Raw genomic sequence first — 86,077 nt, 5'->3', positions numbered from 1 at the left:
AGCCTGCCCCGGTGCTCGGCCAGGAACGCGAACACACTCCCCGCCGGGATCAGCTCCCGGCACGTCTCCCACACGTCCGGCCCGACCGTCTCCCCAGCCCATTCCCCCATCGCCACAGAAACGAGTCTGGCCCCACCGCTCACGCGGTGGGGCCAGAACCCAACATCTTCATCAGCGTTCTAGGGCCCGTCCTGGGCCCGGCCCCCGGCCGTACCCCGAGACCTCTCGGGGTACGGCCCCGGGCCACGGTCAGGGTAGTGGGCCCTCCGGGAGGCTGACGACGACTGCGGACCGGTCCTGCCATGGTGTCAAGGCCCATGGAAACAGTCGGAGTTGACACTCCGGCGCCCTGACCCAGGGAGACCGGCATGACCGCCGATCCGACCGCCCCGGTCCGGAGGCCCCGCCGTCCGCTGCTGCGCGCCGCCGTCACGGCCGCCGCAGCCGCGGGCCTGCTCGCCACCCTCGCCCCGGCAGCCCTCGCCGCGCCCGCCGCACCGCGCCCGGCCGCCGACTGCCGCGGCGCCCTCCACCTCTCCGCCGCCGACCCGGCCGACCGGACGGACTCCGCCGCCGGCCGGGCCGACTGGGCCGCCGCGGACGCGGCCCTGGCCGGCCTCACCGGCCCGGGCTACGCCACCTCCGCCCTGGCCGCCGTCCGGGAGGACGGCCGGCTGGAGTGGCGCAACGCCACCGGTGTCGCCGACCTCGGCACCGGCGGCCCCGCCGACCCCGAGGGCCGGTTCCGGATCGGCAGCGCCACCAAGACCTTCGTCGCCACCACCCTCCTCCAACTCGTCGGCGAACACCGGCTGGACCTCGACGACCGGCTGGAGTGCCTGCTGCCCGGCGTGGTGCCCAACAGCGCCGCGATCACCGTCCGGCAACTGCTCGACCACACGAGCGGCGTCGCCAACTACACCCAGGACCCGGCCTTCGAGTCCACCGACGAGGGCTGGCTGAACGGCGGCCGCTTTCGGCCGTACTCCCTCCAGGACTTGGTCGACATCGCGAACAAGTACCCGCCGGCCTTCCCGCCCGGCCAGGACTGGGCCTACTCCAACACCAACTTCGTGCTGGTCGGGATGATCATCGAGAAGCTCACCGGGCACAGCTGGCAGCAGGAGGTCACCCGCCGGATCATCCGCCCGCTGCACCTCACCGGCACCTCGATGCCCGGCAACTCGCCCTTCGTCCCGGGCCCGCACGCCCACGGCTACCTCAAGACCGCCGAAGGCCCGGTGGACGTCACCCTGCTCGATCCCTCGATGGCCGGGTCCGCCGGCGCCGGCATCTCCACCACCGCCGACCTCACCACCTTCCTCGGAGCGCTGCTCGGCGGCCGGTTGCTGCCCCCGGCCGAACTGGCCGAGATGCAGCGGACCACCGCGACCGGCGGGGGCCGCGGCTACGGCCTCGGCCTCCAGCGGGTGGACACCCCGTGCGGCACCTTCTGGGGCCACGCCGGCGGCATCCCCGGGTACAACACCCTGATGCTCGGCTCGGCGGACGGCAGGCGCCAGTTCGCCTCCGTCGTCACCGCCTACGACATCGGCGACGGGAGGGCCGCCAACGCCGCCTGGAACCGGCTGACCGTCACCGCCCTGTGCGGCCCGCAGTCGTCGCCCGCCGCCCCCGGCCTCGCCCCCGACCTCGCCCTCCCCGCGCCCTGACCGTCCCCCTACGCTGACCGGCGACAGTGCAGCCGAGCACCACCAGGAGGACCAGTCATGGCAGAGCCGCTGATCGCCACCGTCGGGGGCAAGGTGCCCGCCGTCGACCCGGGCGCCTTCCTCGCGCCGAACGCCGTCGTGGTCGGGGACGTCAGCGTCGCCGCCGGGGCGAGCGTCTGGTACGGCGCGGTGCTGCGCGGCGACGCCGAGTCGATCGCCGTCGGCGCGGGCAGCAACATCCAGGACAACTGCACCCTGCACGCCGACCCCGGCTTCCCGCTGGTGGTCGGCGAGCGGGTCTCGGTCGGCCACAACGCGGTGCTGCACGGCTGCACCGTCGAGGACGACGTCCTGGTCGGGATGAACGCCACCGTCCTCAACGGCGCCCGGATCGGCGGCGGTTCGCTGGTCGCGGCGGGCGCGGTGGTGACCCAGGGGATGGACGTCCCGCCCGGCTCGCTGGTCGCGGGGGTCCCGGCCAAGGTCCGCCGGGAGCTGACGGAGGAGGAGCGGGCCGGGATCAAGGCCAACGGCGAGGGTTACCTGCTCCTCGCCGAGGCGCATCGGGAGGTCTAGACCGGGAGGTCTAGGGAGTGTCGGCTGTCCGCCGCTACAGCCGGTCGTAGACGGCGGACAGCCGGCGCAGCACCTCGGCGGCCCGGTCCAGGGCCTCCTCGTCGTAGTCGTCGAGGTCGGCGTGCAGGGCCTCGGCCAGGGCGGCCTGGCGCTGCTCGTGCCGGGCCCGGCCGTCCTCGGTGAGGGCGACCAGGACGGACCGCTTGTCCTCGGGCGGGCGGGTGCGGGTGACGTAGCCGGCGGTGACCAGGCCGTTCACCAGCTGGGTGGTGGCCGGGCCGGTGGTCTCGGTGCCGGCGGCGAGCTGGGTGATGCTGAGCGGCCCCCGCTCGGCCAGGGTGCGCAGGGCGCGGGCGTGGGTGAGGGACAGGGCGCCCGGGGTGCGGGTGGCGCGCCCGCGCAGCCGGGAGTCCGCGGCGCTGAGCCGGTAGGCGGCGCGGGCCAGGCGGTCGAGTGCCTGGGCGCGTTCGGGCGCGGGCGGCGGTGCGGTCGTCATGGTGGGTTCCTCCTCGGCGGGTTGACAACAGACTAGCCTCAGTACTTAATGGATAAGTACTTACTCACTAAGTACTTATCTACAGCGCTCCAGGAGGAGACCGTCATGACCACTCGTTCGACCGGCCAGAACTGGGCCCTGGACATCGCCCTCGCCCAGGGCGGCTTCGACGCGCTGCACCCCGAGGCCGTCGGGACCATGGAGCAGCTCGGCCACGACCACACCGACTTCGCCAAGGTCTTCGCCCTGGTCAGGAGCGGTGCCATGCTGCCCAAGGCGTGGGCGACGGTGGCCGGCCAGGCCGAGGAGCGCGCCGCCCACCACGAGCGCGGGGGCTTCGCGCAGACCGCCGCCGACCTCTACCTGCGGGCCGCCGTCATGTGGGGCCGGGCCCAGTACTCGATCTTCGACGCCACCGACCCGCGCAAGGCGGTGCTGCGCGCCCACACCGACCACTGCGTGGACCGCCTGGGCGCCCTGCGCGACGGCCGGGTCCGCCGGGTGGTGCTGGACTTCGAGGGCTCGACGATCCACGCCCTGCTGCACCTGCCCGCCGGGCGGGTCGAGAACGCGCCCGCCGTCATCCTCGGCCCCGGGATGGACATGATCAAGGAGGACTACATCTGGGCGGCCGAGCGCTACTACACCTCCCGCGGCATCGTCGCGCTCTCCATCGAGGGCCCCGGCCAGGGGCAGACCCGGGCCGGCGGGCTGACCGTCGACCTCGGCAACTACGAGCGGGCGATCGGCCGCTACCTCGACCACCTGGCCGAGCTCCCCGAGGTCGACGCCGAGCGGATCGGCATGTTCGGCATCTCGATGAGCGGCTACTGGGGCTCCCGGGCCGCCGCCACCGACCGCCGGATCGCCGCGCTCGCCGCCTTCGAGGCCGTCACCGGGGACTTCGCGACGATCTTCGAGCGGGCCCAGCCGACCTTCAAGAACAACTACATGTACATGGCCGGGTACACCGACGAGGAGGCCTTCGACCGCGACCTCGCCCACCGCATGCCGCTCGGCGACCTGGTGGCCGAGATCACCTGCCCGGTGCTCTACGGGATCGGCGAGTTCGACGAGCTCACCGACCTCACCCAGGCCCTGGCGAGCTTCGAGCGGGTCCGGGCCCCGAAGGAGCTGCGGGTCTACGAGGACGAGTTCCACCCGCTCGGCGGGGTGGCCGCCGAGGCCTTCCGCTTCGGCGCGGAGTGGCTGGAGCGCGCCCTGGCCGGCGAGTTCGCCGACCCGGGCCGCGACGTCCGGCACTACGTCCACCGCGACGGACGCACCACCGACGGCTCCGCCGACCCCACCTGGTGGCGCGGCGCCGCCCCGACGGAGCTCACCGCGCTGCGCCGCGGCTGACTCCTACGGTGCCGGTGCCGGGGCCGGTGCCGGTGTCAGTGGCATGCCCGTCCGCTCCGCCGACGGTTCCACCGGGACCGGGGCGGGCGGGCGCCGGTCGGCCGCCCAGGCCAGCACCGCGACCACGGCACCGGCCGCGGCCAGACCGGCGCCCACCAGGGTCGGCGAGGTCCAGCCGAGCCCGGCGGCCAGGGCCAGCCCGCCGAAGTAGGCCCCCTGGGCGTTGGCCAGGTTGAACGCGCCCTGCACCGTCGCCGAGGCCAGGGTGGGTGCGCTGCGGGCCTTCTGCAGCACCAGGGTCTGCACCGCGGGCACGATCGCGAAGCCGAACAGCCCGATCAGCACCACCGTGACGGCCGCCGACCAGCGGGCGTGCGCGGTCACCGCGAACAGCGCGAGCGTCGCCGAGAGCAGCAGGAAGGAGACGCAGACGGTCGGCCGCAGCGCCCGGTCGGCGGCGAACCCGCCGATCACGTTGCCGAGCGTCATCCCCACCCCGAACAGCGCCAGCACCCCGGTCACCGAACCGGCCGCGTACCCGGAGACCTCGGTGAGCAGCGGCGCGATGTAGCTGTAGCAGGCGAACATCCCGCCGCAGCCGACCATCACGGTGGCCAGCGCCAGCCACAGCTGCCCGCTGCGGAAGGCCCGCAGCTCGTGCCGGAGCCCGGACTGGCCGGGGGAGGGGAGGGCTGGCACCAGCCGGGCGATGGCGAGCGTCCCGGCGGCGGCGATCAGCACCACCACCAGCATGGTCGCCCGCCAGCCCAGGTGCTGGCCGAGCAGGGTCGCGGCCGGGACGCCGACGATGTTGGCGACGGTCAGCCCGGAGAACATCACCGCGACCGCCCGGGCCCGCCGGTCCGGCGCCACCAGCTCGGCGGCGGCTACCGCCCCGGCGCCGAAGAACGCGCCGTGCGGCAGCCCGGTGATCAGCCGCGCGGCGGCCAGCGTCCAGAAGTCGGGGGCCAGCGCGCACAGCAGGTTGCCGGTCGCGAACAGCCCGGCCAGCGCCACCAGCACCGCCTTGCGGGGCTTCCCGGCCGCCAGCGCGGTGAGCAGCGGCGCGCCGACCACCACCCCCAGCGCGTACGCGGAGATCAGCCAGCCCGCCTGCGGGATGGAGACGTGCAGACTGTCGGCGACCTGGGGGAGCAGCCCCATGGCGGCGAATTCGGTGGTCCCGATGGCGAAAGCGGTGACGGCCAGCGCGAACAGCGCGAGAGGCAAGGGGTGACTCCGGGGTGATGCCCGCGCCCGGCGGGGGGCGTGGCGGGTGCGGGCGGTTCGGGCGGTGGGGCGCGCGGCGGGTGCGTGGCGAGGGAATTCGTTCGTCGAGAATCCTAATCGGCCCGGATGACGTCCCCGTGAGGCCCGTGTGACGAATCGGGGGCGTGCGGCGCAGGGGGCTCGCCTCGGCGGCCCCCGCGCGCAAGACTGGGTTCATGTGCCGCAACATCAAGACGCTGCGCCCGCCCGTCACGCCCGACGCCGGCGAGGAGGACTTCCACGCCGCCGCGCTGCAGTACGTCCGCAAGGTGTCCGGTTTCCGTGCACCGGCGGCCCACAACCGGGAGGCCTTCGACCGGGCCGTGGACGCGGTCGCCGAGGCCACCGCCCGGCTGCTCGACGAGCTGGAGGTGCGGGGCTCGCACGCCCGTGCCGCCGGGGCGACCGTCTGAGACGCGAGGAGCAGGATCCGCCGATGAAACCCGTCGACCGTTACGCCCTCACCTTCCCCGGCACGCCCGGCACCCAGGCCCCGCAGGACGTGGTCGTGGTCATCCGGACCAGCGCCAAGGGCCCGGGCGGGCACCCCGTCTACGAGGATGCCAGCGGGATCGTCCGGGCCGAGATCAGCGAGGCCGGGGAGGTCCGGATGCTCGCCAGCGGCGGCCACCAGACCCCGCACCTGCCGGTGCACGCCCACCCGCTGCCCTGAACCACCCGGGCCGCCCCGAGCCGCCGCCGAGCACCCGCCGAGCCGCGCAATCCTCCCGAAGCGCGGGTCGCGGGCGCGCCCGTGCGGCACAATCGGCCCATGACCACAGCGAGTTGGCAGGGCACCGTCGTCGCCGAGAGCGAGGACACCGTCCTCGTCGAGGGCAACCACTACTTCCCGTTGGAGGCGGTCCGGGCCGAGTTCCTGCGGCCCTCCGACACCACCACGGTGTGCGGCTGGAAGGGCACGGCGAACTACTACACGGTGGAGGTGGCCGGGCAGGCCAACCCGGACGCCGCCTGGTACTACGCCGACCCGAAGCCGGAGGCGGAGCACGTCCGGGGGCGGGTGGCCTTCTGGCGCGGGGTGGAGATCGCCGAGTAGCGGCAGCCCCCCCGGCCCCGCGCTCTGTCCCGCGTCCGAGCCGCGTGTCCGGCCCCCGGGCCCGGTCGGCCGGACGCGGGGGCCGCGCCGTTGCGCGCCGGAGGCCGTCCCGTTCCGTACGGGGGTGCGGTCAGCCGCCGAGGGCCGGGGGCGGGGCGACCGCTCCGTGCCCCGTCTTGACGCCGTTCACCATCGCCTGGTGGACGGCCCGCGCGGTGCTCTCGTCCGTCGCGGTGACCGGGCTGCCGGACACCGTGTACCAGTCCAGCGCGCCGGTGTACTGGACGGTCAGCCGTGCCTCGCCGTCCACCCACGTGGTGTGCACGGTGAGGTCGCCGGAGATGGGGCCGACCTCGGTGGTGGTGACCCCGCCGGGGCCGCTGATGATCGACTGGGTGGTCCAGGTCGCCCACGAGGTGCGCGGGTCCGCGGGCGGCCGGGTCTGCCGGTCGGTTTGATCGTGTTCGGTCATGCGCCTATCCTCCCCCGCCGGTGCGCCACCACCCGGGCAGCGACACCTGCGGTCACAAGGACCGCCCGGTCCCGCCGGGCGGTCGGATCGGTGTGGCGGACGGTCAGGCCCGGTCCGGGCCCCTCGCGCCGGGTTCGTCCAGGATGGGGTCGCCCTCCGCCTGGGAGGTGTCCTGTGCGTGCAGGTTCTGCATCGAGGTGACGCCCTCCTCCGGATCGGCGGCCCGGACGTCCTCCTCGCGGTCGGTGCTCACTGCGGAGCGTTCGCTCATGTCGGTCATCGCGGGCTCCGTCTCCTCGGCCGGCCCCGGCGCGCCCGGACGCGGGCGCGGTCGGGCCGGGTCTGTCCCTCGCCCCTGCCGCCGGGCCCCGCGCCGGCGCGGGGGCCAGCCGGGTGACCCGCGCACCCGGCGGCCGGGGCCCGCCGGGCGGCGGGCCCCGGGGCGCAGGATCACCGGGGCGCAGAACCGCCGCGGCGCAGGATCACCAGGTCACGGGCAGTGACCGCATCCCGTAGATGAACGACTCCGTGCGGAACGCGCGCTCCCCGGCCGGCCGCAGCCCCGGCAGCCGCCGGAACAGCGTCTCCAGGGCGATCTGCAGCTCCGCGCGGGCCAGCGGCTGGCCCAGGCACTGGTGCACGCCGAAGCCGAAGGCCAGGTGCCGCCGGGCGTCCCGGTCCAGGTCCAGCTCGTCCGTCGACCGGTACCCGGCGCCGCCGAACACCGCCTCCTCCCGGTTGGCCGTGGACAGCATCGCGATCACGCCCTCCCCGGCCCGGATCGTGACCCCGCCCAGCTCCACGTCCTCCACCGCCACCCGGGGCAGCCCGGTGTGCACGATGGTCAGCAGCCGCAGCAACTCCTCCACCGCGCCGGGCAGCGCGGCCGGGTCGGCGAGCCTGGCGACCTGCTCCGGGTGCTCCAGCAGCAGCGCGGTGGACAGCGCGATCATGTTCGCGGTGGTCTCGTGCCCGGCGACCAGCAGCAGCACGCCCGTGCCGGCCACGTCGTCCGGGCTCAGGTCGTCCCGCGCCGCGAGCCGGCTCAGGACGTCGTCCTCCGGCTGCGCGCGCTTGCGGGCCGTCAGGTCGCGCAGGTAGTCCTGGACCTCCTCCTGGGCCACCCGGAGCTCCTCCACGGTGCTGTCCCGGCTGAGCAGGGTGCGGCTCAGGCCCTGGAAGCGGTCGCGGTCCTCGTACGGCACGCCGAGCAGCTCGCAGATCACCAGCGAGGGCACCGGCAGCGCGAAGTCGGTGACCAGGTCGGCCGTGGTCCGGCCCGCGGTCATCCGGTCCAGTGCCTCGTCCACGATCCGCTGGATCTCCGGGCGCAGCGCTTCCACCCGCTTGACCAGGAAGTCCCCGGTGACCATGCGGCGCTGGCGGGCGTGCTCGGGGTCGTCGAGGCGCAGGAAGTTCGGCTTGCCCGTGACCAGCTCCTCGCGGGCGCCGGCGACGAGCAGCGGGAAGGCCGGGTGGCGCACGTCGGCGCTGAACCGGCGGTCGGACAGCACGGTGCGGACCTCGGCGTAGCCGGTGACCAGCCAGCAGGCGTCGCCGTCGGGGAGTTCTGCCCTGGTCATCGACGCGGTGGCGGCGGCCTCGGTGTACACGGGCGGCGGGCCGAACGGGCAGCCGCTGGAGTGCGGGGCCGGCAGCAGCGGGACGGCGGGGGCGGTGGGTACGGCGGGGGCGGTGGGTACGGCGGTCAAGGCGGGGGTCTCCTCGTGTTGCGGGTGTCCTCGTGGGGTTGCCGGGTGCAGGGAGGCCTCCCGGCGGCCTGCGGGGCCGCAGGTGGGGACCGTCAGACCTCGGCCTGGGCGGGCTCGTCCTCGGTGACGGTGATCGCCCGGCCCGGGCAGAGCTCGGCGGCGAGTCTGACGTCGTCGAACTGCTCGGGCAGCAGTACGACCTGACGGAGCGTCACAAGACTGTCCCGCTCGTCCTGGTCGAAGACCGCGGGGGCGTTCATCACACACATTCCGGAGCTGCAGCAGCGGTCCCGGTCGACGCTCACCTGCATGTCGGCACCTCTCGCCAGGGCGCCGCCGGCTGCCCGGCGGCCGCCTCTCGTTGTCACGGTCAACCTAGCCGCCGCTGGTCCGCCTACGGAGCGGTAGGGCGAACGGATCGGCAAGAATGGCCGATTCGGCTCCTGCGTGAACGCCCTTGCCGCGCAATGCGTTTCAGCCGGCGCCAGGCTGTCGGGCGGGGCGGCGCGGACGGCCTCAGAGGCCTTCGGCGGCGGCCAACTCCCTGACGGCGGCCACCGTGTCGGCCTCGGCGGCGCTCTTGTCCGGCCGGTACCGCACCACCCGGGCGAACCGCAGGGCCAGCCCGGCGGGGTAGCGGGGGCTGCGCTGGAGGCCGTCGAAGGCGATCTCGACGACCAGTTCCGGCCGCACCCGCACCGTGCGGGCGTCCCGGTCGACCTCCCGGGCGAGCAGCTCGGCGGTCTGCCAGGAGAGCGTGGCGTCGGTCAGCCCCTTGAAGGTCTTCCCGAGCATCACCCACGGGCCGAGGCCCGGCTCGCCCGCCGCCCGCGCCCCCAGGTGCAGATTGCTCAGGAACCCCTGCCGCCGGCCGCTGCCCCACTCCGCCGCCAGCACCACCAGGTCCAGGGTGTGCCGGGGCTTCACCTTGATCCAGCCCGCCCCGCGCCGCCCGGCCGCGTACCCGGCCGCCGGGTCCTTCACCAGCACCCCCTCGTGGCCGAGCGCCAGCGCCCCGCGGAAGAACGCCAAGGCCTCCGCCCGGTCCCCGGTCTCGATCCGGGCCACCCGCAGACCCTCCGGCACCGCCCCGGCCAGCGCCGCCCAGCGCTCCCGGCCCGGCCGGTCCACCAGGTCCTCACCGTCCCGGTGCAACAGGTCGAAGAACCGCACGCTGAGCGGGACTTCGGCCCGCAACCGGTCAGGATCGCGCCGGGTGGCGGTGCGCGCCGCGGTCTCCTGGAACGGACGCGGCCGCCCGTCCGCACCCAGCGCGATCGCCTCGCCGTCCAGCACCGCCGACCGCACCGGCAACGCCAGCGCCGCCTCCGCGACCTCGGGCACGCGCGCCGTGATGTCCTCCAGGCCACGGGTGAACACCGCGACCTCCCCGCCGTCCCGGTGCACCTGCACCCGGATCCCGTCCAGCTTCCACTCCAGCGCCGCCGCACCCGTACGCTCCAGCGCCGACGCCACGTCCGGTGCGGACGCCGCCAGCATCGGCCGCACCGGCCGCCCCACCTCCAGGCGGAACCCCGCCAAGGCCTCCGCCCCACCGGCCAGCGCGGCCCGCGCCACCGCCCGGGCCGACCCCCGGAACATCAACGCCCGCCGCACCGCCGCCACCGGCACCCCGGCCGCCTGCGCCACCGCGTCCCCGACCAGCGCGTCCAGGGCCCCCTGCCGCAGGTCCCCGACCAGCACCGCCCGCAGGAACCCCTGCTCCACCTCCGTCGCGCGCCCGAACAGGCCCGCGAGCAGCCGCCGCCGCTCGGCCTGCGCCCCCGCCCCGTGCACCCCGGCGATCCGCTCCAGCTCCCGCTCCACCTCCCGCACCCCCAGCGAGGCCTCCACCGCCGGCGCCGGCAACTCCCGCAGGGCCGCCCACCCCACCCCCGTCCGCAGGCGCTGCGCCTCACCCGACAGCAGCACCGCCGCCGCCGCCCCCTCCTCGGCGCCCAGCTCCCGCAGGCACCCCGCCAACAGGCCCACCTTCGCCCGCCGCCCGGGCTCCGCCGCCACCTCCCGCGACACCTCCGCCAACCGCCGCAACCCCATCCGCCGCCACCTCCACCCCCAGCATCCGCGCGGCTCCCCGGCCCTGCACTCCGACGGCCCGGGCGGGTAGCCTTTCCCGTCCAGCGGTTGACCGGTGAGGGGGAGCGGCCGTGTCGATCGAGTTCGTGCGCCGGGCGGACGGCCTGGTCCACCGCTACCGCCGGGACGGCGAGTTCAACGGCCGACCGTCGTTCAAGCGCCTGGACCTCGACGTGTGGTGCCGGTGGCTGCCCGAGCGGGGCTGGTGCACCGTGGGCGCCGACGGGACCGCCAACGGCTGGCCGCTGTCCGGCCGTCCGGGCCAGGGGCCGTTCCCGACGCTCGGCCCCTGGCGCAGCTGGAAGGCGGGCAAATCCTACCTCTACGATCTGCGCCGCACCGAGGAGCTCGACGGGCCCCCGGCCACCGGACCGTTCGAGGACGGAAAACCCGAGGCGGACCGCCGCACCCCGCGGCCATAATGGCCGCGCCCGCCGCCGCCCCGTTCCGAGGGGCGAACCGTCGGCAGGGCGGGAGACGGGGGAGATCCTTGGCACGGCACGCCGCACGGACGGTACTGGTGGCCCTGGCGCTGCTCGCTCTCGCGGTGGGTTGCACGGCCGACCCGGGCGTTCGGCCCACCGCGTCCGCTCCGGTGCCCAAGGCGCCGGCCACCGTCCCGCCGGAGGTCGTGACGGCCTGGCGGCCGCTCGCACCACTGTCCGGCGAGCAGCTGCGGGCGGCGCTGGCGCCCGTCGCCGAGCTGCCGCCGGGCACCACCACCGAGGACGAGGCGCCGCCGTCCGACGCCACGGTGGCGACGATCGCCAGGGCTGCCCAGCGGAAGCCGGCCTGTGCGCCGGTCCTCGACGCCATGATCGAGCAGTCGGCCGACGCCGCCCGGCTCACGTACGTCACCGGCGACAACATCCTGGGCAACCGGACGTCGGTCCAGCTGGCCGGCGTCCCCGGCGGCCGTGCGCGGGCGGACTTCGAGGCGCTGCGGGACGCCGTCCACGGGGGCGGCTGTACGAGCCTCCGGTTGAACGACCGGTCCGGTGCCGAGCCGCTGGAGGTCGAGCCGGTGGCCTTCCAGACCTTGGAGGTGCCGGTCGTCGGCTTCCGCCTCCTGTCGTCCACCGGGGCGATGGCCGGCCGGGGCGGGTTCACCCGGCTCTACCTGTACGCGGCGGTCGGCGACAACCGCGCGGTGTTCTACAAGGGTGACGACACCGCGCTCGCCCCTGCCCTGCCCACCGGCCTGGTGACCGCGCAGATCCATCGGCTCGTCACTGCCGGGGCGTCGCCGGAGCCGACGCCCACGGCCGTTACTCCTTGACAGGGTGCGTAATACTGTAACGCGCGCGGTCCCGAGGCGCCGTCGGAGCGGGCCGCGCGGCGTCCCTTCCCAGCAGCTCGGAGCACCGCATGCACCCCTTCCTCGACCACCCGGGGCCGCTGGCCTTCGCGCACCGGGGCGGTGAGCTCGGGCACCCGGAGAACTCGCTCGCCGCGTTCGAGGCCGCCGTGGCGCTGGGCTACCGCTACCTGGAGACGGACGTGCACGCCACCGCCGACGGCGTGCTGGTGGCCTTCCACGACTCCCGGCTCGACCGGGTGACCGACCGCGCCGGGGCGGTCGCCGAGCTGCCGTGGGAGACCGTCCGGCGGGCCCGGATCGGCGGCACCGAGCCGGTGCCGCTGCTGGAGGACCTGCTCGGGGCGTTCCCCGCGGCCCGGTTCAACGTGGACGTGAAGGCGGCGCCCGCCGTGCGGCCGCTGGTCGAGGCGATCCGCCGGACGAACGCCTGGGACCGGGTCTGCGTCGGCGGCTTCTCCGACAGCCGGATCGCCGCCGTGCGCGCCGCCGCCGGCCCCCGGCTGGCGACCTCGCTGGGCCCGCGCGAGGTGGCCCGGCTCCGGCTGCGCTCGCTGGCGGGCCCGCTGGCGCGGGGCGGGGCGCCGTTCGCCGGGGTGTGCGCCCAGGTGCCGGAGCGGCACCGGGGGATCAGGGTGGTCGACCGGGCCTTCGTCCGGGCCGCCCACCGCCTCGGCCTGCAGGTCCACGTGTGGACTGTGGACGATGCCACACGGATCCGGTCTCTCCTCGACCTGGGTGTGGATGGCATCATGGCGGATCGCATCGACGTCCTGAAGGGCGTCCTCGGCGAGCGCGGCTGCTGGACGGACGGCAGCACCGGCTCCAGCACAGTGAAATAGGAGCCCATGAGCACCACGGACCACCTGCCGGACGACGTCTCGTCGCCGCCGGCGGCCGCCGACGACGGCCGTGCCCTGCGCCGGATGCAGTTCGGCTGGTACATCAACGACTGGGCCAACGCCGCCTTCTCGGCCACCGTCCTGACGGTCTTCCTGGGGCCGTACCTGACCGAGGTGGCGAAGAACGCCGCCGACGCGTCCGGCGACGTGCACCCGCTCGGCCTGGCGATCCGCGCCGGATCGTTCTTCCCGTACACGGTCTCCTTCTCCGTGCTGATCTCGGTCGCGGTGATGCTGCTGACCGGCACGGTCGCCGACCGCACCGGGCGGCACAAGGAGCTGATGTGCGGCTTCGCCTACGTGGGCGCGCTCGCCACCATGGGGATGTTCTTCCTCGACGGCGACCGCTACCTGCTCGGCGGCGCGCTGCTGGTGGTCGCCAACATCTCGTACGCGGTGTCCGTGGCGCTCTCCTACGCCTACCTCCCGGGCCTGGCCACCCCCGACGAGCGCGACGCCGTCTCCTCCAAGGGCTGGGCGTACGGCTACGCGGGCGGCGGACTGCTGCTGATCGCCAACCTGGCGCTGTTCCAGGGCCACGAGGCGCTCGGCCTCTCCTCCGGCACCGCCGTGCGGATCTGCCTGGCCTCGGCCGGCCTGTGGTGGGCGCTGTTCACCCTCGTCCCGATGCTGCGGTTGCCCTCCCGGGCCGGCGTCGTCCGGGCGCGCGCCGAGGCCGCGCCCGACCAGCCGGCCGCCGGCAGCCTGCGCGAACTCGGCCGCACCCTCAAGAGCATGCGCAAGCACCCGCTGACGCTGCTCTACCTGGCGGCCTTCCTCTGCTACAACGACGGCATCCAGACCGTCGTCTCGCAGGCCTCGCTGTACGGCAGCGAGGAACTCGGCATGGAGCAGGGCACCCTGGTCATCGCGGTGCTGATCGTCCAGATCGTGGCGATCGGCGGCGCCCTGCTGCTCGGCCGGATCGCCCAGCGGCACGGCGCCAAGAAGACCATCCTGGGCTCGCTGGTCGGCTGGGTGGTCACCCTGGCCCTCGGCTACTTCATGCCGGCCCATCAGCCGGTCTGGTTCTACGTCCTGGCCTGCATGATCGGCCTGGTGCTCGGCGGCAGCCAGGCGCTCTCCCGCTCGCTGTTCTCGCACCTGATCCCGGCGGGCCGGGAGGCGGAGTACTTCAGCCTCTACAAGGTCAGCGACCGCGGCACCAGCTGGATGGGCCCGCTGGTCTTCGGCCTCGCCTACCAGGTCACCGGCAGCTACCGCTCGGCGATCATCTCGCTGCTGATCTTCTTCGTGATCGGTTTCGCCGTCCTGGTGAAGGTCCCGGTCCGCCGGGCCATCGAGGCGGTCGGCAACCCCGTCCCCGAGCGGCTCTGAGTCCGCAGTCCGCCCCCCGGGGCGGCCGGGTGCTCAGCCCGGCCGCCCGGAGGAGTGGAGGAGCGGAGGAGCTCAGGGGCCCGCGATCAGCCGGCCGATTCCGTCGAGGAACTCCTCCAGGGTGGCGGCGACGGGTTCGAAGGCGTCGTCGTGGGAGGCCGTGGTCGACCTCCAGACCCGTCCGCTGTGTCCGCTCGCGAACAGGTGGCCCGCGCCGTCGCTGCCGAAGACCAGCGCCAGGCGCTCGCCCTCGATGACGGGGACGCCGTACTCGCGGACGTGCGCCGTGACGGCGCCCGGCGGGTGGATGAAGTAGCCGTTGTCGAGATCGGGCAGGGAGGCCCGGTCGAGCACCCCGTAGAGCGTCGCCAGGTCGGGGGGCACCGGCAGCAGGTCGCCGAGCGCGTCCGCCGCCCGCCGGCCGGCCTCCGTCGCGTGGACCAAGGCGTTCTCGCCCGGCGGGAAGCCGTACCTGGCGGCGAAGGACCGGGTGAACCCGGCGAGGGCCGCGCCGGTCTCCTCGCACCAGGTCCGGAGCCACTGCGGGTCGAGCTGCGGACCGGGCAGCGGGGTGGGGTTCCTGAGGTCGATGGTGACGGACCGGCTCCACCCGGCTCCGGCCCGGACGGTGCCCGGTCGCCCCGTTCCCGCCCCCTGCTCCTGTTCGGCCCGGAGGTCCTCCGACGCGCGGGCACCCATGGCGCGCAGCCGCGCCTTGCGGACTTCGTCGGCCTCCTCGGTGCCCGGGTAGAAGGCGGTGTACCGGCCTCCGTCCTCGTCCTGCCAGCTGTAGCTCTGGTACTGCTCCGTCGGTTCGTCCACCGCCGGAACCTCCGTTCCGTGCTGTCGGGATGACCCACCGTAGGCGATGGTGTCCGGCGGGGAGAAGCCCTTCACCCTCCCGGGTGGAACCGGAGGAACGGCCCGGGGGTAACTGCCGGAGTGGAGTGCGGGGCGGGTGGTGTTGGCCGGGGTGGAGATCGGCGGGCGGGCGACGGGGCGGCATGCTGGCCCGAGCCGTTCGACCAGCGAGGAGACCGAGTTGAGCACCGCCGCCGTGAACCGTTGGAGCATCAGTGCGCCGCAGGAGGGGGACTACCCGCGCTGGCGCGAACTCTTCCGCGGGTACTGCGAGTTCTACCGGGTGCCGATGCCGGAGGAGAAGGCCGAGCTGGTGTGGTCCTGGCTCAACGACCCGGAGCACGAAGTGGAGGGGCTGCTGGTCCGGGACGGCGCGGGGACGCCGGTCGGCTTCGCGCACTTCCGGCCGTTCGCCCGGCCGTTGCACGGCACGGTCGCCGGGTTCCTGGACGACCTGTTCGTCGCGCCCGAGGTGCGCGGCGGCGGGGCGGTGGACGAACTGCTGGCCCGGCTGCGGGAGATCGCCGCCGAGCGCGGCTGGAGCACCGTGCGCTGGATCACCGCGGACGACAACCACCGGGCGCGCAGCAAGTACGACCAGGTCGCCACCCGGACGATGTTCGTCACCTACGACATGGCCCCGGACGGCCCGGCCCGCTGAGCCCGGCCCGCTGAGCCTGCTGCGCCTGCTGCGCCCGTCGAGCCTGCTGCGCCCGGTCCGCTGAGCCCGCTCGGCCCGCTGGAACGGCCGACCGGAGCGCCCGACCGGATCACGTGACCAAGTCGCCGGACATTCGTTCGGAGTTTCTGTTATCGGCGTTCCGCCGGGGGGTCTCCCAGGTGTCGGCACCCGACCAGCCGACCTGGACAGAAAGCAGTGGCCACGTGAACAGCGACGACAGGACGACCATCATCCCGGCGAGCGGCAGCGGCGGCGCCGACGGGAGCGGTGGCCACGGCCGCCCGGGTGGCCGGGCCGCGCGGCGGGCCGCCCAGCGGCACACCGGCCACGGCCGTCGGGGGCGTCGGCGCGGCGGGTTCGTGCCGGTGACCGCGGTCGTCGCCGCCGTGGCCGGGACGGGCCTGATCGCCGCGCTGGCCGGGGCGGGCTACGCGGCGTACGGCGGCAAGCAGAGCGACCGGGACCTCGCCGGGCAGGCCGCCGCGGCCGACTCGCTGGTCGCCGCCGAGGTGGGAACGCACGAGGGCATCCAGGTGCCGGGCGCCGGGGGAGCGGGCCTCGCGGGCGCGGTGCCGCCCTCGGGCAGTCCGACGGCGACGGGTCCGTCGGCCACCCCGAGCCCGTCGGCCACCGCGACGGCCACCGCCTCCCCGACGGCCCAGCCCACCACGACGCCGACCCCGACGGCCACCGCCACCGCCACCGCCAAGCCGAGCCCGGCGACCACCCGCCCGAGCGCCAACGCCGCCGCGGGCACCGCCCAGCGGGCCGCCGCGGCCCCGGCGGGCGGCGGGTCGTCCCCCGCGTTCGCGCAGCAGGTCGTCGACCTGGTCAACGCCGAGCGGGCCAAGGCCGGGTGCGGCCCGGTTGCCGCCGAGCCCCGGCTGGCCAGCGCGGCCCAGTCGCACAGTGACGACATGGCCAACCGCAACTACTTCGACCACGCCAGCCCGGAGGGCTACCACGCCGACCACCGGATCGAGGCGGTCGGCTACCGCTGGAGCACCTGGGGCGAGAACATCGCCCGGGGCCAGAGCGACCCGGCGGCCGTGATGGAGTCCTGGATGAACAGCCCCGGCCACCGCGCCAACATCCTGAACTGCGACTTCAAGCAGCTCGGGGTGGGGGTGCGGACCGGCGCCAACGGTCCGTGGTGGACCCAGGTGTTCGCCGCCCCGGCCTGACCGGGCCCGCCCCGGCCCCACCCCTCGTTCCCGCCGCTCGCCCCTGACCCCTGCCTCCGCTCACCCCGCCTCCGCTCACCCCCGGTGGCCGGTACCTCCGGCCACCGGGCAGTCCGATTTTCCGATTCCGCGCACATTGTTGTTATCTGATCACTCCCCACAGGTCTCCGAGGAGGCAGCGGCGGACGGAAACACGGCAAGACGGAGTGCGGACCATGAACGCTGATGTGCAGAACAGGACCGGGACGACCCTGGTACGCGCGGCGCAGGCAGGTGACCGACAGGCCCAGGAGGCCCTGGTCGCCACCTGGCTGCCGCTCGTCTACAACGTGGCCGGCCGCGCCCTGCGCGGCCACGCCGACGTGGACGACGTGGCCCAGGAGACCATGATCCGCGCCCTGGACGGCCTGGACGGGCTCCGCGACCCGGAGTCCTTCCGCTCCTGGCTGGTCGCCATCACCATGAACCAGGTCCGCCGCCGGCATGCCGCCGGGCAGCAGCAGCCCACCGTCGGCGGCCTGGACGAGGCCTGGGAAGTCCCGGACCCCCGGGCCGACTTCACCGACCTCACCATCCTGCGCCTGGGCCTGTCCGGCCAGCGCCGCGAGGTGGCCGAGGCCACCCGCTGGCTGGATCCGGACGACCGTGAACTGCTCGCCCTGTGGTGGCTGGAGGCCGCCGGCGAACTCACCCGCGCCGAACTCGCGGAGGCCCTCGACCTGACCGTGCCGCACGCCGCCGTGCGGGTCCAGCGGATGAAGAAGCAGCTGGAGGCCGGGCGGGTCGTGGTCCGCGCCCTCGGCGCCTACCCGCGCTGCCCCGAACTCGTCGAGGTCACCGCCGGGTTCGACGGCACCCCGAACTCGGTCTGGCGCAAGCGGATCGCCCGGCACATCCGCGGCTGCGCCGGCTGCGACGGCCTGGGCCGCGACCTCTTCCCGGCCGAGGGTCTGCTGGCCGGCCTCGCGCTGGTCCCGATCCCGTCCGCCTCGCCCGCGCTGCTGCACCTCCAGCACACCGCCGCGACCGCCGCGGCGGGCGCCCACACGGCGGCGGCCGGTGCGGGATCGGGCGCGGGCGGTACGGCTGCCGGTGCGGCCACCGGCGGTGGCGCGCACGGCGGTTGGGCCGGCACCGCTGCCCGCAAGGCCGCGCTGGCGGGCGGTACGGCCGCGGCGGTGGCCGTCACCACGCTGGCCCTGGTCTGGTCGAACCCCACCGAGCCGCCGCACCCGGCGGTGCCCGAGCCCACCGTCCCGGCCGCCGCCCTGGACACCCCGGTGGCCCTGCCAGCGACCGTCCCGGACACCCCGACCGCCACCCCCACGCCGACGCCGACCCCCACCGGGACCCCGACCCCGACACCCTCGCCCACCGTCACCCGGTCGACCCCGGCCGCGCCCCAGCCCAACCCGGAACGTCAGCTGGTGGACCTGGTCAACGCCGAACGCGCCAAGGCGGGTTGCGCCCCGCTGCGGATCGACCCCCGGCTGCACGCCTCGGCCCAGAAGCACTCCGACGACATGGCCGCCCGCGGCTTCTTCGACCACGTGAACCCGGACGGCGTCCGCACGGACGCCCGGATCACCGCGGCGGGCTACCGCTGGTCCCAGTGGGGCGAGAACCTCGACCGGGGCCCGACCACGGCGGCGAGCGTCTTCGCCCGCTGGATGGACGGCGGGATCCACCAGTCCAACATGCTCGACTGCGGCTTCAAGGACATCGGCGTCGGCGTCGCCACCAGCCCCGCCGGCACCCTGTGGACCCAGGACCTGGGCGCCCCGATGTCCTGACCGGCCCGCTCCCGCCCCCGCTCCGGCCCGGAGCGGCCCCGCCCGGGTCGGTCCGGGCGAGCGTTTCCGGCCAACCTTTGACGTGGGCATGCTGGCCGCCCTGGAACCCTCTTGGAGCGTTCCAATCCTTGCTACTGTCGCACCGGTTCCACCACCCCGGCGCCCGCACGGCCGCCGTGCGGGGCCCTACGGACCTGCCGACAGGACTGGTGTGAAGTGACAGAACTACGTGACCGACTGCTGGACCGCTCGTCGACCGCCGCCCTCCGGAGCCGGCTCGCCGCCCTGGCCGGGGCGCTCGCGCTGCTGGTGGCCGTCCTGGTCGGAGCGGGTGCCGCACCCGCCTCCGCCGCACCCACCGGGGCCCCCGCCGCATCGGCCGCCGCCGCCAACGCCGCTGCGGCCGGGCCCGGTTGGATCTGCCGGGGCGCGCCCGTCACCCCGGGCTACGTCCTCACCATGCACACCAACAACGGCTGCAACGGCGCCGGCATGTGGTACCAGCAGCCCGTACGGGACGGCATCTGGACCTGCGCCACCTCGCCGATTCCGGCCGGCTACGTGCTCTCCGGGCACAACCCCACCGGCTGCGACGGCTACGATGCCTGGTACATGCGCCTGCCGGTGGACGGTCTGTGGACCTGCGGCACCTCGCCCATCCCGCCCGGCTACGTGCTGACCTCCCACGTCGCCAACGGCAACGGCTGCGCCAACATCGACGCCTGGTTCATGCAGCTCGCCAGGGACGGCATCTGGACCTGCGCGGGCTCGCCGATCCCGCCCGGCTACGTCAACACCGGCCACCAGGTGCCCGGTTGCGGCGGCATCGGCTCCTGGTTCCAGGTGGTGGCCCGAGTCGGCCTCCAGGTCTGCCCGTACCAGCCCGTCCCGGCCGGCTACCGTCTCGGCGCCTACGTCAACACCGCCTGCAGCGGCCTGGGCGGCTGGTACCTCCTCCGCGCCTGACCCGACCCGGGCCCGGGGAGGGGAGCCGCACGACGGCCGCACCCGCCCTTCCCCGGGCCCGCCCGAGGAGTCAGGGGCTGACCTACGCGGGGGTGACCGGCGCCAGGCCGTCCGCCGAGCCGGTCACGTAGCCGGTGGCCTGACCGACCACGCCGCCCGCGTCCCCGACCTGCCCGGGCACCGCGTCCGGGGCGCTGGTCAGCGGACCGGGCAGGCCCTCCTGGCCGCCGATCTCGCTGGCGTGCGCACTCGGAGCGGTCAGGGAGGCCACCACGCCGACGGCGAGCGAGGCGACGGCGAGCATGCTGCGCTTCTTCATGGCCGGTCCAACGAAAGTGCGCCGCAAGGGTTACGGGCGACGCCGGAGAGCGCCGTGCCCCGGGGCGTGCGGCCGGGATGCCGCGCACGGTGACCGAACGGATACTGGCCGCAGTGGTCCGTGTTCCGTCACGGCGCGGTACCGACGAAGGACGAAGGAGGACGTCATGGCCGGTAAGGCCAGCATCGTATTCGCCCACGGGCTCTGGGCCGACGGGTCGTGCTTCAACAAGCTCATCCCCACGCTCCAGGCCGAGGGCCACGAGGTCTACAGCTCGCAGCACGGGCTCGACTCACTCGCGGGCGACGTCGCGTGCGTCACCCGGGCCATCGAGCACGTGCCGGGCCCGGTGGTGCTGGTCGGCCACTCCTACGGCGGGACCCTGATCACCAAGGCCGGCGTCCACGACCGGGTGGGCGCCCTGGTCTACATCGCCGCGCTCGCCCCGGACGAGGACGAGACCTCGGTGGGCCAACAGGAGAAGTTCCCGCCGACGCCCGTCTTCGCGCACGTCGGCGTCTCCGACGGGCGTCTGTGGCTGCTGGAGGCGGGCATCGGCGACTTCTGCGGCGACCTGCCGGCCGCCGAGCAGAAGCTGGTCCTCGCGACGGGCGCCGTCCCCGTCCCCGACCTGTTCGCCCAGCAGGTCCCCGGCACCGCCTGGCGCACCAAGCCGAGCTGGTACATCGTCGCGAACAACGACCGCACCGTGCACCCCGACCTGGAACGGGCCGCCGCCGAGCGGATGGGCGCGAAGACCTTCGACGTCGACAGCAGCCACGTCCCGATGCTGTCGCACCCCGACTTCGTCCTCGACGTCATCCGGGACGCCGCCAAGTCCCTGGAGTCGTAGGGGCCCAGGGCCCGGGGCCGAAAGGCCCTGCGGGAAAGGTCAGTTCGCCTGCACGAGGTCGGCGGCGAGGGCGGCCTCGCCGGCGGGCACGAGGTGGGAGTAGCGGCGGGTGGTCCTGCTCCACTCCAGGTAGCCGCTCATGGCCGTGCGCATGCAGTCGGTGATCAGGGCGGCGGCTCCGGCCTCCCGTGGCCCGACGCCGCTCGCCAGCCGCTGCTCCAGGACGAGGAACTCCTCGCACCAGGCGGTGACCATGCCCTGGATCTCCCGGATGCTGTCCGCGCGGTCCGGGGCCCCGTCCCGGCCGTGGTCCCGGCCGAGATCCCGGCTCCGGGCTCGGCCCGGGTCGTTCTCGATGACGAGGACGAGGTTGTGGAGGTCGCCGCGCGACTCCTCCTTCTCGACGGAGTGGACGTCGTTGAGCGTGTCGACGACGTCCGCGGTGATGTCGGCCATCCGGCGCACCACGGGCTGGGTGTAGAGCCGGTCGGGGAGTTCGAAGCCGTAGGCCTTCTGGCTGAGGTCCAGCATGGCGTACACGAAGCCGGAGCGGCGGCGCAGTTCGGCGTACTCGGCGAGGGTCGGGACGCGTCGGTGGGCGCGGTTGCGGGCCTCCTGGGCGTACGCGCCGAGGTACCACTGCCAGTGCTGTCCGGTGCGCTCCAGCCAGGCGGGGGAGGCGCCGTCGGCGAGGCGCCGCCACACGTCGCCGAAGGCCCGCAGCAGCGGCCCGGCACCGGCCGGGGGCCGGCCGCCGGCGGCGATGACACGGGCGAACTCCGCGCAGACGGCGGCCACCCGCTCCGGCCGGTCGGCCAACGGGCCGTCCACGTGGTCGTCGAGGAAGGTGGCGACCACGACGGCGTCCACGGTCAGGTCCAGCCGGGCCCCGCTCGTCCGGGGGTTCCAGACGGCCATCAGTCCGGCGATGTCCCAGCGCAGGAAGCGCGCCTCGTCGACCGGGTCCGCGACGAGTCCCTGCCGCCGGCACCAGAGCAGGCTGCGCCGCCGGGCCGCGTCGGCGTCCGGGCTGGTCGCCGCGTCGAAGGGGAGGGTGAACGCGGTGTCCTGAGGCATGGGGGTGCCCTTTCGAAGGCAAGGCTGTGCCGGCCGTCGCTCGTCCCAAGGGTCGCCGCGACGGCCCTCCGGCCGCAAGGGCGCACGGTGGGGGGCGTGTCGCCGTCGACGGCCGGGGTCGGCGGCCACCTTGCCCCGTAGCCACCGATCGCGGTGGGGTGGGGTCCGGCCACATCCTCCTGACAGGAGCGACGAATGAGCACGAACGACCCGGAAGTCCGGTTCGACGAACGGTTCAGCGACCCCGGTTCGGGCGCGACGCCGTGGGAGACCGTCCGTGGGGTGCTGGAGTCGGCACAGCTGTTCTGGATCACCACGGTGCGGTCCGACGGACGCCCCCACGTCACGCCCCTGGTGGCCGTGTGGCTCGACGGGCAGCTGCACTTCACCACCGGCGCCGCGGAGCAGAAGGCCGTGAACCTGGGCGGGAACCGACAGGTGGCGCTGACCACCGGCTGCGACCACTGGGACCGGGGGCTCGATGTGGTGGTGGAGGGCGTGGCCGTGCGGGTCACCGCGCGCCCCGCGCTCGAACGTCTCGCCGCCGCCTGGGCGGCCAAGTGGAACGGCGAGTGGCGGTTCCGGGTGACGGCGGACGGCTTCGCCCACCAGGACGGGGGCGCGTCCCTGGTCTTCGCGGTGCGGCCGGCCAAGGTCCTCGCCTTCGCCAAGGGCGGCTTCGGCCAGACCGCCTACCGGTTCGACGGGGGCCGGCTCGCCGAGCCGCGGACCTGACCGCAGCCCGCCGGGGCCCGCCCGGAGGCCGCGTCCGTGCTCAGCGGGCGAGGTTCCGGGCGTCCCCCATCACCACCACCGGGTGCAGCGCGGGATCGAGCGCGAGCAGCAGCTCCCGCATCCGGTCGGCGGTCATGCTGACGCAGCCGTGGGTCGGCCCGCCGTGGTCGACGTGCAGCCAGATCCCGCCGCCGTACCCGGTGCCGCGCGGGCGGCGGGTGTCGAGCGGGGTCGAGCCGGGGACCCGGTTGTAGTCGATGGCGACCACGTAGTCGAAGGAGCCGGCCAGCGGCTCCCCCTCGAAGCCGGTGCCGCCCATCACGAAGTCGTCGGACCGGTGGTACGGCAGCCGGCCGCCCGGGTCGGGCAGTCGGCCGCCCGCGTCGGTGAGCGTGAACACCCCGACGGGGGAGTGCAGATCGCCCTGGCGGTGGTCGGTGGTCCAGCCGTGCACGGCGTTGCGGGTCGGCCAGGTGGGCCCGGCGCGCCAGCCGTCGCCGTCGTCGCGGTAGAGCACGGCGTGCCCGGTCGAGGACTCGGCGTCGTCGCCGGTGACCACCAGCACCTGCCGGGTCCCGGCCGGTATCGCGCTGCGCAACTGCGGCCCGACGCCCGGGACTTGGAGCGGCAGCTCGGGCGGGGCCGGGCGTGCCGCGACGGGGACGGCCGGCGGTTCGGCCGGGAGGTCCGGCACGGAGGTGCCGGGGGCGGTCGGGGCGGGGGCGGTCGCGGAGGACGGCCCCCGGGCCGCGGGGGCGCAGCTCACCAGGAGCAGTGCCAGCCCGACGAGGGCATGACGGGGTAGGGACACGGCGGTTCCGTTTCGGGTGGGTGCGGGCGGCGACGGGTGCGGGCGGCGACGGGGACGGGCCGGGGCGGGGCGGCCCGGGCGTCAGGGGATCAGCGGTCGGCCGTCCGGATCGAGTCGAGCACCTGCTGCACCTGCCGCAGGGTCCGTTCGGAGGGGTCGAGGGCGCAGGCCGTCACCTCGACCAGGGCGGGCCCCTTGAGGTCGACGCTCCGCCGGCCGACGAGCTCCCGGTTGCCGTTGCGGGTCGAGCACTCCTTGTCCAGGGAGGTCTCCGTCATCCCGGTGGTCGCTCCGTCGGGCTGCCCGGCCGTGTCCGGCGCGTTCACCAGCCGCAGGGTGAGCAGTACCCGGTCGGGGGCCGGCTGCGCGGCCGATGCGCCGCAGGGGACGGGCAGCCCGAAGCAGGGCCCGTTCGGATTGAACGGCCGGTTGGCCAGGTACCCGACGGCCTGGTGCGGGGCGCCGGTGACGGGTTCCGAGAACCAGCCCGGCGGCAGGGTCGCGAGGAGCCCGTCGACCTCGGGGAACCGGAGCGGGGCGCCCGTTGCGGTGGGGAGCGGGGAGGCGGTGGCGGTCGGCCGCCCCGCGGCCTCCTGCGCCGGGTCCGGGCTCGGCGCGATCGCCGGGGCGGCGGCCAGCGCGGCGGCGACCAGTCCGCCGGCCAGGCCGAACCCGAGGCCGGCGTTGCGCCGTCGCCGCCTGGTCCGGGCGGCCCGGGCGAACACCCGCTCCATCCGGTCCTTCGGCGCGGCCAGGGGCGGGACGGCCTCGTGCAGCAGGACGCGCAGCTCGTCCTCCGCCGCTCCGGCGCCGTCGCGTGGATCAGACGAGTTCACGACGTCCCCCGTCCAGCAGCAGCTCCCTGGCCGGGAGCCGTCCGCGCAGGGCGGCCAGCGCCCGGTGCGACTGGCTCTTGACCGTTCCGGTGCTGCAGCGCAGCACCTCGGCGGTCTCCTCCACGCTGAGGTCCTCGAAGAAGCGCAGCACCACCACGGCCCGCTGCCGCGGGGGCAGTGAGCGGACCGCCTCGGCGACCACCTGCCCGAGCAGCACGTCCTCGTAGGGGTCGGCCCGGGCGACCGTCGGTTCCGGCAGCTCCTCGTGCGGGAGTTCGCCGGTCCAGCGCCGCCGCCACCAGGAGACGTGGCAGTTGACCAGCACCTTCCGCAGGTACGCCTCGGGCCGCTCGCGGGCGATCAGCTCCCAGCGGGGCCAGACCTTGGCGAGTGCGGTCTGCAGCAGGTCCTCGGCCTGGTGCCGGTCCCCGGTGAGCAGCCAGGCCGTACGCAGCATCTTGGGGCCGCAGGCGGCGACGAACTCCGTGAAGTCCGGTGTCGCGTCCCTCATCCTGCTGCCGCCCCTGCCCCTGCCATGGTTCCCGCACCGTTCCCGTCAGCCGTGGCGGCCCGGCGGGCCGCGTCCTCGTTCGTGTCGTTCTCACGGCTGCTGAACGCGATGGGCGGCGGACCGGGTTGCCTGCCCGTCGGAAGAATTTTCGCAGCTCCCCGGGCGGGCTCCGGACGCGGCCCCGGTGGTGCGGGGAGGGAGGGCTTGGACGGCCCGCGTGCCGGCCGGGGCTAGGCCGGGCGGCAGGCGGGCCGTGGGGACCACCATGGCCCGTCCGCCCCGGGACGGCCAGGGGCGCACGGGGGCGCCCGGGCGTGCACGGTGGCGCGCCCGGGCGGGCGAACGGCGACGGAGCGTCCGAAAGCTCCGCAAGCCGGTCGGACGCCGCGAAGCGGGTCAGACCGTTCCCGAGTGCTCCGTCAGCCGTGGCGGCCCGGCGGGGCGGGCGCCGGCGGGGTCCGGTGCGGTGGTCACGGGCGCCACCGTCCAGTCCGGGTGGCCGGGCATCGGCGGGGTGCGCCGCCCGTACAGCCAGTCGTCCAGGAAGCCGGTGAGGTCCTGCCCGGAGACCTCGGAGGCGGTGCGGACGTAGTCCCGGGTGGTGGCGGTGCTGTGGCGGTGCTCGCGCAGGAAGGTCCGCTCGATCCGGTCGAAGGCGGCGGCGCCGACCTTCTCCCGGAGGGCGAACAGCACCAGGGCGCCGCCGGTGTAGCGCTGGTCGTCGAAGAGCGTGTCGGCGGTGGGCGAGGCGACCGGGCCGGAGTCGTGCCGCCACTGGTCGCCGAGGCCGTACACCCGGCGCATCCGGGCGGTCAGGGTGGTGTCGCCCCAGGCGTCGGGCCAGCCGCGCTCGTAGCGGTAGGCGAGGCCGTAGTAGTCGGCGTGGCCCTCGTTGAGCCACAGGTCGGCCCAGGCGGCGGGGGTGACGCTGTCGCCGAACCAGGAGTGCACCAGCTCGTGCATCATGTGCGAGCCGATCGCCGGTTCGGCCTGGCGCAGGAAGCCCGGCTTGTAGAGGGTGAGGGTCTGGGTCTCCAGTCCGGTGAAGCCGAAGGCCGCCGGGTCGTCGCTGTCGACCGGCAGGATGCCGTAGGACTCGAACGGGAACGGTCCCAAGTGCTGCTCTGCCCAGCGGAGTTGGTCCGCGGTGAGGTCCAGGGCCGGGGCCAGCTCGGCGACCCTGGCGGTCGGTACGACGTCGCGCAGCGGCAGCCCGTGCGGGCCGGTGCGCTCGCGGACGGTGTAGTCGCCGACGGACACCTGGACGAGTTCGGTGGCCATCGGCTCGCGGGAGACGTACCGCCGGGTGGTGCGGCCGTCGCCGAGCGGCACGGTCTGCGCCGGCTCCCCGTTGGCGACGCCCAGCAGGGGATCCGGCGCGGTCACCGCGATGGTGAAGCGGGCCTTGTCACTCGGGTGGTCGTTGCACGGGAAGACGGTGTGGGCACCGGCGGGCTGCCCGGCCACCGCGAAGCCGTTCGCGGTCGGCACCCAGCCGGTGTGCGGCAGGGCGGCGCGGGGGTCGGCGGTGTACTCGACGGTCAGCCGCGCGGTGCTGCCGCGGCGCAGCGGTTCCCGGGGGGTGACGGTCAGCTTCTCGTCGTGGACGGTGAACCGGGCCGCCCGCCCGTCGACCCGGACGGCGTGCACGTCCAGCCCGAGCGCGTCCAGCGACAGGGCGGCCGTGGTCCGGGTGGTCCGGGCGGTGATCACCGCGGTTGCGTCCACGGTCCGGGTGTCGGCCCGGTACTCGAAGGACAGGTCGTAGGCGAGCGCCCGGTACCCGGGGTTGCCGAGCGAGGGGAAGACCGGATCGCCCAGTCCGTCCACGGCGGCGGCCGGCGGGGCGCTCACGGACAGCAGCACCGCACCGAGGGCGAGTGCCAGGGCGGAGGCGGCACGGGTCCTGGGCAAGGGGGATCACCACACTTCGTACGAGGCGGACGTGCGGTGCGTGCGCGGCGCACCGGGCACGGACCCTACTGGACCGTCAGCTCCGTCCGGCGGGGACCGGCCGGATCCCGCCGGATCCGGCCGGAACGGCCACGACGGTGCCGACACGCGGGCGTCCCCCGGACGGACCACGGTGCTGGCGGCGCCCCCGGGCCGGGGCTAGCGTTCGTAGTGCTTCGTCCCCTGACGGACGGGGCCACGGCCGTCGGAGAACCTGGCCAGGTCCGGCGGCCGTACTCCTGTGCCCGGACGCCTTCCCGGACGCACCGCGTAGGGTGGCCCCCGGACGACGCCCGCGTACCGGATGCCAGGAGCCGCCGTGACCAGCCCCGCTTCACATCTTCTGGTGATCGGCGAGTGCGTCGCCGACATCGTTCGGACGGACGGCGCCCCCGACCGGGTCCACCCCGGCGGCAGCCCGGCGAACGTCGCGTACGGCCTGGCCCGGCTGGGCCACCCGGCGGTGCTGCTCACCGAGCTGGGGCCGGACGCCGACGGGCGGCTGATCCGCCGCCACCTGGAGTCGGCCGGGGTGGTGGTCCGGGCGGCCGAGGTGGCCCGGACGCCCTCGGCGGTGGTGCGGCTGGACGGGCAGGGAAGGGCCGGGTACACCTTCGACATCGGCTGGACGCTGCCGCCGACCGAACTCTCCACCGCCCCCGCCGGGATCCACCTCGGCTCGATCGGCGCGGTCACCGAACCGGGCGCCGCCTCGGTGCTCGCCCTGGTGGAACGGTGGCGCGACCGGGTGCCGGTCAGTTACGACCCGAACGTGCGCCCCGCGCTGATGGGCGACCGGGCGGCGGCGGTGCGCCGGGTCGAGCGCTGCGTGGCGCTCAGCGACCTGGTGAAGGCGAGCGACGAGGACCTCGCCTGGCTCTACCCGGGCGAGCCCGTCGAGGCGGTCGCCGAGCGCTGGCTCGCCCTGGGGCCCGACTCGGTCGCGGTGACCCTCGGGGCGGAGGGCGCCCTGGCGCTCACCGCGGCGGGCCGCCGGGAGCGGGTGGCGGCCGTCCCGGTCGCGGTGGCGGACACCGTCGGCGCCGGTGACTCGTTCATGGCGGCCCTTCTGCACGCCCGCGCGGCCGGCACGGATCTGGCCGACTGCCTCGCCGAGGCCGTCACCGCCGCCGCGCTGACCGTCTCCCGCCCCGGCGCCAACCCGCCCTCGGCCGCCGAGCTGGCCATGGCCCTGGCGGGCCGCCGGGCGGCAGGGGCGCGGTAGGGCCGCCCGGCCGGCGGTCAACTCCCCTGGCAGTCCGGCTCGGTGAGGTCCTTCCCGTACCAGACCTCGGAGTACGGGCCGGTGTCGCCGTACGCCGGGATCTCCCGGTAGCCGTTGCGCAGGTAGAGGGCGCGGGCCTCGACCAGGTCGAGGCGGGTGTCCAGGACGATCCGCTCGGCGCCCATGGTGCGGGCGGCCCGGTCGACGGCGGCGAGCAGCTGGGCGCCGCCGCCGGTGCCGCGCAGGCCGGGGCGGACGAAGACCCGGGTGAGTTCGACGCTGGTGGCGTCGTGGCGGCGCAGGCCGGCGCAGGACTGGGGCGCGCCGTCGTAGCGGCCGAGCAGGAAGAGGCCGCTGGGGGCGGCCAGGTCGCCGCTGGGGGAGCCGGCGAGGCCGGACTCCAGTTCCTCCGGGGTGCCCTCGCGGCCCAGGTGCAGGCGGTAGTAGCGGTTGGCCACGTCGTAGTAGTACTCGCGCAGCAGGTCCGTGGCCTCGGGGGCGGTCACGTCGGCGGTGGTGATGGTCCAGCGGTCGGTCATGCGCGCATGATCCGTTTCCGGGGGCCGTGGTCGCAAAGGGTTTTCGTGCCGGTTGCGGGGGGTTCGGCAAAGGATCGGCAAGGCGGGCGGCGTGCCGTTGCCCCGGGCGGGTGACGCAGGGTTGGCGGGGGCGCCCGGCGGGGGAGCAGTAGCAGCTATGAACGGACCATCAGTTTGTCGCATGAGTGGGGATCTGAGGAAAGGTCAGAAGCGGAGCGGCGCACGCACCGGACTGCTGGCCGCCGTCTGCCTCACCGCCGTGGTCACCGGCTGCGCCGGTCCCGCCGCCCAGCCGAAGCCCGCCCCGGCCGCGGGGGCGCCCGCCGCCGGAGCCGCCGCAGCGCCCGCCGGAGCCGACGCCGCCCCGGCGACCCCCGGGGCGGCCCAACCCGCTCCGCCGCTGCTCCCCGGCCTGGCCCGGGAACAGGAGGAGACCAGCAGCGAGGCGGCCGCCCGCCAGGCCGACGTGGCCCGTACCGCCCTGGAGACCGCCCAGCGCTGGGGCCTGGACCACCCGCCGTTGAAGGCCCCGGCCCGTCCCGCCGCCAAGGCCACCCTCACCCCGGTGCAGGGCGTCAAACTGAAGGACGGCCGCCCGCCCGTGGTGTTCCGGGTGCCGACCGAGGACAAGGTGGTCTTCCTCACCATCGACGACGGCTTCGAGAAGGACCCGGAGTTCTCCCGGATGGCGGCGGAGCTGGGGATCCCGCTCAGCGCCTTCCTCTCCGACTACCTCGTCCGCGACAACTACGGCTACTTCCGGGACCTGCACAAGCAGGGCGTGGAGATCAACAACCACACGATCAACCACCGCAACCTCAAGGTCCTCGACTACGAGACCCAGCGCCGGGAGATCTGCGACCAGCAGGACCAGCTGGAGCAGCAGATCGGCGTGCGCCCCCGGCTGTTCCGCCCCCCGTACGGCGAGTACAACGACGACACCCTGCGCGCCGCGGCCTCCTGCGGGGTGCAGGCCGTCCCGCTGTGGAACGAGGAGGCCTTCCCGGACCACATGGAGTGGCGCTACGACGACCGGAAGCTCCACCCGGGCGACATCATCCTCACCCACTTCCGCGGCACCTCCGACTGGAAGGCCACCATGCCGGACCTGCTGCGCAAGGTGCTCAACGAGGTCACCGCGGCCGGCTACTCGCTGGGCCGCCTGGACGACTACCTGTAGGGCGACGGCCCCGGCCGGCGGGTCCTCAGCCGAGCGAGAGGGCGTCGAGGTACACCCAGGCGCCCTCGTGCCGGACGAAGCGGCTGTGCTCGCTGAGCACGCCCTGCTCGCCGCCCTCCGTCCAGTGCGCGCGGAAGGCGACCGTGCCCTCGGCGTGGAAGGCGCCGCCCTCGCTGGTGGAGAGCACCTCCAGCCCGGTCCAGCGCAGGGCCGGGTCGAAGTCGACCTCGTCGGGCCGGGTGTCCGGGTGCCAGGTGCGCAGCAGGTAGGCCTCGTCCTGGGCGGCGAAGGCGCTGAACCGGGAGCGCATCAGCGACTCGGCGGTGGTGGCCTTCGCCTGGCCGCGGTGCAGCCGGCCGCAGCAGTCGCCGTAGGCGGCGGGCAGGCCGCACGGGCACGGGGAGGACGGCAGCAGCCGGGGAGCGGCGGGGCGGGGCGCGGAACGACGTCGGGACATGCCGACCATTGTCCCCCACGGCCGGTCGGCGCCCGCCGGGCCCGCCCCACCACCGGGGGAGGGGCGGGCCCGGAGAGTTACGCGGGCCGCCGGAAGGAGTAGTTGAACGCGGCGTCGCCGAAGTGGCCCATCATCCGGAGCCAGAGCGGCATCATCATCTCGGTCGCCCGGGCGCCGGTGATGTCCCCGAGGTCGACGATCCACTCGGCCGGCCAGCCGAACTCGCCCAGCAGGGCGACCGCCTCGGCCTTGGCGGCGGCGTCGTTCCCGGCGATGAACAGGTTGTGCTCGCCGGCCAGCCTGCCCGGTGCGACCATCAGCTCGCAGTTCAGCGTGTTGAGGGCCTTCACCACCCGGGCCTCGGGGAACTCGCGCTGGATCTGCTCGCCGATGCTGTCGGTGTTGACCGGGGTGAGGGTGACGCCCTCGGGGCCGAACACCAGCGGGTTGGACACGTCGATCAGCAGCTTCCCGGCGAGGTGCTCCGCCCCGGCCGCGCGCAGCGCCGCCAGCGAGACCGTCCCGCCGGTGGCGTTCAGCACCACCTCGCCGAAGGCCGCCGCCTCGGCGAAGGTCCCGCAGCTGCCCGCGGGGCCGGCCTGCCGGGCCCAGGCCAGCCCGTGCTCGTTGTCCTTGCTCCGGGAGCCCAGGGCCACCTGGTGGCCGAGCGAGACCAGCTTGTCCGCGAGGGTCTGCCCGACCACGCCGGTGCCGATGATTCCGATGCGCATGGTTCCCCGTTCGTCCGGTTCCCTCCGCCCGTCGAAGGGCGGCCGCGACGACCCTAGTTGACCCGGTGTCGCTGGGGTGCGATTGCCGGGGTCACGCGCCGGGGCCGATGCTCAGGAGGGCGAAGAACTCGACCGCGAGTGCGGCCGGCGGGACCAGGGAGACGGCCACCCGGGCCGGTCGGAACAGCCGGGCCGCGGGCCACTGGAGGACGACCGCGATCACCGCCGCGACCACGGCGGCCGAGGCGACCGCCAGGTGCGGCACGGCGGGGCACGGGCCCGTGGACGTGCAGGGGTCGGTGGCCATCTCGCCGAGGCCCCGGAGCATGACCGCGGGCGGCAGCAGTGCCAGGGTCAGCGCCGTCGAGATCGACGGGGCCCGCCACCAGCGGTCCGGTGCGGTCCCGGTCGGGGCGGCTGCGGTGGGCAGGGATTCGCTCATGCGCCCAGTCTTCCGGCGGCTCCCGCCGCCCCGGCAGGGGTGGAGTACTCAGTCCGCCCGGGTGCGGGTACTCAGATCCGCGGTTCGCCGAACCAGCCGCGCAGCGCCCGGTCCAGCCCCGCCCGGTCGGCCTCGCCGGGGGTGCAGGCCCAGGCGACGTAGCCGTCCGGGCGCAGCAGCAGTGCTCCGGCGGGCGGTGGTGTCTGGGGGCAGTCGGCGGCGAGGACGTCGACCCGGTCCTTCCAGCCGGCCGCCAGGTCGGCGAGGCCGAGCGCGCCGCCGGTCAGGTCGAGCAGCAACGGCCTTCCGCTGTGGGTGAGTTCGGCCAGGCGGGTGCTCCCGGTCGGGGTGTCGAGGGCGAGTTCCGGGGCGAAGCCCCCGGCGAGCGGGTGCGGGCAGTCGGTGTCGTAGCGGACGTCGCTGCCCGCCATCAGGGCGGCTATCCGGGCGAGGTTGTCCTGGTGGGCGATCAGCTCGCCGACCAGGGCGCGCAGTGCGGTGATCCCCGGGCCGGGGGCCATCAGGGCCATCTGGGCCTGGGAGTGCATGAAGACCCGCTCGCCGACCGGCCGGCGCTCGTCCTGGTAGCTGTCCAGCAGGCCGGGCGGGGCCCAGCCCCGGAGTTCGGCGGCGAGCTTCCAGCCCAGGTTGGCGGCGTCCTGGAGGCCGAGGTTGAGGCCGGGGCCGCCGGTCGCGGCGTGTACGTGCGCGGCGTCGCCGACCAGCAGGACGCGGCCCTCGCGGTACCGCTCGGCGAGCCGGGTGTTGTGGCCGACGGTGCGGCGCGGGGTGAACGGTCCCGCCGTCCGGGCCGGGGCGAGCGGCAGGTCGGCGCCGGTGACCCGGCGGATGCTGGCGCGCAGCTCGTCCAGGGTGAGCGGGCCGGCCTCGTCGACCGGCGGGCCGCCCCACTCCATGGTGGCGATCATGGCGGCGTCCGGGCCGAACGGGGAGATGACGAACACGCCGTGCTCGGTGCGGGTGTGGGTCCACGGCCCGAACGGGGTCGGGCAGCCGGGCAGCAGGAGCTTGCCGTCGTCGGTGGTGCGCAGGCCCTCGGGCGGCAGTACGTGGGCGATCCGGGAGACCGGGTCGGGTGAGGTGACGCCGGGGAAGCCGATGCCGGCGCGCTTGCGGACGGTGCTGCGGCCGCCGTCCGCGCCGACCAGGTAGCGGGTGCGCAACTGCCGTGCGCCGTCCGGCCCGTGGAGGTCCACGGTGACCCCGTCCCGGTCCTGGGTGAAGCCGGTGACCTCGCACCGGCGCAGGACCGTGACGCCCAGTGCGAGGGCGTGTTCCTCCAGGACGGCCTCGATCCGGTGCTGCGGGATCGGCAGGGCGTGCAGCGGATTGCCGTCGAGCCGGTGCAGGTCCAGCGGGAAGGCCCCGAAGACGAACCGGGGTACGGGCCGCGGCGCACCCGCGGCGCCGCTGAGCGCCCGGTGGAGGCCGCGGTGGTCGAGCAGCCGGAGCACCTGCCCGACCAGGCCGTTGGCCTTCTGCTCGCCGGAGCGCTCGGGCAGCCGGTCCAGGACCACGGGCCGGACGCCGGCCAGGGTCAGTTCGCAGGCCAGGAACAGCCCGACCGGGCCGGCGCCGACGATGACGACCTCGTTGGTCATGTCAATTCCCCCAGGGGTGTGGTGGGTTCACCGGGCGGACGGATCGGGCAGCCCGGCCGCGAGTTGGCGCAGCGCCTCGGCGAACAGCGGCTTGAAGGGCACCACCGGGTCGGCGACCAGGTAGTGCTCGTTGGTGACCTGCAGCGCGGAGAGCGCGGCCGCGGCCACCAGCTTCGGGTAGAGGTCCCGGTCCGGATCGGTGCCGGTGCGGGCGGCGATCGCGGCGGTGAGCCCGGCCCTGGTCTGCGCGCCGCCGCGGAACAGCTCGGCCTGGAGCGAGGGTTCGCGCAGCAGTCGTCGCACGGCGGCGACCCACCCGGGGGCGGGTTCCTCCTCGGCACCGTCGAAGGGTTCGACCAGGGCCTGGGACAGCGCCTCCCACAGCGGTTCCTCCGCCGGACGGGTGGCCAGGGCCTCGGCGGCCCGCATGATCCGGTTGCGGTGCCGGAAGACGATCGCCTCGGCCTTGCTGGAGAAGTAGTTGTTGTAGGTGCGCGGGGACACCCCGGCCGCGGCCGCGATGTCCTCGACCCGGACGTTCTCCAGTCCCCGTTCCACGGCCAGGCTGAGCGCCGCCCAGCTGAGCGCCTCCCGCGTCGCGGCCTTCTTCCGTTCCCGCAGTCCGGGCTCTCCGTCGGTCATGGCACCACTGTCCCGCTAAAGGTGCGTGGTGCGCAATAGTGCGTGCCACGCAAGTTCTCTCGGGCGTCCGGGGTCGTGGCGAGCCGCCCGCCACCTGCGGTTCGTCGCTGGTAGTAGTTGCGTGGTTGCGGAGCGACTCGGCGCCGGAGCCCGTCCGCGCAGGAATTCCGGCGGGACGATCCGACAGGACGTGAGGAGCGGTCATGAGCGCCAGACGGCGTCCACCGCGGGCGCGGACCCCGCGCCAGGGCGGGGCGGCCGGCGGCGGCCGGAGGAACTCCCGGGTGGGGATCGCCCGCATCGAGGGCTTCCTGGCCTGGGAGGCCGAGGTCGCGGCGGCCGAACGCGACGCCCGCGCCTTCGCCGCGCAGTTCCCCTGGCTGCCGGAGGCCGAACGGGAGGACCTGGAGCGGGCCTACGCCGCCGACCGCCTGCGCTACGCCGAGGAGGTCGTCGACCGCGCCGTCGACCGCTGCCGCCGGCTGGCCGCTCGCTACCGCGCGGAGTGCCGCCGGATCTGCACCCGCTGGGCGGCGCTCTGCCTCTCCGTCACCCTGGCGGCGGCGCTGTTCACCGTCGTCCCGGCGGCCCTGCGGGGCTGAACGGCCGGCCGGCCCGGGTGACTCCGAGGGAGCCCGGCGACGCCGAGGGCCCGCCGCGCCGTTTCCGGTGCAGCGGGCCCTGGTCGTGCCGGGAGCGCGGTCAGTGGTGGCCGTGGCCGCTGGTGATCTCCTCGTGCTCCTCGACGGTGGGCTTGGCGATCTGGCTGCCCTCGCCGTAGAAGCCGCGGGACAGCTTGGCCCGGGTGCGGGTCCACAGGCCGGCCCGGCGGGCCACGCCGTTCTCGTCCACCTCGGGCGCCAGCTCGACCGGCTCGGGCTGCTCGTGCGAGGTGAGGGTGTACAGCCGGCCCTGCGGCAGCGGCGCGTGCACCTCGACGAACTCGCCGTGCTGCAGCCGGTTGATCACGCCGGTCTCCCGGCCGTGCAGCACCTTCTCCTTGTCCCGCCGCTGCAGGCCCAGGCACCAGCGCTTGGTGATCACGAACAGCGCCACCGGCAGGGCGAAGAAGCCGATCCGCACGGCGTAGGTGATCGCGTTGATCGACAGGTGGAAGTGGGTGGCCAGCAGGTCGTTGCCGCCGCCGGCCAGCAGGATCAGGTAGAGGCCCATCCAGGCCACGCCGAACGCGGTGCGGACCGGGTGGTTGCGCGGGCGGTCGGCGATGTGGTGCTCGCCGCGGTCCCCGGTGACCCAGGCCTCCAGGAACGGCCAGCACCAGATGGCCAGCAGCACGGTCGGGAAGACCATCAGCGGGATGAACACCCCGAGGTTCAGGGTGTGGCCGCCCCAGACGCTGATCTCCCAGCCCGGCATCACCCGGATCAGGCCCTCGGAGAAGCCCATGTACCAGTCCGGCTGGGCGTCGGTGGACACCTGGTCGGGCCGGTACGGGCCGTACGCCCAGATCGGGTTGATCGTGGCGATCGCCGACATGAACGAGATCACGCCGAAGACCAGGAAGAAGAAGCCGCCGGCCTTGCCCATGTAGACCGGCATCAGCGGCATGCCGACCACGTTCTCGTTGGTCCGGCCGGGCCCGGCGAACTGGGTGTGCTTGTGGTAGAAGACCAGGATCAGGTGCGCCGCGAGCAGGCCCACCATGATGCCCGGGATGAGCAGGATGTGGACGGTGAACAGTCGCGGGATGATGTCGGTGCCCGGGAACTCGCCGCCGTAGATGAAGAACTGCAGGTAGGTGCCGACGATCGGGACCGCCAGGACCGCGCCCTCCATGAAGCGGATGCCCGTGCCGGAGAGCAGGTCGTCGGGCAGCGAGTAGCCCATGAAGCCGTCGAACATGCCGAGGAACAGCAGCAGCGCGCCGAAGATCCAGTTGATCTCGCGGGGCTTGCGGAAGGCGCCGGTGAAGAACACCCGCAGCATGTGGGTCAGCATCGAGGCGATGAAGACGACGGCCGCCCAGTGGTGGATCTGGCGCATCAGCAGGCCGCCGCGGACCTCGAAGCTGATGTTGACGGTCGAGGCGTAGGCCTCGGACATCCGGATGCCCTTGAGCGGGACGTAGGAGCCGTCGTAGACGACCTCGCCCATGCTCGGGTTGAAGAAGAGGGTCAGCCAGACGCCGGTCAGGATGATGATGACGAAGGTGTAGAGCGCGATCTCGCCCAGCATGAAGGACCAGTGGTCCGGGAAGATCTTGCGCAGGTTGGCCTTGGCGAGGGAGTAGATGCCGAGCCGGCCGTCGGTCCAGTCGGCGAGGGCTTCGGCCTTGTTGGCCGGTTTGGCGCGGGTGCTGGTCACCGGTCCCGGCTGCGACTGCTGGTCGGTTCTCACGACGGGCTCCCCGGCGTTCTCGGCGTGCCGGCGTGGAGGCCCGTCGGCGAGGACGCCGGCCGGCGAAGTGTTGTGATCATGGGACCTCTCGATACGGGTCCGCCGGGCGGACCGGCGCGCGGACCTGGGCGGTTCACTGGACCCGTTGCTCAGGGTGATGGAGCGCTTACTCTGTCATGCTGTCGGCAGGGGGCCGACTGTGCACGTCCATCGGGCCGTCCGGCCGCTCGTGTCGGGCCGGACGGGGGTTCCTGACGCCCGATCGGCTGGCCGCCGGTCGGGGCCGGGCGGGGGTGATGCTGCGCCCGGGTGCAGCTGAACCGTTTCGGCGCGTGCCGCGTCCGGGCGCCGCGCGGGGCCGGGCCTACGCTGCGCCAATGGTGGATCACCGTGAACTCCTCGAGTCCGTCACCGAGGCCCTGTCCCGCGCCGGGTTCGACACCGCACCGGGCACCTCGCCGCTGTCGATCGACCGTCACCCCGAGGGGGTGGCGGTCGGCTGGTCCCCGGGGGCGGAGGCGGACGGTCCGCCCTCCGGGTCGGCGCGGGCGGCGCTGAGCGGGGCGGCCGCGCTCGTCCTGCGGGAGCGGGGCTTCCTGGTCACGGGGACGGAGGAGGGGGAGCTGCTGGTGCGCTGCGCCGAACCGGTGACGGTCCCTCCGGAGCCCGGGCCCGACGCGGCACCCGAGCAGTGGTGGGGGTGAACCGGTCCGCCCCTCGGCGGCCCCGACGGCTCCGACCTGCGGAGTTGCCCGGCGCATGGGTGTTCTCATACCGAACCCTTACCTGAACGGGGGGTGCAGTTGACCGCCGTCCCTCTAAGGTTTGCCTAAGCTAAGCGCAACGCCCTGGACCACGGTGTCCGGGGCGTTCGCCGTGCCGTGCCGCCGCTGCCGCGGCGGTGCGCTCCAGAACAGGTACGACCCGGGGCGGCCCGGGGGAGGAGCCCGCTGCATGTGGGATGAGGCGTTTCCCAGCTTTCTGATCGGGCTGCGCGAGGGACTCGAAGCGGGCCTGATCGTCTCGATCCTGGTGGCCACGCTGGTGAGGGCCGGTCAGAAGGGCCGGCTCCCCCAGGTCTGGACGGGCGCCGCGGCGGCCGTCGCACTCAGCCTCAGCTTCGGCGCGGTGCTCACCTTCACCGCCGCCAACCTCTCCGGCCACGCCCAGGAGGCGTTCGGCGGGGTGCTGAGCCTGATCGCGGTCGGCTTCGTCACCGCGATGGTGTTCTGGATGCGCCGCTCCGCGCGCACCCTCTCCGCCGACATCAAGGAGAAGGTCCAGGCCTCGCTGGCCATGGGCGCGGGCGCGCTGGTGCTCACCAGCTTCCTCGCCGTCGCCCGGGAGGGCCTGGAGACCTCGCTCTTCCTCTGGACCAACGCCCGCACCGCCGGAGAGTCCACCGGGCCGATCATCGGCGCCGCCGTCGGCCTGCTGCTCTCCGTCGCGCTCTGCTGGGGCCTGTACCGCCGGGCCCTCAAGATGAACCTCACCAAGTTCTTCACCCTCACCGGCGCCGGCCTGATCGTGGTCGCCGCGGGCGTGCTCGGCTACGGCCTGCGCGACCTCCAGGAGTCCGGGCTGGTCGGCGGCGGCAGCACGTACGCCTTCGACCTGAGCGGGCACCTGGACGCCTCGTCCTGGTACGCCACGCTGGTCCAGGGCACCCTCAACCTGACCGTCACCATGACGGTCCTCCAGGTCGTCGGCTACATCGCCTACCTGAGCATCGTGATGACCCTGTTCATCGAGGGCGTGCGCGGCGGCAAGGCGGCTCCGGCCGCGGCCCCCGCCGCTACCGCTGCGGCGGCGGGCAAGCCGGACGCGGAGCAGGCCGAGCCGGTGCGCACCGGGCGGCCGCGCTGGGTGCTGCCGACCGCGCTGGTCGCCGTACCGGTCGTGGTGGCCGGCGCCGTGATCGCCGTCAGCGACGGCAAGCAGGACAGCTCCGCCACCGTCGCGGTCTCCGAGAAGGAGTGCGGCAAGGGCTTCGGCACCCCCCAGCCGGGCCAGCAGGTGTTCCAGATGCACAACAGCGGCGACAAGGTCTCCGAGGTCTACCTGGTCAACCCGGGCACCGGCGCGGTCTACGGTGAGATCGAGGGCCTGGCCCCCGGCACCACCCGGGCGCTGACCGCCACCATCGGCTCCGGCGACTACGCCTGGCGCTGCGTGCCCACCGGCGGCACCACCGCCACCTCCGCCACCGTGCACGTCTCCGGCGGCGCCGAGGTCAAGGCCGTCAAGCCGGTCTCCGAGGACGACCTCAAGGCCCCGCTGGACAGCTACAAGGACTACGTCACCAAGGGCCTCGCGACCCTGATGACGCAGACCCAGAAGATCCAGACCGACGTGCACGGCGGCGACCTCAACGCCGCCAAGGCCGACTGGCTCACCGCCCACCTCCAGTACGCCTCGCTCGGCGCCGCCTACGGCACCTTCGCCGACCTCGACAAGAAGATCGACGGCCGCGCCGACGGCTACGCCGACAAGGCCCAGGACCCGGGCTTCACCGGCTTCCTGCGCCTGGAGTACGGCCTCTGGCACGGCCAGTCCGCCGCCGACCTGACGCCGGTCGCCGACGAGCTCGCCCAGAACGTCGCCAAGCTGGTGCACGACTTCCCCACCCAGGACTTCGACCCGGGCGACCTCCCGCTGCGCGCCCACGAGATCCTGGAGAACACCCTCCAGTTCGAGCTGACCGGCGACACCGACATGGGCAGCGGCACCAACCTCGCCACCACCCAGGCCAACCTGGCCGGCACCCAGGAGCTGCTGACCCTGCTCCAGCCGCTGCTCGACGAGCGCGACCCGCAGGTGCTGGTCCGGGTCAACGCCGGGATGAAGCGGGTCGGGGACCTCGTCGCCGCGGCGCACACCGCCGACGGCTGGACCCCGCTCGACAAGCTGCCCGACGGCACCCGCCGCCAGCTGAACGGCGCCACCGGCCAGCTGCTCGAAGACCTCTCGCCCGTCCCCGCCCTGCTCGAGATCCGGAAGGCCGCCTGATGACCGACCACACCGCAGCCGCCGGCTCCTGCCCGTTCCCGCACGCCGCTGCCGCCGTCTCCGCCGCACCGGTCGCCGAGTCGGTCGCCGACCAGGGCGGCTGCCCGGCCGGTCCGGCCCGGCGCAGCTTCGTCCGGGCCGCGCTCGGCGCGGGCGCCGGGGCCGCCGTACTGGCCGGCGGGGCGTTCACCCTCGGGGCCGAACCGGCCGCCGCCGGGGACACCCACCAGCCCGCGAACGGGGCCGTCCCGTTCCACGGCGCCCACCAGGCCGGCGTCGTCACCCCGGCCCCCGGCTTCGCCGCCTTCGTCTCCTGCCAGGTCATCGCCCAGGACCGCAAGGGCCTGGAGGACCTGTTCAGGACCCTGACCGAGCGGATCCGCCTGCTCACCGCCGGCGGCACCCCGCCCGACCTCGGCGTCGGCGCCCCGCCCTCGGACAGCGGCATCCTCGGCCCCACCGTGCCCACCGACAACCTCACCGTCACGGTCGGCGTCGGCGCCTCGCTGTTCGACGACCGCTACGGGCTCGCCAAGGCCAAGCCCGTCAAGCTGACGCCGATGAAGACCTTCCCCAACGACAACCTCCAGCCCGGTGAACTGCACGGCGACCTCTCGCTGCAGATCTGCGCCGACCAGCAGGACACCGTGCTGCACGCGCTGCGCGACATCACCCGCCACACCCGCGGGGCGCTGCAGATCCTCTGGCGGATCGACGGCTTCAAGAGCGCCTCCCGCCCGGACGGCGCCCCGCGCAACCTGCTCGGCTTCAAGGACGGCATCGCCAACCCGGACACCACCTCGGCCCGCGAGACCGACCGGCTGATCTGGGTCACCGACGGCGCCGGCGAGCCCGCCTGGGCGACCGGCGGCAGCTACCAGGTGGTCCGGATCATCCGGATGCTGATCGAGTTCTGGGACCGGGTCAAGCTCAGCGAGCAGGAGAAGATGTTCGGCCGCCGCCGCGACACCGGCGCGCCGCTGGACGGGCACCAGGAGAACGACGCGCCGGACTACGGCAAGGATCCGGACGGCAAGGCGATCCCGCTCAACGCGCACATCCGGCTGGCCAACCCGCGCACCGCCGACACCGACAACTCGCGCATCCTGCGCCGCGGCTTCAACTACGACCGGGGCGTGGACAAGGCGGGCAACCTGGACATGGGCCTGGTGTTCTGCTGCTACCAGCAGGACGTGGTGCGGCAGTTCGAGGCCACCCAGACCCGGCTGATCGACGAGCCGCTGGTGGACTACATCTCGCCGACCGGCGGCGGGTACTTCTTCGTCCTGCCGGGCGTGAAGGACGACGCCGACTGGCTCGGGCGAGGGCTGCTCGCCGCGGTCTGAGAGCCGACCAGGCCTTCGAACGGGCCCGGTGCGCCTGGTGCGCGCCGGGCCCGTTCGGCGTGCCGAGGCCGAGGCCGAGGCGTGCTCGGGGGGCGTTCGGGCGGTGCTCGGGCGGTGCTCGGGGGTGCTCAGCCGCCCAGGGTGAAGCCGATCACCGCGCCGCCGCCGGACCGGTTGGCGGCGTAGGCGGTGCCGCCGTGCGAGCGGGCCACCTCGGCGACGATGGCCAGGCCCAGGCCCGAGCCGGGCAGGCTGCGGGCCGCGGTGGCCCGGTAGAAGCGGTCGAAGACCCGGTCGAGGTCGGTCGCGTCGATGCCCGGACCGCGGTCCCGGACCTCGACCCGGAGGCCGTGCGCCACCAGCTCGATCGGGGACGTCCCGGCCGGGTCGAACTTGGCCGCGTTGTCCAGCAGGTTGCCCACCGCGCGGGCCAGCGCGTCCGGGTGGGCGATGACGACGGTGTCGTCCGTGACCACCGTGATCTCCCGGTCGCTGCGCCGGCGGGCCTGGGCGGCGGCCGAGCGGACCACCTCCGCCAGCACCACCTCGACCGGGTCCTCGTCGGCCTTGCGGTCCGCCGCCAGCGCCACCAGCTCCTCCACCAGCTGGGTCAGCTCCCGGGCCTCCTCGGCCAGGTCGGCGAGCAGCGCGGTGCGCTCGGCGGGCGGCAGCCGGTCGATGCTGGGCAGCACCGAGAGGTTGGTGCGCAGGCTGGTCAGCGGGGTGCGCAGCTCGTGCCCGGCGTCCTGGACCAGTCGGCGCTGGTTCTCCTTGGCGGTGGCGAGGCGCACCAGCATCCGGTCGAAGGCGCGGCCGAGGCGGCCCACCTCGTCCCGGCCGGAGGCGGGCACCGGGACGTCCAGGCGGCCGCTGGCGGCGACCCGTTCGGCCGCGTCGGTGAGCCGGACCAGCCGGCCGGTGATCCGCCCGGCGACCAGCCAGCCGGATCCGCCCGCCACCAGCACGACGGCGGCCACCACGGCCGCCATCTGGTGCCGCAGCACCTCCAACAGCTCCTCGATGTCGTCGAGTTGCAGCACGACCTGGACGGCGCCCCGGCCGCCGCCGAGCGAGACCACGCCCACCCGGCAGGTCCGGCCGCCGACCCGGCGCACGTCGATCACCGTGCGGGCGGGTGCGTCGGCGCGGGCGAGTTCGCGGTCGGTCGCGGTGGTCGGCAGGTCGAGGTGCGCGGTGCCCGGGAGGATCGCCCCGTGCGAGTCGAGGGCCTGGGCGGTCACCCTGATCGGGTGCAGCAGCTGCTCGCTCAGCCCGCTCGGGCTGTTGAAGTCCCCCGGGAACAGCTTCTGGCGGTCCACCTGGCCGCTGACCGCGTGGACGGCCGAGTTGAAGTCGTCCGACTCGTCGTCGCGGATCAGCGCGGCCGCCGCGTGGTAGCCGAGCGTGCCGATCACCACCGCGACCAGGGCGGCCATCACCGCGAAGGCGAGCGAGAGGGTGGTGCGCAGGCCGGGGCGCGGCAGCCGGGGGCGGCGGGCCGCCGGGCCGGTCACGGCTCGCGCAGCGTGTAGCCGACGCCGCGGACGGTGTGGATCAGCGGGGTGAGGCCGGGGCGGTCGAGCTTGCGGCGCAGGTAGCCGATGAAGACCGCGAGGTTCTTCGAGCCCGGGCCGAAGTCGTAGCCCCAGATCCGCTCGTACAGGGTGGTCTGGTCGAGGACGGCGCCGGCGTTCCGGGCGAGCAGCTCCAGCAGGTCGAACTCGGTGCGGGAGAGCTCCAGTTCGGCGCCGCCGCGCCAGGCCCGGCGGGCCGGCGGCTCGACCCGCAGGTCGGCGACGGTCAGGACGTCCTCGGGGGTGTCGGCGGGCGGGTTGCGGCGCAGCAGGGCGCGCAGTCGGGCGAACAGCTCGTCCACGTCGAAGGGTTTGACCAGGTAGTCGTCGGCCCCGGCGTCCAGTCCGGCGATCCGGTCCGGGATCTCGACCCGGGCGGTGAGCATCAGCACCGGGGTGCGGTCGCCGGCCGCGCGCATCCGGCGGCAGACCTCCAGGCCGTCCGGCGCGGGCATCATCACGTCGAGCACCAGGACGTCCGGTCGCTGCTCGGCGAGGACGGCCAGGGTCTGGGTGCCGTCCGCGGCTATCCGCACCCGGTAGCCCTCCAGCGTGAGGGCGCGGGTGAGCGAGTCGCGGATGGCGCGGTCGTCCTCGGCGATCAGCACGGTGTGGCTCATGCGGGAGATTCTCCCTGGCGTGCTCACGGCAGTGGAGAGCGGGGCACGGATTCCCGGCCGGCGCGGGTGTCGCACGCCGCTTCGTGGGCGTACGGTGGCCACACGGTGGCGTGCCGCCGGGCGGGCCGCCGGACCGTTTCGGTACGCCCCGCCGGAGGCCTCGATGGCAGAGCGGATGGCCTTCCTCACCACCCCGCGCGCGGAGCGGGCGCGCCGGGACGCCCGGGAGCGGCTGGGGGACCGGCGGGAGGTGTACCGGCCGGGGGCACTGCTGCCGCTGGTGGGCGGACAGGCGGAGCGCTGCATGGACTGCGGGCTGCCGTTCTGCCACGCGGCCTGCCCGCTGGGGAACCTGGTGCCGGAGTGGAACCGGCTGGTCGCGGACGCGGACTGGCGGGCCGCGGCCGCCCGGCTGCTGGCGACGAACAACTTCCCGGAGTTCACCGGGCGGCTCTGCCCGGCCCCGTGCGAGAGCGCCTGCGTGCTGGCGATCGACGGGGACGCGGTGACGATCAAGAACGTGGAACTGGCGATCGCCGACCGGGCCTGGGCCGAGGGCTGGGACGCGGCGCAGCCGCCCGAGCGGCCGGAACCGGGCGGGCGGGTGGCGGTGATCGGCTCCGGGCCGGCCGGGCTGGCCGCCGCCCAGCAGCTGACTCGGGCCGGCCACGCCACCACCGTCTACGAACGGGCCGACCGGGCGGGCGGGCTGCTGCGCTACGGGATCCCGCCGTTCCGGCTGGAGAAGCACCGGCTGGAACGGCGGCTGGCGCAGCTGCGGGCCGAGGGCACCGAGTTCCGCACCGGGGTGTGGGCCGGGCGGGACGTCACCGGGGAGCAGTTGCGGGCCGGGTACGACGCGGTGGTGGTCGCGGTGGGGGCCGGTGCCTGGCGGGTGCCGGCCGTGCCCGGGTGCGAGCTGGCCGGAGTGCACCCGGCGATGGAGTACCTGACCTGGGCGAACCGGGTGGACGAGGGGGACCGGGCGGTCTCGCCGCTGTCCGCGCGGGGGCGGCGGGTGGTCGTCGTCGGCGGTGGGGACACCGCCTCCGACTGCCTGGGGACGGCGCTGCGCGAGGGTGCGGCCTCGGTGACCCAGCTGGACATCAACCCGTGTCCGCCGGAGCGGCGCGAGCCGGGGCAGCCGTGGCCGGTCCACCCCAAGGTGTACCGGGAGAGCACCTCGCACGAGGAGTTGGCGGGGCGGGCGGGGGCGTCGTCGCTGTCGTTGTCGTTGTCGGGCGAGGAGCGGGCGTCGTCGGGGGAGGAGGGCCGGTCGTCCCCGGCCGGCGGGCGGGTGTTCGCGGCGGTCACGCTCGGGTTCGAGCCGGGGCCGGACGGGCGGCTGGCGGCCGTCCGCTACGCCGAGGCGGAGCCGGGCGACCGCGGCCCCCGGGCGGGCACCGAACGGGTGCTCCCGGCGCAACTGGCGCTGCTCGCGCTGGGCTTCGGCGGGCCGGAGCCGGACCAGCCGCTGTACGCCCAACTCGGGCTGGGCATCGGGCCGGAGGGGACGCTGGAGCGGGACGACGGGTTCGGCACCGCCGCCGACGGGGTGTTCGTCGCGGGGGACGCCGGGCGGGGCCAGTCGCTGATCGTCTGGGCGATCGCGGAGGGCCGGGCGGCGGCCGCGGCGGTGGACCGCTACCTGCGCGGGCGGACCGAACTCCTTTCCCCGGTACGGGCGTCGGCGCGGGCCCTCACGCTGTGAGGCGCGGGCCCTCACGCTGTGAGGCGCGGGCCCTCACGCTGTGACGCGCGGAGCCCGCGCCGGACGGTCGGGCGTCAGCCCAGGCCGAGGACGGACAGCGCGGTGGTCCAGTCGGTGACGATGGCCTGCTGGGCGGGCACCAGGTCCACCTGGTGGTTGCAGACGGCGCGGTAGAGCTTGTACTCCACGGCGTCCTTGTCGGTGGAGCCCTGGCCGCTGGGGCCGGTGGCGTAGTGCGGCTCCGGCCAGAGGTTGTGCGGGTCGGTGGGGTGGCCGCCGAGGGACAGCGGGATGAAGTGGTCCTCCTCGTAGTCGGCCGTGCTGGTGTCCTCGTAGCCGTACTGGGCGATCTGCTGGACCTTCAAGCGGTTGGTGTAGCTGGTGGAGGGGCGGATCGAGGTGCTGTAGCCCGGGACGCAGATGGTGGAGTCGATGGTGTCCTGGGTGACGTCCGGGTTGGTGGCGCCCGGGGTGCAGGCGGGGTCGGGCAGCGGGAGGTAGGCCTGCGAACAGGTGGCGTCGAGGGCGGCGCGGGTGTGCGCGGCGGAGGTGGAGGCGGGGGCGGCGTGCGCGGTGCCGGCGGTCGCGAGGGCGGCCGCGGCGAGCACCGCGGTGGCGACGGCGGGGGCGAGTCGGTGGGCGCGAAGCATGGGGGAGCTCCCTGTCACGGGCCCGGCACGGGCTGCCGGGCGGTGTGTGTCCATGTCAGCAGCGGCGGATCTATGCGGGTAGACAGGGGATGGTGAATTGTTGACAAAGCGTCAGTCAATGCGGGCGGGGCAAGAGTTCGCTTGACGTGGACCTGGCGGAGTGGGCGTGCGGGCCGGGGGTGTCGCCCGCCCTCACGGCGTGGGGCGGGCCCCGGCCTCCGTGGCAGGCGTGCGCTGGTCGTAGCGCCAGAGCGCCGGAAGCGCCGCGGCGAGCAGGGTGCTGCTGCCCAGGCAGAGCAGGCCGCCGGTGCCCAGGGCGGCCCGGATGCCCTGCCGGGCGGCGAGGCCGCCGGCCCGGAGGTCGCCCAGGGCCGGTCCGGCGGAGCCGATCAGCAGCTCCAGGCCGGCGGCGCGGCCGCGCAGCTCGTCCGGGATGGACCGGTTCCACAGGGCGCTGCGGAAGGTGTCGCCGATCCAGTGGGCGGCGCCCGCGACGGCCAGGCAGAGCAGCACGGCCCACAGCCCCGGGGCGACGGCGGCCGCGGCGGTGGCCGCGCCCACCAGGGCGGCGGAGAACAGGACCGGCCGTCCGTACCGGTGCACCCGCTCCGTCCAGCCGCCGGTGGCGGCCGCGAGCAGGCTGCCCGCAGCGGACGCCGAGTAGAGCAGCCCGAGCGCCCAGGTCGCGTCCAGCTCCCCGGCGAGGAAGGGGAACAGGGCGGTGGGCAGGGCGAAGACGGTGGCGGCGAGGTCGGCCAGGTAGGTGCCCAGCAGGTCGGGCCGACGGGCCGCGTAGCGGACGCCCTCGGTGAGGTCGCGCAGCGGCGGCGCCTCGGCGTCCCGCTCCGAGGGGACGGCCCGCACCCGGGCGAGCAGGGCGATGGACAGCAGGAAGGTGGCCAGGTCGACCAGGTACGCGGCCGGGGCCCCGCTGGTCGCGATCAGCAGTCCGGCGGCGGCCGGCGCGGCCACGCCGCCGATGCTCCAGCGCAGCGAGAGCAGCGCCCCGGCCGCCACCAGCTGGTCCGGCGGCACCAAGCGCGGGACCATCGCCTCCACCGAGGGCTGCTGGATGCCCTGGACGGCCGCCGCCAGGCCGGCGGCCAGGTAGAGCGGCCAGACGGCGGGTGCCCCGAGCAGCGCGTTGGCCAGCAGCAGGGCGCTCAGGACGGCCAGGGCGACTTCGCAGGCCAGGGCGACGGTGCGGCGGTCGGCGCGGTCGGCGAGCACGCCTCCGTAGAGGCCGAACAGGACGGTGGGTACGAGTTCCACCGCTCCGACGGCTCCGACGGCGAGCGGTGAGCCGGTGAGGTCGGCGATCTGGAGCGGGATCGCGGTCATGGTGAAGACCGAGCCGAGCAGGGTGACCGTGCCGGAGGTCCAGGTGAGGCGGAAGTCCCGGGAGGTGCGCCACGGGGTGGTGTCGGGGAGCAGTCGGGACCGGCGGCGGTCCGTTCCTGAGGTCATGCGGGGTCCTCGGGTGTCGGGTGGGTGGTCGTCGCGGCAGTGGTTGTCGTGGCGGTGGCTGTCGTGGCGGTCATTGCGTCCTTATCACTGATAAAGTCCGGGTCGGAACTTAGCGGCGATAAGGTGGCCCCGCAAGCGGATTACGGGAGGCCGATCGGATGGCGCTGCAACGCGACGAAGTGGTGCGCACCGCGCTGCGCGTGCTCAACGAGGAGGGCATCGACGGGCTCAGCACCCGCCGGCTCGCCCGCGAGCTGGGCGTGCAGTCACCGGCGCTGTACTGGCACTTCAAGAACAAGCGGGAACTGCTCGACCTGATGGCCGAGGCGATGCTCGCCGAGGCCCTCCCGCCCGACCGCGAGCCGGACCCGGAGCACTGGCCCGACTGGATCGCCGCCGACGCCCGGGCCAAGCGCAACGCCCTGCTGGCCTACCGCGACGGCGCCCGGGTGCACGCCGGCACCCTGCCGACCGAGGACGAACTACCCGCAGTCGAGGCCCAGTTGAGCGCGCTGTGCCGGGCCGGGCTGCGCCCGCGCACCGCACTGCGACTGCTGCTGACCGTCGACCGCTACATCATGGGCTGGGTCACCGAGGAACAGGCCTGGCGACAGGACGCCGCGCAGCGCACCCGGCCGCCCTTCCCCGACGAGGCGCTGCGCGAGCTGCCGCTGCTGAGCGAGGCCGCCGACGTGCTGCGGATGACCGACCACGACGCCGACTTCGACTACGGGCTGCGGGTGCTGGTGGAGGGCTTCCGGGTGGAGATCGCCCGGGAGGCGGCGGAGGGTTCGGGTGCCGTGGGCGATGGGCTAGCGTGAGCGCCATGACCACCCTTGACCCCCGCAGCACGGCCCTGGTCCTGATCGACCTGATGGACCGGATCGTCGCCAACCAGCTCGCGCCGCACTCCGGCCCGGAGGTCGTGGCGGCCTCGCTGCGCCTGGCGGAGGACTTCCGCGCGGCCGGCGCCCCGGTCGTCGCGGTGCGGGTCGAGCGGCCGGGCGTCGCCGAACAGCCGCCCGGCAGCGGGCTGGTGGCCGAGGTCGAGGCGGCGGCCGACGAGGTGGTGGTGAAGCGCACCATCGGCGCCTTCCAGGGCACCGGACTGCACGAACTGCTCCAGGCCCGGGGCGTGGAGACGCTCGTCCTCGCCGGGATCGCGACCAACCTCGGTGTGGAGTCGACCGCCCGCGCGGCCGCCGACCACGGCTACCGGCTGGTGTTCGTCGAGGACGCGATGGCCGGGCTGACGGAGGCGGAGCACCGGGCCTCGGTGGAGCTGGACTTCCCGCGGCTGGGAGAGGTCGTGGCGGCCGCGGACCTGCGGCTGGGGTAGTGCGGATTCGGGTTCCCGGTCCGGTTCCTGTGCTGATCGGGGGGTGAACGGTGGAGGGTACCCACCGGCTGTCGCGCCAGACCGCTCGATGGTCGCGCTACGCCCAGGTGACCGTGCACGTCGCTGCGGCCGCCGGACCGGCGGTGCGGGTCGTCGCCGAGGTGTCCGGCGGGCGCGGAGCGTCCTTCGGGATCGCGGTGGGCGCCGGCTGCGCGGAGGCGGAACGGTTCCGGGAGGAGGCGCGGGACGGCGCCCGGTACGCGCTGATGCGGCTGCCCGAGGAGGCCCGTGGCGTCCTCGTCTCGGTCGTGGAGATCGTCACGGCCCCGGCGGACACCGGCCCCGGTGACGTGAAGTTCGCCGCCGCACACGCCGTCTGGCGGGCCCTCGGCCGGGAGCCGGACCGGTGGCCGTGGACCGGCGAGGACGGGGACCCTGTGTTCCCCTCGTGAGGTGGTCGTGGCCGTCCGGTCAGGCCCTGCCGGGTTCCAGCGGGTCCGGGCCGGGCAACGGGGCCTGGCGGCGGGCGAGTTCGAGGGCGTCGCGGAGCCGTCCGGCCGAGGCCGTGAGGAGCAGGGCGGCGGTGGGTGCGTCGACGTCGGCGAGCAGCAGCAGGACGGCGTCCTTCGTCCGGCCGTCGGTGGCGGTGAGGGCGCGGTCGACCGTCGGGGCGTTGGCGCCGGTGGCCTCCGCGACGATCCGGCGGGCGCGCTCGCGGAGTTTGACGTTGGTGGCCCGCAGATCGACCATCAGGTTTCCGTACGTCCGGCCGAGGCGGATCATCACCGCCGTGGACAGCATGTTGAGCACCAGCTTCTGCGCGGTGCCCGCCTTCAACCGGGTGGAGCCGGCCAGCACCTCGGGGCCGACCTCCACCTCGATCCCCAGCTCTGCCGCCGCCACCAGCGCCGAGCCGCGGTTGCAGGCCAGCCCGACGGTCAGTGCCCCGGCCGCCCGGGCGGCGCCCACGGCGGCGAGCGCGTACGGGGTGCGGCCCGAGGCGGAGACGCCCACCAGGGTGTCGTCCGGGGTCAGGGCGAGCGCCGCCACGTCGGCCTCGGCGAGGTCGGTGCGGTCCTCGGCGCCCTCGGCGGCCTCCGTCACGGCGCTCCGGCCGCCCGCGATCAGGCCCACCACCAGCCCGGGGTCGGTGCCGAAGGTCGGCGGGCACTCGGCGGCGTCCAGTACCCCGAGCCGCCCGGCCGTGCCCGCCCCGGCGTAGACCAGCCGCCCGCCGCGCGCCATCCTCGCCGCCGCCGCGTCGACCACGGCGGCGATCCGGGCCAGCTGTCCGGCGACGGTCGCGGGGACGGTGCGGTCCTCGGCGTTCATCAGGCGGAGCAGGTCGGCGGTGGGCAGCCGGTCGATGGCGGCCCAGTCGGGGCGGACCGTCTCGGTGGGGGGTACGGCGTCGGGGTTCATGCGGGGAGCGTCCCCGGGCGGGCGCCGCTCGAACCGGTCCGCGGGGTCCCGGCCCGGCGTGGTCAGCCGGTCAGGCCATCCACCAGGCCGTCCGTCAGGCCATCCACCACGCCAGCCATCAGGCCAGCCATCAGGCCATCCAGAAGAACACGGCGGTCATCCGGCGGTCCGCCAGTTCCGCGCCGTAGTACTCGGTGGCGCTGTGGATCAGGTTGGCGTGGTAGAGGAGGAGTTGGTTGTAGCGGTTGGGGACCCGGACGTCCTCGGTGAAGTGGTCGGCGGGGACGTGCCGGGTGCCGAGTGCCTCGACCAGGTTGTTGTGCGGGGCGTTGACCAGGTTGCCCCCGAGGCGGCCGCCGGGGAACTGCTGGCGGTAGAAGCTGGTGCCGGCGTCCTTGGGGGCGCCGGGGCTCAGGTAGAGCACGGCGGCATAGCGGCAGAGCGCGCGGGAGTCGGTGTGCGGGCGGGACTCCGACTCCCCGGCGCCGACGACCTGGACGCAGTTGTGGTTGAGCGTGCCGCCGCCGGGGGTGCTCTGCACCCAGAGCCGGGAGGCGCCGGTGGCCTTGCGGACCTGGGCCTCGACCCGGGCCAGCTCGTCCGGTTCCAGGCCGGGCATGGTGCGCAGGCCGGGCCAGGTCTCGGGGCGGTACGGGTAGCCCTCGGTCCAGTCGCCGCGGGCCAGGACGCGTTCGCGGACGGCGTCCGGGTCGGGCAGGACGTTGTCCAGGACCCAGTAGTCCCGGCCGCGGGTGGGCTTGCGGTAGGGCAGGACCGGCAGGGCGGTCGGCCTGATGGGCTGTGAGGGCATGGGCCGACCATAGGGGCGCCGGTCGTCAACTATCTGCCGTGAACAGGTCAACCTTTCGTCAAGTGCGCCGCAGGTGGGGAGGGGGGTGGTGCCCGGCCCCGCGGCACTGGCGGCGAGGTGTCGGACGGCTGTCGGCGCGGTGCCGGAGGGCTACCGGCGGACGAGGCGGAAGGCTGCCGTCAGGGCGAGGGCGGTGAGCGCCAACAGGATTCCGGCCTCGACGAGTTGGACCGGGACGAGGTGGGAGGAGGGGTGGTAGCTCAGCCAGGTGCCGGTGGCCCCGTCGCACCGATGCGTCTCGATGCACGCGACGGAGTCGACCCGGCTGCCGTCGGGCAGGACGGTCTTCGTGTCGACCAGCCACGCGTTGGTGGGCTGCATGGCCCGGAGGGGGGCCACGACGTCGACGGTGGGGTAGAAGGACGGGCGCGCCCAGCGGACCAGGCCGTGGGTCACCGTGACCAGGGCGCCGGTGAGGAACATCGCGGGCAGCGTCCGGCGCAGCACCTGGCCGACCAGGACGCCCAGGGCCAGCGCGAACAGGGACCAGGCGACCGGCGCGATGCCGAGGGCCGGGTAGGTGAAGAACTGGAACGGCGGGTCGAAGGCGGCCGGACCGTGCACGATGTCCGTCCACCACACCCAGGTCATCAGCGAGGTGAGCACGCCGGTGACGGCCAGGACGGCGAGGCCGGGCACCGCGAGGCGGGCGGCCATCCAACGCACGGGGCTGACGGACTGGGCGCGGATCAGCCGGATCGTGCCGCGCTCGTGCTCCTGGGCCAGCAGCGGTGCGCCGATGAACACGCCGATCAACAGCGGGACGGCGGTGACCACCGGCTGGAGCACGGAGACGAACCAGAAGTTCGGTCGGTTGATCGGCGAGAGGAGGATCCAGCACTTGTTGCTGTCCCAGCTCTCGGGGCTGTAGCAGCCCGTCCGCCGCAGCACGCCCGTGATGTGCTGGGCGACGACGTGGATCCACAGGAGGTCGGCCGCCAGCAGGACCAGCACTGCCACCAGGACCCAGAGCAGCAGCCGATTCTGACGCCACGTCAGCCAGAGCAGGCCGCGCAGCCGGGGGGTTCCGGACCGGTCCGGGGTGGCGGACCCGGGGGCGGGGGCGGGCTTCGCGGGGTCGGTCAGGACGTCCGTGCTCATGCTGCCTTCTCGTCGTTCGCCGGGGTGGTGCCGGTGGTGCCGGTGGTGCCCGGGGCAGGCTCGGTCGGCGCGGGCTCGGTCGGGGTGGGCCTGGTCGGGTTCGGTTCGGCCGGGGCACGGAGGTAGCCGAGTAGCAGCTCGTCCAGGCTGGGCCGTTCGCTCTCCCAGGGACCGTCCAGTGGCTCGCCGGTGCGCACCAGTGCGGTCAGTCGGCGGCCGGCGGACCGCTGCTCGACCACCAGGCCGGGCGGGAGGTCGGCGCCCCCGGCGGGGCCGGTGAGCAGCTGGTGCCCCGCGACGATGTCGTCCAGGTCGCCGGAGAGCCGGATCCGTCCGCGCTGGACCAGCAGCAGGTGGTCGATGACGCCGTCCAGCTCCGGGAGGATGTGCGAGGACACCACGATGGTCGTGCCGCGCTCGGCGGCGGCCGACATCAGGGTGCCCATGAGCTGGTGCCGGGCGAGCGGGTCGAGGTCGGCCATCGGCTCGTCGAGCAGCAGCAGGTCGGGGCGCTTGCCGAGGGCGAGTGCCAGCGAGACCCGGGTGCGCTGCCCGCCGGACAGCGAGCCGATCCGGGTCCTGAGGCGCAACTCGCCCTGTTCGACGATCTGTTCGACGGTCTCCTCGTCCCAGACCGGGTTGAGCTCGCGGCCCATCCGGAGGGTCTCGGCCACGGTGAGTCCCGGGTAGAGCGGCTTGTCCTGTGCCACGTAGGCGACCCTGGCGCGCTCCTCACGGGTGTCGGCGGTCGCGCCGAACACTCGCAACTCACCCTCGGTGGGAGTGAGTTGGCGGGCGGCGAGGGAGAGCAGGGTGCTCTTGCCCGCGCCGTTGGGGCCGACCACCCCGCAGATCCGTCCGGTCGGGACGGTGAAGTCGCAGGCTTTCAGGGCCCATTCGCCCCGGTACCGCCTGCCCAGCCCGGCGGCCTCCAACGCCGGAGTCACGGTTGTCGGGTCGTTCACCCGGTCCCCCCACTGTTCTCGGTTCGGTGCTGCCGGGCGGCCCGGCGTACGGCTGTGGTGTGTGGTTGTTCGATGCGGCCGGCCGCCCGTTTCCGGTGCCTGTTTCCGGTGCCCGCTTCCGAAATCCGTTTCCGGAGTCCGGCTCGGGCGTGCATGTCGGGCGTGCATGTCGGGCGTGCGTTCCGGCGTGCGTTCCGGTGTGGGTCAGTTCGGTGGCGTCGGCGGAACCCCGGCGTCGAAGCGCTGCTCCAGCGCGGACGCCATCAGTGCGGCGATGTCCTCGCGTTCCAGCCCGGCCTCGCGGGCCCGGTCCACCCAGCCGACGAGGTCCGCGCGCAGCGGTCCGTCCGCCGCAGCCTCCGGCCGGGCGAGCGAACGCCGGACGAACGTGCCGAGCCCCGGGCGGGGTTCGACCAGTCCCTCGCGTTCGAGTTCGCGGTAGGCCTTGAGCACGGTGTTGGGGTTGATGGCGGTCAGTTCGACCACCTCGCGGGCGGTCGGCAGCTTGTCCCCGGGCTCCAGCATCCCCAGTCGCAGGGCCTGCTTGGTCTGCTGCACGATCTGCTGGTACGTGGAGACCCCGCTGCGCCGATCGATGCGGTACTCGATCACACCCGTTGCGGCCTTTCACTAGTTCAATAGTGGAATGGTGGACCACGGTGGCCCGCAGGTCAAGCCGGGACGGGGGCACATTCGTGCGGGACGTCGGGCCCCGGACCGCCTCGGCTCAGCCCAACACGCCCATCAGGGCGGTGACGTAGGCATCCAGCCGTTCCTCCACGGCTCGCGTCGTCAGCGCAGCCCTCCCCGCATCCCGCCATGCCCGCGCCACCAGCCGCACTTCCTCCGAACAGGCGAGGGGGTCCCGCACCTGCCAGTACAGTCGCTCGCTCGCGGCCGCGGCCAGCTCCCCGCCGGCCTCCTCGTACGCCTCGGCGAACCGCTGCCCCCAGGCCGGGCCGTGCAGCAGCGCGAGATTGGTGGAGCAGTGCGCCACATCGAGGTCCGCCGGACCCCAGGAGGTGGCGGCCCAGTCGACGACGCCGGTGATCCGCGTACCCGCTGACCTTGCGGGCAGCGCGTCGGACGGCCCGTCGGACGGTGTGTCGGGCGGCGCTTCGGACGGTGCGTCGGGCGGGGCGTTGAACAGCACGTTGCCGGGTTGGAAGTCCCGGTGCAGGAACCGCCCTTCGTAGCGCGGCGCGGGCCTGCGGATCACGTCGATCGCCGCGGCCCATGCCGCCGCGTCGGCGCCCTTCGGCACCACGACGGTGTCGGCGGTCGTCAACGCCTCGTACTCCCGGGGCCGCTCGGCGGGGCGCAAGGCGTGGATCGCCACGAGCTTCCGGGCCAGCAGCGGGACGCGCGTCTCCAGTCCCTCGTCCTCAAGGACCGTTCGGCCCGCCAGATGTGTCATGAGGAGCGACGGGTACGCGCAGTGCGCGGCGGTCGGATCGACCGCGACCAACCCGGGAGCCGTCACACCGGTCCCCGCCAGCAGCGTCAGGGCGCCGGCCTCCCTGCTCAGCCAGTCCTCGGCGCGCTCCACGGAGAACGGGTCGACGAACGACCGCAGGACCAGGTCACGGGTGCCTCCGCCCCGGGTGGCGACGGTCAGCCTCCGCACGTCGGCGGTGATGCCGCCGTGCAGCACTTCGGTACCGACGATCCGTTCGCCCGGGTCCAGTTGCCGGTGAACCCAGGTGAGTGTCAACGGGCTGACGGGTTGGACGTCATGGTGGTTCATCACGGGTCCACCTCATCATCCGGACGGCAGCAGGCAAGGGCTTTCAGCGGCATGACGGCACCTTTCCATGGACAATCGTGATGCCGACCGACCGGCAGGCTGAGCGACCGAGCGGGCGGCGGGTCGATCAGGGGTGTTTGAGGAGCAGCAGGCCGTCCCGGTCGATCAGTCGGTGGTAGCCCCGGCTCTGGTAGGCGGCCAGCATGCGGGCGGTGGCGGCGGTGGCGCACGGGGACTGCACGCTCGGATCGCGCAGGTCGACGGCGACCCAGTCCGGGCCGGGGCCGACCGGGTCCTGGCACACCAGGGTGACCTCCGCCCGACCGGTCAGCTGGGCGGCCAGCCGGTTGGAGGCGGCGACGGTGGTGTCGTCGGGTATCAGGCGGAGCATCGCCCGGGTCTCGGTGAGCCGGGGCGAGGTGCGCCAGGCCTCGGGCATCACCACCTCGTGCAGTGGGTAGAGCGGCAGCGTCACGACCGTCACCAGTGCGGTCACGGCGAGGGCTCGCCGGACCCGGCGGGGGGTGGCGGGTGCCGGGCCCGTGTCCGTGCCGGTGTCGGCTTCGGTGGCACGGGCGCTGGCGCGGGCGCGGGCGCGCCGGACGGCGTCGACCAGGGCGGCGAACGCGATCGGCATCAGCACCGCGCTGTAGTGGTAACTGACGCCCCAGTAGTGCGGGTTGGTCGAGAGCAGCCGCCAGGCCAGGGTGGGTGCGCAGAGCAGGGCGAGCGGTGAGCGCAGGCCGAGGAAGCCGGTGGTGGCGGCCAGCAGGAACAGCAGCAGCCACTTGATCGGCGGCCAGCCGAGGCGGAGCGGGAGCGTCCAGAGCGGGGCCGCCTGCCCGCCGCCGGCGTCCAGTTGCTGCCAGTAGTCGAAGCCCCCGTTGGGGTTGAAGGCGGGCAGGACGACGAGCAGGGTGAGCGCGGTCGCGGCGACACCGGTGACGGCGAGGGCGAGTCCGGGCAGCGGAGTGCGTCGGTCCTGCCGGGCCTGGTGGGCGATCAGCAGGCCGACGGCGGCCACCGTCAGCCCCAGGTCCTCCTTCACCAGCAGCAGCGGCAGTGACCAGAGTGCGGCGGCGAGTGGTCGGCGCCGGCCGAGCGCGGTGGCGGCGAAGGCGAGCAGCGGGACGGCGAACGCGATCTCGTGGAAGTCGTCCGCCGCGGCTCGGACGATCCCCCAGGAGGCCCCGGTGGCGCAGCCGACCAGCAGTGCCACCCGCGGCCCGGCCACCTGGTGTGCCCAGCGGGTGAGCGGGACGACGGCCAGCGCCATCAGCAGGGCCTGGGCGACCACCAGGGTGAGCGGGCTCGGGAACGCGCGGTAGGCGGGGGCGAGGACGGCGAGCAGCGGGTGGAAGTGATCGCCCAGGAGGTCGTAGCCGGGCGCCTTGAGCGGCACGATCGGCGCCCGGCCGTCGGCGTACGCCCGGACGGCCTGCTCGAAGATCCCCAGGTCGTAGGCCTTGGTGAGGCCTCGCCGGTGGCGGTTGACGCCGACGCAGGTGTAGAGCGCGGCGAAGACGGCGGCCAGGCCCCAGGCCAGGACGGCGGGGTGGCGGGGGAGCGGGAGTGGGACGGCGTGCAGGAGGCGAGTGGGGCGAAGGCGTTGGCGCGGGCGGGGCGGGCTCTGCGGGCTCGATGGGCTCGATGGGCTCGATGGGCTCGATGGGTCGAGCGGGGCGAAGGCGACGGGCATCGAGAAAGTACCCTTTCACTATTCGATTAGTGGAAGAGTGGTGGAAGGGCGCACAGGCGTCAACTCCCGGTCCGGCAGCGCCGACCGGGCCTTCGCGCTGCCCGGAGGTGCCCGGCGGGGGCGCCCGGCGGGTGCGTCAGGCGGTCGGCGGCGGGAGGAGCCGGGCCAGGCGCAGCGCGTCGGGGGTGCCCGGCTGCGCCGTGCCGACCAGGAGGTGCAGGCCGGGCGCGGCCTGGACGTCGAAGGTCTGGTAGGTGAGCGTCAGCTGCCCCACCCGCGGATGGCGGAAGGTCTTGCGTCGGCTCCCCAGTCGGCCGACGTCCTGGCGCTCCCACAGTGCCGCGAACTCCTCGCTGTCCGCGCGCAGTCCGTCGACCAGGGCGGCGGTGCCGGGGTCGTGCCGGTCCTGGCCGTACGCCAGCCGCAGCGCGGCGACGGTGTCGCGGGCCACGTCCGGCCAGTCGGCGAACAACTCCCGGGCGGCCGGGTCGAGGAACAGCGTGCGGACCATCCCGCGTCGGTCCGCGAGTGGCGAGAGCAGGACGTCGGCGCGTGCGTTCGAGGCGAGGACGTCCAGCCGTCGGCCGACCACGTACGCGACCGCCGACGGGAAGGCGTCCATCAGGAGGAGCAGTTCCGGTGCGACCCGCTCCTCGCTGTCCGCGCCCGCCGTGCCCGTCGCGCCCGTCGCGCCCGTGGTGTCCTCCGCGTCCTGGCCGGGGGAGGGGGTGTTGGGCACCAGCCCCGCGAGACGGTAGGCGTGCCAGCAGGCGTCGGGTCCGAGGTTCAGGGCCCGCGTGAGGGCGTCGACGACCTGGCCGGAAGGGTGCCGTTCGCGACCCTGCTCCAGCCGGGTGTAGTAGTCGGCGCTCACCCCCGCCAGGACGGCGACCTCCTCGCGCCGCAGTCCGCTCACCCGGCGGCTGCGGGAGGTCGGCAGCCCCACGTCGGCCGGGCTGAGCCGGGAGCGGCGCGCCAGCAGGAACTCGCCCAGTTCGTAGCGGTTCATGGCGGGATCGTACGTCGCCCGTTCCTGGGTGCGGCGCACCCAGGAAGACCCGTCCTGCCGCATCCGCGCGACTCGGAACATCCTGGTGGCGACGGACCGGCGGACCCCCGGTCCGAACCGTCCCGGAGGGATCACCGTGCCCCGCTCGTCCACCGTCCCCGGATCGAAGGTGGTCCTGATCACCGGTGCCAGCAGCGGCATCGGCGAGGCCACCGCCCGACTGCTCGCCGCCGACGGCCACCGGGTCGTGCTCGGGGCGCGGCGCGCCGGACGACTCGCCGCCCTCGCGGAGTCCATCGGGGCGGGGGGCGGCAACGCCCTCCCGCACGTGCTGGACGTGACCGATCCGGCCGGCGTGCGGTCCTTCGTGACGGCCGCCCATGACCGCTACGGGCGGGTCGACGTCCTGGTCAACAACGCCGGTGTAATGCCGCTGTCGCGGCTGGACGCCCTGCGGACCGACGAGTGGGACCGCATGATCGACGTCAACCTGCGCGGGGTGCTGCACGGCATCGCGGCCGTCCTGCCGATCATGCAGGCGCAGGGCGGCGGACACATCGTCAACATCGCTTCGGTGTCCGGGCTGCGGGTCGATCCGACCGCTGCCGTGTACAGCGCCACCAAGCACGCCGTCCGGGCCCTGTCGGAGGGCCTGCGCCAGGAGAGCCGGGAGCTGCGGGTGACGGTGATCAGCCCGGGCCTGACCCGCAGCGAGCTGACCGGGTCGATCGGCGACGGCGCGGTCAGGGCGGCGGTGGAGGGGCAGATGGGGATCGCGATCCCCGCCGCCGCGATCGGCGAAGCGGTCCGCTACGCGATCGACCAGCCGGCCGGGGTGGACGTCAACGAGATCGTCGTCCGGCCCACGGCGCAGGGCTGAGGAAGCTGGGGCCCGGGGGTCGGGAGGAGGCCGTGGGGGAGCTCGAACGGGCTTACCGGCACTGCCGGTTGGGGAGTTCGGGCGGGCAGGGCGACTGTTACATGACAGTGACGTTCCGCACACAACCGGTGGCGCCGGGTGGGACGTCCTCCTTGATGACAGCACCCGATCGCACCGACCGTGCTTCGGGTCGAACGACCACCTCCCCTGAAAGGGGTCCACCAGTGATCGTCTCCAAGCGGAACTCCCTGCGCCTGGCCGCCGTCGTCACCCTGGGCGCGCTGCTCGTCGGAACGGCGGGCACCGCCATGGCGGCCACGCCGGCCCTCCCCGCGACGGCGACCGCGGTTGTCGTCTCCACCCCCGCCTCCGACACCGCCTCCGCCGCCGCGCCGGCGTCCGCCGCCGTGTCCGCGTCCGCCTCCATCACCGCCAAGCCGTCGGTCACTTCGGTGAACGCCTGGCAGCTGTTCCGGGTCACCGGCACCACCAGCGGCCTCAAGGCCGGCAGCACGGTCACCCTCCAGCAGAAGCAGCACGGCAAGTGGGTCTCCCTGCCCGCCTCCGTGCAGACCAACCGCAACGGCGCCTACTCGCTCGGCGTCAAGCTCGGCATCAAGGGCCTGAACGAGCTGCGCATCATCAGCGGGGACACCGCCTCGCCCGTGTTCACCGTGACCGTGCGCTGACCCGCACTGCACAACCTGCCCCGCCGGAGGGCGTGTTGACGGCCCGGACCTTCGACTCCGAGCCGGTCGGTTCTGCGGTGGCAGGTGTGAGTGGGTGACGCGCGGGGCGGGGGCAGCCCGCCCGTACGGCGCGTTGTCGGCGGCCCGTTGCGTGCAACTTCTCTGCACGCGGCGGGCCGTCGTCATGCATTGGCCTGATCGTTCGTCAATTCGTCGTGTGGCGTGGGCCCGGCGTGCGAGGCGCTTTTCCGGTCAGTGGCCGGACCGGTAGCGGCCCGGGGTCGTGCCGACGAGGTCGGTGAACGCGGCGATGAAGCCGCTGGGGTTGGCCCAGCCGCAGGCATGGGCGGTGTGGGTGATGTCGTGGCCCTCGGCGAGGAGGACGAGCGCGTGGTGTACGCGCAACTGCGTCCGCCACTCGTAGAAGGTCATGCCGAGTTCGTCGCGCAGCAGCCGGCTCAGGGTGCGGGAGCTGGCGCCGACCTGCCGGCCGAGCCCGGCCAGCGTGGTGGCGTCGGCGGGCGTTCCGGACAGGATCCGCTCGACCGCCCGCAGCCGGTCGTCGCGCGGGTGCGGCAGGTGCAGCGGTTCTTCGTCCGCCTCGCGCAGTTCCTCGACCAGGACCCGCAGCAGGCGCTGACGCGCGGCGCGTCCGTAGCCGGGCACCGCTCCGCCCTCGATGCCGCCCTCTTCGTCCTTGCCGTTGCCCCCGGTTCGGCCTCCGGTGTGGCTTCCGCTCTGGCCTCCGCTCTGGCCTCCGTCGCCGCGTGGGCCGGTCAGGGCGAGCAGGACCTCCCGCGCCAGACCGGAGACGCAGAACACCGCCGGACGCCCCGGCGCCAGCCGGGCCAGGGAGGGTGGCAGGAAGACGATCCGCATGTCCGTGTCCCCGTGGGCGCGGTGGCGGTGGGCGAATCCGGCCGGCGTCCAGGCGACCCGGTTGGCCGGGACGATCGACGTCCCGCTCTCCGTGTGCAGCACCAGCACGCCGCTGGCCGCGTACACCAGGTGCCCGCGCGCGTGCACCCGTTCCTTGCTGCTGCCACCGGAGGACCACAGGTGACGCCCGCCGGAGGGCCAGGTCAGGGACGTGGCGCCGGCTTCCGGGCGGGCTTGGCGGGGAACGGGCATCGGTCGGCACTCTACCGGTAGCACGCCATGACGTGCCCCGACCAGACTTCTGGTCGTGAGCGGTGGCCTCCGGTGCCACGGCCGAGCAGCGAGATGGAGAAGTCCCATGGCGACGTTCGTTCTGGTTCCCGGTGGTTGGCACGGCGCCTGGGCGTTCGAGGCGGTGGTCCCACTGCTGGAGCGGGCCGGTCACACCGTCCACGCCCTGACCCTGACCGGCCTGCACCCCCACGACGATCCCGCCGTGGTCGCCGCCGCCAACCTGGACACCCATGCCGCCGACGTGCTCAGTCTGCTGGAGCGGGCCGACCTGGAGGACGTCACGCTGGTCGGTCACAGCTACGGCGGAATGGTGATCACGGCTGCTGCTGACCGCGCCGACGGCCGGGTCTCCCGCCTGGTGTACCTGGACGCCTGCGTGCCGCGCGACGGCGAGTCCTGCTGGTCCCTCATGAACGAGGGCTGCCGGCAGTCGTTCGTCGCCGGCGCCGCCGTCACCGGCTACGCCGTCCGCCCCCCGTGGCGGCCGGACGGCGACCCGCGCCGCCGCCCGCACCCGCTCGCCGCCTTCCTGCAGACGGTCCACCTGACGGGCGCCCACGCCGCCGTCCCCCGACGCGAGTTCGTCTACTGCTCGGCGTGGGAGGACCGTACGCCCTTCGCCGGGCAGCGCCGCCGGCTGCTCGCCGACCCGGGCTGGACCGTCCACGACCTGCCGACCGGCCACAACGCGATGCGCGAGGCCCCGGCGGCGGTCGCCGCGCTCCTGCTCGACGGCGCGGGCGCATCCGGCGGGCCGCACGCACCTGCCGGGGTGGACGCATCCGCCGGGGTGGACGCATCCGCCGGGCCGGGCGGGCGTGCCGTCTCGGCCCCGCGCCGGATGGCGCGGGCGGGCGTGTGACGCGGCCCCGGTGAGCTAGCCCCGCGCGGCTTCCAGTACGAAGACGGGGATCTCGCGGTCGGTCTTCTCCTGGTACTCGGCGTACGGCGGGTACGCGGCGACCGCGCGCTCCCACCACTCGGCCTTCTCGTCCCCCGTGACCTCACGGGCCGTCATGTCCTGCCGCACAGCGCCGTCCTGGAGCTCCACGTGCGGGTCCGAGGTGACGTTGAAGTACCAGACCGGGTGGTGCGGGGAGCCGCCCTTCGAGGCCACGGCCGCGTACCGACCCTCGTGTTCCACGCGCATCAGCGGAGTCTTGCGGATCTTGCCGCTCTTCGCGCCGCGCGTCGTGAGGATGATGACGGGCAGGCCCGTCTCCCAGAGCGTCGTCCCCTGCGTGCCGCCCGAACTCTCGTACAACTCGACCTGATCGCGCACCCACTGTGCCGGACTCGGCTCGTACTCGCCCTCAAGAGGCATCGCATTCACCCCATCGTCACGTCGCTGAATGTGGTCGGCGAAGCATATCGGGTGCCGTCCGGCCGGAGGCCGTACCCGTGCGGGTGTCAGGCTGCGGGTCGCTGCAGCCAGTCCGCTTCGACGGTCCAGAACATCTGGCGTGCACCGAGGTAGTCGTGTGCGAAGTCCGTGAACCGTTCGCGGGTGTACGGCTTTCCGGTCCTGGGGTCCTTGGCGTTGATGTCGGGTTCCTGGACGGCCATCGCGACGAGGGGGAGGGAATTCCGGTATTCGTGGAGGAACTTGTAGGAGTTCTCCATCTGGTACGGCCGGTCCGGCAGGGTGTCCGGGCCGCCGATGCCGATCCTCTTCTCCCTGGCGAGGTCGAACATCTCCTTCATGCGCTTGTGGTCGTCGTCGTCCGGAAGGAAGTTGACGTACTGGATGAACTGCGTCCTGGTGAAGACCTTCCTGCCGTAGCGCATGTTGTCGATCTCGGCATCGATGTAGGACGCCGAGGTGTAGCCGGTCCGGTCATTCTCGGTGTCCACCTCGACGGCGGTCTCCGGAAGGTTCACCCCGGCGAGCCTGCCGTCGAACTTCTCCGCCATCGCCTTGAGCATGGCCTGGAAGTCCGTTCGCACCTCCGTGTTCCACTGGGCGGCCATGGCCCCGTGGGTGGTCGGGTTGTCGGGGTTCTCGTCGACCGTCGGCGTGACCCCGCCCGCGTCCTTCACGTACTGGGGGAGGTTGGCGTCCTGCATCGCCACGTCGAAGAACCGGTCCTGAATCTGGACGAACAACTTCTTGTGGCGTTGCTGGAGGTAGTCCAGCGCGCTCTCCAGTCGTGACCACCTGTACTCCCCCTTCTTTCCCTCCAGGGCCTTCCAGGGGGCCACCACCTGGACGCCGCCGATGTCCGCACGGTCGATCAGGGCCTTGACCTTCGGGTCCGCGCCGGACGTGGCGTCCTCGAAGGCGCCGAGCGACATGTACAGGTTGTCCGTCACCTGGCCGTGGCCGTGGCCGTGGGGCGCGGTGGCGGCGGTGGTGGCGGCCTTGCCGGGGCCGGGAGCTGTGGCGCCTTCGCCGGGGGCGGCAGCCCCGACGGTGGCCGTCAGGGTCACGGCCGTGAGGACAACGGCTCCGAATGCACTGTGTGGCGTCGTCATGAACGCGACGCTAGGCGGACGTTCTAAGGGAAGGATAAGAGCGTCCGCCAGTAGGCGTTGAGCTGGGCTATCGGATGCGGGGGCTGCGCGGGCGGGTGTCTCACCGGTGGGTATGCCAGGTCGTCGGACCAGGCTACGGACGGTGATGCCGTCCGTGCCTCAGGTAGGGGACCGCATCGCCGCCGCTCGCCGGGGGCCGTGCCGCTCTGCCTCAACGCGACGATGAGCCTGAGGAACTGCACAGGGAGCGGGACCCGGCCAGAGTCGTCGGAAGGCGCGCGGAGGCGGCCCTTGTGGCCTTGCGACGCATCGTTCAGTGGCCCATGGCGGAGTACAGCCGGCTACCGGTCTTCGAGTCTCAAGTCCGGATGGCAAGGGCGAGAACGGTATCGATTGCAACTTCGAAAGGACGCGTACTCCGTTGCACCTGGGCGAGTAGCAGTCCCCCTTGCAGGGTGGCGAGCATGGTGGTGGCGAGGGCGTCCGGGTCGATGCCGGGTGCGAGCTTCCCGTCGGAGTGAAGCGACCTGAGTCCCTCGCTGATGGCAGCTGACCATCGCTCGAATCCGGCGGCGATGAGGGCCCGGGACTCGGGGTCGCTCTCGGCGAGTTGACCGCCGAGCGAACCGAGTGGGCAGCCTCCCCTTGCCTGGCCGTGCTTCACCCCGGCGATCAGCATGTCCCGCCAGGCTGCGACTCCGTCTTCACCGCTGAGCGCCTGCCGATTGTGATTGACGAGGGTGTCGGCCTGGTGGTTGATGACCGCCTGCAGGAGCTCGTTCTTGTCGGGAAAGTAGTGGTAGAGCTGCGAGCCGCTGACCTCCGCTGCCCCCTTGACGTCTTCCAGGGTGGTACCCGCGACTCCGCGCTCGTGGATCAAGGCCGCTGCCCCCTCCACGATTCGGCCCCGGACGCGCTCGCCCTTCGCGGTGAGCCGCGGCCGGTCGTTCGTCTTGTTCGCCATGCGCCCATGGTAGCGATTCTGAGTTTGACAGCCCAGTCTGGCCGGGATCAGACTGAGTTGTACAACCCACTTTGCGGGCCGCGTGACTCGCCACCGCAGCACCGGCCCCGCGAAGCGGCATGAGACGTCCCGCCTGAACAGCCCTACAGAAGATGAGAGGGAATCCCGATGAGCACACTCACGGGAAAGACCGTGATGATTACGGGCGCCAACGTCGGGATCGGCAAGGAGGTGGCCCGGCAGCTGGCTCTGCGACCGGAGACGGCCCGCATCTACCTGGCCTGCCGCAACCGAGACCGGGCGACAACGGCAAAGGCCGACCTCGAAGCCGTCACCGGTCGGCGCATCTTCGACATCGTCGCCATGGACGTCGCCGATCTGGGCTCGGCGCGGGCCGGCCTCGCGGCCGTCGACGGAACCGTCGACGCGCTGGTCATGAACGCCGGCGTCATCGGCCCGCGGTCGATGCAGTTGACCGCCGACGGGGTCACCAACGTCTTCGCGACGAATGTCCTGGGTCACGTCGTCCTGCTCGAAGGCCTCCTGGCCGAGGGGCGGCTCGGCCAGGTCGCGGTCCTCGCCGGAAGCGAAGCAGCCAGGGGACTTCCGATGCTGCGGATGAAGCGGCCGTCTTTCGCCTCAACCTCTGCCGATGAACTCGCCGCCGTCATCGACGGCAGTTACTTCGCCGACGGGAAGACCGACTTCAACCTCGCCTTCGGGCAGGCCAAGTACATCGGGGCCCTCTGGATGGCCTACCTGGCCCGCCAGCACCCCGACCGCCGCTTCCTCACCGTGAGCCCCGGCGCCACCACCGGCACCCAAGCCTCCAACGACATCGCCCTACCGCTGCGCATGGCGTCCAAGTACGTCCTGCCCGCCCTGGGGATCTCCCACAAGCTTGAGGTCGGCGCGAAGCGACTGGTCGACGGTGTCACCGACCCGACCCTGTCCAGCGGCGTGTTCTACGCCAGCGCGGCCAACAAGCTGAAGGGCCCCCTGGTCGACCAAGCCGACATCTTCCCCGACTTGGCCAACCCGTCGTTTCAGGACCACGCCAACGAAGCCATCCACCGCTTCATCGTGTAGAGCGTCGGCCAGTAAGCCACAACGGAGAGGGCGGCACGACGGAGACAGGTTTGACGATCATGGAGTTGCCTACGCTATGTGACCATCTGGGGGGTTCGTGTCCGTTGTGCCCGCGTCCATCATCGACCCGATCCGTGAGGAGTTCCTGAGGCTGATCCCTGCCCGGCCCGATTCGCACCCGCTGGGGTGCCACAACCCGCGGATCGCGGACGCGGTCGTGTTCGACCGGCTTGTCCTGGCGCTGGTCTCGGGGATGGGCTACGAGAGGGTCGCTGACCGGGCCTGTTCGGCGACCACGATCCGCCGGTGGCGGGACGAGTGGATCGAGTCCGGTGTCATCGGCCACCTGCTCCTCGCGGTACTGCGAGCGTACGACCAGATGGTGGGCCTGGAACTCGATGACCTGGCCGCGGACGGGTGCATTACCAAGGCACCCTCGGGCGGCCAGTGCGCGGGGAAGTCTCCGGTAGACCGGGGCAAGCAGGGCACCAAGCGGTCCCGGCTGACCGACGGATACGGGATACCCATGGTGACGGTGCCCGCCACCGCGAACGTTCGCGACCACACGCTGCTCTGCGAAACCCTCGACGAGTTCACCGAGTTGACAGACCGCCTAGACAATGCACCGCAGAACCCGGCACTGAGCCTAGACGCCGGCTACGACTACCAGCCCGTCCACACCGCCCTGGCCGAACGCGACATCAGGCCACGCATCGGCAAGCGCGGCACGAAGACGCCGATCCAGACCGACGGCCGCTGGGTGGTCGAGCGCACAAACTCCTGGATGAACAACTTCGGCAAGCTTCGCCGCAGCACCGAGCGGCGACGCGCATGCACCGAGTTCTTCCTTGCTCTGGCCACAGCCATCATCACCGTCCGTAGCCTGATCCGACGAGCCTGGTACACCCACCGGTGGGACACCCGACCGCGCAGTCCCCGCATCCGATAGCCCAGCTCAACACCTACTGGCGGACGCTCTAAGAGCGTTCGTCATCTCCGCTACCAGTGCTCAGCGCTGCCGTCCTCTCCCGGCTCACCCCCGTTCCTCCGCGGCGCTCCCGCCGACCTGGCCCTCCCGCGTCTCGCGGACGGCGTACGAGCCGAGGGTGCCCTCCAGCCGGTCGAAGGCCCGGACGGCCGAGGGGCGGACGGCGGCGGCGATGGCGGCGTGGTCCTCGCCGGCCAGGGTGCGGCGGAAGACCTCGGCGAGCACGGCCCGGTCGACGGCGGCGAGCAGGGCGGCGGCGACCCGGCTCTCGAAGTCGACGGGTATCGCGTGCACGGCCTCGGCGAGCGCCTCGGCGAGTGCGGTCTCGCTCAGTTCGTGCAGTTCGCGCAGTCGTGCGCCGAGGGCGGGGCTCTCGGCGACGGTACGGGCGAAGTCCGTTCCGGAGAAGCCGAGTCGGGGGTCGTGGCGGTCGAGCCCGGCCAGGCAGTCGCGGCGCAGCGCGGCGAGGGCGGACTCGCCGGGGGCGCGCTCGGCGACGGTCCGGGCGAGCCGGCCGGCGAGTTCCTCGTGCAGGTCGAAGAAGAGGTCCTCCTTGCGCGGGAAGTGGTTGGTGACGGTCATCTTGGCGACCCCGGCCGCGGTCGCGACCTCGGCGATGGTCGTGCGGTCGAAGCCGCGCTCGATGAAAAGCCTGGTCGCGGCGTGCGAGATCGCCTCGCGGGTGCGGCGCTTGTTGAGCTCGCGGAGGTTCGGAGCGGTCCCGGTGTCGGTCATGGCGGTGAGCCTAGCGCAGTTCGCTGGGTCGGGCACAGTAATTAGGCTTGACCTAATTGATGGGTCCGTCCTAAGTTCTTCCTCGGCGGCCGGAGCGGCTGCCGAGGAACGAGCCTGGGGAGGGCGCATGACCGTCTCGGTCGCGAGGAGGGGCAGGCCGGGGGCGGCCCGGTCGACGAGGCCGGAGCCGTTGCCGCCGGGCCTGATGAGGACGGGGGTGGTGCTCGCGCTGGGCCCGGTCATGGCGCTGCTGGACACCACGATCGTGAACGTCGGCATCGATGCCGTCACCCGTGAGCTGCACAGCTCGGTGGCGGCGGTGCAGTGGGTGGCGACGGGATACCTGCTGGCGATATCGCTGACCATGCCGCTCTCGGGCTGGGCCGCCAGCCGGTTCGGGGCCCGCCGGGCCTGGCTGGCCTCGGTGGTGCTGTTCGTGCTCGGGTCCGCCCTGTGCGGCCTGGCCTGGTCGACGGGGAGCCTGATCGCCTTCCGGGTGCTGCAGGGCGTCGGCGGCGGGATGATCCAGCCGCTGGGGCAGGCGATCATGGTGCAGGCCGCCGGGCCGTCCCGGATCGGCCGGGTGATGGGCACGCTGCTGCTTCCGATCAGTCTCGCTCCCGTCCTGGGGCCGGTCCTCGGCGGGCTGGTGCTGGAGCACCTGGACTGGCGCTGGATGTTCCTGCTGAACGTGCCGGTCGGGCTGGTGACGGTGCTGCTGGCGGCGCGGTGGCTCCCGGCCGCGGAGCGGTCCGAACTCCCGGCGCCCAGGCTGGACGTGACGGGCCTGGCGCTGCTGTCGCCCGGTCTGACCGCCCTGGTCTACGGGCTCGCCACGATCGGCGAGGGCGGCGCGGTCGGCCGGGTGGCGGCCGCGGCGGGGGCGGTGCTGCTGGTGGCCTACGGGTGGCACGCGCTGCGGGTCGGGCGCGGTGCGGGCCGGGCCCCGCTGATCGACCTACGGTTGTTCGCCCGGCGGGGCTTCGCGGTGGCGACGGCGAACAGCTTCCTGCAAGGGGCCGTGCTGTACAGCTCGATGTTCCTGGTGCCGCTCTACTACCAGCAGGTGGAGCACACCGACGCCGTCGCGGCCGGGCTGCTGCTCGCGCCGCAGGCGCTCGGCACGGCGGTCACCTCGCTGCTCTCCGGCCGAATAGCCGACCGGGTCGCGCCGCGCCCGCTGATCCTGCTCGGCATCGGCTGCTCGCTGCTCGGCACCCTCGCCTTCACCCAGCTGGGGCGCGGCTCCGGCCCGGCGGACTGGCTGGTCGTCGGCTCGCTGGCGCTGCGCGGGGTGGGCATGGGGATCATCGTGATCCCCGGCATGGCGGCGGTGTACGGGAGCGTCGACAAGGCTCAGGTGCCCGCTGCCGCCGGCGCGGTGAACGTGCTCAACCGGCTCGGCGGAGCGCTCGGTACGGCGGTGCTGACACTGGTCCTCCAGCGCGCACAGGCGGGGCGGCCGGGCCTTCCCGGCGCGGCCTTCGGCACGACCTTCTGGTGGGTGCTGGCCCTGTCCGCGCTCTCGATCGCGCCGGCCCTGCTCTACCCGGGCGCCGCCCGCGGGGCGGCCTGACCGAAGATCATTCCGCAGTTCCCTTCCGAACCACGACCTTGGAGGTACCCGTGTTCACCAAGCACCCCGGCGGCCTGCGTCTGCTCACCGTGCACGCCCACCCCGACGACGAGTCCAGCAAGGGGGCGGCCACCCTCGCCCGCTACGCCGCGGAGGGCGTGGACGTCCTGGTCGCCACCTTCACCGGAGGCGAGCGCGGGTCGGTGCTCAATCCGGAGCTGGACCGCCCGGAGGTCCGCGCCGACCTCACCCGGATCCGGCGCGAGGAGATGGCGGCCGCGCGCGACATCCTCGGCGTGCGGCAGCGGTTCCTCGGCTTCGTCGACTCCGGGATGCCGGGCCCGGACGAACCGCTGCCGGAGGGCTGCTTCGCCGCCCAGCCGGTGGAGGTCGCGGCGGCGCCTTTGGTCGAGCTGATCCGGGAGTTCCGTCCGCACGTCCTGATCACCTACGACGAGACCGGCGGGTACCCGCATCCGGACCACGTGATGACCCACCGGGCCGCCGTGGAGGCCTTCGAGGCCGCCGCCGATCCGAAGTGCCACCCGGAGGCCGGCGAACCCTGGCAGACGGCGAAGCTCTACTACCACCTGGCGCTCTCCCGGCCCTGGTTCCAGACGATCCACGACGCCATGACGGAGCGTGGCATCCCCTCGGCGATGGGTGAACTGCTCGCCGGGTGGCCCGATACCCCGCCCGCCCTCGCGACCACCACCCGGATCGCGTGTGCCGAGCAGTTCGCCGTCCGGGACGCGGCGATGCTGGCGCACGCCACCCAGGTCCAGCCCGGGGTGGCCTTCATGGCCCACTCGCGGGACGTCGAACGCGAGGTCTGGCCGACGGAGGACTACCACTTGGCGCGCAGCTTCGCGGCCGGTCCCGAAGGCGCCGGAGGTGCCATCGGGGCGGGTGCGGTGGAGGCCGACCTGTTCGCGGGGCTGCGGGTCGGCCGGAACGCCGGGGAGGAGGAGATGAGCGATCGGTCCTGAGCGGGAGGGCCTTGAGTCCGGCAGGCCTTGAGCCGGGCGTCCGAAGCCGGGGTAGGCCGCAGGGGCAGGGGCAGGGGCAGGGGCAGGGCAGGGGCCGCCGGGGCCGGGAGCCGCTCAGAGCGCTGCCAGCACCCCGCAGAGCGCGAGGAGGCCGCAGATGCCGAAGTTGACCAGCTTGTGCGAGAGGAAGATCGCCGCGAACTCGCGGATGGTCGCGCTCGGCCAGTAGTACCGGGCGGTGGGCGAGCCGAAGACGTGCCCGTTCACGCCGGTCCTGCGGGCGGTCAACGCGGCCCGGAAGGCGTGGAAGTTGTTGGTCACCACGACGCAGCGGTAGTCGGGCTTGGCCTGCTCCATGATGGCCCGGCTGAACAGCAGGTTCTCCTCGGTGGTGCGCGAGCGGTCCTCCCGCTCGATGTGCTCGGCGGGGAAGCCGCGTTCGACCAGGTAGTCGGCCATGGCGTGGGACTCCGGCAGCTTCTCGTCCGGGCCCTGGCCACCGGAGGTGATCAGCACCGGCGGGTTGCCGCGCGCGGCCTGGGCCTCGTACACCTCGCGGCCCCGGTTGAGCCGGCTGGCCAGCAGTGGCGGCACGCGTTCGCCGCCGATCAGCCCGGAGCCGAGGACGACCACGAAGTCGACGTCCCGGCGGGGCCGGTGGCGGCCGTACAGGAAGGCATAGCCGACGAAGCAGACGAAGAGGAAGGAGATGTAGCCGACCACCAGGACGGCGGTGCCCGCCAGGATCGCGAGCCGCGGTGAGTGGGTGACGATGGCGGCGCCCAGCAGCGCGATCACGGCGATGATGCCGAGCCCGGCCAGCAGGGACAGCAGGTTGGCCGGACGGGTGCCCTCCTTGCGGATCATCGTCACGCCGTTGGCGAGCAGGAACCAGACCAGGGCCACCGTTCCGACGGTGGGCAGCAGGACGATCGCCACGGCTGCGAGCTCCGCCACCAGTGTGGGTGCTTTGCGGAGTTCGGCGACCAGGGCGAGCGCGAGGAGCGAGACGGCGATGCCGAGCAGCACGGCGTTGCTGAACTGGCGTCGGTCGCGCAGTACCCCGATTCCGAACAGGAGGAAGAACAGCGCGGCTGGAGCGTAGGCGAGCATGGTTCGTATCGTAGGGGGAGGCTTGGAGAGGTGGATCAGGCGAAGCGGTCGACGGCCGCGCGGAGGGCTTCGGCCATCTTCGGACTGCCGGTGTGTCCGGCCTCGTCGATCACCGTCAGCTTCGCCTCCGGCCAGGCCTCGGCCAGGTGCCAGGCGGTGTCGAGAGGGCCGCCGAGGTCGAGCCGTCCGTGGATCAGCTCGCCCGGGATCCCGGCCAGCCGGCCGGCGTCGCGCAGCAGTTGGTCGTCCGGGAGGAAGGCCCGGTGCGAGAAGTAGTGCGCCGTGATCCGGGTGAAGGCCATCAGGGCGTCGGAGGGGCGGTCCGAGTAGGCGTTCGGCTTGCCGAGCACCTCGTGCGAGATCACCGCGTCCTCCCAGGCGGCCCAGGCGCGGGCGGCGGCCCGACGGGTGCCCTCCTCCGGGCTGTTGAGCAGCCGGCTGTAGGCGGAGAGCAGGTCGAACACGTCGCCGTCCCGGTCGGCGGCGGGCAGGAAGTCGCGGAACTCCGCCCACGGGCCCGGCAGGAAGCGGCCGACGCCCTGGTACAGCCACTCGACCTCGGCCGGGCGGGTCGTGGTCACCCCGCAGAGCACGATCGCGGAGACCCGCTCCGGGTGGGCCTGCGCGTACGCCAGGATCAGGGTGGAGCCCCAGGAGCCGCCGTACAGGAGCCACTTGTCGATGCCCAGGTGCTCGCGCAGCCGTTCCAGGTCGGCGACCAGGTGGGCGGTGGTGTTGTGCTCCAGCCCGGTCGACGGGTCGGCGGCGTGCGGCAGGCTGCGTCCGCAGCCGCGCTGGTCGTACTGGACGACACGGTAGCGCTGCGGGTCGAAGTACCGCCGGCTGCCCGGGTTGTGGCCCGATCCTGGCCCGCCGTGCACCACCACGGCGGGCCTCCCGCCGGGGGCGCCGGAGGTGTTCCAGTGGATCCGCTGCCCGTCGCCGACGTCCAACAGGCCCCGTGCGTAGGGTTCGTCGTGCTGGTACGGCTCGGACATCGGGGACTCCTCCGTGGACGTTCGGACGGGGCGCCGGGTGAGCCTACCCGCTGTCGGGCGGGGCGGAGTCCGGAATTCGGAGCCCGGTATTCGGGGCCCGGTATCCAGCGTCCGGTGGTCAGAGTCCGATGCTCAGAGTCCGATGTTCAGTCCGAAGGCGGTGTCGAAGGAGGCGTAGCCGACGCAGAGGATCAGCCAGAGGCCGAGCGCGCCCGCGATCCCGGCGGTGACCCGGCCGAGCCGGGTGCGCTGTTCCTTCGGCCGGCGCCGGTGGCGGATGCCGTGGACGAGACCGCACAGGCCCGCCGCGGCGAGTGCGTAGGCGGCGGCCGGGCTGGTCCGGTGGAGCGTCTGGGCGAGGAAGAAGGCGCCCGCCAGGGAACCCGTGGTGAGTGCGAGGAGCAGCACGCCGCCGACGGTTTCGAGGACGAACTCGCCGAGGCAGCCGGCCGAGTCGCGGGCCAGGCCGGTCGAGAGGCCGGTGGCCAGCCCGACCTGACCGTTGGGGACGGGTGTCGGGTCCCCGGGCTGATGCCCGCCCGGCTCCGAGCCCGGCTCCGAGCCCGTCTCTGCGCCCGTCTCTGCGCGAGGCCCCGCGCCCGTCTCTGCCCCCGGTTCCTGTGCTGCCTGGTCCCCGGCCATGCCCCACCCACTCCTTTGCCCACCCTTTACCCGGTGGGTAGCGTAGCGGATCCTCGTGGCGGCGCCGCAGGTCAGCGGTGGTCCGGCGGCAGCAGGGCGGCCAGTCCGTCGAGGATGCGCTCGACGCAGAACTCGAACCGGACGTCGAGGTTCGGCTCGGTGAGGTCGGCGGCGAGTGCGACCAGGTTGGGGAAGTCCTCGACGGGCAGTGCGCGGAAGCGCTCCCGGACCTCGGTGACGACGTCCAGTCGGCTGGCGCCCTGGGCCTCGGCGGCCGACAGCGGCGACTGTTCCTGGAGGACGAAGCCCTGGACGAAGGAGCTCAGCAGGTAGGTGGTCAGGGCGGCGTGGGTGTCGGAGAACCCGGCCTCGCGCAGGCGGTCCAGCTGGTCGTCCAGCAGTCCGAGCATGTGCGGTCCCGGTGCGAGGCGTCCGGCCATCACCTTGGCGGCGTCTCGGTTCTCGTGCAGCAGCCGACGGTAGTTCCAGCAGTATCCGCGCATCTGGACCCGCCAGCCGCCTTCGCGGGGCGGGGGCTCGGCCGAGGCGATGATCGCGTCGTTGAGCAGGTCGAGCAGCTCTTCCTTGTTGCGGACGTGCCAGTACAGCGAGGCGGCCTTGACGCCGACCTCGGCGGCGACCTTGCGCATGGACAGTCCGGCCAGGCCGTCCCGTTCCAGCACGCGGAGCGCCGCCTGGGCGAGGGCTTCCCTGGTCAGGGCGGGGGGCGTGGCGTGGTGCGCCGGTGCGGCGCTGTCGTTCTCCGGCACGGCTGTGCGGACACCTCCGGGTGCGGCTGCGGAATCCCGTTTGCAATCTAACACCGTTAGGGGCACTCTGTGGGCACCGGACCCGCCCCTAACGGTGTTAGGGGCTCAGGCGTGGGAGGGAACCCATGGAAGGAACGAGCGCCCGCCGCAAGCGGCTCGCGCTACTGACGCTCTGCGTGGCCATGTTCATGGCCATGCTGGACAACGTCGTCGTCAACGTCGCCCTGCCCCGCATCGGGCAGGACCTGGACGCCGGGATCAGCGGCCTCCAGTGGGTCGCCGAGGGCTACAGCCTGGTCTACGCCGCCCTCGTGCTGACCGGCGGCGCCGTGGGCGACCGCTACGGCCGCACCCGGATGTTCGTGCTGGGGCTGGGCCTGTTCACGGCGGGCTCCGCCGTGGCCGCGCTCGCCGGGACGATCGAGGTGCTGGTCGGCGGCCGGATGGTCCAGGGCGTGGGCGCCGCGCTGCTCACCCCGGGCAGCCTCACCCTGCTGGGCCACGTGTTCACCGACGAGCGCGAGCGCACCAGGGCCATCGGCCTCTGGTCGGGGGTGTCCGCACTGGGCCTGTCGGTCGGCCCGGTGATCGGCGGCCCCATGGTCGAACACCTCGGCTGGGCCAGCGTGTTCTGGATCAACGTGCCGATCGGCGTGGTCGGCGTGGTGCTCGCCGCCAAGGTCCTCCCGGGCATCCCGCCGCGGGCCCGGCGGATCGACTTCGGGGGCTTCGCGCTCTCCGCGGCGGGCCTCGGGCTGCTGGTGTACGCCCTGGTCGAGGGACCGTCACGGGGTTGGAGCGACTCCCTGGTGGTCGGCTGCGGCGCCGCCGCGCTCGCCCTGCTGGTCGCCTTCCTGCTGCTCGAACTACGCCTGGCCGAGCCGATGCTGGAGCTGCGGCTGTTCCGGGACAGTGCGCTGAACGGAGCGCTGCTGAGCGGCTTCATGGTCAGCTTCGGGATGTTCGGGGCGCTGTTCTTCCTGCCGCTGATGATGCAGGGCGTGCTCGGCTGGTCCCCCTCCGGCGCGGCCTACGGCGGGCTGCCGATGACCGCCATGCTGGTGGTGGCGGGCCCGCTGTCCGGCCGGCTGGCGGCCCGGTACGGCCCCCGGCTGCCGATGGTGCTCGGGCTCGCGCTCTGCGCGGTCGGCCTCGGCGGGCTGTCGCTGTACGGCGACCACGCCCACTACGTCGAGTACCTCTGGACGCTGTTCACGCTGGGCTTCGGGATGGGTCTGACCTTCACCCCGATCTCGATCGCGGTGCTCCGGCGGGTCGCTCCGGCCCGGACGGGGATGGCCTCGGCGACCGTCAACACCCTGCGCGAACTCGGCGGCGTGCTCGGGATCGCGGTGCTCGGCGCCGTCCTGACCAACCGGATGACGGACGAGCTGACCTCGGCCCTGCACCGGCTCGGTGTCCCTGCCGGGGCGGTGGGGCCGATCGCGGACGCGTCCACCGGTGCCGCGCACGGCGGTGGCGGCCCGGCCGGAACGCTGCCCGCACCCGTCCAGCAGGCGGTGGACGGCGCCTTCGTCGACGGCATCCACCTCGCACTGCGCTGCGGATCGGCCGCACTGGCCGTCACCGCCGTGCTGGTCGCGGTGCTGCTGGGCCGGGCCCGCCCGATCGCCCAGGCCGACCCCGGCGCAGCGCAGGCGGAAGAGCTGGCCGGGGCGAACCGGTAGCTCCGGTCGGCCGGGGCCCGGTCAAGCAACGCCTCGGTCGAGCAGCGCCTCGGTCGAGCAGCGCCCTGGTCGAGCGGTGCCCCGGTCGGGTGCTCCCGGACCGTTCTGACGCGCCCGGGGCCCCACCGGCTCAGCGGATCCCCTCCACCGCGGCCTGGGCCGCCCGGGCCAGCTCCCGCCGGGCCCCCGACCGGGTGGGCTGCGGTCCGGGCGGCGGGATCGGCGGCAGGAAGGTGACCTCGGCGACCAGCCCGCGCACCGCGACCACCCGGGCGAGCGAGGTGAGCAGTCCGTCGTCGCCGATGAAGGCGGGCGCGCTGGTCGGCCGCCCGTCCGCGAGCCGGTAGCGGATCGTCACCGGCTGGACGAAGGCGCCGGCCTCCACCGCGGCCTGGAACAGCGCGGGCCGGAAGCGCCCGCTCTCCCGCCCGCACCAGGTCGACCCCTCCGGGAAGACGATCACCGGGTGTCCGGAGCGCAGCACCTCGGTCACCGCCGCCACGGTGTCCGGGAGCGTGCGCAGCCGGTCGCGGTCCAGGAACACGGTGCCGCCCCAGGCGACCAGGGGCCCGAGCACCGGCCACCGCCGGACCTCGGTCTTGGCCAGCGACCGCCCGGGGCGACCGGCCGCGAGCAGCGGGATGTCCAGCCAGGAGACGTGGTTGGCGACCACCAGCGCCCCGTCGGCGCCGACCGCCCGGCCGTCCCGGCTCCGGGCGGAGCCGCTCCGGAGGAAGTCGCCCGCCCCGGTCCGCCCGTCCGCCCGGGTCCGCCCGTCCGCCCGGGCCTGTCCGTCCGCCCCGCCCGCCCCGGCCGTCCCGCTCCGCCCGGCTGCCCCGGGCGCCCGGGCCGTGCCGAGGTGGACGGTCACCCCGAGGGAGCGCAGCACCACCCGCGCCCAGAGCCGGATCAGCCGGTCCCGGGCGCCGTACGGCAGCAGCCGCACCGGCAGGGTGAGCAGCACGCCGACCGCCACCGCCACCAGGCAGGCGGTCAGCCGCAGTACGCGCCGGGGGTGCGAGACCTCCGGTGCGCGCTCGCCCAGGCAGGTCTCCGGCCGGCAGGGCGCGGTCGGCAGCCAGACGCTCATGACGAACTGCCCGGGGCGGTAGTTCCGGACAGGAAGTGCCGCAGGTAGCGCGGGTCGGTGCGCTCCAGCGACAGCAGGACGTACAGGTCGGCGCAGTCGAAGTCCGGGTCGTGGGCGGGCTCGCCGCAGACCCAGGCGCCGAGCCGCAGGTAGCCGCGGAGCAGGGCGGGCAGGGCGCCGCGCTCGGCGCGCGGCACGCCGGTGGCGTCCCAGCGGCGGTGCGGGGTGACCCGGTACTCCGCCGGGGCCAGGTACTTGGCGCTGACGGTGTCCCAGACCCGGGCCGCGGTGGCACCGCCGTCCGCCAGGTCGATGGAGCAGCAGCCGCCGACCCAGGTGTTGCCGGTGTCGGCGAGGTAGCGGGCGATGCCGCCCCACATCAGGTTGATGACGGCGCCGTTGCCCCGGTGCTCGGGGCTGATGCAGGAGCGGCCGAGCTCGACCAGGCCGGGCCGGACGGGGGCCAGCGCGGAGAGGTCGAACTCGCCGTCGGAGTACAGCCGTCCGGCCCGGCGGGCGGCTTCGGGGCGGAGCAGCCGGTAGGTGCCGACGACGGGCCCGTCCTCGCCCTCGCGGACCAGCAGGTGGTCGCAGTACTCGTCGAAGGGGTCGACGTCGAGTCCGGCGACGGGGCTGTGCAGGACGGCGCCGAGCTCGGCGGCGAAGACCTGGTGGCGCAGCCGCTGGGCGGCGCGCACGTCGTCCTCGTCGCGGGCGAGGGAGACGGTGTAGGCGGTGGGCGCCGGGGCCGGCCGGGTGCGGGGCGCGGGGACCGCCGGGGTGTCGTGGGTGGGGGCGACTGCGGACGGAGCGTACGTGGGGACGGTGGTCATGGCGGACCCTCCAGGGCAGCACGATCGGCGGTGCCGTGGATCGCCAGGGCACCGTCCCGGCCCGCTGGGGTCGTGCATCGGGCGCGGACCGGTCCCCGTATGTGTCTCCAAGCCGGTTGGCATTCACGTTGCGGGCCGGAGGAGCGCAGATGTGCACCTGTTGAATGGGACCACCCAGGGCGGGCCTTGGCCTGTCGGTCATCTGCCCGGCACCGGGCGGTCGTTCGTCCGGGGTGGACAACGGGGGCGCGCACCTGATGCGTACGCGCCCCCAGCCGGTGCGCCGAACCGGCGCTCCGAGGCTCAGAGCCGCGGTCCGCTCCCAGCCGGTGCGCCGAGGGTCGGTCCCAGGGCCGCCCCGAGGGTCAGAAGGCCCGCCAGCCCGCCGGGTCGACGCCGCCCGGGACGGCGTCGGCCGGCCCGTACGGTTCGCGGGTGTAGACGAAGGAGCCGACGTCCAGGTGGCTGACCGTGCCGTCGGGGTGCCGGACCACCCGCAGGGTCTCGCCCGCGTAGTAGCGGTCGAGGCCCAGCCAGGTGCCGTCCGGCTGCGGCCGGAAGCGGGAGCCCCGGCCCGCGCCGGTCAGCGGGGTCAGTTCCAGGACGCCCTCGGCGCGCAGCCGCAGGGCGTTGGGCGCGGCGCCCCAGTACCAGGGCCCGGTGAGGGCCAGCAGCTCCTCGTCGACCTCGGGCAGCGGGCGCCAGGCCTCGGGCAGCCGGGGCTCGTGGGCGGCCGTGATACCGATCAGCTCGGCGGTCAGCCGGCCGGTGCCGGCACCGGTGGCGTTGGACAGCGCGAAGGCGGCCAGGCCGTCCTCGGGGCTGATCCACAGGCAGGCCGTGAAGCCGGGCATCGAGCCGGTGTGGCCGTACAGCACCCGGCCCTCGTGGCGGGACAGTTGCACGCCGAGGCCGTAGGCGGAGGTCCACTCGGCGTCCTCCGGGCCGACCTCGGGGCGGCGCATCTCGGCGAGGGTGTCGGTCTTGAGCACCTTGTCGTCACCGGCCGCGAGGAAGGCGGCCCAGCGGGCCAGGTCGGCACCGGTGGACCAGAGTTGACCGGCGGGGGCCATCAGCCCGGTGTCGGTGAGGGGCTCGGGGAGCATGACGTCGGCCCACGGGTGGACGGCGAAGCCCCCGGCGTGCGGGTGCTCGGGCAGCAGGGTGGTGCGGTCCATGCCGAGCGGGGCCAGCACCTCTCGGCGCAGCACCTCGCCCCAGGGCTCGCCGCGCAGCCGCTCGACCAGGGCGCCGAGCAGCGCGTAGCCGGGGTTGGAGTAGTGGTGGCGGCGCCCGGCCGGGTGCTTGAGCGGGCCGGACTCCTCCAGCAGGCCGTCGAGTTCGGGCCGCAGGCCGCCGTCGGTCCGCTCCCACCAGGGCCCGGGCGTCTCGGCGGCGAGCCCGCCGGAGTGGGCGAGCAGCTGGGCGACGGTGAGGTCGTCGGCCGGGGTGCCGGGCAGGTGGCGGCCGAGCGGGTCGGCGAGGTCGAGCAGGCCCTCGTCGCGCAGCCGCAGCACCAGTACCGCGGCGAAGGTCTTGGTGAGCGAGCCGATCCGGTACTGGACGTCCAGGTCCGGTGCGTGCCCCTCGATCATGCTGCGGGCGCCGGTCCACACCAGCCGGCCGTCCCGCACCACGCCCGCCACCATCGAGGGGGTGCGGCCCTCGGCCTGGGCGACGGCGGTGCGGTGCAGCAGGGCGCGGGCGGTGGTGGGCAGCAGCGGGTCGGGCAGGTCGGTGAGATGATCACTGTTCGGCATGCCCGGACAGTAGCCCAGCCGGCCCGGGAACCCGGCCGAATATCCGCTCGGCCCGGCACATCCGTCCGGCCCGGCACATCCGCTCGGCCCGGCCGACTACCCGCTCAGCCCGGCAGCGGCGGCAGCTCCGGCCGCTCCAGCCACGCCTCGAACAGCGGGCCGAGCGGGGCCGTGGTGTACCGGGAGGTGTGCGCGAGGAGGTCGCCGGTGGTGACCACGCCGTGCCGGTTGACGCCGGCCCAGTCCCGCAGCATCGCGAAGAACGCGTCCTCGCCGAGCGCCCGCCGCAGCGCGTGCACGACCAGGCCGCCGCGCTGGTACAGCCGGTCGTCGAACATCAGCCGGCGGCCCGGGTCGCCGAGCCGGAGGTCCTGCGGCAGCCCGGCCAGCAGCCGGTGCGCGGCGGCGGCGTGCACGGCCGCGGCCGGGCCCCCGGCGTGCTCGGACCAGAGCCACTCCGCGTACTTGGCGAAGCCCTCGTTCAGCCAGATGTACCGCCAGTCGGCGATCGTGACGCTGTTGCCGAACCACTGGTGGGCCAGCTCGTGGGCGATCAGCCGCTCCCGCTCCCAGCCGCCGCCGAGGTGGTTGGTGCCGAAGGTGGCCACGCCCTGCGCCTCCACCGGGACGTCCAGTTCCTCGTCCGCGACCACCACCGCGTACTCGCCGAACGGGTACGGCCCGAAGACCTCGGCGAAGTGGGCCATCATCGCGGGCTGCCGGGCGAAGTCCCGGGTGAAGTCCCCGACCAGCCGCTCCGGCACGTACCCGGTCTGCGGCACCGACGGCCGGGCGGCCAGCGGCACCGCCCGGTAGTGCCCGATCGAGACCGTCACCAGGTACGGCGAGGTCGGCGCGCTCTGCTCGTACACCCAGGTGGTGCTGGACGCCCGGGTGGTCCGGGTGAGCAGCCGTCCGCCGCTCAGCACCGTGAACGGGGACGGCGTGGTGACCGCCACCTGGTACGTCGCCTTGTCCGCGGGCCGGTCGTTGCACGGGAACCAGGACGGCGCGCCGACCGGCTGGCTGGCCACCAGCGCGCCCTCGGTCAGCTCCTCCCAGCCCAGGCCGCCCCACGGGCTGCGCACCGGGCGGGGGTTGCCGGTGTAGTGCACCTCGACGGTGAACGCCGCACCCGCCGCGAGCGCCTTCGCCGGGCGGATCCGCAGCTTGCCGCCGCGGTGGGTGTAGCGGGCGGCCTTGCCGTCGACCAGCACCCGGCCGATCCGGAACTCGGCCAGGTCGAGCGCGAACTCGGCCAGGGCCGTATCCGCGACCGCGCTCAGCCGGGCCGAGGCGGCCAGCCGGTTGGGCCCGGGCCGGTAGTCCAGCGCGAGTTCGTAGCGGTGCACCCGGTAGCGGTGGTCGCCGCTGGCGGGGAAGTACGGGTCCGGACCGGCGGCGGCCGGCGGGGCGTGCTTGGGCTTCACGGGGGCGGGCGCTTCCTGCGGGCCGGGACGGGTGGGGGTGGTCGTACCAGCGGTCGTACCGGCGGTGGTACCAGCGGTCGTACCAGGGGGAGGGGTGGTCACGACGTGGTCTGCCACGCCTCGATGGGGTTGCCCAGCCACCGCGTGTCCGCGGGGACGGACTCGGCCCGCATCACCAGCGAGGCCGGGCCCAGCGTGCTGCGCTCGCCCACCGTGCTGCCGGGCAGCACGATCCCGCCCGGGCCCAGGGTGGCGCCCTCGCGGAGGACCACAGTATCCATCCGCATGATCCGGTCGTGGAAGAGGTGGGTCTGCACCACGCAGCCCCGGTTCACGCTGACCCCGTCGCCGAGGGTGACCAGGTCCGCCTCCGGCAGCCAGTAGCTCTCGCACCACACGCCGTGCCCGACCTTGGCGCCGAGCGCGCGCAGCCACAGGTTCAGCACCGGGGTGCCCGGTACCGCGCCGACCAGCCAGGGCACCGCCAGCACCTCGACGAAGGTGTCGGCGAGCTCGTTGCGCCACACGAAGCCGCTCCACAGCGGGTGCTCCACCGCCCGGAACCGGCCGACCAGCAGCCACTTCGCGGCCACCGCCACCAGGCAGGCCACCCCGCCCGCCGCCAGCAGCACCAGGCCGGACAGCAGCGCCGCCGTCAGCGGGGAGCCGTCCGCCAGCCAGGACAGCGCCGCCACGGTCAGCAGGCCCAGCGCCCCCGAGGCGAGCACCGGCAGCAGCCGGGCCAGCTCGACCAGCCCGCGCGCCCAGCGCAGCCGGGCCGGCGGCTCGTAGGTCAGGCTCTGGTCCGCCCGGTCGGCCGCGCGCGGCAGCCGCACCGGCGGCATGCCCAGGTAGGAGCTGCCCTTCTTCGCCTTCGCCGGCGTCGCCGACAGCACGCCCACCAGGCCCCGCTTGGGCACCGAGCGGCCCGGCGCGGTCATCCCCGAGTTGCCGAGGAAGGCCCGGTCGCCGACCTTCGCCTCGCCCAGGCGCATCCAGCCGCCGCCCAGCTCGTACGGGGCGATCAGGGTGTCGTCGGCCAGGAACGCGCCGTCCCCGACCGTGGTCAGGCTGGGCAGCGCCAGCACCGTGGACACCTCGGCACCCCGGCCGACCCGCATCCCCAGCGCCCGCAGCCACAGCGGGGTGACCAGTCCGGCGTACAGCGGGAAGAGCACCTCGCGGGCCCGGTCCATCAGCTGGCTGACCGTCCACGCCTGCCAGCTGACCCGGCCGTGCAGCGGGTGCACCCCGGGTACCAGGCCGGTGCTCAGCACCCGGACCAGCACCACCAGCTGCGCCGCGTACAGCGCGCCGTACGCCAGGGTGGCGGGCAGCAGGCCGAGCAGGGCGCCGCCGAGCGCCGGGCCGAGGCCCGCGCCCTGCTCGACGAACCGGGAGAGTACGGCGACGGCGGCCGCGGCGGGCAGGACCGGCAGCAGGCCGAGCAGGGCGTCGCCGGCGCCGTACAGCGCGGCCCAGACGGGCCGGCGCACGGGAGTCTCGGCCGGCCAGGACCACTCGGCCCGGCCCAGCTTGACGGCGGGCGCGCCGCCCCAGCGCTGGCCGGTCGGCACCTGGCCGGTGACGCTGGAGCCGGGCAGCACCTGGGCGCGCTTGCCGACCCGGGCACCGGGCAGCAGCGTCGAACGGGTGCCGACCACCGCGTCGGCGCCGACCTTGATCTGGCCGACCTCCAGCCGGTCGCCGTCCAGCCAGTGACCGGAGAGGTCGACCTCGGCCTCGACGGCGCAGCCCCGGCCCAGCTTGAGCATCCCGGTCACCGGCGGCAGCGAGTGGAGGTCCACCTCCTTCGCGACCTTGGCGCCCAGCACCCGGGCGTAGGGGACCAGCCAGGCGCCGGACAGCTCGGTCGCGCCGCTCAGCTCGACGAGCCGCTCGGCCGCCCACAGCCGCAGGTGCACGCCGCCGCCGCGCGGGTAGCTGCCGGGGCGCAGACCGCGCAGCAGCAGCCGGGCTCCGCCGGCCCCGATCGCCAGCCGGCCCGGCGAGCTGTACAGCAGCAGCGCGCCCGCACCGACCGCCCACCAGGAGGCGGTGGGCGCCCACGGGTAGTCGCCGACGTGCGCGAGCAGGTTCCCGGCGGCCAGCAGGGCGACCGTCCAGCGCAGGCCGACCACGGTGAACAGCGGGACCAGCAGGAGCAGCTGGAGCAGCTTGGCCCTGGTCGGCACCAGGGTGACGGTACGGGTCTCGCCGTCGGCGGTGGCCGTGCGCTCCAGGTGGCGGGCGAGCTTGCGCAGCGTCGGGTGCTGGTAGATGTCCAGCACCGCGGCGTTCGGGTAGCGGGTGCGCAGCAGGGTGGTCAGCCGGGCGGCGGCCAGGCTGCCGCCGCCGATGGCGAAGAAGTCGTCCCGGGCCCCGGCCACCTGCACGCCGAGGATCTCCGACCACTGCTCGGCCAGCCAGGCCTCGGTGCCGTACAGCCGCTCGCCCGGCCCGGCGGCCTCCAGCTCGGGCAGCGGCCAGGGCAGGGCGTTGCGGTCGACCTTGCCGGAGGTGCGGGTGGGCAGGGTCTCGACCGGGGCGAGCAGCGGCACCAGGGCGGCGGGCAGCTCGGCGCGCAGCCGCTCCACGGCCTGCTCGCGGTCGAAGCCGTCCTGGACCACCAGGTAGCCGACCAGCAGCTGGTTGCCGCCGCGCGCGGTCCGTACGGCCGCGGCCGCGCCCGCCACACCGGGCAGCGCCTGCAGCGCGGCGTCCACCTCGCCGAGCTCGATCCGGCGCCCGCCGAGCTTGATCTGCTCGTCGGTGCGGCCGAGGAACAGCAGGCCGGCCGGGTCTGCCTGGACCAGGTCGCCGCTGCGGTAGGCGCGCTCCCAGCCCAGCGAGGGCAGCGGGGCGTACTTCTCGGCGTCCTTCTCCGGGTCGAGGTAGCGGGCCAGGCCGACCCCGCCGATCACCAGCTGCCCGGTGCCGCCGGGCGCGACCGGCTGCCCGGCCTCGTCGACCACGGCGAGGTCCCAGCCGTCCAGCGGCAGGCCGATCCGGACCGGGCCGTCACCGGTCAGCAGGGCGGCGCAGGCGACCACGGTGGCCTCGGTCGGGCCGTAGGTGTTCCACACCTCGCGGCCCTCGGTGACCAGGCGCTGCACCAGCTCGGGCGGGCAGGCCTCGCCGCCGAAGATCAGCAGCCGGACCTCGTTGAGCGCCTCCGCGGGCCACAGCGCCGCCAGGGTCGGGACGGTGGAGACCACGGTGATCTCCTGCTCGGCCAGCCAGGGGCCCAGGTCGGCGCCGCTGCGCACCTGGGAGCGCGGGACGGGCACCAGACAGGCGCCGTGCCGCCAGGCCAGCCACATCTCCTCGCAGGAGGCGTCGAAGGCGACCGACAGTCCGGCCATCACCCGGTCGCCGGGGCCGATCGGCTCCTCCTGGAGGAAGAGCGCGGCCTCGGCGTCGACGAAGGCGGCGGCGTTGCGGTGGGTGACCGCGACGCCCTTGGGCCTGCCGGTCGAGCCGGAGGTGAAGATGATCCAGGCGTCGTCGGTGGGGGAGGGGCGGCGCTCCCGGGCGGGCGTGCGCTCCGCGGTGCTGGTCGGGGCGCGCTCGGCGGTGCCGGTCAGGGCGCGCTCGGCGCCGAGCACGGCGGCGACGGCGGCCTCGCCGAAGACCAGCTGGGCGCGCTCGTCCGGGTCCTCGGCGTCCACCGGGACGTAGGCGGCGCCGGCCGCGAGCACGGCGAGGATCGAGACGTACAGGTCGTTGGTGCCAGAGGGCACCCGGACGCCGACCCGGTCGCCCGGGCCGATCCCGGCGGCGGCCAGGCGGCGGCGCAGCTGCTCCACCTCGGCGGCCAGGGCCCGGTAGCTGAGCACGGTGCGCCCGTCGTCGAGGGCCGGCTCGTCGGGGTGGGCGCGCACGGTGGCGTCCAGGACGTCGACCAGGGTGCGCGGGGCGGCGGCCGGGCGGCCGGGGAACAGGGCCCTGGGCGGCGCGGCGGGGGCCGGGGCGGAGTCCGTCCCCGGCTCCGTCCCTGGCCCCGGCGCGGGCTGCGGCGCGGGCCGCGGTGGCGTGGCGTTCTGCTTCGGGTGGCTCGGTTCAGCGGTCATGGCAGCCCGTGCGCTCCTCTGTCCTCGCCCCGTTCCTACCGATGTCCGGCCCCTGGGGCGGCGGGATCACCTGTTCGACGGGTGACCCCGCTCCGGGGCCGGAGCGGACAACCCGACCGATGGTAGCCCCGGGGCGGCGAACCGGCAGTGGGCAGTAGAAGGGTCAACTTCGCCTTGAACGGCCGAATCTGACGTCATGTCAGCTGACAACTGATGCCCGTTCGTGTCGATGTGACGATTCGTCAGTCGAATTGACGGATCGTCAGGTCAGTTTTCCGATCGTGACCCATGCCACAGGAAATGCTGCTCTGTTCGGGTGGCGGGCCGGCCAGGCCGGGCCTGGCGGACCGGATCCGGCCCGCCAGGGGGGCGGACGGTCAGCGGAAGAGGTGCAGGTGCTCGCCGAGGAAGGCCGCCAGGCTGCGCGGGGAGCGTCCGGTCAGGCGGATGAAGGTGTCGTCCGGCACCTCCTTGCGGACCACCGCGAGCTGCTGGATCTCCACCACGTGGGCGGCCAGCCAGTCCGGCATCCCGGCCCGGCCGACCAGGTGGGCGTGCAGCTCGCCGGGCGCCAGGTCGAGGTAGCGGACCGGCCGGCCCAGCAGCTCGCCCAGCAGTGCGGCGAGTTCCGGGTAGCTGTAGGCGCGCCCGCCGGTGAGCGGGTAGCTGCCGCCGGCCAGCTCCGGGCGGGTCAGTACCTCGGCCGCGGCGTCGCCGATGTCCCGGACGTCCACGTAGTTGCACCGGGCCTGCCCCATCGCGCCGTGCAGCACCCCGCCGGCCGCCACGCCGGGCGCCAGGAGCAGCAGCTTCTGCAGGAAGGCGTACGGCCGCAGGACGGTCGTGGTGACGCCCAGCGACCGCAGGTGCTCCTCGACCAGGTGGTGGCCCCGGGAGACGGCGACCGGGGAGTCCGGTTCGGCGGTGGGGGCGGACACCTTGACGATGTGCTCCACGCCGCAGTCGACGGCCGCCTCGATCGCGGCCAGTTCGTACTGCACCTGGTGCGGGCCGTTGGCCATGGTGAGGAACAACTGGTGCGCGCCCTGGAACGCCCGGCGCAGCGAGGCCGGGTCGGCGGCGTCGGCCGGGAGGGTGGTGGTCCGGGCGAGCGTGTGGTCGTCCAGCGCGGCGGCCAGTCGGGCGGGGTCGCGGCTGAGGGCGCGGGTCGGTGCGCCCAGGGCGGCCAGGCTGCGCAGGGTGGCACCGCCGGTGGCGCCTCCGGCGCCCATGATGACGATCATGATGTCTGCCTTTCGGGTCGGGGGGTGGTCGTGTTGCCGGGGAGTCGGTGCTGCGGTTCCCGGGTGGGCCGGCTGCCGCGCCAGCGCCAGGTGGTGATGGTCGCGGCGATCGCCGAGGAGACCGGCAGGTCGACCGGCAGTCGCCGCGGCCAGGGGCTGTCGGCGAGCGCCGGGAGGTGCGGGAGGTGCGGCAGGTGCGGGAGCCAGCGCGCGGCGGCCAGGCCGACGGCGAGGCCGAGTGCGGCGGCGAGCAGCCCGGAGGCGGCGGCCGCGAGTGCCCGGGGCGTCCGGGGCGGCGCGGGCCGGGCCGGGCGGCGGCGGAGTACGGCGCCGAGCGCGGCGGCCACCAGGGCGGAGGTGCCGCCGATGGTGGTGAAGGCGGCGACGATCAACTGGGGCTGCCGGGTGACGGCCCCGCCGATCGCGGCGCTGACGGCGGGCATCGCGTAGGAGGTCAGGACCTCCCGCCACAGGACGAAGGGCGGGGGTGCCCCGCGGGCCTTCTTGCTCACGGTTGCTCCTCGATGGATGTGGTGAGGCGCCTAAGTATGTGTACTTAGGTACCTAACTATGACGGTGAAGAGAAGGCGGACCGCTCGGCGGCCCGCCTCGGGCTCGGGTGGTGCGGGGCGTCAGTCCTCGGTGAGGGCGTCGATGCCCGCGACGACCCGGGCCAGCAGGTCCAGAAAGGTCGCGCGCTCCTCGACGCTGAGGCCGCCCACCAGCGACTGCATCCGGGCGAAGTGCTCGGGCGCGAGTTCGCGCAGTCGGTCGGCGCCGCGCGCGGTCAGGATCACCACGTTGCCGCGGCCGTCCTCGGTCGACGGCCGACGGACCACCAGCCCCTCCCGCTCCAGCCCGTCGACCAGGCCGGTCACGGTCGCCCGGGAGACCCCGAGGGTCGCCGCGAGCTGGGACGGCGACTTCTCGCCGCCGTGGTCCTCCAGGTCCGCCAGCAGCCGGTACCGGCCGGTCGAGAGGCCGAACCGCCCGAAGTGCACCTCCCCGGCCTGCCCGAGCCGCGCCCCCGCCGCCATCAGCCGGGCCGCGACCAGGATCGCCTGCGGATCGGCCGACAGGCCGTAGCGGGCGATCTGCCGGCGGGCCTGCTCGATGCTGGGGGCGGTGGGACCGGTCTCAGGGTGCTGCGTCATGAAAGTAATATGGCACCTCATCAGTTTCTGGTCAAGCCGCCCCGGTCACCCGTGCCCGGGAGGGCCCCTTCGGGTGGTCAGTGCCCGGTCAGTGCTCGGCGCAGGCGGGTCAGCCAGTCCTGGGCCGCGCCCCGGACCCAGGGGTGCTGTGCCCGGAAGTCGTCCCAGGCCCCGGGCTGGAGGGAGAGGGTGTCCAGGTACAGGGTGGTCGTGCTCGCCGGGTTGCCGGGGCCGTGGCGGAACACCCGGTGCAGCAGCTGCGGGGAGGGGCCGGAGCCGGCGGCCTCCGCGAGCAGGACGGCGTCGTAGAGGTCCTTGGGCTTGGCGCGGCCCTGCGCGGCGGAGTCGGCATGCAGCCACAACAACTTCCAGGCGAGCGACAGCTCGCGGCTCGCGGTCCGCACGGGGGTCGGCGCAGCTCCGTCGCCCCGGGGGACGGCCGTCCACACGGGGGCCTCGGGCAGTTGCTCGTCGCGGGCGAAGTCCAGTCGCGCCTCGCCGGGCGGGAGGCCGTCGGCCCGCCAGGGGATGACCAGGCGGATGCCCGGGGTGTCGTACTCCGAGTAGGTCCAGTCGCCGTCGAGCCGGGCGGCGGCCGGGTCGAGGGTCAGCCCCGGGGCGGCCGTCGGCCGTTCACGTACCAGGTCGAGCAGGGGTCGGCCTCCGGTTCCGCCTCGTTGATCCAGTGCAGTCCTTCGGGGGCGACCACGGGGCGCAGACCGGGCGTGTCGAACTCCTCGAAGGCCCAGATCTCGTACCGGGCGGCACCGTCGGCGGCTTCCGGCCACTGCTGGACGGCTGCCGGTTCCGCCACGTACGGGTACGGGTGCCCGGGATCGACGGGGATCAGTGGCGGCGGCGGGACGATCCAGTCGAGGTCGGCGGGCTCCCGTGCGGTGTCCCCCACCCAGGCCGGCATCACCATGCTTCCGCGCAGCACCAGGGAGTCCCCCAGGGGGGAGGCGGCGACCAGGGCGAGGAGGTGGTCGAGGACGGCCCGGTGGGCCCGACGGTGCCCGGCGTGGTGCTCGAAGTCCCCCGTGTAACCCTTCACTTCCGCTGCTCCGTGCCTGCTCGTCCGTCCGGTCGTGGGGGGGGGGGGGGTGGGGGCCCCCCCCACACCCGGCGGGGCGGGCCGGGCCCCC

The 86,077-nt window shown here is 74.2% G+C and carries 86 protein-coding genes; 34 read left to right on the top strand and 52 right to left on the bottom strand.

Translation table 11 applies throughout. The features are described from left to right. Positions 1 to 368 precede the first annotated feature (368 nt). Positions 369 to 1,673, top strand: a complete 1,305-nt coding sequence (locus ACFV8H_RS22095) for a serine hydrolase domain-containing protein (protein ID WP_380402491.1) — start codon at positions 369 to 371, stop codon at positions 1,671 to 1,673. A gap of 57 nt (positions 1,674 to 1,730) precedes the next feature. Next, entirely contained in the window at positions 1,731 to 2,249 is a 519-nt protein-coding gene (locus tag ACFV8H_RS22090; RefSeq protein ID WP_380402488.1) for a gamma carbonic anhydrase family protein, read from the top strand. A 34-nt stretch (positions 2,250 to 2,283) separates the two neighbouring features. Here the strand turns inward: ACFV8H_RS22090 and ACFV8H_RS22085 are convergent, their stop codons facing one another. Next, positions 2,284 to 2,745, bottom strand: coding sequence for a MarR family transcriptional regulator (locus tag ACFV8H_RS22085; RefSeq protein ID WP_375897423.1), 462 nt, complete (start codon positions 2,743 to 2,745; stop codon positions 2,284 to 2,286). Between the two features lie 105 nt (positions 2,746 to 2,850). Here ACFV8H_RS22085 and ACFV8H_RS22080 point away from each other — a divergent pair, with 105 nt between their 5' ends. After that, the gene (locus tag ACFV8H_RS22080) at positions 2,851 to 4,107 is read left to right on the top strand and encodes an alpha/beta hydrolase (RefSeq protein ID WP_380402485.1); all 1,257 of its coding nucleotides are present in this window, start codon (positions 2,851 to 2,853) and stop codon (positions 4,105 to 4,107) included. A 3-nt stretch (positions 4,108 to 4,110) separates the two neighbouring features. Here the strand turns inward: ACFV8H_RS22080 and ACFV8H_RS22075 are convergent, their stop codons facing one another. Next, entirely contained in the window at positions 4,111 to 5,337 is a 1,227-nt protein-coding gene (locus ACFV8H_RS22075) for an MFS transporter (protein ID WP_380402482.1), read from the bottom strand. A 215-nt stretch (positions 5,338 to 5,552) separates the two neighbouring features. Here ACFV8H_RS22075 and ACFV8H_RS22070 point away from each other — a divergent pair, with 215 nt between their 5' ends. The 3 genes from ACFV8H_RS22070 to ACFV8H_RS22060 all read left to right on the top strand — a co-directional run bounded on the left by ACFV8H_RS22070 (position 5,553) and on the right by ACFV8H_RS22060 (position 6,433). Continuing rightward, positions 5,553 to 5,789: a DUF2277 domain-containing protein gene (locus ACFV8H_RS22070; protein WP_380402479.1), complete on the top strand. Its 237-nt coding sequence runs from the start codon at positions 5,553 to 5,555 to the stop codon at positions 5,787 to 5,789. Positions 5,790 to 5,812: 23 nt separating this feature from the next. Beyond that, entirely contained in the window at positions 5,813 to 6,049 is a 237-nt protein-coding gene (locus ACFV8H_RS22065) for a DUF6296 family protein (RefSeq protein WP_380402477.1), read from the top strand. Positions 6,050 to 6,148: 99 nt separating this feature from the next. After that, positions 6,149 to 6,433, top strand: a complete 285-nt coding sequence (locus tag ACFV8H_RS22060; protein WP_380402474.1) for a DUF427 domain-containing protein — start codon at positions 6,149 to 6,151, stop codon at positions 6,431 to 6,433. Between the two features lie 130 nt (positions 6,434 to 6,563). On the opposite strand, the gene ACFV8H_RS22055 is transcribed toward ACFV8H_RS22060, so the two are convergent. From ACFV8H_RS22055 to ACFV8H_RS22035, 5 genes are all read right to left on the bottom strand, one after another. After that, positions 6,564 to 6,905, bottom strand: a complete 342-nt coding sequence (locus ACFV8H_RS22055) for a hypothetical protein (protein WP_380402472.1) — start codon at positions 6,903 to 6,905, stop codon at positions 6,564 to 6,566. Positions 6,906 to 7,008: 103 nt separating this feature from the next. Then, positions 7,009 to 7,185 carry a hypothetical protein gene (locus ACFV8H_RS22050; protein ID WP_380402469.1) on the bottom strand — a complete coding sequence of 59 codons (177 nt, stop codon included), beginning with the start codon at positions 7,183 to 7,185 and terminating at the stop codon, positions 7,009 to 7,011. A 202-nt stretch (positions 7,186 to 7,387) separates the two neighbouring features. Continuing rightward, the gene (locus ACFV8H_RS22045; protein WP_380402466.1) at positions 7,388 to 8,617 is read right to left on the bottom strand and encodes a cytochrome P450; all 1,230 of its coding nucleotides are present in this window, start codon (positions 8,615 to 8,617) and stop codon (positions 7,388 to 7,390) included. Between the two features lie 92 nt (positions 8,618 to 8,709). Further along, positions 8,710 to 8,928: a ferredoxin gene (locus ACFV8H_RS22040; RefSeq protein ID WP_380402465.1), complete on the bottom strand. Its 219-nt coding sequence runs from the start codon at positions 8,926 to 8,928 to the stop codon at positions 8,710 to 8,712. A gap of 205 nt (positions 8,929 to 9,133) precedes the next feature. Beyond that, positions 9,134 to 10,675, bottom strand: a complete 1,542-nt coding sequence (locus ACFV8H_RS22035; protein WP_380402462.1) for an ATP-dependent DNA ligase — start codon at positions 10,673 to 10,675, stop codon at positions 9,134 to 9,136. 110 nt (positions 10,676 to 10,785) lie between these two features. On the opposite strand from ACFV8H_RS22035, the gene ACFV8H_RS22030 reads away from it, so the two are divergent. The 4 genes from ACFV8H_RS22030 (at position 10,786) to ACFV8H_RS22015 (ending at position 14,272) form a co-directional block, all read left to right on the top strand. Beyond that, positions 10,786 to 11,136 carry a hypothetical protein gene (locus tag ACFV8H_RS22030; RefSeq protein ID WP_380402460.1) on the top strand — a complete coding sequence of 117 codons (351 nt, stop codon included), beginning with the start codon at positions 10,786 to 10,788 and terminating at the stop codon, positions 11,134 to 11,136. Between the two features lie 68 nt (positions 11,137 to 11,204). After that, positions 11,205 to 11,993, top strand: coding sequence for a hypothetical protein (locus ACFV8H_RS22025; protein WP_380402457.1), 789 nt, complete (start codon positions 11,205 to 11,207; stop codon positions 11,991 to 11,993). An 89-nt stretch (positions 11,994 to 12,082) separates the two neighbouring features. After that, positions 12,083 to 12,874: a glycerophosphodiester phosphodiesterase gene (locus ACFV8H_RS22020; RefSeq protein WP_380402454.1), complete on the top strand. Its 792-nt coding sequence runs from the start codon at positions 12,083 to 12,085 to the stop codon at positions 12,872 to 12,874. Positions 12,875 to 12,880: 6 nt separating this feature from the next. Next, the gene (locus tag ACFV8H_RS22015; protein WP_380402451.1) at positions 12,881 to 14,272 is read left to right on the top strand and encodes an MFS transporter; all 1,392 of its coding nucleotides are present in this window, start codon (positions 12,881 to 12,883) and stop codon (positions 14,270 to 14,272) included. Positions 14,273 to 14,344: 72 nt separating this feature from the next. Here ACFV8H_RS22015 and ACFV8H_RS22010 read toward each other — a convergent pair whose 3' ends face one another. Next, on the bottom strand, positions 14,345 to 15,094 hold the full coding sequence (locus tag ACFV8H_RS22010; protein WP_380402449.1) for a hypothetical protein: 750 nt from the start codon (positions 15,092 to 15,094) through the stop codon (positions 14,345 to 14,347). A 220-nt stretch (positions 15,095 to 15,314) separates the two neighbouring features. On the opposite strand from ACFV8H_RS22010, the gene ACFV8H_RS22005 reads away from it, so the two are divergent. The 4 genes from ACFV8H_RS22005 to ACFV8H_RS21990 all read left to right on the top strand — a co-directional run bounded on the left by ACFV8H_RS22005 (position 15,315) and on the right by ACFV8H_RS21990 (position 19,758). Then, the gene (locus tag ACFV8H_RS22005) at positions 15,315 to 15,794 is read left to right on the top strand and encodes a GNAT family N-acetyltransferase (protein ID WP_380402446.1); all 480 of its coding nucleotides are present in this window, start codon (positions 15,315 to 15,317) and stop codon (positions 15,792 to 15,794) included. Between the two features lie 224 nt (positions 15,795 to 16,018). After that, positions 16,019 to 16,999: a CAP domain-containing protein gene (locus tag ACFV8H_RS22000; RefSeq protein ID WP_380402443.1), complete on the top strand. Its 981-nt coding sequence runs from the start codon at positions 16,019 to 16,021 to the stop codon at positions 16,997 to 16,999. A 215-nt stretch (positions 17,000 to 17,214) separates the two neighbouring features. Next, on the top strand, positions 17,215 to 18,792 hold the full coding sequence (locus ACFV8H_RS21995; protein WP_380402440.1) for a sigma-70 family RNA polymerase sigma factor: 1,578 nt from the start codon (positions 17,215 to 17,217) through the stop codon (positions 18,790 to 18,792). Positions 18,793 to 19,008: 216 nt separating this feature from the next. Then, positions 19,009 to 19,758, top strand: coding sequence for a hypothetical protein (locus ACFV8H_RS21990; protein WP_380402437.1), 750 nt, complete (start codon positions 19,009 to 19,011; stop codon positions 19,756 to 19,758). Between the two features lie 82 nt (positions 19,759 to 19,840). On the opposite strand, the gene ACFV8H_RS21985 is transcribed toward ACFV8H_RS21990, so the two are convergent. After that, the gene (locus ACFV8H_RS21985) at positions 19,841 to 20,077 is read right to left on the bottom strand and encodes a hypothetical protein (RefSeq protein WP_380402434.1); all 237 of its coding nucleotides are present in this window, start codon (positions 20,075 to 20,077) and stop codon (positions 19,841 to 19,843) included. Between the two features lie 166 nt (positions 20,078 to 20,243). Here ACFV8H_RS21985 and ACFV8H_RS21980 point away from each other — a divergent pair, with 166 nt between their 5' ends. Then, positions 20,244 to 20,930, top strand: a complete 687-nt coding sequence (locus ACFV8H_RS21980; protein ID WP_380402431.1) for an alpha/beta fold hydrolase — start codon at positions 20,244 to 20,246, stop codon at positions 20,928 to 20,930. Positions 20,931 to 20,969: 39 nt separating this feature from the next. Here the strand turns inward: ACFV8H_RS21980 and ACFV8H_RS21975 are convergent, their stop codons facing one another. Next, positions 20,970 to 22,007 (bottom strand): hypothetical protein, encoded by a 1,038-nt coding sequence (locus ACFV8H_RS21975; protein WP_380402428.1) that lies wholly within the window; start codon positions 22,005 to 22,007, stop codon positions 20,970 to 20,972. Between the two features lie 195 nt (positions 22,008 to 22,202). On the opposite strand from ACFV8H_RS21975, the gene ACFV8H_RS21970 reads away from it, so the two are divergent. Next, on the top strand, positions 22,203 to 22,742 hold the full coding sequence (locus tag ACFV8H_RS21970; RefSeq protein WP_380402425.1) for a pyridoxamine 5'-phosphate oxidase family protein: 540 nt from the start codon (positions 22,203 to 22,205) through the stop codon (positions 22,740 to 22,742). Between the two features lie 40 nt (positions 22,743 to 22,782). On the opposite strand, the gene ACFV8H_RS21965 is transcribed toward ACFV8H_RS21970, so the two are convergent. From ACFV8H_RS21965 to ACFV8H_RS21950, 4 genes are all read right to left on the bottom strand, one after another. Continuing rightward, complete coding sequence (locus ACFV8H_RS21965; RefSeq protein WP_380402423.1) at positions 22,783 to 23,553, bottom strand: L,D-transpeptidase family protein; 771 nt, start codon at positions 23,551 to 23,553, stop codon at positions 22,783 to 22,785. A gap of 89 nt (positions 23,554 to 23,642) precedes the next feature. Further along, positions 23,643 to 24,389: a hypothetical protein gene (locus ACFV8H_RS21960; protein ID WP_380402420.1), complete on the bottom strand. Its 747-nt coding sequence runs from the start codon at positions 24,387 to 24,389 to the stop codon at positions 23,643 to 23,645. Further along, entirely contained in the window at positions 24,376 to 24,900 is a 525-nt protein-coding gene (locus ACFV8H_RS21955; protein ID WP_380402417.1) for a SigE family RNA polymerase sigma factor, read from the bottom strand. Before ACFV8H_RS21955 ends, ACFV8H_RS21960 begins: the two co-directional genes overlap by 14 nt. 396 nt (positions 24,901 to 25,296) lie before the next feature. Further along, complete coding sequence (locus ACFV8H_RS21950; protein ID WP_380402414.1) at positions 25,297 to 26,814, bottom strand: M1 family metallopeptidase; 1,518 nt, start codon at positions 26,812 to 26,814, stop codon at positions 25,297 to 25,299. Between the two features lie 358 nt (positions 26,815 to 27,172). On the opposite strand from ACFV8H_RS21950, the gene ACFV8H_RS21945 reads away from it, so the two are divergent. After that, positions 27,173 to 28,078 carry a carbohydrate kinase gene (locus ACFV8H_RS21945; protein WP_380402411.1) on the top strand — a complete coding sequence of 302 codons (906 nt, stop codon included), beginning with the start codon at positions 27,173 to 27,175 and terminating at the stop codon, positions 28,076 to 28,078. Between the two features lie 17 nt (positions 28,079 to 28,095). Here the strand turns inward: ACFV8H_RS21945 and ACFV8H_RS21940 are convergent, their stop codons facing one another. Continuing rightward, positions 28,096 to 28,617, bottom strand: a complete 522-nt coding sequence (locus ACFV8H_RS21940; RefSeq protein WP_380402408.1) for a GNAT family N-acetyltransferase — start codon at positions 28,615 to 28,617, stop codon at positions 28,096 to 28,098. A 181-nt stretch (positions 28,618 to 28,798) separates the two neighbouring features. Between ACFV8H_RS21940 and ACFV8H_RS21935 the strand changes: the two genes are divergently transcribed. After that, on the top strand, positions 28,799 to 29,797 hold the full coding sequence (locus ACFV8H_RS21935; protein WP_380402404.1) for a polysaccharide deacetylase family protein: 999 nt from the start codon (positions 28,799 to 28,801) through the stop codon (positions 29,795 to 29,797). Positions 29,798 to 29,822: 25 nt separating this feature from the next. Here the strand turns inward: ACFV8H_RS21935 and ACFV8H_RS21930 are convergent, their stop codons facing one another. From ACFV8H_RS21930 to ACFV8H_RS21910, 5 genes are all read right to left on the bottom strand, one after another. Beyond that, positions 29,823 to 30,254 (bottom strand): YchJ family protein, encoded by a 432-nt coding sequence (locus tag ACFV8H_RS21930; protein ID WP_380402401.1) that lies wholly within the window; start codon positions 30,252 to 30,254, stop codon positions 29,823 to 29,825. A gap of 77 nt (positions 30,255 to 30,331) precedes the next feature. Then, positions 30,332 to 30,985: an NADPH-dependent F420 reductase gene (locus ACFV8H_RS21925; protein ID WP_380402398.1), complete on the bottom strand. Its 654-nt coding sequence runs from the start codon at positions 30,983 to 30,985 to the stop codon at positions 30,332 to 30,334. A 91-nt stretch (positions 30,986 to 31,076) separates the two neighbouring features. Next, positions 31,077 to 31,427: a hypothetical protein gene (locus tag ACFV8H_RS21920; protein ID WP_380402395.1), complete on the bottom strand. Its 351-nt coding sequence runs from the start codon at positions 31,425 to 31,427 to the stop codon at positions 31,077 to 31,079. Positions 31,428 to 31,498: 71 nt separating this feature from the next. Beyond that, positions 31,499 to 33,049, bottom strand: coding sequence for an FAD-dependent monooxygenase (locus ACFV8H_RS21915; RefSeq protein WP_380402392.1), 1,551 nt, complete (start codon positions 33,047 to 33,049; stop codon positions 31,499 to 31,501). 27 nt (positions 33,050 to 33,076) lie between these two features. After that, positions 33,077 to 33,691, bottom strand: coding sequence for a TetR family transcriptional regulator (locus ACFV8H_RS21910; RefSeq protein WP_380402390.1), 615 nt, complete (start codon positions 33,689 to 33,691; stop codon positions 33,077 to 33,079). Between the two features lie 203 nt (positions 33,692 to 33,894). Between ACFV8H_RS21910 and ACFV8H_RS21905 the strand changes: the two genes are divergently transcribed. Next, complete coding sequence (locus tag ACFV8H_RS21905; RefSeq protein ID WP_380402387.1) at positions 33,895 to 34,293, top strand: hypothetical protein; 399 nt, start codon at positions 33,895 to 33,897, stop codon at positions 34,291 to 34,293. A gap of 100 nt (positions 34,294 to 34,393) precedes the next feature. On the opposite strand, the gene ACFV8H_RS21900 is transcribed toward ACFV8H_RS21905, so the two are convergent. Further along, positions 34,394 to 36,016 carry a cytochrome bc complex cytochrome b subunit gene (locus ACFV8H_RS21900; RefSeq protein WP_380402498.1) on the bottom strand — a complete coding sequence of 541 codons (1,623 nt, stop codon included), beginning with the start codon at positions 36,014 to 36,016 and terminating at the stop codon, positions 34,394 to 34,396. Positions 36,017 to 36,426: 410 nt separating this feature from the next. On the opposite strand from ACFV8H_RS21900, the gene ACFV8H_RS21895 reads away from it, so the two are divergent. From ACFV8H_RS21895 to efeB, 3 genes are all read left to right on the top strand, one after another. Beyond that, positions 36,427 to 36,753 carry a hypothetical protein gene (locus tag ACFV8H_RS21895; protein ID WP_380402384.1) on the top strand — a complete coding sequence of 109 codons (327 nt, stop codon included), beginning with the start codon at positions 36,427 to 36,429 and terminating at the stop codon, positions 36,751 to 36,753. A gap of 250 nt (positions 36,754 to 37,003) precedes the next feature. Further along, on the top strand, positions 37,004 to 39,058 hold the full coding sequence (gene efeU, locus ACFV8H_RS21890) for an iron uptake transporter permease EfeU (RefSeq protein ID WP_380402381.1): 2,055 nt from the start codon (positions 37,004 to 37,006) through the stop codon (positions 39,056 to 39,058). Further along, positions 39,058 to 40,404, top strand: coding sequence for an iron uptake transporter deferrochelatase/peroxidase subunit (efeB, locus tag ACFV8H_RS21885; RefSeq protein WP_380402378.1), 1,347 nt, complete (start codon positions 39,058 to 39,060; stop codon positions 40,402 to 40,404). The genes efeU and efeB overlap by 1 nt, the downstream gene beginning before the upstream one ends. Positions 40,405 to 40,532: 128 nt before the next feature. On the opposite strand, the gene ACFV8H_RS21880 is transcribed toward efeB, so the two are convergent. Together ACFV8H_RS21880 and ACFV8H_RS21875 are read right to left on the bottom strand one after the other, a co-directional pair. Beyond that, positions 40,533 to 41,918, bottom strand: coding sequence for an ATP-binding protein (locus tag ACFV8H_RS21880; RefSeq protein WP_380402375.1), 1,386 nt, complete (start codon positions 41,916 to 41,918; stop codon positions 40,533 to 40,535). Beyond that, entirely contained in the window at positions 41,915 to 42,598 is a 684-nt protein-coding gene (locus tag ACFV8H_RS21875; RefSeq protein WP_380402372.1) for a response regulator transcription factor, read from the bottom strand. Before ACFV8H_RS21875 ends, ACFV8H_RS21880 begins: the two co-directional genes overlap by 4 nt. Before the next feature lie 163 nt (positions 42,599 to 42,761). On the opposite strand from ACFV8H_RS21875, the gene ACFV8H_RS21870 reads away from it, so the two are divergent. After that, complete coding sequence (locus ACFV8H_RS21870) at positions 42,762 to 44,309, top strand: glutamate synthase subunit beta (RefSeq protein WP_380402369.1); 1,548 nt, start codon at positions 42,762 to 42,764, stop codon at positions 44,307 to 44,309. 74 nt (positions 44,310 to 44,383) lie between these two features. Here the strand turns inward: ACFV8H_RS21870 and ACFV8H_RS21865 are convergent, their stop codons facing one another. Together ACFV8H_RS21865 and ACFV8H_RS21860 are read right to left on the bottom strand one after the other, a co-directional pair. Continuing rightward, complete coding sequence (locus ACFV8H_RS21865; RefSeq protein ID WP_380402366.1) at positions 44,384 to 44,959, bottom strand: hypothetical protein; 576 nt, start codon at positions 44,957 to 44,959, stop codon at positions 44,384 to 44,386. 192 nt (positions 44,960 to 45,151) lie between these two features. Next, a complete protein-coding gene (locus tag ACFV8H_RS21860) occupies positions 45,152 to 46,426 on the bottom strand; it encodes an MFS transporter (RefSeq protein WP_380402363.1) in 1,275 nt (424 codons plus the stop codon). Positions 46,427 to 46,584: 158 nt separating this feature from the next. Between ACFV8H_RS21860 and ACFV8H_RS21855 the strand changes: the two genes are divergently transcribed. Genes ACFV8H_RS21855 through ACFV8H_RS21845 form a run of 3 tightly spaced genes read left to right on the top strand, consistent with a single transcriptional unit; the run spans position 46,585 to position 48,217 of the window. Next, positions 46,585 to 47,247, top strand: coding sequence for a TetR/AcrR family transcriptional regulator C-terminal domain-containing protein (locus ACFV8H_RS21855; RefSeq protein ID WP_380402360.1), 663 nt, complete (start codon positions 46,585 to 46,587; stop codon positions 47,245 to 47,247). A gap of 5 nt (positions 47,248 to 47,252) precedes the next feature. Continuing rightward, positions 47,253 to 47,765: an isochorismatase family protein gene (locus ACFV8H_RS21850; protein ID WP_380402358.1), complete on the top strand. Its 513-nt coding sequence runs from the start codon at positions 47,253 to 47,255 to the stop codon at positions 47,763 to 47,765. A gap of 50 nt (positions 47,766 to 47,815) precedes the next feature. Continuing rightward, positions 47,816 to 48,217, top strand: coding sequence for a hypothetical protein (locus tag ACFV8H_RS21845; protein WP_380402355.1), 402 nt, complete (start codon positions 47,816 to 47,818; stop codon positions 48,215 to 48,217). A gap of 19 nt (positions 48,218 to 48,236) precedes the next feature. Here the strand turns inward: ACFV8H_RS21845 and murQ are convergent, their stop codons facing one another. The 8 genes from murQ to ACFV8H_RS21805 form a co-directional block, all read right to left on the bottom strand. Next, on the bottom strand, positions 48,237 to 49,187 hold the full coding sequence (gene murQ, locus ACFV8H_RS21840) for an N-acetylmuramic acid 6-phosphate etherase (RefSeq protein WP_380402352.1): 951 nt from the start codon (positions 49,185 to 49,187) through the stop codon (positions 48,237 to 48,239). A 130-nt stretch (positions 49,188 to 49,317) separates the two neighbouring features. Continuing rightward, on the bottom strand, positions 49,318 to 49,998 hold the full coding sequence (locus ACFV8H_RS21835) for a DUF6445 family protein (RefSeq protein ID WP_380402349.1): 681 nt from the start codon (positions 49,996 to 49,998) through the stop codon (positions 49,318 to 49,320). Positions 49,999 to 50,148: 150 nt separating this feature from the next. Beyond that, positions 50,149 to 51,159 carry an ABC transporter permease gene (locus ACFV8H_RS21830; protein WP_380402346.1) on the bottom strand — a complete coding sequence of 337 codons (1,011 nt, stop codon included), beginning with the start codon at positions 51,157 to 51,159 and terminating at the stop codon, positions 50,149 to 50,151. Next, positions 51,156 to 52,124, bottom strand: a complete 969-nt coding sequence (locus tag ACFV8H_RS21825) for an ABC transporter ATP-binding protein (RefSeq protein WP_380402343.1) — start codon at positions 52,122 to 52,124, stop codon at positions 51,156 to 51,158. Before ACFV8H_RS21825 ends, ACFV8H_RS21830 begins: the two co-directional genes overlap by 4 nt. Before the next feature lie 204 nt (positions 52,125 to 52,328). Then, a complete protein-coding gene (locus tag ACFV8H_RS21820; RefSeq protein WP_380402340.1) occupies positions 52,329 to 52,736 on the bottom strand; it encodes a GntR family transcriptional regulator in 408 nt (135 codons plus the stop codon). A 115-nt stretch (positions 52,737 to 52,851) separates the two neighbouring features. Continuing rightward, positions 52,852 to 53,871: a phosphotransferase family protein gene (locus ACFV8H_RS21815; protein ID WP_380402337.1), complete on the bottom strand. Its 1,020-nt coding sequence runs from the start codon at positions 53,869 to 53,871 to the stop codon at positions 52,852 to 52,854. 127 nt (positions 53,872 to 53,998) lie between these two features. Then, the gene (locus ACFV8H_RS21810) at positions 53,999 to 55,570 is read right to left on the bottom strand and encodes a DUF2079 domain-containing protein (RefSeq protein WP_380402336.1); all 1,572 of its coding nucleotides are present in this window, start codon (positions 55,568 to 55,570) and stop codon (positions 53,999 to 54,001) included. A 136-nt stretch (positions 55,571 to 55,706) separates the two neighbouring features. Continuing rightward, positions 55,707 to 56,579, bottom strand: a complete 873-nt coding sequence (locus ACFV8H_RS21805) for a helix-turn-helix domain-containing protein (RefSeq protein ID WP_380402333.1) — start codon at positions 56,577 to 56,579, stop codon at positions 55,707 to 55,709. 136 nt (positions 56,580 to 56,715) lie between these two features. Between ACFV8H_RS21805 and ACFV8H_RS21800 the strand changes: the two genes are divergently transcribed. Then, a complete protein-coding gene (locus tag ACFV8H_RS21800; protein WP_380402331.1) occupies positions 56,716 to 57,459 on the top strand; it encodes an SDR family oxidoreductase in 744 nt (247 codons plus the stop codon). A 227-nt stretch (positions 57,460 to 57,686) separates the two neighbouring features. After that, the gene (locus ACFV8H_RS21795) at positions 57,687 to 58,148 is read left to right on the top strand and encodes a hypothetical protein (RefSeq protein WP_380402496.1); all 462 of its coding nucleotides are present in this window, start codon (positions 57,687 to 57,689) and stop codon (positions 58,146 to 58,148) included. Between the two features lie 252 nt (positions 58,149 to 58,400). On the opposite strand, the gene ACFV8H_RS21790 is transcribed toward ACFV8H_RS21795, so the two are convergent. Further along, positions 58,401 to 59,279: an AraC family transcriptional regulator gene (locus ACFV8H_RS21790; RefSeq protein WP_380402328.1), complete on the bottom strand. Its 879-nt coding sequence runs from the start codon at positions 59,277 to 59,279 to the stop codon at positions 58,401 to 58,403. A 106-nt stretch (positions 59,280 to 59,385) separates the two neighbouring features. On the opposite strand from ACFV8H_RS21790, the gene ACFV8H_RS21785 reads away from it, so the two are divergent. Then, on the top strand, positions 59,386 to 60,183 hold the full coding sequence (locus ACFV8H_RS21785; RefSeq protein ID WP_380402325.1) for an alpha/beta fold hydrolase: 798 nt from the start codon (positions 59,386 to 59,388) through the stop codon (positions 60,181 to 60,183). 15 nt (positions 60,184 to 60,198) lie between these two features. On the opposite strand, the gene ACFV8H_RS21780 is transcribed toward ACFV8H_RS21785, so the two are convergent. From ACFV8H_RS21780 to ACFV8H_RS21770, 3 genes are all read right to left on the bottom strand, one after another. Continuing rightward, a complete protein-coding gene (locus tag ACFV8H_RS21780; protein WP_380402322.1) occupies positions 60,199 to 60,645 on the bottom strand; it encodes a nitroreductase family deazaflavin-dependent oxidoreductase in 447 nt (148 codons plus the stop codon). 86 nt (positions 60,646 to 60,731) lie between these two features. After that, on the bottom strand, positions 60,732 to 61,751 hold the full coding sequence (locus ACFV8H_RS21775; protein ID WP_380402319.1) for a hypothetical protein: 1,020 nt from the start codon (positions 61,749 to 61,751) through the stop codon (positions 60,732 to 60,734). 403 nt (positions 61,752 to 62,154) lie between these two features. Continuing rightward, positions 62,155 to 62,760, bottom strand: a complete 606-nt coding sequence (locus ACFV8H_RS21770) for a TetR/AcrR family transcriptional regulator (protein ID WP_380402317.1) — start codon at positions 62,758 to 62,760, stop codon at positions 62,155 to 62,157. Positions 62,761 to 62,928: 168 nt separating this feature from the next. Between ACFV8H_RS21770 and ACFV8H_RS21765 the strand changes: the two genes are divergently transcribed. Together ACFV8H_RS21765 and ACFV8H_RS21760 are read left to right on the top strand one after the other, a co-directional pair. Next, on the top strand, positions 62,929 to 63,849 hold the full coding sequence (locus ACFV8H_RS21765; protein ID WP_380402315.1) for an SDR family NAD(P)-dependent oxidoreductase: 921 nt from the start codon (positions 62,929 to 62,931) through the stop codon (positions 63,847 to 63,849). A 97-nt stretch (positions 63,850 to 63,946) separates the two neighbouring features. Continuing rightward, positions 63,947 to 64,798, top strand: a complete 852-nt coding sequence (locus ACFV8H_RS21760) for an IS5 family transposase (RefSeq protein WP_380402312.1) — start codon at positions 63,947 to 63,949, stop codon at positions 64,796 to 64,798. Between the two features lie 84 nt (positions 64,799 to 64,882). Here the strand turns inward: ACFV8H_RS21760 and ACFV8H_RS21755 are convergent, their stop codons facing one another. Beyond that, entirely contained in the window at positions 64,883 to 65,572 is a 690-nt protein-coding gene (locus tag ACFV8H_RS21755) for a TetR/AcrR family transcriptional regulator (protein WP_380402309.1), read from the bottom strand. 217 nt (positions 65,573 to 65,789) lie between these two features. Between ACFV8H_RS21755 and ACFV8H_RS21750 the strand changes: the two genes are divergently transcribed. Beyond that, positions 65,790 to 67,148 (top strand): MDR family MFS transporter, encoded by a 1,359-nt coding sequence (locus tag ACFV8H_RS21750; protein WP_380402306.1) that lies wholly within the window; start codon positions 65,790 to 65,792, stop codon positions 67,146 to 67,148. A 50-nt stretch (positions 67,149 to 67,198) separates the two neighbouring features. After that, entirely contained in the window at positions 67,199 to 68,137 is a 939-nt protein-coding gene (mca, locus tag ACFV8H_RS21745) for a mycothiol conjugate amidase Mca (RefSeq protein ID WP_380402304.1), read from the top strand. A gap of 114 nt (positions 68,138 to 68,251) precedes the next feature. On the opposite strand, the gene ACFV8H_RS21740 is transcribed toward mca, so the two are convergent. The 4 genes from ACFV8H_RS21740 to ACFV8H_RS21725 all read right to left on the bottom strand — a co-directional run bounded on the left by ACFV8H_RS21740 (position 68,252) and on the right by ACFV8H_RS21725 (position 71,660). Then, positions 68,252 to 69,250: a YdcF family protein gene (locus ACFV8H_RS21740; protein ID WP_380402301.1), complete on the bottom strand. Its 999-nt coding sequence runs from the start codon at positions 69,248 to 69,250 to the stop codon at positions 68,252 to 68,254. Between the two features lie 35 nt (positions 69,251 to 69,285). Further along, the gene (gene pip / locus ACFV8H_RS21735) at positions 69,286 to 70,248 is read right to left on the bottom strand and encodes a prolyl aminopeptidase (RefSeq protein WP_380402298.1); all 963 of its coding nucleotides are present in this window, start codon (positions 70,246 to 70,248) and stop codon (positions 69,286 to 69,288) included. Between the two features lie 132 nt (positions 70,249 to 70,380). Beyond that, a complete protein-coding gene (locus tag ACFV8H_RS21730; RefSeq protein ID WP_380402295.1) occupies positions 70,381 to 70,890 on the bottom strand; it encodes a hypothetical protein in 510 nt (169 codons plus the stop codon). 71 nt (positions 70,891 to 70,961) lie between these two features. After that, positions 70,962 to 71,660, bottom strand: coding sequence for a TetR/AcrR family transcriptional regulator (locus ACFV8H_RS21725; RefSeq protein ID WP_380402292.1), 699 nt, complete (start codon positions 71,658 to 71,660; stop codon positions 70,962 to 70,964). Positions 71,661 to 71,785: 125 nt separating this feature from the next. Here ACFV8H_RS21725 and ACFV8H_RS21720 point away from each other — a divergent pair, with 125 nt between their 5' ends. Then, positions 71,786 to 73,348: an MFS transporter gene (locus ACFV8H_RS21720; protein ID WP_380402289.1), complete on the top strand. Its 1,563-nt coding sequence runs from the start codon at positions 71,786 to 71,788 to the stop codon at positions 73,346 to 73,348. Between the two features lie 130 nt (positions 73,349 to 73,478). Here the strand turns inward: ACFV8H_RS21720 and ACFV8H_RS21715 are convergent, their stop codons facing one another. From ACFV8H_RS21715 to ACFV8H_RS21670, 10 genes are all read right to left on the bottom strand, one after another. Next, positions 73,479 to 74,438, bottom strand: coding sequence for a lysophospholipid acyltransferase family protein (locus ACFV8H_RS21715; protein ID WP_380402286.1), 960 nt, complete (start codon positions 74,436 to 74,438; stop codon positions 73,479 to 73,481). Further along, positions 74,435 to 75,271 carry a GNAT family N-acetyltransferase gene (locus ACFV8H_RS21710; RefSeq protein WP_380402283.1) on the bottom strand — a complete coding sequence of 279 codons (837 nt, stop codon included), beginning with the start codon at positions 75,269 to 75,271 and terminating at the stop codon, positions 74,435 to 74,437. Before ACFV8H_RS21710 ends, ACFV8H_RS21715 begins: the two co-directional genes overlap by 4 nt. Before the next feature lie 365 nt (positions 75,272 to 75,636). Continuing rightward, positions 75,637 to 77,031 carry a serine hydrolase domain-containing protein gene (locus tag ACFV8H_RS21705; RefSeq protein WP_380402280.1) on the bottom strand — a complete coding sequence of 465 codons (1,395 nt, stop codon included), beginning with the start codon at positions 77,029 to 77,031 and terminating at the stop codon, positions 75,637 to 75,639. A 104-nt stretch (positions 77,032 to 77,135) separates the two neighbouring features. Further along, the gene (locus ACFV8H_RS21700; RefSeq protein ID WP_380402277.1) at positions 77,136 to 78,461 is read right to left on the bottom strand and encodes a M1 family metallopeptidase; all 1,326 of its coding nucleotides are present in this window, start codon (positions 78,459 to 78,461) and stop codon (positions 77,136 to 77,138) included. Between the two features lie 98 nt (positions 78,462 to 78,559). Then, the gene (locus tag ACFV8H_RS21695; RefSeq protein ID WP_380402274.1) at positions 78,560 to 82,534 is read right to left on the bottom strand and encodes a Pls/PosA family non-ribosomal peptide synthetase; all 3,975 of its coding nucleotides are present in this window, start codon (positions 82,532 to 82,534) and stop codon (positions 78,560 to 78,562) included. A gap of 377 nt (positions 82,535 to 82,911) precedes the next feature. Then, positions 82,912 to 83,778, bottom strand: coding sequence for an NmrA family NAD(P)-binding protein (locus ACFV8H_RS21690; protein ID WP_380402271.1), 867 nt, complete (start codon positions 83,776 to 83,778; stop codon positions 82,912 to 82,914). Continuing rightward, on the bottom strand, positions 83,775 to 84,290 hold the full coding sequence (locus tag ACFV8H_RS21685) for a hypothetical protein (RefSeq protein ID WP_380402268.1): 516 nt from the start codon (positions 84,288 to 84,290) through the stop codon (positions 83,775 to 83,777). Before ACFV8H_RS21685 ends, ACFV8H_RS21690 begins: the two co-directional genes overlap by 4 nt. Positions 84,291 to 84,410: 120 nt before the next feature. Then, entirely contained in the window at positions 84,411 to 84,932 is a 522-nt protein-coding gene (locus tag ACFV8H_RS21680; RefSeq protein WP_380402265.1) for a MarR family winged helix-turn-helix transcriptional regulator, read from the bottom strand. Positions 84,933 to 85,009: 77 nt separating this feature from the next. After that, entirely contained in the window at positions 85,010 to 85,462 is a 453-nt protein-coding gene (locus tag ACFV8H_RS21675; protein ID WP_380402493.1) for a nucleotidyl transferase AbiEii/AbiGii toxin family protein, read from the bottom strand. Positions 85,463 to 85,539: 77 nt separating this feature from the next. After that, positions 85,540 to 85,986, bottom strand: coding sequence for a hypothetical protein (locus ACFV8H_RS21670; protein ID WP_380402263.1), 447 nt, complete (start codon positions 85,984 to 85,986; stop codon positions 85,540 to 85,542). Positions 85,987 to 86,077 lie beyond the last annotated feature (91 nt).

This window comes from Kitasatospora sp. NPDC059827 (assembly GCF_042731675.1).
GTDB lineage: Bacteria > Actinomycetota > Actinomycetes > Streptomycetales > Streptomycetaceae > Kitasatospora.
Note: the sequence above shows the minus strand (reverse complement) of the source record. Positions and strands in the feature narration are given on the sequence as shown.

Coding starts and splice junctions, on each gene's coding strand:
- ACFV8H_RS22070 (WP_380402479.1), top strand. CDS start 5,553: ATGTGCCGCAACATCAAGACGCTGCGCCCGCCCGTCACGCCCGACGCC.
- ACFV8H_RS21925 (WP_380402398.1), bottom strand. CDS start 30,985: ATGCGCATCGGAATCATCGGCACCGGCGTGGTCGGGCAGACCCTCGCG.
- ACFV8H_RS21980 (WP_380402431.1), top strand. CDS start 20,244: ATGGCCGGTAAGGCCAGCATCGTATTCGCCCACGGGCTCTGGGCCGAC.
- ACFV8H_RS21920 (WP_380402395.1), bottom strand. CDS start 31,427: ATGAGCGAATCCCTGCCCACCGCAGCCGCCCCGACCGGGACCGCACCG.
- ACFV8H_RS21985 (WP_380402434.1), bottom strand. CDS start 20,077: ATGAAGAAGCGCAGCATGCTCGCCGTCGCCTCGCTCGCCGTCGGCGTG.
- ACFV8H_RS21720 (WP_380402289.1), top strand. CDS start 71,786: ATGGAAGGAACGAGCGCCCGCCGCAAGCGGCTCGCGCTACTGACGCTC.
- ACFV8H_RS21810 (WP_380402336.1), bottom strand. CDS start 55,570: ATGCCCGTCGCCTTCGCCCCGCTCGACCCATCGAGCCCATCGAGCCCA.
- ACFV8H_RS21915 (WP_380402392.1), bottom strand. CDS start 33,049: ATGACCAACGAGGTCGTCATCGTCGGCGCCGGCCCGGTCGGGCTGTTC.
- ACFV8H_RS21755 (WP_380402309.1), bottom strand. CDS start 65,572: ATGACCGACACCGGGACCGCTCCGAACCTCCGCGAGCTCAACAAGCGC.
- ACFV8H_RS21975 (WP_380402428.1), bottom strand. CDS start 22,007: ATGCCTCAGGACACCGCGTTCACCCTCCCCTTCGACGCGGCGACCAGC.
- ACFV8H_RS21865 (WP_380402366.1), bottom strand. CDS start 44,959: ATGCTTCGCGCCCACCGACTCGCCCCCGCCGTCGCCACCGCGGTGCTC.
- ACFV8H_RS21730 (WP_380402295.1), bottom strand. CDS start 70,890: ATGGCCGGGGACCAGGCAGCACAGGAACCGGGGGCAGAGACGGGCGCG.
- ACFV8H_RS22095 (WP_380402491.1), top strand. CDS start 369: ATGACCGCCGATCCGACCGCCCCGGTCCGGAGGCCCCGCCGTCCGCTG.
- ACFV8H_RS22050 (WP_380402469.1), bottom strand. CDS start 7,185: ATGACCGACATGAGCGAACGCTCCGCAGTGAGCACCGACCGCGAGGAG.
- ACFV8H_RS21835 (WP_380402349.1), bottom strand. CDS start 49,998: ATGCCCTCACAGCCCATCAGGCCGACCGCCCTGCCGGTCCTGCCCTAC.
- efeB (WP_380402378.1), top strand. CDS start 39,058: ATGACCGACCACACCGCAGCCGCCGGCTCCTGCCCGTTCCCGCACGCC.
- ACFV8H_RS21705 (WP_380402280.1), bottom strand. CDS start 77,031: ATGCCGAACAGTGATCATCTCACCGACCTGCCCGACCCGCTGCTGCCC.
- ACFV8H_RS21785 (WP_380402325.1), top strand. CDS start 59,386: ATGGCGACGTTCGTTCTGGTTCCCGGTGGTTGGCACGGCGCCTGGGCG.
- efeU (WP_380402381.1), top strand. CDS start 37,004: ATGTGGGATGAGGCGTTTCCCAGCTTTCTGATCGGGCTGCGCGAGGGA.
- ACFV8H_RS22090 (WP_380402488.1), top strand. CDS start 1,731: ATGGCAGAGCCGCTGATCGCCACCGTCGGGGGCAAGGTGCCCGCCGTC.
- ACFV8H_RS21740 (WP_380402301.1), bottom strand. CDS start 69,250: ATGCTCGCCTACGCTCCAGCCGCGCTGTTCTTCCTCCTGTTCGGAATC.
- ACFV8H_RS21895 (WP_380402384.1), top strand. CDS start 36,427: ATGGTGGATCACCGTGAACTCCTCGAGTCCGTCACCGAGGCCCTGTCC.
- ACFV8H_RS22065 (WP_380402477.1), top strand. CDS start 5,813: ATGAAACCCGTCGACCGTTACGCCCTCACCTTCCCCGGCACGCCCGGC.
- ACFV8H_RS21995 (WP_380402440.1), top strand. CDS start 17,215: ATGAACGCTGATGTGCAGAACAGGACCGGGACGACCCTGGTACGCGCG.
- ACFV8H_RS21955 (WP_380402417.1), bottom strand. CDS start 24,900: ATGAGGGACGCGACACCGGACTTCACGGAGTTCGTCGCCGCCTGCGGC.
- ACFV8H_RS21695 (WP_380402274.1), bottom strand. CDS start 82,534: ATGACCGCTGAACCGAGCCACCCGAAGCAGAACGCCACGCCACCGCGG.
- ACFV8H_RS21690 (WP_380402271.1), bottom strand. CDS start 83,778: ATGATCGTCATCATGGGCGCCGGAGGCGCCACCGGCGGTGCCACCCTG.
- ACFV8H_RS21715 (WP_380402286.1), bottom strand. CDS start 74,438: ATGAGCGTCTGGCTGCCGACCGCGCCCTGCCGGCCGGAGACCTGCCTG.
- ACFV8H_RS21680 (WP_380402265.1), bottom strand. CDS start 84,932: ATGACGCAGCACCCTGAGACCGGTCCCACCGCCCCCAGCATCGAGCAG.
- ACFV8H_RS21710 (WP_380402283.1), bottom strand. CDS start 75,271: ATGACCACCGTCCCCACGTACGCTCCGTCCGCAGTCGCCCCCACCCAC.
- ACFV8H_RS22040 (WP_380402465.1), bottom strand. CDS start 8,928: ATGCAGGTGAGCGTCGACCGGGACCGCTGCTGCAGCTCCGGAATGTGT.
- ACFV8H_RS21875 (WP_380402372.1), bottom strand. CDS start 42,598: ATGAGCCACACCGTGCTGATCGCCGAGGACGACCGCGCCATCCGCGAC.
- ACFV8H_RS21765 (WP_380402315.1), top strand. CDS start 62,929: ATGAGCACACTCACGGGAAAGACCGTGATGATTACGGGCGCCAACGTC.
- ACFV8H_RS21910 (WP_380402390.1), bottom strand. CDS start 33,691: ATGACCGACGGAGAGCCCGGACTGCGGGAACGGAAGAAGGCCGCGACG.
- ACFV8H_RS22015 (WP_380402451.1), top strand. CDS start 12,881: ATGAGCACCACGGACCACCTGCCGGACGACGTCTCGTCGCCGCCGGCG.
- ACFV8H_RS22035 (WP_380402462.1), bottom strand. CDS start 10,675: ATGGGGTTGCGGCGGTTGGCGGAGGTGTCGCGGGAGGTGGCGGCGGAG.
- ACFV8H_RS21805 (WP_380402333.1), bottom strand. CDS start 56,579: ATGAACCGCTACGAACTGGGCGAGTTCCTGCTGGCGCGCCGCTCCCGG.
- ACFV8H_RS21970 (WP_380402425.1), top strand. CDS start 22,203: ATGAGCACGAACGACCCGGAAGTCCGGTTCGACGAACGGTTCAGCGAC.
- ACFV8H_RS21850 (WP_380402358.1), top strand. CDS start 47,253: ATGACCACCCTTGACCCCCGCAGCACGGCCCTGGTCCTGATCGACCTG.
- ACFV8H_RS22020 (WP_380402454.1), top strand. CDS start 12,083: ATGCACCCCTTCCTCGACCACCCGGGGCCGCTGGCCTTCGCGCACCGG.
- ACFV8H_RS21870 (WP_380402369.1), top strand. CDS start 42,762: ATGGCAGAGCGGATGGCCTTCCTCACCACCCCGCGCGCGGAGCGGGCG.
- ACFV8H_RS21930 (WP_380402401.1), bottom strand. CDS start 30,254: ATGTCCCGACGTCGTTCCGCGCCCCGCCCCGCCGCTCCCCGGCTGCTG.
- ACFV8H_RS22080 (WP_380402485.1), top strand. CDS start 2,851: ATGACCACTCGTTCGACCGGCCAGAACTGGGCCCTGGACATCGCCCTC.
- ACFV8H_RS21790 (WP_380402328.1), bottom strand. CDS start 59,279: ATGCCCGTTCCCCGCCAAGCCCGCCCGGAAGCCGGCGCCACGTCCCTG.
- ACFV8H_RS22060 (WP_380402474.1), top strand. CDS start 6,149: ATGACCACAGCGAGTTGGCAGGGCACCGTCGTCGCCGAGAGCGAGGAC.
- ACFV8H_RS21855 (WP_380402360.1), top strand. CDS start 46,585: ATGGCGCTGCAACGCGACGAAGTGGTGCGCACCGCGCTGCGCGTGCTC.
- ACFV8H_RS21860 (WP_380402363.1), bottom strand. CDS start 46,426: ATGACCTCAGGAACGGACCGCCGCCGGTCCCGACTGCTCCCCGACACC.
- ACFV8H_RS21770 (WP_380402317.1), bottom strand. CDS start 62,760: ATGGCGAACAAGACGAACGACCGGCCGCGGCTCACCGCGAAGGGCGAG.
- ACFV8H_RS21935 (WP_380402404.1), top strand. CDS start 28,799: ATGAGTGGGGATCTGAGGAAAGGTCAGAAGCGGAGCGGCGCACGCACC.
- ACFV8H_RS21780 (WP_380402322.1), bottom strand. CDS start 60,645: ATGCCTCTTGAGGGCGAGTACGAGCCGAGTCCGGCACAGTGGGTGCGC.
- ACFV8H_RS21905 (WP_380402387.1), top strand. CDS start 33,895: ATGAGCGCCAGACGGCGTCCACCGCGGGCGCGGACCCCGCGCCAGGGC.
- ACFV8H_RS21815 (WP_380402337.1), bottom strand. CDS start 53,871: ATGAACCACCATGACGTCCAACCCGTCAGCCCGTTGACACTCACCTGG.
- ACFV8H_RS21940 (WP_380402408.1), bottom strand. CDS start 28,617: ATGACCGACCGCTGGACCATCACCACCGCCGACGTGACCGCCCCCGAG.
- ACFV8H_RS22085 (WP_375897423.1), bottom strand. CDS start 2,745: ATGACGACCGCACCGCCGCCCGCGCCCGAACGCGCCCAGGCACTCGAC.
- ACFV8H_RS21830 (WP_380402346.1), bottom strand. CDS start 51,159: ATGAGCACGGACGTCCTGACCGACCCCGCGAAGCCCGCCCCCGCCCCC.
- murQ (WP_380402352.1), bottom strand. CDS start 49,187: ATGAACCCCGACGCCGTACCCCCCACCGAGACGGTCCGCCCCGACTGG.
- ACFV8H_RS22055 (WP_380402472.1), bottom strand. CDS start 6,905: ATGACCGAACACGATCAAACCGACCGGCAGACCCGGCCGCCCGCGGAC.
- pip (WP_380402298.1), bottom strand. CDS start 70,248: ATGTCCGAGCCGTACCAGCACGACGAACCCTACGCACGGGGCCTGTTG.